Annotated in this window: 105 protein-coding genes, 4 tRNA genes and 1 riboswitch (2 of these 110 running past the window's edge); of the genes, 39 read left to right on the forward strand and 70 right to left on the reverse strand. The window is 61.8% G+C overall.

Annotated elements, in window-relative coordinates; translation table 11 throughout:
- Positions 1–289: the 5' portion of a response regulator gene (locus ACU5AY_RS09900; RefSeq protein ID WP_446824564.1), read on the reverse strand. The gene continues 83 nt to the left of window position 1, outside the view; only the first 289 of its 372 coding nucleotides appear in the window; the start codon lies at positions 287–289; its stop codon lies off the left edge, out of view.
- A gap of 115 nt (positions 290–404) precedes the next feature.
- Between ACU5AY_RS09900 and ACU5AY_RS09905 the strand changes: the two genes are divergently transcribed.
- On the forward strand, positions 405–719 hold the full coding sequence (locus tag ACU5AY_RS09905) for a DUF3572 domain-containing protein (protein ID WP_446828906.1): 315 nt from the start codon (positions 405–407) through the stop codon (positions 717–719).
- On the forward strand, positions 698–1,387 hold the full coding sequence (locus ACU5AY_RS09910; protein ID WP_446828907.1) for a hypothetical protein: 690 nt from the start codon (positions 698–700) through the stop codon (positions 1,385–1,387). Before ACU5AY_RS09905 ends, ACU5AY_RS09910 begins: the two co-directional genes overlap by 22 nt.
- Here the strand turns inward: ACU5AY_RS09910 and ACU5AY_RS09915 are convergent.
- Entirely contained in the window at positions 1,332–1,961 is a 630-nt protein-coding gene (locus tag ACU5AY_RS09915; RefSeq protein WP_446828908.1) for an N-acetyltransferase family protein, read from the reverse strand. The two genes, ACU5AY_RS09910 and ACU5AY_RS09915, sit on opposite strands and share 56 nt — an antisense overlap.
- Positions 1,962–2,049: 88 nt before the next feature.
- On the opposite strand from ACU5AY_RS09915, the gene ACU5AY_RS09920 reads away from it, so the two are divergent.
- From ACU5AY_RS09920 to ACU5AY_RS09930, 3 genes are all read left to right on the forward strand, one after another.
- Positions 2,050–3,354 (forward strand): DNA polymerase IV, encoded by a 1,305-nt coding sequence (locus tag ACU5AY_RS09920; protein ID WP_446828909.1) that lies wholly within the window; start codon positions 2,050–2,052, stop codon positions 3,352–3,354.
- A gap of 143 nt (positions 3,355–3,497) precedes the next feature.
- On the forward strand, positions 3,498–4,757 hold the full coding sequence (locus ACU5AY_RS09925; protein ID WP_446828910.1) for a L,D-transpeptidase: 1,260 nt from the start codon (positions 3,498–3,500) through the stop codon (positions 4,755–4,757).
- A 246-nt stretch (positions 4,758–5,003) separates the two neighbouring features.
- Positions 5,004–6,185 (forward strand): MFS transporter, encoded by a 1,182-nt coding sequence (locus tag ACU5AY_RS09930; RefSeq protein WP_446824570.1) that lies wholly within the window; start codon positions 5,004–5,006, stop codon positions 6,183–6,185.
- 103 nt (positions 6,186–6,288) lie between these two features.
- Here ACU5AY_RS09930 and dnaE read toward each other — a convergent pair whose 3' ends face one another.
- Positions 6,289–9,789 carry a DNA polymerase III subunit alpha gene (dnaE, locus tag ACU5AY_RS09935; protein WP_446824571.1) on the reverse strand — a complete coding sequence of 1,167 codons (3,501 nt, stop codon included), beginning with the start codon at positions 9,787–9,789 and terminating at the stop codon, positions 6,289–6,291.
- A 319-nt stretch (positions 9,790–10,108) separates the two neighbouring features.
- On the opposite strand from dnaE, the gene ACU5AY_RS09940 reads away from it, so the two are divergent.
- Positions 10,109–10,714 carry a hypothetical protein gene (locus ACU5AY_RS09940; RefSeq protein WP_446828911.1) on the forward strand — a complete coding sequence of 202 codons (606 nt, stop codon included), beginning with the start codon at positions 10,109–10,111 and terminating at the stop codon, positions 10,712–10,714.
- A 96-nt stretch (positions 10,715–10,810) separates the two neighbouring features.
- On the opposite strand, the gene ACU5AY_RS09945 is transcribed toward ACU5AY_RS09940, so the two are convergent.
- The 27 genes from ACU5AY_RS09945 to ACU5AY_RS10075 all read right to left on the reverse strand — a co-directional run bounded on the left by ACU5AY_RS09945 (position 10,811) and on the right by ACU5AY_RS10075 (position 35,884).
- Positions 10,811–11,494, reverse strand: a complete 684-nt coding sequence (locus tag ACU5AY_RS09945; RefSeq protein WP_446828912.1) for an ABC transporter ATP-binding protein — start codon at positions 11,492–11,494, stop codon at positions 10,811–10,813.
- A 16-nt stretch (positions 11,495–11,510) separates the two neighbouring features.
- Positions 11,511–12,812: a lipoprotein-releasing ABC transporter permease subunit gene (locus tag ACU5AY_RS09950; protein WP_446826096.1), complete on the reverse strand. Its 1,302-nt coding sequence runs from the start codon at positions 12,810–12,812 to the stop codon at positions 11,511–11,513.
- 41 nt (positions 12,813–12,853) lie between these two features.
- On the reverse strand, positions 12,854–14,176 hold the full coding sequence (gene proS, locus ACU5AY_RS09955; protein ID WP_446828913.1) for a proline--tRNA ligase: 1,323 nt from the start codon (positions 14,174–14,176) through the stop codon (positions 12,854–12,856).
- 669 nt (positions 14,177–14,845) lie between these two features.
- Entirely contained in the window at positions 14,846–15,130 is a 285-nt protein-coding gene (locus tag ACU5AY_RS09960) for a DUF1467 family protein (RefSeq protein ID WP_446824575.1), read from the reverse strand.
- A 74-nt stretch (positions 15,131–15,204) separates the two neighbouring features.
- Positions 15,205–15,609, reverse strand: coding sequence for a methylmalonyl-CoA epimerase (gene mce / locus ACU5AY_RS09965; RefSeq protein WP_446828914.1), 405 nt, complete (start codon positions 15,607–15,609; stop codon positions 15,205–15,207).
- A gap of 20 nt (positions 15,610–15,629) precedes the next feature.
- On the reverse strand, positions 15,630–17,297 hold the full coding sequence (locus ACU5AY_RS09970) for a ribonuclease J (protein WP_446828915.1): 1,668 nt from the start codon (positions 17,295–17,297) through the stop codon (positions 15,630–15,632).
- Between the two features lie 17 nt (positions 17,298–17,314).
- On the reverse strand, positions 17,315–18,079 hold the full coding sequence (locus tag ACU5AY_RS09975) for a biotin--[acetyl-CoA-carboxylase] ligase (protein ID WP_446828916.1): 765 nt from the start codon (positions 18,077–18,079) through the stop codon (positions 17,315–17,317).
- A gap of 1 nt (position 18,080) precedes the next feature.
- Positions 18,081–19,523 carry an NADH-quinone oxidoreductase subunit NuoN gene (gene nuoN, locus ACU5AY_RS09980; RefSeq protein ID WP_446828917.1) on the reverse strand — a complete coding sequence of 481 codons (1,443 nt, stop codon included), beginning with the start codon at positions 19,521–19,523 and terminating at the stop codon, positions 18,081–18,083.
- 17 nt (positions 19,524–19,540) lie between these two features.
- Positions 19,541–21,052, reverse strand: coding sequence for an NADH-quinone oxidoreductase subunit M (locus ACU5AY_RS09985; protein WP_446824580.1), 1,512 nt, complete (start codon positions 21,050–21,052; stop codon positions 19,541–19,543).
- The gene (gene nuoL, locus ACU5AY_RS09990) at positions 21,052–23,043 is read right to left on the reverse strand and encodes an NADH-quinone oxidoreductase subunit L (protein WP_446824581.1); all 1,992 of its coding nucleotides are present in this window, start codon (positions 23,041–23,043) and stop codon (positions 21,052–21,054) included. The genes ACU5AY_RS09985 and nuoL overlap by 1 nt, the downstream gene beginning before the upstream one ends.
- Positions 23,044–23,050: 7 nt before the next feature.
- Positions 23,051–23,359, reverse strand: coding sequence for an NADH-quinone oxidoreductase subunit NuoK (gene nuoK, locus ACU5AY_RS09995; protein WP_261930461.1), 309 nt, complete (start codon positions 23,357–23,359; stop codon positions 23,051–23,053).
- Positions 23,360–23,391: 32 nt separating this feature from the next.
- A complete protein-coding gene (locus tag ACU5AY_RS10000; RefSeq protein WP_446826097.1) occupies positions 23,392–24,006 on the reverse strand; it encodes an NADH-quinone oxidoreductase subunit J in 615 nt (204 codons plus the stop codon).
- A gap of 136 nt (positions 24,007–24,142) precedes the next feature.
- On the reverse strand, positions 24,143–24,634 hold the full coding sequence (nuoI, locus tag ACU5AY_RS10005) for an NADH-quinone oxidoreductase subunit NuoI (protein ID WP_261930463.1): 492 nt from the start codon (positions 24,632–24,634) through the stop codon (positions 24,143–24,145).
- A gap of 40 nt (positions 24,635–24,674) precedes the next feature.
- Positions 24,675–25,718, reverse strand: a complete 1,044-nt coding sequence (gene nuoH, locus ACU5AY_RS10010; protein WP_261930464.1) for an NADH-quinone oxidoreductase subunit NuoH — start codon at positions 25,716–25,718, stop codon at positions 24,675–24,677.
- Positions 25,719–25,730: 12 nt separating this feature from the next.
- Entirely contained in the window at positions 25,731–27,812 is a 2,082-nt protein-coding gene (gene nuoG / locus ACU5AY_RS10015) for an NADH-quinone oxidoreductase subunit NuoG (RefSeq protein WP_446826098.1), read from the reverse strand.
- 34 nt (positions 27,813–27,846) lie between these two features.
- Positions 27,847–28,308, reverse strand: coding sequence for a DUF3291 domain-containing protein (locus ACU5AY_RS10020; RefSeq protein ID WP_446826099.1), 462 nt, complete (start codon positions 28,306–28,308; stop codon positions 27,847–27,849).
- Entirely contained in the window at positions 28,308–28,796 is a 489-nt protein-coding gene (locus ACU5AY_RS10025) for a DUF3291 domain-containing protein (RefSeq protein WP_446826100.1), read from the reverse strand. The genes ACU5AY_RS10020 and ACU5AY_RS10025 overlap by 1 nt, the downstream gene beginning before the upstream one ends.
- Positions 28,796–29,530, reverse strand: coding sequence for a helix-hairpin-helix domain-containing protein (locus ACU5AY_RS10030; RefSeq protein WP_446826101.1), 735 nt, complete (start codon positions 29,528–29,530; stop codon positions 28,796–28,798). The genes ACU5AY_RS10025 and ACU5AY_RS10030 overlap by 1 nt, the downstream gene beginning before the upstream one ends.
- A 10-nt stretch (positions 29,531–29,540) precedes the next feature.
- On the reverse strand, positions 29,541–30,845 hold the full coding sequence (gene nuoF, locus ACU5AY_RS10035; RefSeq protein WP_446826102.1) for an NADH-quinone oxidoreductase subunit NuoF: 1,305 nt from the start codon (positions 30,843–30,845) through the stop codon (positions 29,541–29,543).
- Between the two features lie 10 nt (positions 30,846–30,855).
- Complete coding sequence (nuoE, locus tag ACU5AY_RS10040) at positions 30,856–31,893, reverse strand: NADH-quinone oxidoreductase subunit NuoE (protein WP_446826103.1); 1,038 nt, start codon at positions 31,891–31,893, stop codon at positions 30,856–30,858.
- Between the two features lie 54 nt (positions 31,894–31,947).
- On the reverse strand, positions 31,948–33,138 hold the full coding sequence (locus ACU5AY_RS10045; RefSeq protein ID WP_446824589.1) for an NADH-quinone oxidoreductase subunit D: 1,191 nt from the start codon (positions 33,136–33,138) through the stop codon (positions 31,948–31,950).
- Between the two features lie 18 nt (positions 33,139–33,156).
- On the reverse strand, positions 33,157–33,759 hold the full coding sequence (locus tag ACU5AY_RS10050; protein WP_446826104.1) for an NADH-quinone oxidoreductase subunit C: 603 nt from the start codon (positions 33,757–33,759) through the stop codon (positions 33,157–33,159).
- Positions 33,760–33,777: 18 nt separating this feature from the next.
- Complete coding sequence (locus ACU5AY_RS10055) at positions 33,778–34,362, reverse strand: NuoB/complex I 20 kDa subunit family protein (RefSeq protein WP_446824591.1); 585 nt, start codon at positions 34,360–34,362, stop codon at positions 33,778–33,780.
- Positions 34,353–34,718, reverse strand: coding sequence for an NADH-quinone oxidoreductase subunit A (locus ACU5AY_RS10060; RefSeq protein WP_261930474.1), 366 nt, complete (start codon positions 34,716–34,718; stop codon positions 34,353–34,355). The genes ACU5AY_RS10055 and ACU5AY_RS10060 overlap by 10 nt, the downstream gene beginning before the upstream one ends.
- A gap of 281 nt (positions 34,719–34,999) precedes the next feature.
- Positions 35,000–35,593: an AAA family ATPase gene (locus tag ACU5AY_RS10065; protein WP_446826105.1), complete on the reverse strand. Its 594-nt coding sequence runs from the start codon at positions 35,591–35,593 to the stop codon at positions 35,000–35,002.
- Positions 35,594–35,706: 113 nt separating this feature from the next.
- Positions 35,707–35,783, reverse strand: a tRNA-Asp gene (locus tag ACU5AY_RS10070).
- 24 nt (positions 35,784–35,807) lie between these two features.
- Positions 35,808–35,884, reverse strand: a tRNA-Asp gene (locus ACU5AY_RS10075).
- 291 nt (positions 35,885–36,175) lie between these two features.
- Between ACU5AY_RS10075 and ACU5AY_RS10080 the strand changes: the two genes are divergently transcribed.
- The 3 genes from ACU5AY_RS10080 to ACU5AY_RS10090 all read left to right on the forward strand — a co-directional run bounded on the left by ACU5AY_RS10080 (position 36,176) and on the right by ACU5AY_RS10090 (position 42,116).
- A tRNA-Val gene (locus ACU5AY_RS10080) sits at positions 36,176–36,251 on the forward strand.
- A gap of 66 nt (positions 36,252–36,317) precedes the next feature.
- Positions 36,318–37,943 carry a tyrosine-type recombinase/integrase gene (locus ACU5AY_RS10085; RefSeq protein ID WP_446826106.1) on the forward strand — a complete coding sequence of 542 codons (1,626 nt, stop codon included), beginning with the start codon at positions 36,318–36,320 and terminating at the stop codon, positions 37,941–37,943.
- A gap of 411 nt (positions 37,944–38,354) precedes the next feature.
- Positions 38,355–42,116, forward strand: coding sequence for a hypothetical protein (locus tag ACU5AY_RS10090; protein WP_446826107.1), 3,762 nt, complete (start codon positions 38,355–38,357; stop codon positions 42,114–42,116).
- 344 nt (positions 42,117–42,460) lie between these two features.
- On the opposite strand, the gene ACU5AY_RS10095 is transcribed toward ACU5AY_RS10090, so the two are convergent.
- The 5 genes from ACU5AY_RS10095 to ACU5AY_RS10115 form a co-directional block, all read right to left on the reverse strand.
- The gene (locus tag ACU5AY_RS10095) at positions 42,461–42,808 is read right to left on the reverse strand and encodes a VanZ family protein (RefSeq protein ID WP_446826108.1); all 348 of its coding nucleotides are present in this window, start codon (positions 42,806–42,808) and stop codon (positions 42,461–42,463) included.
- 209 nt (positions 42,809–43,017) lie between these two features.
- On the reverse strand, positions 43,018–44,700 hold the full coding sequence (locus tag ACU5AY_RS10100; RefSeq protein ID WP_446826109.1) for a methyl-accepting chemotaxis protein: 1,683 nt from the start codon (positions 44,698–44,700) through the stop codon (positions 43,018–43,020).
- Between the two features lie 296 nt (positions 44,701–44,996).
- Positions 44,997–49,604 carry a M10 family metallopeptidase C-terminal domain-containing protein gene (locus ACU5AY_RS10105; RefSeq protein WP_446826110.1) on the reverse strand — a complete coding sequence of 1,536 codons (4,608 nt, stop codon included), beginning with the start codon at positions 49,602–49,604 and terminating at the stop codon, positions 44,997–44,999.
- 279 nt (positions 49,605–49,883) lie between these two features.
- Positions 49,884–53,339: an AAA family ATPase gene (locus tag ACU5AY_RS10110; protein ID WP_446826111.1), complete on the reverse strand. Its 3,456-nt coding sequence runs from the start codon at positions 53,337–53,339 to the stop codon at positions 49,884–49,886.
- A 4-nt stretch (positions 53,340–53,343) separates the two neighbouring features.
- The gene (locus tag ACU5AY_RS10115; RefSeq protein ID WP_446826112.1) at positions 53,344–54,582 is read right to left on the reverse strand and encodes a metallophosphoesterase family protein; all 1,239 of its coding nucleotides are present in this window, start codon (positions 54,580–54,582) and stop codon (positions 53,344–53,346) included.
- A gap of 164 nt (positions 54,583–54,746) precedes the next feature.
- Between ACU5AY_RS10115 and ACU5AY_RS10120 the strand changes: the two genes are divergently transcribed.
- Positions 54,747–55,733 carry an aldo/keto reductase gene (locus ACU5AY_RS10120; protein WP_446826113.1) on the forward strand — a complete coding sequence of 329 codons (987 nt, stop codon included), beginning with the start codon at positions 54,747–54,749 and terminating at the stop codon, positions 55,731–55,733.
- A gap of 61 nt (positions 55,734–55,794) precedes the next feature.
- Here ACU5AY_RS10120 and ACU5AY_RS10125 read toward each other — a convergent pair whose 3' ends face one another.
- From ACU5AY_RS10125 to ACU5AY_RS10135, 3 genes are all read right to left on the reverse strand, one after another.
- Positions 55,795–57,996: an esterase-like activity of phytase family protein gene (locus tag ACU5AY_RS10125; RefSeq protein ID WP_446826114.1), complete on the reverse strand. Its 2,202-nt coding sequence runs from the start codon at positions 57,994–57,996 to the stop codon at positions 55,795–55,797.
- Positions 57,997–58,134: 138 nt separating this feature from the next.
- Positions 58,135–59,028, reverse strand: coding sequence for a DMT family transporter (locus ACU5AY_RS10130; RefSeq protein WP_446826115.1), 894 nt, complete (start codon positions 59,026–59,028; stop codon positions 58,135–58,137).
- Between the two features lie 99 nt (positions 59,029–59,127).
- Positions 59,128–59,277: riboswitch (FMN riboswitch) on the reverse strand.
- Positions 59,278–59,387: 110 nt separating this feature from the next.
- Positions 59,388–59,816, reverse strand: coding sequence for a GNAT family N-acetyltransferase (locus ACU5AY_RS10135; RefSeq protein WP_446826116.1), 429 nt, complete (start codon positions 59,814–59,816; stop codon positions 59,388–59,390).
- A 124-nt stretch (positions 59,817–59,940) separates the two neighbouring features.
- Between ACU5AY_RS10135 and ACU5AY_RS10140 the strand changes: the two genes are divergently transcribed.
- On the forward strand, positions 59,941–60,444 hold the full coding sequence (locus tag ACU5AY_RS10140) for a hypothetical protein (protein ID WP_446826117.1): 504 nt from the start codon (positions 59,941–59,943) through the stop codon (positions 60,442–60,444).
- 87 nt (positions 60,445–60,531) lie between these two features.
- On the opposite strand, the gene hupB is transcribed toward ACU5AY_RS10140, so the two are convergent.
- From hupB to clpP, 4 genes are all read right to left on the reverse strand, one after another.
- Positions 60,532–60,804: a DNA-binding protein HupB gene (hupB, locus tag ACU5AY_RS10145; protein ID WP_261930484.1), complete on the reverse strand. Its 273-nt coding sequence runs from the start codon at positions 60,802–60,804 to the stop codon at positions 60,532–60,534.
- 215 nt (positions 60,805–61,019) lie between these two features.
- A complete protein-coding gene (lon, locus tag ACU5AY_RS10150) occupies positions 61,020–63,443 on the reverse strand; it encodes an endopeptidase La (protein WP_446826118.1) in 2,424 nt (807 codons plus the stop codon).
- A 392-nt stretch (positions 63,444–63,835) separates the two neighbouring features.
- Positions 63,836–65,113, reverse strand: coding sequence for an ATP-dependent Clp protease ATP-binding subunit ClpX (gene clpX, locus ACU5AY_RS10155; RefSeq protein WP_446824602.1), 1,278 nt, complete (start codon positions 65,111–65,113; stop codon positions 63,836–63,838).
- 296 nt (positions 65,114–65,409) lie between these two features.
- Positions 65,410–66,039, reverse strand: a complete 630-nt coding sequence (gene clpP / locus ACU5AY_RS10160; RefSeq protein WP_446824603.1) for an ATP-dependent Clp endopeptidase proteolytic subunit ClpP — start codon at positions 66,037–66,039, stop codon at positions 65,410–65,412.
- Positions 66,040–66,516: 477 nt separating this feature from the next.
- Here clpP and ACU5AY_RS10165 point away from each other — a divergent pair, with 477 nt between their 5' ends.
- Positions 66,517–67,722 (forward strand): GGDEF domain-containing protein, encoded by a 1,206-nt coding sequence (locus ACU5AY_RS10165; protein ID WP_446828991.1) that lies wholly within the window; start codon positions 66,517–66,519, stop codon positions 67,720–67,722.
- 53 nt (positions 67,723–67,775) lie between these two features.
- Positions 67,776–69,020 (forward strand): cytochrome P450, encoded by a 1,245-nt coding sequence (locus ACU5AY_RS10170; RefSeq protein ID WP_446826119.1) that lies wholly within the window; start codon positions 67,776–67,778, stop codon positions 69,018–69,020.
- A gap of 17 nt (positions 69,021–69,037) precedes the next feature.
- On the opposite strand, the gene ACU5AY_RS10175 is transcribed toward ACU5AY_RS10170, so the two are convergent.
- Positions 69,038–70,024, reverse strand: a complete 987-nt coding sequence (locus ACU5AY_RS10175; protein ID WP_446826120.1) for a helix-turn-helix transcriptional regulator — start codon at positions 70,022–70,024, stop codon at positions 69,038–69,040.
- Positions 70,025–70,135: 111 nt separating this feature from the next.
- Here ACU5AY_RS10175 and ACU5AY_RS10180 point away from each other — a divergent pair, with 111 nt between their 5' ends.
- Positions 70,136–70,789, forward strand: a complete 654-nt coding sequence (locus tag ACU5AY_RS10180; protein ID WP_446826121.1) for a glutathione S-transferase family protein — start codon at positions 70,136–70,138, stop codon at positions 70,787–70,789.
- A gap of 24 nt (positions 70,790–70,813) precedes the next feature.
- Here the strand turns inward: ACU5AY_RS10180 and ACU5AY_RS10185 are convergent, their stop codons facing one another.
- Entirely contained in the window at positions 70,814–71,158 is a 345-nt protein-coding gene (locus ACU5AY_RS10185; protein WP_446826122.1) for a cupin domain-containing protein, read from the reverse strand.
- Between the two features lie 29 nt (positions 71,159–71,187).
- Entirely contained in the window at positions 71,188–72,471 is a 1,284-nt protein-coding gene (locus ACU5AY_RS10190; protein ID WP_446826123.1) for an O-acetylhomoserine aminocarboxypropyltransferase, read from the reverse strand.
- A 160-nt stretch (positions 72,472–72,631) separates the two neighbouring features.
- On the opposite strand from ACU5AY_RS10190, the gene ACU5AY_RS10195 reads away from it, so the two are divergent.
- Positions 72,632–73,042, forward strand: coding sequence for a DUF6455 family protein (locus tag ACU5AY_RS10195; protein WP_446824609.1), 411 nt, complete (start codon positions 72,632–72,634; stop codon positions 73,040–73,042).
- A 10-nt stretch (positions 73,043–73,052) separates the two neighbouring features.
- Here ACU5AY_RS10195 and ACU5AY_RS10200 read toward each other — a convergent pair whose 3' ends face one another.
- Entirely contained in the window at positions 73,053–73,481 is a 429-nt protein-coding gene (locus ACU5AY_RS10200) for a CoA-binding protein (protein ID WP_446826124.1), read from the reverse strand.
- A gap of 93 nt (positions 73,482–73,574) precedes the next feature.
- Between ACU5AY_RS10200 and ACU5AY_RS10205 the strand changes: the two genes are divergently transcribed.
- A complete protein-coding gene (locus ACU5AY_RS10205) occupies positions 73,575–73,904 on the forward strand; it encodes a hypothetical protein (protein ID WP_446824611.1) in 330 nt (109 codons plus the stop codon).
- A 20-nt stretch (positions 73,905–73,924) separates the two neighbouring features.
- Here the strand turns inward: ACU5AY_RS10205 and ACU5AY_RS10210 are convergent, their stop codons facing one another.
- Both ACU5AY_RS10210 and ACU5AY_RS10215 read right to left on the reverse strand, forming a co-directional pair.
- The gene (locus tag ACU5AY_RS10210; protein WP_446824612.1) at positions 73,925–74,365 is read right to left on the reverse strand and encodes a CoA-binding protein; all 441 of its coding nucleotides are present in this window, start codon (positions 74,363–74,365) and stop codon (positions 73,925–73,927) included.
- 121 nt (positions 74,366–74,486) lie between these two features.
- On the reverse strand, positions 74,487–74,918 hold the full coding sequence (locus tag ACU5AY_RS10215) for a VOC family protein (protein ID WP_446826125.1): 432 nt from the start codon (positions 74,916–74,918) through the stop codon (positions 74,487–74,489).
- Between the two features lie 407 nt (positions 74,919–75,325).
- Between ACU5AY_RS10215 and rplM the strand changes: the two genes are divergently transcribed.
- From rplM to ACU5AY_RS10255, 8 genes are all read left to right on the forward strand, one after another.
- A complete protein-coding gene (gene rplM, locus ACU5AY_RS10220; protein WP_261930501.1) occupies positions 75,326–75,790 on the forward strand; it encodes a 50S ribosomal protein L13 in 465 nt (154 codons plus the stop codon).
- A gap of 2 nt (positions 75,791–75,792) precedes the next feature.
- On the forward strand, positions 75,793–76,266 hold the full coding sequence (gene rpsI, locus ACU5AY_RS10225; RefSeq protein WP_261930502.1) for a 30S ribosomal protein S9: 474 nt from the start codon (positions 75,793–75,795) through the stop codon (positions 76,264–76,266).
- A gap of 127 nt (positions 76,267–76,393) precedes the next feature.
- Positions 76,394–76,879 carry a hypothetical protein gene (locus tag ACU5AY_RS10230; RefSeq protein ID WP_446826126.1) on the forward strand — a complete coding sequence of 162 codons (486 nt, stop codon included), beginning with the start codon at positions 76,394–76,396 and terminating at the stop codon, positions 76,877–76,879.
- Positions 76,880–76,901: 22 nt separating this feature from the next.
- A complete protein-coding gene (locus tag ACU5AY_RS10235; RefSeq protein ID WP_446826127.1) occupies positions 76,902–77,234 on the forward strand; it encodes an antibiotic biosynthesis monooxygenase family protein in 333 nt (110 codons plus the stop codon).
- 3 nt (positions 77,235–77,237) lie between these two features.
- Positions 77,238–78,185: an agmatinase gene (gene speB / locus ACU5AY_RS10240; protein WP_446826128.1), complete on the forward strand. Its 948-nt coding sequence runs from the start codon at positions 77,238–77,240 to the stop codon at positions 78,183–78,185.
- 151 nt (positions 78,186–78,336) lie between these two features.
- Positions 78,337–79,269, forward strand: coding sequence for an N-acetyl-gamma-glutamyl-phosphate reductase (gene argC, locus ACU5AY_RS10245; RefSeq protein ID WP_446826129.1), 933 nt, complete (start codon positions 78,337–78,339; stop codon positions 79,267–79,269).
- Between the two features lie 161 nt (positions 79,270–79,430).
- Entirely contained in the window at positions 79,431–79,820 is a 390-nt protein-coding gene (locus ACU5AY_RS10250; protein WP_446826130.1) for a VOC family protein, read from the forward strand.
- Positions 79,821–79,823: 3 nt separating this feature from the next.
- Positions 79,824–80,672, forward strand: coding sequence for an aminoglycoside phosphotransferase family protein (locus tag ACU5AY_RS10255; protein ID WP_446826131.1), 849 nt, complete (start codon positions 79,824–79,826; stop codon positions 80,670–80,672).
- Position 80,673: 1 nt separating this feature from the next.
- On the opposite strand, the gene ACU5AY_RS10260 is transcribed toward ACU5AY_RS10255, so the two are convergent.
- Complete coding sequence (locus ACU5AY_RS10260; RefSeq protein WP_446826132.1) at positions 80,674–80,955, reverse strand: YrhK family protein; 282 nt, start codon at positions 80,953–80,955, stop codon at positions 80,674–80,676.
- A 170-nt stretch (positions 80,956–81,125) separates the two neighbouring features.
- Between ACU5AY_RS10260 and ACU5AY_RS10265 the strand changes: the two genes are divergently transcribed.
- On the forward strand, positions 81,126–81,941 hold the full coding sequence (locus ACU5AY_RS10265) for a DODA-type extradiol aromatic ring-opening family dioxygenase (RefSeq protein ID WP_446826133.1): 816 nt from the start codon (positions 81,126–81,128) through the stop codon (positions 81,939–81,941).
- A gap of 6 nt (positions 81,942–81,947) precedes the next feature.
- Here ACU5AY_RS10265 and ACU5AY_RS10270 read toward each other — a convergent pair whose 3' ends face one another.
- Positions 81,948–83,048 (reverse strand): COX15/CtaA family protein, encoded by a 1,101-nt coding sequence (locus ACU5AY_RS10270; protein ID WP_446826134.1) that lies wholly within the window; start codon positions 83,046–83,048, stop codon positions 81,948–81,950.
- Positions 83,049–83,158: 110 nt separating this feature from the next.
- Between ACU5AY_RS10270 and ACU5AY_RS10275 the strand changes: the two genes are divergently transcribed.
- Positions 83,159–83,377, forward strand: a complete 219-nt coding sequence (locus ACU5AY_RS10275) for a DUF2842 domain-containing protein (RefSeq protein WP_446826135.1) — start codon at positions 83,159–83,161, stop codon at positions 83,375–83,377.
- A 116-nt stretch (positions 83,378–83,493) separates the two neighbouring features.
- Positions 83,494–84,756, forward strand: a complete 1,263-nt coding sequence (locus ACU5AY_RS10280; RefSeq protein WP_446826136.1) for a GNAT family N-acetyltransferase — start codon at positions 83,494–83,496, stop codon at positions 84,754–84,756.
- Positions 84,757–84,765: 9 nt separating this feature from the next.
- On the opposite strand, the gene ACU5AY_RS10285 is transcribed toward ACU5AY_RS10280, so the two are convergent.
- The gene (locus ACU5AY_RS10285) at positions 84,766–87,117 is read right to left on the reverse strand and encodes an exopolysaccharide transport family protein (protein ID WP_446826137.1); all 2,352 of its coding nucleotides are present in this window, start codon (positions 87,115–87,117) and stop codon (positions 84,766–84,768) included.
- Positions 87,118–87,382: 265 nt separating this feature from the next.
- Here ACU5AY_RS10285 and ACU5AY_RS10290 point away from each other — a divergent pair, with 265 nt between their 5' ends.
- The 5 genes from ACU5AY_RS10290 (at position 87,383) to ACU5AY_RS10310 (ending at position 92,436) form a co-directional block, all read left to right on the forward strand.
- Positions 87,383–87,955, forward strand: a complete 573-nt coding sequence (locus ACU5AY_RS10290; RefSeq protein WP_446824626.1) for a polysaccharide biosynthesis/export family protein — start codon at positions 87,383–87,385, stop codon at positions 87,953–87,955.
- Positions 87,956–87,961: 6 nt separating this feature from the next.
- Complete coding sequence (locus tag ACU5AY_RS10295; RefSeq protein WP_446826138.1) at positions 87,962–89,098, forward strand: glycosyltransferase family 4 protein; 1,137 nt, start codon at positions 87,962–87,964, stop codon at positions 89,096–89,098.
- Between the two features lie 141 nt (positions 89,099–89,239).
- Positions 89,240–90,793, forward strand: a complete 1,554-nt coding sequence (locus ACU5AY_RS10300; protein WP_446826139.1) for an undecaprenyl-phosphate glucose phosphotransferase — start codon at positions 89,240–89,242, stop codon at positions 90,791–90,793.
- Positions 90,790–92,064: an O-antigen ligase family protein gene (locus tag ACU5AY_RS10305; protein ID WP_446826140.1), complete on the forward strand. Its 1,275-nt coding sequence runs from the start codon at positions 90,790–90,792 to the stop codon at positions 92,062–92,064. Before ACU5AY_RS10300 ends, ACU5AY_RS10305 begins: the two co-directional genes overlap by 4 nt.
- 87 nt (positions 92,065–92,151) lie before the next feature.
- Positions 92,152–92,436, forward strand: coding sequence for a helix-turn-helix domain-containing protein (locus tag ACU5AY_RS10310; protein WP_446824630.1), 285 nt, complete (start codon positions 92,152–92,154; stop codon positions 92,434–92,436).
- Positions 92,437–92,583: 147 nt separating this feature from the next.
- Here the strand turns inward: ACU5AY_RS10310 and ACU5AY_RS10315 are convergent.
- From ACU5AY_RS10315 to ACU5AY_RS10350, 8 genes are all read right to left on the reverse strand, one after another.
- A tRNA-Pro gene (locus ACU5AY_RS10315) sits at positions 92,584–92,660 on the reverse strand.
- A gap of 81 nt (positions 92,661–92,741) precedes the next feature.
- On the reverse strand, positions 92,742–93,266 hold the full coding sequence (locus ACU5AY_RS10320; RefSeq protein WP_446824631.1) for a MerR family transcriptional regulator: 525 nt from the start codon (positions 93,264–93,266) through the stop codon (positions 92,742–92,744).
- Positions 93,267–93,389: 123 nt separating this feature from the next.
- Positions 93,390–93,728 (reverse strand): integration host factor subunit alpha, encoded by a 339-nt coding sequence (locus ACU5AY_RS10325; protein ID WP_446824632.1) that lies wholly within the window; start codon positions 93,726–93,728, stop codon positions 93,390–93,392.
- Positions 93,729–93,847: 119 nt separating this feature from the next.
- On the reverse strand, positions 93,848–94,819 hold the full coding sequence (locus ACU5AY_RS10330; RefSeq protein WP_446826141.1) for a beta-ketoacyl-ACP synthase III: 972 nt from the start codon (positions 94,817–94,819) through the stop codon (positions 93,848–93,850).
- 19 nt (positions 94,820–94,838) lie between these two features.
- Positions 94,839–95,888 (reverse strand): phosphate acyltransferase PlsX, encoded by a 1,050-nt coding sequence (plsX, locus tag ACU5AY_RS10335; RefSeq protein ID WP_446824634.1) that lies wholly within the window; start codon positions 95,886–95,888, stop codon positions 94,839–94,841.
- 96 nt (positions 95,889–95,984) lie between these two features.
- Positions 95,985–96,542 (reverse strand): YceD family protein, encoded by a 558-nt coding sequence (locus ACU5AY_RS10340; protein ID WP_446824635.1) that lies wholly within the window; start codon positions 96,540–96,542, stop codon positions 95,985–95,987.
- Between the two features lie 9 nt (positions 96,543–96,551).
- Positions 96,552–97,088, reverse strand: coding sequence for a ubiquinol-cytochrome C chaperone family protein (locus ACU5AY_RS10345; protein WP_446824636.1), 537 nt, complete (start codon positions 97,086–97,088; stop codon positions 96,552–96,554).
- A complete protein-coding gene (locus tag ACU5AY_RS10350; RefSeq protein WP_446826142.1) occupies positions 97,085–97,219 on the reverse strand; it encodes a hypothetical protein in 135 nt (44 codons plus the stop codon). The genes ACU5AY_RS10345 and ACU5AY_RS10350 overlap by 4 nt, the downstream gene beginning before the upstream one ends.
- 169 nt (positions 97,220–97,388) lie before the next feature.
- Between ACU5AY_RS10350 and ACU5AY_RS10355 the strand changes: the two genes are divergently transcribed.
- Positions 97,389–97,874: an outer membrane protein assembly factor BamE gene (locus ACU5AY_RS10355; RefSeq protein ID WP_446824637.1), complete on the forward strand. Its 486-nt coding sequence runs from the start codon at positions 97,389–97,391 to the stop codon at positions 97,872–97,874.
- A gap of 79 nt (positions 97,875–97,953) precedes the next feature.
- Here ACU5AY_RS10355 and ACU5AY_RS10360 read toward each other — a convergent pair whose 3' ends face one another.
- The 4 genes from ACU5AY_RS10360 to ACU5AY_RS10375 all read right to left on the reverse strand — a co-directional run bounded on the left by ACU5AY_RS10360 (position 97,954) and on the right by ACU5AY_RS10375 (position 102,462).
- Entirely contained in the window at positions 97,954–100,089 is a 2,136-nt protein-coding gene (locus ACU5AY_RS10360) for a sodium-translocating pyrophosphatase (protein WP_446826143.1), read from the reverse strand.
- Between the two features lie 179 nt (positions 100,090–100,268).
- A complete protein-coding gene (locus ACU5AY_RS10365; RefSeq protein WP_446826144.1) occupies positions 100,269–101,492 on the reverse strand; it encodes an MFS transporter in 1,224 nt (407 codons plus the stop codon).
- 35 nt (positions 101,493–101,527) lie between these two features.
- Entirely contained in the window at positions 101,528–102,007 is a 480-nt protein-coding gene (nusB, locus tag ACU5AY_RS10370) for a transcription antitermination factor NusB (protein WP_446824640.1), read from the reverse strand.
- A 2-nt stretch (positions 102,008–102,009) separates the two neighbouring features.
- Positions 102,010–102,462 (reverse strand): 6,7-dimethyl-8-ribityllumazine synthase, encoded by a 453-nt coding sequence (locus tag ACU5AY_RS10375; RefSeq protein ID WP_446824641.1) that lies wholly within the window; start codon positions 102,460–102,462, stop codon positions 102,010–102,012.
- A gap of 195 nt (positions 102,463–102,657) precedes the next feature.
- On the opposite strand from ACU5AY_RS10375, the gene ACU5AY_RS10380 reads away from it, so the two are divergent.
- Both ACU5AY_RS10380 and ACU5AY_RS10385 read left to right on the forward strand, forming a co-directional pair.
- Positions 102,658–103,206: a GNAT family N-acetyltransferase gene (locus ACU5AY_RS10380; protein ID WP_446826145.1), complete on the forward strand. Its 549-nt coding sequence runs from the start codon at positions 102,658–102,660 to the stop codon at positions 103,204–103,206.
- Between the two features lie 190 nt (positions 103,207–103,396).
- Complete coding sequence (locus tag ACU5AY_RS10385; RefSeq protein ID WP_446824643.1) at positions 103,397–103,756, forward strand: hypothetical protein; 360 nt, start codon at positions 103,397–103,399, stop codon at positions 103,754–103,756.
- 99 nt (positions 103,757–103,855) lie between these two features.
- Here ACU5AY_RS10385 and ACU5AY_RS10390 read toward each other — a convergent pair whose 3' ends face one another.
- From ACU5AY_RS10390 to glyA, 4 genes are read right to left on the reverse strand one after another with little or no spacing between them, the layout of a single operon-like run.
- A complete protein-coding gene (locus ACU5AY_RS10390) occupies positions 103,856–104,461 on the reverse strand; it encodes a riboflavin synthase (RefSeq protein WP_446826146.1) in 606 nt (201 codons plus the stop codon).
- Positions 104,462–105,553 carry a bifunctional diaminohydroxyphosphoribosylaminopyrimidine deaminase/5-amino-6-(5-phosphoribosylamino)uracil reductase RibD gene (gene ribD, locus ACU5AY_RS10395; RefSeq protein WP_446826147.1) on the reverse strand — a complete coding sequence of 364 codons (1,092 nt, stop codon included), beginning with the start codon at positions 105,551–105,553 and terminating at the stop codon, positions 104,462–104,464.
- A 3-nt stretch (positions 105,554–105,556) separates the two neighbouring features.
- Positions 105,557–106,033, reverse strand: a complete 477-nt coding sequence (gene nrdR / locus ACU5AY_RS10400) for a transcriptional regulator NrdR (protein WP_446824646.1) — start codon at positions 106,031–106,033, stop codon at positions 105,557–105,559.
- 9 nt (positions 106,034–106,042) lie between these two features.
- Complete coding sequence (gene glyA / locus ACU5AY_RS10405; RefSeq protein ID WP_446826148.1) at positions 106,043–107,332, reverse strand: serine hydroxymethyltransferase; 1,290 nt, start codon at positions 107,330–107,332, stop codon at positions 106,043–106,045.
- Between the two features lie 207 nt (positions 107,333–107,539).
- Here glyA and ACU5AY_RS10410 point away from each other — a divergent pair, with 207 nt between their 5' ends.
- The gene (locus ACU5AY_RS10410; protein WP_446826149.1) at positions 107,540–108,823 is read left to right on the forward strand and encodes a glycosyltransferase; all 1,284 of its coding nucleotides are present in this window, start codon (positions 107,540–107,542) and stop codon (positions 108,821–108,823) included.
- Positions 108,824–108,908: 85 nt separating this feature from the next.
- Here the strand turns inward: ACU5AY_RS10410 and ACU5AY_RS10415 are convergent, their stop codons facing one another.
- From ACU5AY_RS10415 to ACU5AY_RS10425, 3 genes are all read right to left on the reverse strand, one after another.
- Positions 108,909–110,234 carry a L,D-transpeptidase family protein gene (locus ACU5AY_RS10415; protein WP_446824649.1) on the reverse strand — a complete coding sequence of 442 codons (1,326 nt, stop codon included), beginning with the start codon at positions 110,232–110,234 and terminating at the stop codon, positions 108,909–108,911.
- Between the two features lie 300 nt (positions 110,235–110,534).
- Positions 110,535–111,050: a transcriptional regulator LdtR gene (gene ldtR / locus ACU5AY_RS10420; RefSeq protein ID WP_446824650.1), complete on the reverse strand. Its 516-nt coding sequence runs from the start codon at positions 111,048–111,050 to the stop codon at positions 110,535–110,537.
- A gap of 128 nt (positions 111,051–111,178) precedes the next feature.
- Positions 111,179–111,616, reverse strand: coding sequence for a DUF6163 family protein (locus tag ACU5AY_RS10425; RefSeq protein WP_446826150.1), 438 nt, complete (start codon positions 111,614–111,616; stop codon positions 111,179–111,181).
- A 120-nt stretch (positions 111,617–111,736) separates the two neighbouring features.
- Here ACU5AY_RS10425 and hemB point away from each other — a divergent pair, with 120 nt between their 5' ends.
- The 3 genes from hemB to ACU5AY_RS10440 form a co-directional block, all read left to right on the forward strand.
- Complete coding sequence (gene hemB, locus ACU5AY_RS10430; RefSeq protein WP_446826151.1) at positions 111,737–112,750, forward strand: porphobilinogen synthase; 1,014 nt, start codon at positions 111,737–111,739, stop codon at positions 112,748–112,750.
- A gap of 77 nt (positions 112,751–112,827) precedes the next feature.
- Entirely contained in the window at positions 112,828–113,286 is a 459-nt protein-coding gene (locus ACU5AY_RS10435) for an RDD family protein (RefSeq protein WP_446824653.1), read from the forward strand.
- Between the two features lie 214 nt (positions 113,287–113,500).
- Positions 113,501–114,375, forward strand: the beginning of a protein-coding gene (locus ACU5AY_RS10440; protein ID WP_446826152.1) for an SLC13 family permease. Its footprint extends 952 nt past the window's final position; only the first 875 of its 1,827 coding nucleotides appear in the window; it begins with the start codon at positions 113,501–113,503; the stop codon falls past the right edge of the window.

Raw genomic sequence — 114,375 nt, forward strand, 5'->3', positions numbered from 1 at the left:
CCTGACGGATGCGCTCCTCATCGCCCTTCATGGCGAAGGCGGTGACCGCAATCACCGGAATCACATGCAGCTCGTCATCCTCCTTCAGCCACTTCGTGACTTCAAGCCCCGAAACTTCCGGAAGCTGGATGTCCATGAGAATGAGGTCCGGCCGGTGTTCACGAGCAAGATCAAGGGCTTCCATGCCATTGCGTGTCTGAATCGTCTGGTAGCCGGAAGCTTCAATCAGATCCTTGAAGAGCTTCATATTGAGCTCGTTGTCTTCTACGATCATTACCTTCTTCGGCATTCCAAGCTTCCTTTGCCCCTGTCGGGAGGTACCGCGAACAATTTGCAGCTCACCGCGCTGTTTTCCGGCTCCTGAATTTGCAATGGTAGTTTGATTTGGTTGAGAAATAGGTAACTTGGAAATAGAAATGAAGAATGATCCCAATGTCTCCGCCGACCCGCAGGAAACCGCCATCGCCGTACTATCCTGGCTGGCGGCGCAACCCGATATGCTTGGGCGCTTCCTTGCACTGTCCGGGATGAGAGCAGACCAGCTGCGCGAGGCAGCCGCCAAGCCCGGTTTCTTCGCCGCCCTGATCGAATTTCTGATGAACCATGAGCCGAGCCTGATGGCCTTCTGCAGCGAGACCGGCACGCGGCCGGAGACAGTCGTTGCGGCTGCCCGGGCCTTCGGCAACGACACCGGCGCATGGGGCGACTTCCAGCCGTGACGCTGACCGCAGACCCGAGCGACATCCGGCTCACCGATCGGCCGCTGATCGTCAGCGACATCGACGATGTCGTGCTGCAGTTCATCGATCCGTTCAATCTCTATCTCGAAAGCCTCGGCCATCGACACCTCCCCCGTTCCTTCCGCCTGCATGGCAATATCGTCTCCATCGATGACGGCAGCGTTGTCGACGACAGCCGCGTCACGGCGCTCATTCGCGATTTCTACAGGCTGCAAAGTGACTGGCAGCGTCCGTTCGACACGGCCTGCGAGACGCTGCATTCGCTCTCGAAGACGGCCGACATCGTCTTCCTGACAGCCATGCCGCCGGTCTATGCCGAGACGCGACGCGCGCTGCTCGACCGGTTCGGCCTCCGCTTTCCAATGATCGCCACCGAAACCGCGAAGGGACCGGTCGTCGAGCGGCTGCATGGCGGGCGCGACCAGCCCGTCGTCTTTCTCGACGACATGGCGCGCAATCTCGCCTCCGTCGCCGAGCATGTGCCCGAATGCCTGCTCATTCATCTGAAACCTCCGTCGGCGGTGTTCGCTTTCGCGCCGCCCGCAGGCGACGGCGTGGTCCCGGCGCCAGACTGGAGCGCGGCCGAGACGATCATCCGTTCCCATTTCCAGTCGATGCAGGGCCGTGCGGCGCCGCAGACAGGCTGAGCCGCATCAGCGGCCTGCCCTCCTTGCGGCGCGCGACTTCCGCAAAACCGGCAGCATCGAATATCCTTTTGGAGCCGACATAGAGACCGACGGATTTCGATTGCTTGGTGCGTTCGATCGGGCAGGCTTCCAGATGTCGCGCACCGTTCTCTCTCGCGAAGGCGATCGCCTCCTCAAGCATCCAGTGGCTGAGCCCCTGGCCGCGCTGGCGCGAGGCCATGAAGAAACAGCTGACAGCCCATATGCCGGGGTCGACGGCATCGCTCTCCTCCAACGGCCTCGAAACGGTGCGTGGGCTGTTCCATTGCGGCAGCTCCAGGCGCGGCCCGACCTGCACCCAGGCGACCGGTTCGCCATCGAGATAACCGAGGACACCTGGCGGCGGACCGGCCTCGACCCGCCTCCGCATGAAGTCCTTCTTGGCGTCAGCATCGTATGACTTGCGCTGCGAAGACGGGATGCGGAAATAGGTGCACCAGCATCCGTAGCAGGCGCCCTGCGGACCGAAGAGGCGCTCGAAGTCCGGCCACCGCTCCGCCGTCAGCGGATGCGCTACCCTCGTCTTGCCGGTCATTCGCATCCCTCTTCCACCTTGAAAGCAGCCCTTGAGACTCGCGAGCTTACGGCGTAACTTAAGGATGTTCAACATTTGTTCTTTTCGGATGATGCAGGCGCAAGAGTATCCAGGTTTCTGCCGCGACTGTCTGACCGGCCTTCCCGCCGGGCGGAAGCGCTGTCATGCCTGCGGCAGCCCGCGGCTCGTCTATCATCCGGAGATCAACCGGCTGTCGCTCGCGCATATCGATTGCGACGCCTTCTACGCGTCGGTGGAAAAGCGGGACAATCCGGAGCTCGCCGACAAACCGGTGATCATCGGCGGAGGCAAGCGCGGCGTGGTCTCGACCGCCTGCTACATCGCCCGTATCCATGGCGTGCGTTCCGCAATGCCGATGTTCAAGGCGCTGGAAGCCTGCCCCAATGCCGTCGTCATCCGGCCGGACATGGAAAAATACAGCCGGGTCGGCAAGGAGATCCGCCAGATGATGCTGGACCTGACGCCGCTGGTGCAGCCGATCTCCATCGACGAGGCCTTTCTCGATCTGGCCGGCACCGAACGGCTGCACCATGATCCGGCGGCGCGCACGCTGGCGAAGTTCGCCAAGCGGGTGGAGAGCGAGATCGGCATCACGGTGTCCGTCGGCCTCTCCTACTGCAAGTTCCTCGCCAAGGTCGCCTCCGACCTGCAGAAGCCGCGCGGCTTCTCCGTCGTCGGACAGGCGGAGGCGGTGGAGTTCCTCGCCCCGCGTCCGGTGACGACCATCTGGGGCGTCGGCAAGGCCTTTGCGGCGACGCTGGAGAGAGACGGCATCCGCACGGTGGGCCAGTTGCAGCAGATGGAGGAAAACGACCTGATGCGCCGCTACGGTGTCATAGGGCAGCGACTCTATCGCCTGTCGCGCGGCATCGACGACCGCAAGGTGCACCTCAACGAAGGCGCCAAAAGCGTCTCGTCCGAAACGACCTTCTTCGAGGACGTCTCCTCCTTCGACGAACTGGTGCCGATCCTGCGGCGGCTGTCGGAAAGCGTTGCCTGGCGGCTGAAGACCGGCGAGATCGCCGGGCGGACGGTGGTGCTCAAGCTGAAGACGGCCGATTTCAAGCTGCGCACCCGCAACCGACAACTGGAAGACCCGACCCAGCTTGCCGACCGGATATTCCGCACCGGGCTCAGCCTGCTCGAAAAGGAGACCGACGGCACGCGCTTTCGCCTGATCGGCATCGGCGTCAGCGACCTTTCCGATGCCGAGCGGGCCGATCCGCCGGACCTTATCGACGCGCAATCGACCCGCCGCGCGGCGGCGGAAGCGGCAATGGACAAGATCCGCGCGAAATTCGGCAAGGCGACCGTGGAAACCGGCTACACGTTCGGTACCGGGAAGAGCCCCGGCGGCGGGCGCACCAAGTAGCGCAATCCTTTACTTAAAATTTACCTCAATTGCGGGATTTGCCGCTTCACCCGGCTTAAATGCCTCTGCTCGGCCGCTTCGGTTGAACTTTCTTAAACCACCACTCCTACGCTTGAACCGATCCCGAATAGAGGTTCCTGTTCATGCGTCTGTCTCTTGCGGTCGTCGCCGGCTTCCTTGCCGCCGCCACATGCCTTTCCTCCCCGGCTCTGGCAGCCGAAAATGCCGTGCTGCAGATCATCGTCTCGAAGCAGACGCAGAGCCTGACCGTCTACGAGAACGGCAAGGCGATCGCCACCTCGAATGTCTCCACCGGCAAGGCCGGCCACACGACGCCGGCAGGCATCTTCTCGATCCTCGAGAAACGGAAGTTCCACCGGTCCAATCTCTATGACGACGCGCCGATGCCCTTCATGCAGCGCATCACCTGGTCGGGCGTCGCCCTGCACGAATCGAACCATGTGCCGCGCTACCCGGCCTCGCATGGCTGCGTGCGCATGCCGCGCGCCTTCGCCAAGGAACTCTACGGCATGACCGCGCGCGGAACGCATGTCATCATCTCGGATGCGCCGGTCGCGCCCGCGCCGATCAGCCATCCCGTCCTCTTCAACCTCGACCGCCCCGTACAGATGCTGTCCGACGCGACCTTGCGGCCGACCGTCCCGCTGGACGGCAAGGCACCGGTCGAGGTCGCGATGAACGGGCCGGTCACCGGCGCGTTGCCGAAGCCGGAATTCGAGGCTTCTCCCCTGCCCGACGTGGCGCCGCTGAGGATCCTCATCACCTGGCGCAGCAAGGCCGACGACACGCGCGATGCGCAGGCGCTTCTCGCAGGACTCGGCTATGACATCGGTCCGGCCGACGGCCTGATCGGACGCAAGACCGTGGACGCCGTCAACCAGTTCAAGACCGCCCACCAGATGGGGCCGCAACCCGAACTGCTGTCCGACGCCGTGCTGCAGGCGCTTTATGACGCCGCCGGCCGCAAGGCCCCTCCGCGCGGGCAGCTCATCGCCCGGCAGAACTTTGCCGAGGTCTTTTCCGCTCCCATCGAGATCCGCGACCCACAGACGGCACTCGGTACGCATTTCCTGGAAGTGATCGGTGTCGATGCCGCCAATGGCGCCGCAGAGTGGAACGCGCTGACGCTGCCCAATCATCTGCCCGCAAAGACGATGGAACGGCTTGGCCTCACCAAGGAAGCCGACGCATCGGCGCCGGACGCCGCCAAGCGCGTGCTCGACCGCCTGACCATTCCCGACGACATCCGCCAGAAGATCGCGGCGATGGTTGTACCCGGCCTGTCGCTGACCATCGCCGACACCGGCTATGAAATGAACACCGGTCCGGGCACGGATTTCGTGACCACGGTGCGCCAGCCGCCCGCATCGAAGGGCGGCTGATCGGCACCGGCCGAATGTGACGCGGGACCGGCGACAACCCACAGCTGTTGCAAAAAGGTCCCCCGACGCCAATTCCGTAAGCTTGCCTTAAAATGCGGCTTTGAAAGCGGCATGGTCGTATTATGATCATCCACGGACTCGCCCGGCCATCCAGACGACCGGGCCGGAGTGGCCTGGATCGCATTCCCTCCTCATTCCGCCGTCTTCTCGCTTCCTTGACTTCGCATTTTAAGAAGAACTGCCGTCATGCCCTCCGTATTTGGCCGTCAGCCGGTACTGATCCTGCTAGCCATGCTGATCAGCTCGCTGTGCAACTCCGCGATCATTCCCTTCATGGGATATTTCATCGTGGAGGACCTGCACATGGCGCCGTGGGCGATCAGCGTCTACGCGATCACCGCGAGCCTGCTCACCATGGCCTGCACGCGCTATTTCGGCGAGCGGATCGACCGCAGCGTCCGGATCTTTCCGATGATGGTGATTTCGGCGGGCGGGATCGTTCTCTCCAGCGCCGTGCTCTCGCTCCACCAGTCCTATGCGATCCTCCTGCTGATCTCGGCGCCGGGCATTGCGTTTTCCAGCGCCGGCGTCTCGTCGATGTTCATCTTCGGCCGGCTCTATGCCGAGCGCGAGGGCCTGCCGCTCGCCCGATACAACGCGCTGATGCGGACCATGACCTCGACCGGCTGGATGTTCGGGCCGGCCTGCTCCTACCTGATCGCCGACCGCTTCGGCAGCGTCGCCGTCTTCCATTTCGTCTTCATCCTGGCGCTTGCCGGCTGGATCACCAGTTTCCTCGCGCTGCCGCGCGATTTCATCACCTCCGCGGTCGGTCGGCCGCTGATCGGCGGTTGGCGGGCATGGTTCGACAACAAGGCACTATGGGCGGCGGCGATCTTCTGTTTCCTGTTCTCGCTGTCATCGACGCTCTGCAGTGCCACACTGCCGCTCTATCTCACCCAGGAACTCGGCCTGCCGGCCTATACGCCCGGCCTGTCCTTCACGCTGAAATGTGCAGCCGAAATCATCGCCATCATGGGATCGCCGGCGCTGACCAACGCGATCGGCCGGCGCAATGCGCTGTTTCTCTCCAGCGCTGGCGGCTTTGCGGCGTTCTTTCTCTACGACATCACTGCTTCCGTCGAAATGATGATGGTGGCGGCCTTCGTCGAGGGGCTCTATTTCGGCATCTTCGCCGGCGTGGCAATCATGTTCGCGCAGGGGTTTGCGCGCGGACGGCTGGGCCGGGCGACCTCGCTCTACATGAACAGCCTGTTCTTGGGGTCAATGACGGCGACGACCGGCATGGGCCTGATCGCCAGCCTGTTCGACTTCCGCAGCGTGCTTGCCGCAGCCGCCGTGGTGATGATGGGGGCGATCGCCGTTCTCTATCTGACGAGACGCCGGGATACGGAGGCGGAGACCTGATCGCCTCCGCCTTCACAATGTGATTCAAGGGCTTGAGAGCCTGATTCAGGAACGGCGAGCAAACCGCTGATTTCAGATTCAATTCCGGCGACCGCCGACCGGATCAGACCAGTTCCACATCGATGACGCCGGGCGCTGCCCGCAATGCCGCCGCGATATCCGGCGAGATGCGGTACCGCTGGTTCAGCTCCACCTCCACCTCCCGCTTGCCGTCGTCCTTGATGACGACGAAGGAGACGAGGCCGTCGCCCTTGGCGTTCAGATGCGCCGCCACGGTCTTCAACGGGCCGCTGTCGCGCACGAAGACGCGCAGCGCCTTCTGCATCTGCACCGACTTCTCCTCCAGCGATTGGGCTGTCTGGATGCGCAAGCCGATGCCTTCCGGGCGCTCTTCTGCCGCAACCGTGATCACCAGCGACTTTCCCGATTCGAGCAGGTCGCGATACTGGTTCAGGCCTTCGGAAAAGAGCACCGCCTCGTACTGGCCGGAGGCATCGGAGAAAGTGACGATGCCCATCTTGTTGCCGGTGCGGGTCTTGCGCTCCTGCCGCGAGATGACAGTGCCGGCGAGCCGGCCGAAGGTGGCGCCCTGCTTAACCGAGGCGGAGAAATCGGCAAAATTCTGCACCCGCATCTTGTCGAGCACCGGCTGGTAGGCATCGAGCGGATGGGCGGTCAGGTAGAAGCCCAGAACCTGGAATTCCTTCATCAGCCGTTCTGAGGCGAGCCAGGGATTGAAGGCCGGAAGGACGATCTTTTCCGGTCCGCCGCCGCCGCCAAGACCGAACAGGCCGCCCTGCCCCGAGACCTTGTCCTCCTGCGCGCTCTGCGCATAGCCGATGATCCGGTCGAGACCGGCGACGAGCGCCGCCCGGTCGTGGCCGAAGCAATCGAAGGCGCCGGCATAGATCAGGCTTTCGAGAACGCGGCGGTTGATCTGCTTCGGGTCGATCCGCAGGCAGAAATCTTCCAGGCTCTCGAACGGCTTGTCGCCACGCACCGCGACGATGTGGTCGACCGCCGCTTCGCCGACGCCCTTGATGGCGGCGAGCGAATAATAGATGCGGTTCTCGCCCGTCTCGAAATGCCGGAACGAGGTCTGCACCGACGGCGCGATCACCTCGATACCGAGACGCTTGGCGTCCTGGCGGAAGTCGTTGACCTTGTCGGTGTTCGACATATCGAGCGTCATCGACGCCGCCAGGAACTCGACCGGGTAATGGGCCTTCAGATAGGCGGTGTGGTAGGAGACAATGGCGTAGGCGGCGGCGTGCGACTTGTTGAAGCCGTAGTTGGCGAACTTCGCCAGCAGGTCGAAGATCATGTCGGACTGGGGCTTGGAGACACCGTTGGCGACCGCGCCGTCGACGAAGCGGGCGCGCTGCTTGTCCATCTCCTCCTTGATCTTCTTGCCCATGGCGCGGCGCAGAAGGTCGGCTTCGCCGAGCGAATAGCCCGAGAGCACCTGGGCGATCTGCATCACCTGCTCCTGATAGACGATAACGCCCTGGGTTTCCTTCAGCAGGTAGTCGATCTTCGGGTGGATGGAGGCGATCTCCTCCTCGCCGTGCTTGCGGGCGTTGTAGACCGGGATGTTCTCCATCGGGCCCGGACGATAGAGCGCCACGAGCGCGATGATGTCCTCGATGCAGTCCGGCCGCATGCCGATCAGCGCCTTGCGCATACCTGCACTTTCCACCTGGAACACGCCGACCGTGTCGCCCTTGGACAACATCTCGTAGGTCGGCGGATCGTCGAGCGGAACGGATGGCAGGTCGACGGAAATCTTGCGCTTGGCGATGAAATCGACCGCCGTCTTCAAAACCGTCAGCGTCTTCAGGCCGAGGAAGTCGAACTTCACCAGGCCCGCCTGTTCGACCCACTTCATGTTGAATTGGGTGACCGGCATGTCGGAGCGCGGGTCTCGGTACATCGGCACGAGCTTCGACAGCGGCCGGTCGCCGATCACGATGCCGGCGGCGTGTGTCGAGGCGTGGCGGTAGAGGCCCTCGATCTTCTGGGCGATTTCGAGAAGGCGGGCGACGACCGGCTCTTCGGCGGCGGCCTCCTGCAGCTTCGGTTCTTCCTCGATCGCCTTGTGCAGCGGTGTCGGATTGGCCGGATTGTTCGGCACGAGCTTGCAGATCTTGTCGACCTGGCCGTAGGACATTTCCAAAACGCGGCCGACGTCGCGCAGCGCCGCGCGGGCCTGCAGCGAACCGAAGGTGATGATCTGCCCCACCTGCTCGCGGCCATATTTGCGCTGCACGTAGCGGATCACCTCTTCGCGGCGCTCCTGGCAGAAGTCGATGTCGAAGTCGGGCATCGACACGCGCTCAGGATTGAGGAAGCGTTCGAAGAGCAGCGAGAAGCGCAGCGGATCGACGTCGGTGATCGTCAGCGCATAGGCGACAAGCGAGCCCGCGCCCGAACCACGGCCGGGGCCGACCGGGATGTCCTGCTGCTTGGCCCATTTGATGAAGTCGGAAACGATGAGGAAGTAGCCCGGGAACTTCATCCGCTCGATGATGCCGAGCTCGTATTCCAGTCGCTCGCGATAATCCTGCTCGGTGTAGCCCGGCGCAATGCCGAGCGCCGCGATCCGGCTATCGAGACCTTCGCGCGACTGGCGCTTCAGTTCCTCGGTTTCCGCCCGTTCCGCCTCTTCCGGATCGTCGGAGGCGCCGGTGAAGCGCGGCAGGATCGGCTTGCGGGTTTTCAGGATGAACGAGCAGCGCCTGGCGATCTCGACCGTATTGGCGAGCGCCTCCGGAATATCGGCAAAGAGCTGCATCATCTCCTTGCGGCTTTTCAGATAATGATCCGGGGTCAGGCGGAAGCGGCGGTCGTCGGACACGATGGCATTGTGTGCGACCGCCATCAGCGCATCATGCGCGTCGTAATCGTCCGGAGACGGAAAGAACGCCTCGTTGGTGGCGACCAGCGGAATGTCGTGGCGATAGGCGAGATCGATCATCCGCTTCTCGTGCCGCTTGTCGTAGCCGCGCTGGCGCTGCAGCTCGATATAGAGCCTGTCGCCGAACAGAGCCTTCAGCTTCAGGAGCCGGGCTTCGGCAACCGCCGCATGGCTGTCCTTCAACGGCATGTCGATCGGCCCGCCGCTGGCACCCGTCAGCGCAATCAGCCCGCCGGTGCCGAGTTCCTCAAGCCATGAGGCCATCATATGGACGGCGTGGTTGCTCTCGCCGTCGAGATAGGCGCGGCTGACGATGTCCACCAGCCGTTCATAGCCTTCGGCGTCGGCGGCGAGCAGCACGATCGACGGCAGCTTGGCGAGCGCCTGGTTGCCGCGCCGTTCGGTCTCCTGCCCGTCCTCCATGTCGATGGAGAGCTGGCAGCCGATGATCGGCTGCAAACCGTCGCCCGATGCCTTCTGGGCGAATTCGAGCGCCACGAAGAGATTGTTGGTATCGGTGATGGCGATCGCCGGCTGTTCGTCGGCAATGGCCTTGCCGAGGATCTTCTTCAGCGGCAGGGCGCCCTCGAGAAGCGAATAGGCGGAATGCACCCGCAAGTGCACAAATCCGGGTCCGACAGACTGCGTCAGACCATCCGATTTCGTTCCGCTTCCCGCTTCCGACATGTCACCTTCCAGACGATTCTTTCAATCGCCGGATTGTCTGCCGGTGAGCGCCCGATGTCCACAACCGCGCGCCCGGATGGTGTCAATTTCCAGAAGAGAATGCGGTCCCGATCAGACCGACATGACGATGGCGGCGAAGCCCGCCAGAAACACGGAAATCGATGCAAATGCTGCTACGTCTTTGATGAAGTACGACATTTCCCTCTCCTTTTCCTATCTGTTCTTTTTATGTTCTATTTTAGTTCTCACGTCAACACCCTTTTGCCACTTTTTTGGATGTGCTTTTCTGAGGTCAACATTCCCCTGCCCGGAGCCCACCATGCGCCTGCCCACCACCGCCCTCTGTTTGCTCCTCGTTGCAGGGATCGCGGCCACGCCTGCGGCGGCTGCCGACCGGATCGTCGATGCGGTCGTCGGCGACTGGAACAAGGACGGGGCAAGCGACCTCGCCGTCCTGTTCGTGTCATCTGCCGATGGGGCGGAGGAGAGTGGTACCGGCGAGATCGGCATCAGCATCTATCTGCGCAACGCCGAGCGCGACCTGCTGATGCCGGCGGCTATCGTGCCGGACAAGGTCTGGGGAAATGCGCCGGCGGGCGATGACGGCATTTACGGACAGGAGCCGTCGATCAAGGCGACGGCAGCCGGCTCCATCACGGTGACCACGCACAACGACGCCGTCGGCCGTGATCGATGGCATCAGGTCCTGACGCTCGCCTATCGCGACGGCTCCTTCGTCGTCGCCGGCTACAGCTATGAATACTATGACACGCTGGATACCGAGCGGAACGGCTCCTGCGACCTCAATCTTCTGTCCGGCAAGGGTGTGGCGGACGGCAAGCCAATGACGATGGAGGCGAAGCGCATTACGCTTCAGGACTGGCAGGACGAAACGGGTCTGAAGGTCTGCGGGCTCAATCCGTAAACGTCAGGCTTCCCACAGGAAGAAATCCCGTGACGGGCCTCACGAACTGATTCCGGAAATGCGCCCAACGGTATGACCGTCAAGCGCAAAACCGCCTCAGAGTTCCTTGATCTGGCCTGCGTCGAGCGTCACGCAGCGGTCCATGCGGGCGGCAATGTCGTGGTTGTGCGTGGCGATCATGGCGGCAAGGCCGGACTGGCGCACCAGGGCTTCCAGAGCGTCGAAGACGTAGTGGGCGGTTTCCGGGTCGAGGTTGCCAGTGGGCTCGTCGGCCAGAAGCACGATCGGCGCATTGGCAACCGCGCGGGCGATCGCGACGCGCTGCTGCTCGCCGCCGGAAAGCTCCGCCGGGCGGTGCGAGCCGCGATGGCCGATACGCATGTAGTCGAGAAGCTGGCTGGCGCGCTCGGCCGCCTCCTTCTTGTCGAGGCCGGCGATCAGCTGCGGCATCATGATGTTTTCAAGCGCCGAGAACTCGGGCAGCAGGTGGTGGAACTGGTAGACGAAGCCGATATCGCTGCGGCGCACGGCCGTCCGCCGGTCGTCCGACATGTGCGTGCAGGAGACGCCATTGATGGAAATGTCACCTTCGTCCGGGTGCTCGAGCAGGCCGGCGATCTGCAGGAGCGTCGATTTGCCGGTGCCGGACGGCGCCACCAGCGCGACGGTTTCGCCGCGCTTCAGCGAGAAGTCGACGCCCTTCAGGATCGACAGGACGGCGTCGCCCTGCCCGTAGCTGCGGGAAATGCCCTCAAGGCGCAATGCGATGTCGTTGTTCATGGAGGAAAACGTATCCTTATTCGTAGCGCAGCGCCTGGACCGGATCGAGCCGGGATGCGCGCCAGGCCGGGAAGATCGTCGCCAGGAAGGAGAGCCCCAGCGCCATGACGACAACGGCGATCGTCTCGCCGGCATTCATGTCGGCAGGCAGCTTGCTCAGGAAATAGAGCTCCGGATCGAAGAGAACCGTGCCGGACACCCAGGAGAAGAACTGGCGGATCGACTCTATGTTGAGACAGACGACGACGCCGAGCACGACGCCGGCGAAAGTGCCGACCGTGCCGATCGCAGCACCCGTCATGAAGAAGATGCGCATCACCGCGCCGGATGTCGCGCCCATGGTGCGCAGGATGGCGATGTCGTGGCCCTTGTCCTTCACCAGCATGATGAGGCCGGAGATGATGTTGAGCGCGGCGACGATGACGATCAGCGTCAGGATCATGAACATCACGTTGCGCTCCACCTGCAGGGCGGAGAAGAAGGTCTGGTTGCGCTGGCGCCAGTCGGTGATGAACACCTGGCGGCCGGCGGCCTCTTCGATCTTCGGACGCAGATCGCCGACATTGTCCGGATTGTCGACGAAGATCTCGATCGACTGCACCAGGCCCTCGGCGTTGAAATAGAGCTGCGCTTCCTTCAGCGGCATGAAGATGATCGAGGAGTCATACTCCGACATGCCGATCTCGAAGATGCCGGTCACCTTGTAGGTCTTCACCCGCGGCGTGACCCCCATCGGCGTCACGTCGCCTTCCGGCGAGATCAGCGTGATGCTGTCGCCGACGAAGAGGCCCAGCTGCTGGGCAAGCCGCGAGCCGATCAGCACGCCGTCGCCGGCGGCAAAGGAGACCATGTCGCCCGACTTGATGTTGTCGGAAACGGATTTGAGCTTGGAGAGATCGTCGGCACTGATGCCGCGCACCAGCGCGCCGGTGCCCGCACCCTGCTTGCCGGACGCCAGCGTCTCGCCTTCGACGAGCGGCAGCGCCATCGTCACGCCGTCGACCGCCTCGAACTTCTTGGCGAGGTCGACATAGTCGGAGAGCGGTTGGTCGATCGGCTGGACGATCATATGGCCATTGAGCCCGAGGATCTTGGAGATAAGCTCGGTGCGGAAGCCGTTCATCACCGCCATGACGATGATGAGGGTGGCGACGCCAAGCATGATTCCGATGAAGGAAAAGCCGGCGATCACCGAGATATAGGCTTCCTTGCGGCGGGCCCGCAGATAACGCCATGCCACCATCCGCTCGAAGGCGGAGAACGGACGGTTGGCATTTCCCTTGCCGGCGGCTTCGGTCGAGGTTTCTTCGGCCGTCATGCTCGTCATTCAGACAACTCCCAAAAGGCCGGAGGCGGCCTTCAGCCCAGTATCTTGTTCAGCGCCGCTTCCACGGTCATGGTTTCGCGGGCGCCGGTCTTGCGATCCTTCAGCTCGACCTCGCCATTGGCAAGGGCGCGCGGTCCGGCAATCACCTGCACCGGAACACCGATCAGATCCGCCGTGGCAAACTTGGTGCCGGCGCGCTCGTCGGTGTCGTCGTAGAGCACGTCCTTACCCGCATTCGACAATGCCTGATAAAGCTTATCGCAGGCTGTATCGCAAAGCTGGTCGCCGGGCTTCATGTTGATCAGCACGGCATCGAACGGCGCGACGGAGGCCGGCCAGATGATTCCACTGTCGTCATGCGAGGCTTCAATGATGGCGGGAACAAGGCGTGACGGACCGATACCGTAGGAGCCCATGTGGACAAGGTGTTCCTTGCCGTCCGGTCCCTGCACTTTCGCGCCCATCGGCTCGGAATATTTCGTGCCGAAATAGAAGATGTGGCCGACCTCGATGCCGCGTGCCGACAGGCGGTCGCCTTCGGGGATCGCGTCGAATGCGGCCTCGTCGTGCATTTCCGACGTCGCGGCGTAGACCGAGGTCCACTTGTCGAAGATCGCCTGCAGGCCTTCCGCATCGTTGAAATCGGTGTCGACGGACGGAATGTCGAAATTGACGAAGTCCTTGTGGCAGAACACTTCGGATTCACCGGTATCGGCCAGGATGATGAACTCGTGGCTGTGGTTGCCGCCGATCGGGCCGGTATCGGCGCGCATCGGAATGGCGCGCAGGCCCAGGCGGTCGAAGGTGCGCAGATACGCGGCGAACATCTTGTTGTAGGACTCGATCGCGCTTTCCTTCGTCAGATCGAAGGAATAGGCGTCCTTCATCAGGAATTCGCGCGAGCGCATGGTGCCGAAGCGCGGACGGATCTCGTCGCGGACCTTCCACTGGATGTGGTAGAGGTTGAGCGGCAGGCTCTTGTAGGACTTGACCGACGAGCGGAAGATGTCGGTGATCATTTCCTCGTTGGTGGGGCCATAGAGCATCGGCCGGTCCTGCCGGTCCTTGATGCGCAGCATTTCCTTGCCGTAGTCGTCATAGCGGCCGCTTTCCTGCCAGAGCTCGGCCGACTGCAGCGTCGGCATCAGGAGCTCGATGGCGCCGGAACGGTTCTGTTCCTCGCGGATGATCGCGTTCACCTTGTCGAGGACCCGCTTGCCCATCGGCAGCCAGGAATAGATGCCCTGCGACTGCTGGCGGATCATGCCGGTGCGCAGCATCAGGCGGTGGGAGACGATCTCGGCCTCCTTGGGATTTTCCTTCAGGATAGGCAGAAAATAGCGGGACAGACGCATGGGCTTCAGGTTCCAAAACAATGCTTTCCCCGAACTGCTCGGGAATCGCGCATTTGAGCTACAAATTTGGCGCTTTCATAGCCGCTTCGGGGCGAGAATGAAACCCGGCAAGGCTGCCGGCCAGACGCGATTTGACGAGACTTCGGCGCATAACCTGCCACGATCGCCTGCGACAGAAACGCCGCCCTGCCCCGGGCCTGTCGCATCACCGTCATGTTTCGCCTCAAAGTCCACTTTCAGGCCCGCAAATGACGCCCGTCAAGAATGGGGTACCTGCCGCGCCAGCAAATGAAACGATACAATTGACGTGAAATCGCATTCAATGTAATCAACAACTTACTGGAGGCGACCGGCCATTTCTTGGCGGCCAGAAGTTTAAGGCGCGAGATCGTCCATCACGATTTTGTCAATACCAAAAAAAGTCCAGAACTGTAACAAAAATGCAAAAAACCGGATGACAAAGCCTAAAGTTTTGGCTAGTGTCAGCCCACAAAACAGGCAGAGAGGTTAAATTCTTTGCCATCTCGCGGTTAAAGTCTTGGGAGGATTTTGATCTCGGCGCGCTCGTTCGCAGCCCCGGAAACGGAAACAGGTCACGCGACACTTAAAAACAAGGCTTCGTGCCTTGTTTTTTTTTGCCTTCGTTTCAGGCACTGCCCGACGCCTGCGTCAGCGGCCAATGCTCTCGTCAAAAACCGGTACGAAACGCGGGATTGAATCGATGCTGATCCCGAAATAGCCCGAGGCGATCCACCACACACCGTTGATCAGCGCCGCGACCACGGTCGTCATCAGCATCACGCGCCAGAAGCGGAAATGCGCGGGCGCACTCTCGACCGTGCCCAGCGTCACGTCATTTTCGTCCGCCTGACTGCGCATGCCGATCGGCAGCATGATGAACAGCGTCAGCCACCAGATGATGAAGTAGACGGCAAAGATCGAAAACCAGGGCACGGGAAGTCTCCTCCATTTGCCGCCTTATAGCCCGACGGCATTCGGGTTTCAAAGGCGCGCGCAGCGCCCTCTTGTCACACCTGTTCGAGTTCGATCAGCGTGCCGAAGAAATCCTTCGGGTGCAGGAAGAGCACCGGCTTGCCATGGGCGCCAGTCTTCGGATTGCCGTCTCCCAACACCCTTGCTCCGGCCGCCTTCAACTGGTCGCGGGCGGCCAGGATATCGGTAACCTCGTAGCAGATGTGATGCATGCCGCCGGATGGGTTCTTCTCCAGAAAGGCGGCAATCGGCGATGCCTCGCCGAGCGGCTCCAGGAGTTCGACCTTGGTGTTGGGCAGTTCGACGAACACGACGGTGACGCCGTGTTCGGGAAGCGACTGTGGCGCGGAAACGACCGCTCCGAGCGTGTCGCGATAGGAGGCGGTTGCCGCCGCGAGGTCCGGCACGGCGATTGCGATGTGATTGACCTTGCCCAGCATGCCAGCCTCCCTGCCGTTGCCTAGACTTTGTTCAAGAACACGGTCACGACCGGCTTCTTGCCCCAACTCTGGTTCATGGTCGAGCGCACGGCACGGCGCACGGCTTCACGCACCATTTCCATATCCTTGCGCTTGGCGCGCGGAATGCTCTCGACGGCGCCGACCACCGCATCGAACAGCGTGTCGTCCATGTCCTCGCCTTCGTCATCATATTCCGGCAGGCCATGCGGCACGATATCCGGATCGCCGATGATCTCGTAGCGGCTGTCGATCAGGATGCTGACTGCGACATGGCCGACATAGGAGAGCTTCTTGCGCTCGGAAATGCCCATTTCGTCGATGTCGCCGAGCAGCTTGCCGTCCTTGAACAGGCGTCCATGGGCAACCTGGTCGACGACTTCGGCGGGACCGGGGGCGAGGCGCAGCATGTCGCCGTTCCTCACCTTCGGCACTTGGGCGATGCCGGACTGTGCTGCCAGCTCGGCCTGCGCCGTCAGATGTGCGGCTTCGCCATGGACAGGAACGAGGATCTGCGGACGGACCCACTCGTACATCTGCTTGAGTTCGTTGCGGCGCGGATGGCCGGAAACATGCACCAATGCCTCGGCGTCGGTCACGATGTGCAGGCCCTGCTCGATCAGACCGTTCTTGATATTGTTGATTTCCTTCTCGTTGCCAGGAATGGCGCGAGAAGAAAAGACCACGGTGTCGCCGGCGGCAAACGCCACATGACGCATCTCGTCGCGGGAGATCTTGGCGAGTGCGGCGCGCGGCTCGCCCTGGCTGCCAGTCAGGATGACCACGACCTTGTCGCGCGGGATGTAGCCGAATTCGTCTTCGGCGATGAACGGCTTGATGCCCTCCATCAGGCCGATATCGGTCGCGACATTGACGACGCGCTTCAGCGAACTGCCGAGCAGCAGTACTTCGCGGCCGGCGGCCTCGGCGGCCTGCGCGATCGAGCGGATGCGGCCCACATTCGAGGAGAAGGTGGTAATCGCCACACGACCCTCGGCGCTTTCGATGACCTTGCGCAGCCCTTCGGAGACCTCCTCCTCGGACGGAGAAATGCCGTCGCGCATGGCGTTGGTGCTGTCGCACATCATCGCCAGCACGCCTTCGTCGCCGATGGCGCGGAAGCGTGCCTCGTCGGTCAGCGGACCGAGCGACGGCTTGTGATCGATCTTCCAGTCGCCGGTATGGACCAGATTGCCGAGCGGCGTACGGATTACGAGCGACATCGGCTCCGGGATGGAGTGGTTGACCGACACGCCCTCGACGCTGAAGGAACCGACATTGACGCGGTCGCCGGCCTTGAAGTGGGTGATCGGGATTTCCCGACGGTCGCCTTCGTAGTCGCGCTTGGCTTCCAGCATGCCGGCGGTGAAGCCGGACGCATAGACCGGCACGTTGAGGCCCGGCCACAGCTCGTTAAGGCCGCCGTAATGGTCCTCATGCGCGTGGGTGATGAAGATCGCCTTCAGGTTCTTGCGCTGTTCCGCGATGAAGCGGATGTCGGGCAGCACGAGATCGACGCCGGGCAGATCCGGCCCGGGAAAGGTGACGCCGCAATCCACCATGATCCATTCGCGATGGTCCGGAGGGCCAAAGCCGTAGAGGGCGAGGTTCATGCCGATCTCGCCAACACCGCCCAGCGGCAGAAACACCAGTTCGTCTTTCTTTGCCATTCTCTAAATTTTTCCAATCATTCAAAAAAAACATCGCCGGCGGCAATCGGTATTCCCGCGCCGTCGTCCGTCTGCAGCAGAAGCAGACCGTTGTCGTCAATGTCGAGGAACCGGCCAGTCAACGAGCGATCCGGCAGATTGACCCGGATCTTCTCCCCGATCCCGCAGGCATTCTCGCGCCAGCGTTCAACGACGGCACGGACACCACGGCCCTTATCCCACAGATTGAGCGCATCCACCATGGTTGCGAACAGATGGGCGAACAATTCGTCCGGCGAAACGGCGGCGCCATGCTCGGCGAGGCACGTTGCGTCATAAGGAACGTTGTCCGGCTTCGCGACGATGTTGATGCCAATGCCAATGACCACGGCGTGGTGACCCTCGGGCAAGGCGCCGCCCTCAAGCAGGATACCGCAGGTCTTCTTGCGCCCGATCAGGATGTCGTTCGGCCACTTGATCTCGACCGGATCGCTCCCCGGCGGCATGACCTTGCGCACGGCGTCATGGACGGCAAGCGAAACGGCGAGCGGCAGGGAGGCCAACCTGGCGACCGGGGCCGGATCGACGAGAAGCAGGGAAGCATAGAGATTGCCGCGTTCGGACACCCAGGAGCGGCCGCGGCGGGCCTTGCCGCCAAGCTGCCGGCCGGCAGTGATCCAGAGATTGCCCGGATCGCCGGCCCTGCCCCGCTCCATGCAGGCCGTGTTGGTGGATTCCAGTTCCGAAAACGATTCGTGGCGGAAGTCGTCGATCGACATCCGCCACGCATTTCTATCCGTCATATCAGAAGAACGACGCTGCAGCAGCTTCGGCAGCGGCACCAAGCGGTCCGCCGATCAGCACGTAGGCGGCGACGAAGAGACCGGCCAGGCCGAAGACCAGGCGCAGTTCGCCGGCGACGCGGGTGAACTCACCCTTCGGCTGGTCGAACCACATCAGCTTGACGATGCGCAGGTAGTAATAGGCACCGACGACCGACGCGAGCACGCCGATGACGGCCAGCGCATAGAGCTTGGCTTCGATGGCAGCGACGAAGACGAAGTACTTACCGAAGAAGCCGGCGAGCGGCGGAATGCCGGCAAGCGAGAACATCAGCGCGGTCAGCACGACGGCCATGAAGGGGTTGGTCGAAGACAGGCCGGCGAGATCGTCGATGTTTTCGACATTGCCCTCTTCCTTGCGACGCATCGCCATGATGCAGGCAAAGGTGCCGAGCGTCATGACCATGTAGATGGTCATGTAGAGGATGACACCGGTGACGCCGGTCTTGGAGCCGGCGGCGAGACCGACCAGCGCATAGCCCATGTGGCCGATCGACGAATAGGCCATCAGTCGCTTGATGTTCTTCTGGCCGATTGCGGCAAAGGCGCCGAGCACCATGGAGGCGATCGAGATGAACACCACGACCTGCTGCCAGTCCTTGACGATCGGATCGAAGGCGGTGACGGCGATGCGGATGAAGATGGCCATGGCGGCGATCTTCGGAGCAGCGGCGAAGAAGGCGGTGACCGGGGTCGGCGCGCCTTCATAGACGTCCGGCGTCCACATGTGGAACGGCACGGCCGAGATCTTGAAGGACATGCCGGCGAGGATGAAGACCAGACCGAAGACGAGGCCAATCGAACGGGTTTCGGCCGTCAGCGCCTGGGCAATGCCGTCGAAGCCGGTGTGGCCGGTGAAGCCGTAGACCAGCGACATGCCGTAGAGCAGCATGCCCGAAGACAGGGCACCGAGGACGAAGTACTTGAGGCCGGCTTCCGTCGAGCGCAGGCTGTCGCGGTTGATGGCGGCGACGACGTAGAGCGCCAGCGACTGCAGTTCCAGCGACAGGTAGAAGGAAATCAGGTTGTTGGCAGAGATCAGGAGCAGCATGCCGAGCGTCGCCAGCACCAGGAGCACCGGAAACTCGAAGCGGTCGAGATGTTCCGAGCGGGCATGGCCGACGGACATGATCATGGCGATGACCGCGCCGATGAGCGCCAGCACCTTCATGAAGCGGGAGAACGGATCGGCGATGTAGGCGCCGCCGAAGGCCTGGCCGTCAGCGGGCACGAGGACGATCCACAGGCCGGCGGCGATGAGCAGCGCCACCGCCAGTCCCGTAACGGTCGGACCCGAGCGCTCGCCCGAGAAAACGCCGATCATCAGGAGAACCAGAGCCCCCACCGCCAGGATCAGTTCCGGCGTGGTGATTTGCAGGCTCGCGATTAGTGTTTCAGCGGTCATTTCCAAGGGTCCTGTCGTCAGTTCACCGCAAGCGCAAGATTATGCGCCGCCTGCAGGGCTGCGGAATAGTGATTTACCAGCAGATCGACCGAAGCCGCCGTCGCATCGAAGATCGGAGCCGGATAGACGCCGAAGAAGATGGTGACTGCGATCAGCGGATAGAGGATCATCTGTTCGCGCGGCGAGAGATCGAGAAGCGCCTTCAGGCTCTCCTTCTCCAGTGCACCGAAGATGACCCGGCGATAGAGCCAGAGTGCGTAGGCTGCCGAGAGGATCACGCCGGTGGCGGCAAACAGCGCCACCATGGAGTTTGCCTGGAATACGCCGATCAGCGTCAGGAACTCGCCGATGAAGCCGGAGGTGCCGGGCAGACCGACGTTGGCCATCGTGAAGATCATGAAGGCAACGGCATATTTCGGCATGTTGTTGACGAGACCGCCATAGGCCGAGATCTCGCGGGTGTGCATGCGGTCATAGATGACGCCGACGCAGAGGAAAAGCGCGCCGGAGACGAAGCCGTGCGAGATCATCTGGAAGATCGACCCCTGCACGCCCTGCACGTTCGCCGCGAAGATACCCATCGTCACGTAGCCCATATGCGCAACCGACGAATAGGCGATCAGCTTCTTCATGTCATCCTGCATCATCGCCACCAGGGAGGTGTAGATGATGGCGATGACGGACAGCGCGAAGACGAAGGGCGCGAAGGCGTCGGAGGCCAGCGGGAACATCGGCAGCATGAAGCGCAGCATGCCGTAGCCGCCGAGTTTCAGGAGGATGCCGGCCAGGATGACCGAACCGGCCGTCGGCGCCTGAACGTGCGCATCGGGAAGCCAGGTGTGGACCGGCCACATCGGCATCTTGACTGCAAACGAGGCGAAGAACGCCAGCCACAGCCATTTCTGCATGCCGGCAGGGAAGTTGTAGGCAAGCAGTTCGGGGATGTCAGTCGTGCCGGCCTGCCAGTACATCGCCATGATGGCGAGCAGCATCAGCACGGAGCCGAGCAGCGTGTAGAGGAAGAACTTGTAGCTCGCATAGACGCGATCCTTGCCACCCCAGACGCCGATGATGATGAACATCGGAATGAGGCCGCCTTCGAAGAAGACGTAGAACAGGACGATATCAAGCGAGGTGAAGACCCCGATCATCAGCGTTTCGAGGATCAGGAACGCGATCATGTAGGACTTGATGCGCTTCTCGACCGCAACCCAGCTTGCCAGCACGCAGAACGGCATGAGGAAGGTGGTGAGGATGACGAACAGCATCGAGATGCCGTCCACGCCGACGTGATAGGCAATGCCGGTGTTCAGCCAGTCGTGTTTCTCGACCATCTGGAAGCCGGGATTGGCATTGTCGAACCCGCCCCAGATGAAGAGCGAGAGCGCGAAGGTGAAGACGGTGGTCAGCAGCGCAACATTGAGGATGTTGCGGCGGCCATAGGTGCTGTTCTCGTTGGTCAGCAGCAGCAGCGCCACGCCGACGAGCGGCAGGAAGGTGACCGTTGAGAGAATGGGCCAATCGGTCATCAGAAGGAACTCCCGAGCATCATCCAGGTAACGAGGGCGGCGACACCGATCAGCATCGCGAACGCATAGTGATAGAGGTAACCGGTCTGCAGGCGCACGACGCGGTTGGTAACGTCGACCACGCGGGCGGCGACACCGTTCGGACCATAGTGATCGATCACGGCGACATCACCCTTCTTCCAGAGGAACCGGCCAAGGGCCTTGGCGGAGCGTACGAACAGGATGTCGTAGAGCTCGTCGAAGTACCACTTGTTCAGGAGGAACCGGTAGAGGACGTGGTGCTGGGCTGCGAGCTTGCCCGGCAGCTCAGGCGACTTGATGTACATCCACCAGGCGACCAGGAAGCCCACGGCCATGGCGGTGAACGGTGCGAGGTGCACCCAGACCGGCACATGCTCGTGCAGTTCGAGGATCTCGTTTTCCGGCAGCGTGAAGAGCGCGCCCTTCCAGAATTCGGCGTAGCCTTCGCCGTAGAAGGCACCGTGGAAGATAAGGCCGGCAAAGAGAGCGCCAAGCGACAGGATAGCCAGCGGCAGCAGCATCACCATCGGCGATTCATGAACATGGTGCATGACGTCCGCGGAAGCGCGCGGCTTGCCGAAGAAGGTCATGAACACCAGACGCCAGGAATAGAAGCTGGTGAAGAGGGCTGCGATGACCAGCATGCCGAAGGCAAAGCCGGCGGCCGGATTGCTCGAGACGTAGGTCGTCTCGATGATGGCGTCCTTGGAGAAGAAGCCGGCGGTGCCGATGATGGTGCCGGGGATGCCGAGACCGGTCAGCGCGACAGTACCGATCGTCATCGCCGTGAATGTCCAAGGAATGTGCTTCCTCAGGCCACCCATGTTGCGCATATCCTGCTCGTCGGAAACGGCGTGGATGACCGAGCCGGCACCAAGGAACAGGAGCGCCTTGAAGAAGGCGTGCGTGAACAGGTGGAAGATGGCCGCGCCGTATGCACCGACGCCGAGGGCCGCGAACATATAGCCGAGCTGCGAACAGGTCGAGTAGGCGATGACGCGCTTGATGTCGTTCTGCACGAGGCCGACGGTCGCCGCGAAGAAGGCGGTGATCGAGCCGATGATGGTGACGACGGTCAGCGCATCGGGCGACAGTTCGAAGAGCGGCGACATGCGGGCGACGAGGAAGACGCCGGCGGTGACCATGGTGGCGGCGTGAATGAGGGCCGAAACCGGGGTCGGGCCTTCCATGGCGTCAGGCAGCCAGGTGTGGAGCAGGAACTGCGCCGACTTGCCCATCGCACCCATGAAGAGCAGCAGGCAGACACCGGTCAGTGCGTGCGCCTTGTCGAGATGCATGCCGAACAGGTTGAGGACGACGTCGGTCGACTTGGCGGCCTCTTCCGGCGTGAAGCCGGCGGCGCCTGCGAAGATCGTGTCGAAGTTGATCGAGCCGAAGAGCACGAAGACACCCGAGATGCCGAGGATGAAGCCGAAGTCGCCGACGCGGTTGACGATGAAGGCCTTCATGGCGGCAGCACTTGCCGAGGGCTTCTTGAACCAGAAGCCGATCAGCAGATACGAGGCCAGACCCACGCCTTCCCAGCCGAAGAACATCTGCAGCAGGTTGTCGGAGGTGATCAGCATCAGCATCGCGAAGGTGAACAGCGACAGATACGCGAAGAAGCGCGGACGATGCGGATCGTGGTGCATGTAGCCGATCGAGTAGAGGTGCACCAGGCAGGAAACGGTGTTGACGACGACGAACATGACAGCCGTCAGCGTATCGACCCGGAATGCCCAGGTGACATCGATCGCGCCGGACTGGATCCAGCGGAAGACCTCGACCTTGATCGGCTCGTCGACGTGGCCGAGCGCCACGGTGAAGAAGGCAATCCAGGAGAGGATGGCGACGAGGACCATCAGGCCGGTGGTCACATATTCGGACGCCTTTGCGCCGATCGAGCGGCCGCCGAGGCCAGCGATCAGGAAGCCGATCAGCGGAAGAAAGACGATAGCCTTATACATCATAGCCTTATCAGCCCTTCATCATGTTGACGTCTTCCACGGCGATCGAGCCGCGGTTTCGGTAGAAGACAACCAGAATTGCAAGTCCGATCGCCGCTTCCGCCGCCGCCACCGTCAGGATGAACAGGGCGAAGACCTGGCCGACCATGTCGTTCAGGAAGTGCGAGAAGGCGACCATGTTGATGTTGACGGCGAGCAGGATGAGCTCGACCGACATCAGGATGACGATGACGTTCTTCCGGTTGAGGAAGATGCCGAAGACGCCAAGCGTGAAGAGGATGGCGCTGACCGTCAGATAGTGGGAAAGTCCGATTTCCATATGAATATTCCTTGTGCCTCGCGCTTCTCAGCTCAGATACCCTGCCCCGGCTTGACCTTGACCACCTGGACGGCGGTCTCGGGCGTGCGGGCGACCTGGGCCGAGATGTTCTGGCGCTTGATATGCTGGCGGTGACGCAGCGTCAGGACGATGGCGCCGATCATCGCAACGAGAAGCACAAGGCCAGCGATTTCAAAGAAGAAAACGTAATTGGTGTAGAGGATGTCGCCGAGGGCGGCGGTGTTGGTCCGCTCGCTCAGCGCCGGGATCGGAACCGCGGGCGACTGGGCGATCGTCGGCGAGATCAGCGAACCGCCGACCACGATGATCAGCTCGGCTGCCAGGATCAGGCCGACCAGGGCGCCGACCGGCGCGTATTCCATGATGCCGGAGCGCAGCTCGGCAAAATCGATATCGAGCATCATCACGACGAAAAGGAAAAGAACCGCCACAGCGCCGACATAAACGACCAGCAGGATCATCGCCAGGAATTCGGCGCCGGTGAGCAGGAACAGCCCCGCCGCATTAACGAAGGTCAGGATCAGGAACAGAACCGAGTGAACCGGGTTCCGCGCCGAGATGACCATGAACGCCGACGCGACTGCGACGAAGGCGAAGAGATAGAAAAAAAGAGCCTGCAGACCCATGATGGTGCCTTTTTGTCTTCCCCCGGGCCGGGGAGGTCCCTGCCCGATCTGGAGCCCTCCCCTCTAAGGGGGCCGGTACTCCGTTTATGTTGACTGCGGCAGAAGGAGCCGCAGCGTTTCATTCACTTGTCGAACCTCAGCGGTACGGAGCGTCGAGCGCCAGGTTGCGCGCGATTTCCCGTTCCCAGCGGTCGCCGTTATCGAGAAGCCGCGCCTTGTCGAAGTAGAGCTCTTCGCGGGTTTCCGTGGCGAATTCGAAATTCGGACCTTCGACGATCGCATCGACCGGGCAGGCCTCCTGGCAGAAGCCGCAATAGATGCACTTCACCATGTCAATGTCATAACGGACCGTGCGGCGCGTGCCGTCATTGCGGCGCGGCCCGGCTTCGATCGTGATGGCCTGGGCAGGACAGATCGCCTCGCACAGCTTGCAGGCGATGCAGCGCTCTTCGCCGTTCGGGTAACGGCGCAGCGCGTGCTCGCCACGGAAACGCGGCGAGACCGGGCCCTTCTCGAACGGGTAGTTGACCGTCGCCTTCGGCTTGAAGAAGTAGCGCAGCGCCAGACCGAAGGCGGCGACAAACTCCTTGAGGAACACGGAACTGACGGCCTGGGAAATGCTTGCCATCCTTATTCTCCAGTTTTCTTGAAACCAACAGCCGGCATGATCATGCCCAGCCGCCGAGTTTCAGGACGAATGCGACAATGACGACCATGGCGAGCGAGATCGGCAGGAAGACCTTCCAACCGAGACGCATCAACTGGTCGTAGCGGTAGCGCGGAACGAATGCCTTCACCATGGCGAACATGAAGAACACCATCGTGGCCTTGATCACGAACCAGATGATGCCCGGGACCCAGTTCAGGAACCAGACGTCGACCGGAGGCAGCCAGCCGCCGAGGAACAGGATCGTGGTCAGCGCGCACATCAGGACGATGGCGGCATATTCGCCGAGCATGAACATCATGTACGGAGCGGAGCCGTATTCGACCATGAAGCCGGCGACCAATTCCGATTCCGCTTCCGGAAGGTCGAAAGGCGGACGGTTGGTCTCGGCCAGCGCCGAAATGAAGAAGATGATGAACATCGGGAACAGGGCGAGCCAGTTCCAGTCGAGCAGCGTGTTCGGCAGGCCGATCATCGTGCCGATGCCGTGCTGCTGTGAATTGACGATGTCGGTCAGGTTCAGCGAACCTGCCGTCAGGAGCACGGTGACGATGACGAAGCCGATCGACACTTCATAGGAGACCATCTGCGCCGCCGAGCGGAGCGCACCGAGGAACGGGTACTTCGAGTTCGAAGCCCAGCCGCCCATGATGATGCCGTAGACTTCCAGCGACGAGATCGCGAAGACGTAGAGGATGCCGACATTGATGTTGGCGACGACCCAGCCATCGGCGAGCGGCACGACCGCCCAGGTGGCGAGCGCAAGCGTCACGGAGACGAGCGGTGCCAGCAGGAAGACGCCCTTGTTGGCGCCGGCCGGAATGATCGGCTCCTTGAAGACGAACTTCAGAAGGTCGGCGAAGGACTGGAACAGACCCCAGGGACCGACGACGTTCGGACCGCGACGCAGCTGAACGGCCGCCCAGATCTTGCGGTCGGCCAGCAGGATGTAGGCGATGAAGACCAGCAGGCAGACGAGCAGCAGCAGAGACTGGCCAATCATGATGGCCGCAGGCCACACATAGGTTGAAACGAAAGAATCCATAGTCCCCTGCCCTTACTCTGCCGCGACTTTGAAATTGTTGCGGGCCAATGCCGAGCATTCGGCCATGACGGCGGATGCCCGGGCGATCGGGTTCGTCAAATAGAAGTCTTTGACGGTGCTTGCAAACCCGGATTTGTTCATCTTGCCCGATTTTTTCGCAAGTGCGGCAATTTCTCCGCTGCCACCGACGGCGATCTCGTCGATCGCCGCAAAATGCGGGTGGGCCGCGTAGAGATTTGCCCGAAGCGCTGCCAGTGAGTCGAACGGCAGCTTCTTGCCGAGAACGTCGGAAAGGGCACGGATGATCGCCCAGTCTTCGCGGGCATCGCCCGGTGCGAAGCCGGCGCGGTTACCCATCTGGACGCGGCCTTCGGTGTTGACCCAGGTGCCCGACTTCTCGGTGTAGGCGGCGCCCGGCAGGATGACGTCGGCGCTCATCGCGCCGTTGTCCCCGTGCGAACCGATGTAGACCGTGAACTTCGCAGCCTTCTTGCTGAAGTCGAGTTCGTCGGCGCCGAGCAGGAAGAGGACATCCATGCCTTCCAGCATCGCGGCCGCATCCTGGCCGTTGGCGCCCGGCACGAAGCCGAGGTCGAGACCACCGACGCGGGAGGCGGCGGTGTGCAGGACCGAGAAGCCGTTCCAGCCATCGACGACGGCGTTGCAGGCAGCGGCGATCTTGGCGGCGGTGGCGAGAACGCCCGCACCGTCGGTGCGCGACAGCGCGCCCTGGCCGACGATGATCAGCGGACGCTCGGCCTTGTTCAGGACTTCCGCAAACGGATGCGCGCCATCGGCGATTTCCTTCAGCGTGTCCGGGCCGGCGCCGAGATAGTCGTAGCCGTAGCGCAGCTCGCCGGCTTCACCGATCACGCCGATCGGGAAGTTGCCGCGACGCCAGCGCTTGCGGATGCGGGCGTTCAGGACAGCCGCCTCATAGCGCGGGTTGGCGCCGACGATCAGCAAGGCGTCAGCCTGTTCAATGCCTTCGATGGTGGCATTGAAGAGATAGCTCGAACGGCCGAATGCCGGATGGAGCTGCGTGCCGTCCTGACGGCAATCGAGGTTTTCCGAGCCGAGCGACTTTACCAGCTCCTGCAGGGCGTACATTTCCTCGACAGATGCGAGATCGCCGGCGATTGCGCCGATCTTGTCGCCGCTGGTGGCCGAAACCGCGCCCTTGATGGCGGCAAATGCTTCCGCCCAGCTGGCGGGCTGCAGGCGGCCGTCCTTGCGGACATAAGGCTTGTCGAGACGCTGGGTCTTCAGGCCGTCCCAGATGAAGCGGGTCTTGTCGGAGATCCACTCCTCGTTCACCTGCTCGTTTACGCGCGGCATGACGCGCATCACTTCGCGGCCGCGGGTGTCGACACGGATGGCCGAGCCGAGCGCGTCCATGACGTCGATCGTTTCGGTCTTGCCGAGTTCCCACGGACGGGCGGTGAAGGCGAAGGGCTTGGAGGTCAGCGCGCCGACCGGGCAGAGGTCAACGACATTGCCCTGCAGTTCCGAGGTCATTGCCTGCTCGAGATAGGTGGTGATTTCCGCATCCTCGCCGCGGCCGATGAGGCCGAGCTCGGAAATGCCGCCGACTTCGGTGGTGAAGCGAACGCAACGCGTGCAATGGATGCAGCGGTTCATGACCGTCTTGACCAGCGGGCCGATATACTTGTCTTCGACCGCGCGCTTGTTCTCGGTGTAGCGCGAACTGTCGATACCGAAGGCCATGGCCTGGTCCTGCAGGTCGCATTCGCCGCCCTGGTCGCAGATCGGACAATCGAGCGGGTGGTTGATGAGCAGGAATTCCATCACGCCTTCGCGGGCCTTCTTGACCATCGGCGTGTTGGTGTAGACCTCGGGAAGCTCGCCGTTCGGGCCGCCGCGGATGTCGCGCACGCCCATGGCGCAGGAGGCTGCCGGCTTCGGCGGGCCACCCTTCACCTCGATCAAGCACATGCGGCAGTTGCCGGCGACCGACAACCGCTCGTGGAAACAAAAGCGCGGTACCTCGGCGCCGGCTTCCTCACACGCCTGCAGCAGCGTGAAATGATCCGGAACCTCGATTTCCTTACCGTCGACCTTCAGCTTTGCCATATCTGCCTTCCTGCTTCACGCACGCCTTTGTGTCTCAAGCACAACGGGCGCTTTGCCAGAGTTTCACCTCCGGCAAATGCGACCATGAAAACGCATGGTCGCTGTTGCCGTGTTCGTTCAAATAATCCAGCCGCTCCTTCGCTTCGGTCAGCGTCGGGGCATGTCCGTCCTCGACCCACCACATGGCGAAGTGCTGCTTATCCATGATGGAAAACCATTCGTCCCGGCGCGCATAGAACTGCTTGTGGACGGTCTTCCATACGAAATTCTCGAAGCTGGCGACATCGCGCCAGACACTCATGTTGACGATGATGCGTTCGTCGTCGAACGCCTTCACGTCGGTGGCGTTGCCGCTCTCGTCCTTCAGCCGCCAGACGAAGCCTTCGGACCGTTCGGCGATCCCGTTGACGAGATCGAGCGCGTTCATGAAGGGGGCGACACGCAGATCGTCGGCCGGGTATTTCAGACGGGCGATGTTGAGCTCGGCTAGATGCATCAGGCGTTGCCCTCCGCCGGCATGCGCTCAAGCTGGCTTTCCAGCCGGTAGGACTTCCACAGCTCCGACGACTTGAGATAGGGCCAGTCGAAGGCGTAGTCGGTCGAACCATGTTGGTCGAGGTGATCGAGGCGGGCCTTGCCTTCCTCAAGCGTCGGCCGCTCGCCCTCCTCCACGAACCACATCGCCAGGTAATGGCTCTTCAGATGCGAGAACCATTCGGCCCGGCGGCCGTAGAATTTCTTGTGCACCGTCTTCCAGACAAAGCGTTCCAGATGCTCGGGGCTCTGCCAGATGCTGAGCGTCGCCGTCATCATCGGATTGTCGAAGATCGTCTCGACCTCGCCCTTCTCCTGCAGCCGCCAGACGAAACCGTCAGCGCGCTCGGCAAGAGCGTTGATGAGCGCGACGTTGTCGACAAAGGCGGCAACCCTGGGATCCCCCGGGGGATGGAGAAGTTCGGCGATATTGACCTGTGCCAATTGCATTACCCCTCCTTTCCCAACAATGCTTTCGCCTGTCCGACCCAGTCGTCCCGGCCGATGCGACCTGTGAGGCCCGTATCGGCTTCGAGCTTGGCGATGGCTTTTGCGTCCAGCTTGGCGATATCGGCAAAGCTGCGATAGCCCATAGAGTTCAGGACTTCCTCAAGCTTCGGGCCAATGCCGGAAATCTGCTTCAGGTCGTCCGCCTTGCCGGATGCGGCGCGCGGCCTGGCCTTCGGCGCCGGCGCAGGCTTCGACGGCGCTTTCGTGGTCTTCGCAGCCGGTGCCTTGGCGCTTGCCGCCTTCTTTGCCGGTGCCTTCGTGGCAACAGGCTTTGCGGCCTTAGTCGCAGGCTTGGCCTTCTTGGCAGCTGGCTTCGCCGCCTTGGCGACGACGGTAGGCTCTGCCTTCGGCGGTTCGGCGGCCGGAGCCGGTTCGGCAGGCGCTGCCGTGGTCTCGGGCGCCACCTTCGCGGCGTCGGCTTCAGCGGCCTTCGACAGGCGGTCGGCGGTATCAAACGCGCCCTGCATCGCGCCGAGGAAGGCGCTCGCCATCTGCGTCGTCAGGCCGAACCCGATCGCGGTGGCAGCCGCCATGGCCGCCGTCGGATGGGCGAGCAGAGGAAAGAGCGGCGGGGCTGGCGCATCGCGCAGAAGCTTGGCGGCAGCGCGGCCGAGATCGTCCGCGGAAACTTCCGCGGGCGTCTTCTTGCCTTTGCCTGGCGCCTTGCCTGTCATGTCCCTGCCCTTACTCCGCGGCTTCCAAGGGAACGCCGTTTGCCATGGCGTTGTAGGTGTACTGGTCGATGCGCTTCTCGATTTCCGGACGGAAATGCTTGATCAGGCCCTGGATCGGCCATGCGGCCGCATCGCCGAGGGCACAGATGGTGTGGCCTTCGACCTGCTTGGTCACCTGGAACAGCATGTCGATTTCGCGCTTCTGGGCATTGCCCTTCACCATGCGCTCCATGACGCGCATCATCCAGCCCGTGCCTTCGCGGCACGGCGTGCACTGGCCGCAGCTCTCGTGCTTGTAGAAAGCCGAGAGGCGCCAGATGGCCTTGATGATGTCGGTCGACTTGTCCATGACGATGACGGCTGCCGTTCCGAGACCCGAACCGAGTTCCTTCAGCCCGTCATAGTCCATGATGGCGTCCTTCATCTGGGCGCCGGGAACGCAGGGAACCGAAGAACCGCCGGGAATGACGGCGAGCAGGTTGTCCCAGCCGCCGCGGATGCCACCGCAGTGCTTCTCGATCAGTTCTTCGAAGGTGATCGACATGGCGTCTTCGACCGTGCACGGGCGATTAACGTGGCCCGAGATCGAAAACAGCTTGGTGCCGGCATTGTTCGGGCGGCCGAAGCTCGAATACCAGCCGGCGCCACGGCGCAGGATGGTCGGGGTGACGGCGATCGATTCGACGTTGTTGACGGTCGTCGGGCAGCCGTAGAGGCCCATGTTGGCCGGGAACGGCGGCTTCAGGCGCGGCTGGCCCTTCTTGCCTTCCAGGCTTTCGAGCAGCGCGGTTTCCTCGCCGCAGATATAAGCGCCGGCGCCGTGGTGGACAAAGATGTCGATGTCGTAGCCGAGCTTGTTGTTCTTGCCGAGGAGACCCGCGTCATAGCACTCGTCGATGGCCGACTGCAGGGCTTCACGCTCGCGCATGAATTCGCCGCGGACATAGATGTAGGCCGTATGCGCACCCATGGCGAAGGAGGCGACGACGCAGCCCTCGATCAGCGTGTGCGGATCGTGGCGCATGATGTCGCGGTCCTTGCAGGTACCGGGTTCGGATTCGTCGGCGTTGACGACGAGGTAATGCGGACGACCGTCCGATTCCTTCGGCATGAAGGACCACTTGAGACCGGTCGGGAAGCCGGCGCCGCCGCGGCCGCGAAGACCGGAGGCCTTCACCTCGTTGATGATCCAGTCCCTGCCCTTTTCGAGCAGCTGCTTGGTGCCGTCCCAATGGCCGCGGGCCATGGCGCCCTTCAGCGACTTGTCCTTGAGGCCGTAGATATTGGTGAAGATGCGATCTTGATCTTTAAGCATGTCTCACCCCTTACCGCGGCTTCTTGCCGAACACGCGGACATATTCTTCCTCGCCGCCGCGCGCCAGCGCATCGGCCTGCTTGATCCACTCGTCGCGCTCGATCCGGCCCTTGAAGCTCAGATAGCCGTCGACCCAGTCGATCTCGTTCTTCTTCCATGCGGCAACCTGCGCATAGGTATAGATGCCGAGGCCATTCAGCTTGCCTTCGAGCACCGGCCCGACGCCGGAGATCAGCTTCAGGTCGTCGGGCTTTTCCGGCTTGTCGATGGCGGACGGACGGTTGGCGTCGTCGAGCGCCGGCTGCGAAGCGGCGACCTCGCCTTCAACCGGCTTCGGCGTGGCACCGTCGGGCTTGCCCTTCTGTTCCGGCTTTTCGGCTTCCGTTTCCTTCGAGGCGGTCTCGGCCTTGGCGGCGTCGGCCTTCTTCGACGGCGTGGTGTCGCCGGTCAGCGACGTCAGGCCGCCGACGGGCGCCGAATAGACACGGTCGATCTGCGGGCCGGGACGGATCTCGTCGGCGCGGCCGGCTTCGAAACGGTCGATGATGTGCTCGAGCTGCGTGGCCGTCAGGTCCTCGTAGCTGTCCTTGAAGATCATGACCATCGGCGCGTTGACGCAGGCGCCCTGACATTCGACCTCTTCCCAGGACAGCGTGCCGTCGGCATTGGTGTGGAAGGGTTCGGCGTGGATCTTCTTCTTGCAAACCTTGATCAGGTCTTCGGCGCCGCGCAGCATGCAGGGCGTCGTGCCGCAAACCTGGATATGCGCCCTGGTGCCGACCGGCTTCAGCTGGAACTGGGTGTAGAAGGTCGCCACTTCGAGGACGCGGATATAGGCCATGCCGAGCATGTCGGCGACGCCTTCGATCGCTGCCTTGGTGACCCAGCCATCCTGTTCCTGCGCCCGCATCAAAAGCGGAATGACGGCAGACTGCTGACGGCCTTCCGGATACTTCTTGATGGTCGCCTCGGCCCAGGCGGCATTCTCCGCCGTAAAGGCGAATGCGGCTGGCTGGACGTTATCTTCGGCTAATCGACGAACGGACATTCTTCTTCGCGCCTTATCTCAAATTCCAAAATACGGGTTCAGGACCGCTACAAATCAGCGATCCACTTCTCCGAATACGATATCAAGCGAACCGAGGATCGCGGTCACGTCGGCGAGCTGGTGGCCGCGGCTCATCGTGTCCATGGCCGAAAGGTGCACGAAGCCCGGAGCGCGGATCTTGCAGCGGTACGGCTTGTTGCTGCCGTCCGACACCAGATAGACGCCGAACTCGCCCTTCGGTGCTTCGACGGCGGCGTAAACCTCGCCTTCCGGCACGTGGTAGCCTTCGGTGTAGAGCTTGAAGTGATGGATCAGTGCTTCCATCGACCGCTTCATTTCGCCCCGCTTCGGCGGAACGACCTTGCCGTCGAGCGACGAGACCGGGCCGACGGCGTGCTTGCCAAGCAGCAGGTCGACGCACTGCTTCATGATGCGGATCGACTGGCGCATCTCGTGCATACGCACCAGATAGCGGTCGTAGCAGTCGCCGTTCTTGCCGATCGGAATGTCGAAGTCGAGATCGGAATAGCACTCGTAGGGCTGCGCCTTGCGCAGGTCCCAGGCAGCGCCCGAACCGCGCACCATGACGCCGGAGAAGCCCATGGCCCAGGCATCCTCGAGCTTGACCACGCCGATGTCGACGTTGCGCTGCTTGTAGATGCGGTTGTCGGTCAGAAGGCCTTCGATGTCGTCGAGCACCTTGATGAAGGGATCGCACCACTTGCCGATATCTTCCACCAGCTTCTGCGGGATGTCCTGGTGGACGCCGCCGGGGCGGAAATAGGCGGCGTGCATGCGCGCGCCGCAGGCACGCTCATAGAACACCATGAGCTTTTCACGCTCTTCGAAGCCCCAGACCGGCGGCGTCATCGCGCCGACGTCCATGGCCTGCGTCGTGACGTTCATGATGTGCGACAGGATACGGCCGATCTCGGAGAAGAGAACGCGGATCAGCTGGCCACGCATCGGGATCTCGAGCTTCAAAAGCTTTTCGACGGCGAGCGCGAAGGCGTGTTCCTGGTTCATCGGCGCCACGTAATCGAGGCGGTCGAAATAGGGCACGGCCTGCAGATAGGTCTTCGTCTCGATCAGCTTCTCGGTACCGCGATGCAGGAGACCGATATGCGGGTCGACGCGCTCGACGATTTCGCCGTCGAGTTCGAGCACGAGGCGCAGAACGCCGTGCGCAGACGGGTGTTCCGGACCGAAGTTGATGGTGAAGTTGCGGACGTTGTGTTCTGTCATGGAGCTAGCCTTCCGTCCTTACTTCGCGGCCTTTTCGTCGCCGGGCAGAACGTAATCCGTTCCTTCCCAGGGCGACAGAAAATCGAAACTGCGGAATTCCTGCTTGAGTTCGACGGGCTCGTAGAGAACCCGCTTCAACTCGTCGTCGTAGCGCACTTCGACGAAACCGGTGACCGGGAAGTCCTTGCGCAGCGGATGGCCTTCGAAGCCGTAATCCGTGAGGATGCGGCGCATGTCGGAATGGCCCGAGAAGGGAATGCCGTACATGTCCCAGGCCTCGCGCTCGAACCAGTCGGCGCCCGGATAGACCGAGGTTGCCGACGGCACGGCCACGTCTTCGGCGACCGCGAGCTTGACGCGGATGCGCACGTTCTGGCGCGGCGACAGGAGGTGGTAGACCACATCGAAACGCTCGGCGCGCTGCGGATAGTCGACACCGCAGATATCGACGATGTTGACGAAACCGCACTGCACGTCATCGCGCAGGAACGTCAGAAGCGGGATGATGCCGGCGGTGGTTGTCGTCACCGTCAGTTCGCCATGCTTGACTTCGACGCCGACGAGGTGAGAGCTCTGCGCGTCCTTGATATGAGACGCAAGCTCGTTGAAGACTTCAGTCATTCGCTCTGCCCTTCACCCTTAGCGTTCGATCGTGCCGGTGCGGCGAATCTTCTTCTGCAGCAGAAGAACCCCGTACAGCAGGGCTTCTGCCGTGGGGGGACAGCCCGGTACGTAGACGTCGACGGGGACGACACGGTCGCAGCCGCGCACCACCGAATAGGAATAATGATAGTAGCCGCCGCCATTGGCGCAGGAGCCCATGGAGATGACGTAGCGCGGCTCGGGCATCTGGTCGTAGACCTTGCGCAGGGCGGGCGCCATCTTGTTGGTCAGCGTGCCGGCGACGATCATGACGTCCGACTGGCGCGGCGAGGCGCGCGGTGCGACGCCGAAGCGTTCCATGTCGTAGCGCGGGCCGGACACCTGCATCAGGCCTTCGACGGCGCAGCAGGCCAGACCGAACTGCATCCACATCAGCGAACCCGTGCGCGCCCAGGTGATCAGGTCGCGGGTCGAGGTGACCAGAAAGCCCTTGTCGGCCAGCTCGTCGTTGATCTCGCCGAAATATGCGTCATCGGCGCCGACCGGCTTGCCGGTTGCCGGATCGATGATGCCCTTGGGCTGCGGCGCGACGAGCGTCGTCTTTTCCGCGGTCACTCCCATTCCAGAGCTCCCTTTTTCCATTCGTAGATGAAGCCGATGGTCAACACGCCAAGGAAGACCATCATGGACCAGAAGCCGAACCAGCCGATATCGCCGAAGGAAACGGCCCACGGGAACAGGAAGGCGACTTCAAGGTCGAAAATGATGAAGAGAATCGACACCAGGTAGAAGCGGATGTCGAATTTCATGCGCGCGTCGTCGAAGGCATTGAAGCCGCATTCGAAGGGCGACAGCTTTTCCGGATCGGGCGCCTTGAAGGCGACGGCAAACGGCGCGATCAGCAGAGCAAGGCCGATCACCAGAGAAATGCCGATAAAGATTGCGATCGGAATATAGGAACCGAGAAGGTCAGTCATTCAGTCCGTCCCTGCCTGTCCGTGGATCTGCGCCGGGCGGCGCGAACGTCCAAATTCGACAGGCCGTAATTGTCTGTGTTGCAACGAGCCGTGGTTAGCGCAGCCTGCGCTGCCGCGCAAGCCGTTAGCGGCCTTTGAACCACTACGCGGACGACTTTATCAAGGCTTGATCTCGGAGTCGCGACAAAACTTCGCAACGCAGCATCACGATTGCAACAGATTTGGTCACAAGCGCTTAAAACGATCTGATTGATATCCGTCATGAACTGGGCCGACTCACATCAGCCGTACGGGAACAACGCGTTGACCGCGGCCGCCACCCTTTCCGCCCGACTTTCGACCGACGTCCGCTCAAGCACCTCAAGCCGATAGCCGAAGTGGCGATAGGCGGGCAGCAACGCCTCGTATTCCGCCATCGCCGCCGAGACATCGTGACGGCGTTCGACATCCTTCCGGAATATCTCCGGCCACGGCGGCACCACGAAGGCCAGGGCATTGTGCTTGAGCAACCGGACCGCGTTTTCGAGCCAGGGCGGCACCACAATCCCCTTCATCTCGAGATAGGCCAGCGCATCGACCGGACCGCGATCGAAGAATGCGATCCGCCCTTCCCTCGCCGCCGCCACCCGCTGGGCGATCGCCCGCGACACCACCAGTTCGACGAAACGCAACGGATTTTCGCCGGGCAGCGCATCGCCGCCGATCGCCTGCTGCTCGCGGACGATCTGCCGTCCGGGCTCGGGATAGGTGGCGAACCCTCTTGCCGCCAGCGCAGAAAGAAGCGTCGATTTGCCGCCGCCCGAACAGCCGGTCAGCACGAAGAAGCGATCGGCGCATTGCCGAATCAATTCAGGATCATAATCAGATTCGTTCACGGTCTTTCTCCACCACGGACAAGGAACGGGAAGGAAAACGGCGCTTCGGCGTAAGATGAAGCGCAGCGACTCGGATGATGAGGGAGAAAGGGGCAATGGCCCGAAAGAAAAAGTGGCGCGAGTGACGGGGCTCGAACCCGCGACCTCCGGCGTGACAGGCCGGCACTCTAACCGACTGAGCTACACCCGCGCATTGTTTGAAGACTGTCGAAAGTGGCGCGAGTGACGGGGCTCGAACCCGCGACCTCCGGCGTGACAGGCCGGCACTCTAACCAACTGAGCTACACCCGCACTTTTCGAAATCTTCGGGAACGTTGCCGCCCCCGCCAAGCGGCGTTGCCGTTTGGTGTGCGGCTAACTAAGCGGTTCGAATGGGGGTGTCAAGCAGGTTTGGAAGACAAAAACAGAGAACGCATTCTTTTTATAATGGCATTGCCCGCGCCCTGCCGCCTTCCCTGCCCTGCGGACGCCGGAAGCGTTGAAAAAAGCAAAAAAATCGATTGGACCCTCTTGCGGAATTTTTCCGATGCGCATAGATCACGGCCACCGACGCGGCGGACGACTGATCCGCACAACGCGCACGGGCGATTAGCTCAGTTGGTAGAGCGCCTCGTTTACACCGAGGATGTCGGGAGTTCGAGTCTCTCATCGCCCACCATTCTCTTTAAAATCAAAGCCTTACTTCTTGAATTTGGTCAGTGAGCCATTCAAGTGAGACATTGGCTTGTATAATCCCACCTATATCCTGAAGTCACGCAACGGCATTTTCTATCTGCGCTGGCCCCTTCCCCGTGAAATCCATCCACAGAAACTAGCCTCTGACATCAAGGTGTCGCTACAGACTCGCGATCCCCAAAAAGCATTGCGTTTGTCCCGCCTGATGATCCACATAGGCGAACACTATAATAATGTCGGAATTGCCTGCCGCATGGACTACCAAGAACTGCGTACTATCCTTCAGCGCCATTTTCAGGAACTCAGGGACCTGACCAAAAAGGACATCGACGCAACGGGCGGTCTGCCCCCTGCGGACATCGATCTTTACCGCTCCAGCCTTGCCGTGGCCGAACAGGCAAACGAAACAGATGCCCCGCTCTCTCTCACGAAGCCGGACGACGAAATGCTCGCTCGCTTCATCGAGAAATACCGCCTCGACATTGCTAGGGGGTCCGACCTCTATAGCAAGCTGGAACGCGACATGAAGCGGGGCTATCGCCGCTTTCTTACCGACGTATTGGACTACGACGCATCGGCAGCCGATTTCGATCTTGATCCACTGGCAGCACCCACGTCCGCCTTGCAGCCTTCCCCCAAGGCACAAGGCATGTCTCTTGCCGAAACGATACGAGGCTATACGGCTGACAAGAAGGACGGCAAGAACTGGGCAGCGAAGACAGAGAGCGAGAAAATCAGCCACATGGAGCTACTGGTCGAGATGTTCGGCGCGGATACCGACATCAAGACCATAGGCGCGCTGGAAGCGAAGAAGGTCAAGGATACGCTCAGGGTTTATCCGAAGAACCGCGAGAAGAACGAGGCCACGCGCGGGAACCGGCCCCTATCCGAAATTCTGGACATGCCCAGCATTGAGAAGCTGGGTACCACCTCAGTGAACAAATATCTCCAGACCTATGGCGACCTGTTCAATTGGGCGAAGCGGAACGGACATATCGAACAGAACTATTTTGCTGGGCTTGGCATCAGGCAGAACAAGGTGCGCAGCCAGGAAAGCCGCATCCCCTTCACGTCTGAGCAAATTAACCGCATTCTTCGAGCCGTTCTGACCAATGAGCGTGACCTTGCAAGGAAAGACTACCAGAAGTGGGGACCGCTCATCGGTATCTATACCGGCGCTAGGCTCAATGAGATTGCCCAGCTTCACATCAAGGACGTCCGGCAGGTCGAAGGCATATGGTGCTTCGACTTCAACGACGAGGGCGACCGCAAAAGCCTGAAGACGGACGCGTCCCGCCGCCTCGTGCCGATGCATCCGCGCCTCATCGAGCTTGGATTACCGGAATATGTCGCCACCATGGGGCAAAGAGGGCAACAGAAGCTTTTCCCCAGCTTCAGCTATGACCCGAAAAATGGCTGGGGAAGGCATTTGGGCAGACACTTCAACAATACACTGCTGCCAAAGCTCGGCCTCAAGGACAGCGGGCTTGTCTTCCACAGTCTGCGGCATACGGTTGTCACCATACTCATGCGGGCCAACGTTGATGAACCAGTCGTGCAGGCCATCGTCGGGCATACGCGGAAAGGCGTAACGCAGCAGAATTATTTCAAGCGCGGCTACACGATTTCCCAGCTTAACGAGGCTATGCAGAAGCTGGATTTCGGCACCAAATAACCTGACAAACTCCTTCAGGATTGACAGCGATTCGTGAATACTAGAAACAGGCCTTGGAGCCGTACGTGCGGCTTCGGGGCGTCGAAACCCCTCATAGCTAGGTGTGCTGCCAAATCAGCACTACTCTTCGACCTATGGTCGGGGAGCCTGCGGCGTATGCAACAGGTTCTCCGAACTAAAGGCCGTGGGGCCGTGCTATGCGGTTTCGAACTCCCCGATCACCAGAGATCGAAGGGCCATTCGCGGGGACGCACCGCGACGACCGCCCTTCCATACGGGGGCTGTTTCCTTGGAAATCATCATCATAACTTTGCTGGCCTTCGCTGGCTTCATGCTTTTTCGCCATACCAATCTCACAGGCAGGGAAGCTGTACGCGCACGCTAATGTTGAGGCCGGGGGGTAGCGCGGCGATGAAGTGGATTACGGCAACTGACCTACAGCACTGGGCGGCGACATTAACCGCGCGTGCCACTTTCCCGGAATTGATAGCAGATCTGATTAGAGCTACAGCCAAAGAAATCCAGAGTTTTAGATTTCCAAGTGGTAACAAGGGGCAAGTACGAGGCTTCGACGGGTGGCTTCAGGCAGCTGGCGTTCCGCCCTATGTACCCGATGGGTTGTCCGTATGGGAATTTGGAGCAAGCGGGGCAAATGCTGCTAAAGCGCTGAGCGACTTCGACAAGCGCTCCGAACAGGTCCCGGCCGACAAGCAAAAAGATATAACGCTCGTACTTGCCTCGCCCTATACCTGGGATGATCCCAAGAAAAAACTCCCAGACTGGATTGATGACCGAAAGAAGTCGACGAACTGGAAGGACATCATCTTTCTTGACGGTGTACAGCTAGAGAATTGGCTAGAGTTATGCCCCGGCGTATCAGCTAGATATGCAGTAGAGATGCAGTTGCGCCCCTTAGAAGGGGTGCAGAGCGCTGGCGAATTTTGGGACGAATTCACATACAGGTTCAAGATACCACTCACCGAGGAGGTTCTACTTTGCGGGCGAGAGGCGCAAGCTGACGAACTCCTGCAGGGTCTTCTGCAAGGTCATGGCCCCATTCAGATTGCGGCTGACGCCCCTGATGAGGTTATTGCCTTCGCTATTGCGGCTGTTCGCAAAGCAGAGTGGGATACGCGACTATTCCTGGAGAGCCGCATACTGGTTCTCGATACCCAGCACGCGGCACGTTCCTTTGCCCGAGACCGAGGGCGGAATCATATTTTCTTTCCAAGGCTTCAGGCGAACGTCTTATCGGGGCAATTGTCTAACATTGGACCTACGCTGATTGCCCTTGGCCGAGATCAACCAAGCCGACAAGGCTTCCTCAACCGGCCGTCAACGCATGAGTTTGCAAAGGCACTCCAGTCACTAGGACTGCCTGATGGCGAAGCTGATAGCCTCGCCCGTCACTCAGGGCGCAGCATAGTCGTTTTAGCAAGGCAGTTTGGTGCTGGGCACATCTCTCCACCTGCATGGGTTGAGCAAGGACACACCCTCATTCCAGCGGTACTGGCAGGGGGATGGGATGGAGGAAACGATGCAGATTGCGATGTGGTCAAGTCATTGATCACAAATGATGACTACCCCACCTTCGAGAGCGGTTTACGGAAGCTAGCGAAATCACAGGACCCTCCCATAGATAGCGAAGGACCCATCTGGAAAATTCGCGCACCCGTTGATACTTTCGTCCATCTGGCGCATCTGATCGGCAAGAGTGATCTAGACAGATTGGGCGTAGCTGCGAACAAGGTTTTTTCTGAGATCGACGCTCCCGTTGATCCAGACGCACCGTTTGTGCTGCCCGGCACCGCCCCGAGGAAGCACAGTAGTTGGCTACGAGACGGCATTGCAAACACGTTATTGCAGGTCGCAGTGTTGAGCAAACAGGCTGACCTCAACATTCCAGGCATAAACCCTCAGCAATGGGTTGAGGGTGTCGTTGCAAGTATACCGGGGCTTGCGTCAGACCATCGGCTCATTGCCAGCATGAAGAACGAGCTTTGGATGCTGATGGAGGCAGCACCCCGCCCTTTGCTAGCCGCCCTCGGGGAACTACTCGAGGGTGATGGAACGAAGGCCCTTGGCTTCTTTAGCACAGACGACGATCTATTCGCTCCAACGAGTTCACATACATACGTCCTGTGGGCACTCGAAACTCTGGCATGGGATCCTCGTTACCTAGAACAGGTATCGCAGTTACTGGCGAAGTTGGCGAAGATTGACCCAGGTGGAAGGACAACAAACAGGCCCATCAATAGCCTAAGAACCATTTTGTTATCATGGGCGCCGGAAACCCATGCCTCGTTGGAGCACAGGCTGCGTGTCATCGACAAAACTATGGACGCCGTCCCCGAGGTGGGCTGGGAGTTGCTTATGTCGCTGCTGCCTCGCTCTCATGACACGAGTAGCCCCACCAGAAAGCCTAAATTCAGGGAAGCAGGCGCTTCGCAGCAAGAGGTACTTACGAACGGCAAAGTGTGGGCGGCTCAAGATTACGTTATAGAACGTGTGCTGGAACAGGTCACAGGCAACAGCTCCCGGTGGATCGATGTCATCGGTCGGCTAGATGACTGGCCATCTAAACAAAGAGCGAGCGCGTTCGCTGCCCTCGATAGTTGGCTATCATCGACAGACCAGCCGATAAAGGCCGTTTGGTCAGCATTGAACGACCTGCTTAACAAGCATTTAGCTTTCGCGGACGCTCAATGGGCGATGTCCAGGGACGAGCTTGCAACACTACAGGACATAGTGCGGCGTCATCAGGCCGACGACGTAGTGGAGCGAGTGAGTTGGTTGTTCAGAGAGTGGTCAGTACAAGTAGGCACGAGCTTTGACGAGAATGACACAGAGCTTAAACAGCTTAGGACGCAGGCACTAGTCGAAATACTCGAAGCTGGCGACCATGCAGAGGTATTCCGCCTCATTGATTTGGCAGGCCGCCCCGAGACAGTGGCTGTATCACTCTTAGATATTACGACTGATCCAGATCAGATTAGTATGTGGATCAAAGCATCTCTTAGCCACGATACGCCACCAGCTATTGACTTTGCGCGGGTCCTATCTGCGGGCGGACGCAACAATTCGGGTGACGAGTGGAAGCAGCGTTTGATAGCAGATGCTGCCAATGAGGGTTGGAGCCCCGAGTTGGTTACAGCCCTTCTACTCAATTGGCCTGATAACGAAGATACATGGGAATATGTTAAGGGACTACAATCCGAGGTCCAGCAACTCTATTGGTCTAGAAAGTATCCGTTCGGCCTTGAAAGTCCCACCCCGGCATCGATGGATGCGATACAGAATTATCTACTCGCTTCCAGGCCAGCGGCAGCTCTGCAGGCATCCCACAGGATCATTGCGGCAGTGCCTAGTAGTATGCTTCTGACGATGCTTAGATTGCTAATTGAGGCAGGCAATCCGCAGGAGCTTGGCCAGATGACGGGCTACTACGTCGAGCATGTCTTTGAGGAACTGGACAAAAGGCAAGACGTAGAGGTTAGCGACCTTGCGCAAATGGAGTATGCATACTTTCCGTTCATGGAACGTCGTCCACGAAAGCTTGTAATACATAAGCTGATGGCTCAAGATCCAGCGTTCTACATGTCTTTGATAAAGTCCGTCTTTGGCCCCGCTACAAAGCGAGAGGAAGCAACAGAGGGCGATACCATTGAAAACTCAGAGCAGCAGAGAGCAAAGTGGCGCAACGATTACCGAGTGCTATCAGATTTCCATACGATCCCAGGCCAAGAAGGCGACGCAATTGATTACGAAAAGCTAATGGCCTGGGTACAAGAGGTACGAAAACTCGGCGCCGAGGAGGATAGGGTCGCAATTACCGACCTGTACATAGGGCACATGCTGGCACATGCACCCGAAGATAAGGACAAAGCCTGGCCGCACATCGCTGTTCGTAAGTTGCTAGATAGCCTTACCATTGAGGACATCGAGCGTGGGATCATGACTGAGCGATACAATATGCGGGGTGTTTACAGTAAGTCACTGTACGAAGGTGGAAAGCAGGAACGAGAAATCGCGCGGCAATATAAAGAGTGGTCTAAAGCTACCTCTACATTCCCCACAACCTCAATGATGCTCAACCGCATTGCCGAAAGCTACGAGCACGATGCTGTTCGGGAAGATGAAAGAGCTGAATTAGACAAGTTGCGGGACACGTGATGGTTGATAGGTCGTGTTCAATTCCCAACGGCTCATCAAAAGCATTGTCCTCTATATGCGCTCTTTACGAGGTCGTTGACCGTTCACCTTTTTATTGTCCGCGCAGCATGCCTGATGTCGGCAAGAGTGGCTTGGGGCGAATACCCTATTGCCTCCTCTATGGGCCTGTGCAATGCAGAGACACAAAAGGGAGACATCGTGTCTCCCTCGCCGCTGGCCGGGTTCAAGTAATTCAAGGCTTTAAGCGGATGGTGGACGCTCTCTCATCGCCCACCATTTCTTTTCCTAGAACACATCTCCCGAGCGCTCCGCAGTGCCTGACCATGCTTGCGGTTTTTCGGCGCTCACCCAAGCCGACGCGCGCGGATCTGGGCGAGAACCCAGTAGGCGGCGCTGCCGCAGAGGGTGCCGGCGACCTTGATGACGGCGTCGTGCAGGCGGGCGTGGCGGGTGGGCGAGAGTTCCTGGGCGAGCTCGAGGCCAAGCGCCGCGACGGCGCAGAACAACAGTACCCATTTCCACTGCCTGGGATAGGCGAAGGTGAAGACGAAGGTCATCACCGCATAGGCCGCCGCCCGGTCCAGGTTGACCGTCGTGATGGTGTGGGGTCTGAGGCCGATCGGGGAGACGGTGACCAAAACAATGGCCGCCAGCAATGCCCAGGCGGCCACTCTGAAAAAAACTCTATCCATGGTGGAGATGAACCTAGAGCGCATTGCAAAACATGCAAGGGGCTTCTGCGGGCTGCAAACAGGGATCTGCCCGCGCTTGGCCCGCCGCCAGGCACGGACGGCGGGCGACGGGCGATCCCTGTCCGGAAGATCGGCAATCAGAACTCTCCGCGAATCGTCACGAACCTCCGCATGCCGGCACCGCGGGCGATTCCTGCGTTTTGCCGACCCTAGCGGGAGGCGGCGAGCGCAAGCGCCGGGCGGGCGGCGCGGGAGGACGGCGCGGCCGTCGTGCGGAAGCGGGCAAGCTGCTGCATCAGCGTATCGAGCTCGCCGGCCAGCGAATGGTTGGCCGCCGTCGATTCCTCGGCTATGGCGGCATTCTGCTGCGTCCCGTGATCGATCACGTTGATCGCCGTGTTGATCTCGCGAATGCCGCTCGACTGTTCGCGCGACGCTTCGACAATCGCCGCGACATTCATGTCGATGCTGGCGAGCTGCCCGATGATTCCCGACAGCGACGTGTCGGTCGCCTTGACGAGGGAGACCCCCTGGGAGACATGCGCGGCCGATTCGCCGATCAGCGCGTTGATTTCCTTGGCGGCGGTCGCGGAGCGCTGCGCCAGTTCGCGCACCTCCTGGGCGACGACGGCAAATCCCTTGCCCGCCTCACCTGCCCGCGCCGCCTCGACGCCGGCATTCAGCGCCAGGAGATTGGTCTGGAAGGCAATGCCGTCGATCACGCTCAGGATCTTGGAAATCTCTCCGGACGACCGCTCGATCTCGGCCATGGCGCCCATGGCGTCGCGCATGACGCGGCCGGATTCCTCGGCAGTCTTGCGCGTCAACGTCAGCGAACTGCCGGCCTGGGTCGCCCGCTCGCTGGTGCTCGCAACCGTTTCGGTGATCTGGGTCAGGGCCGCCGCCGTTTCCTCGACGGCAGCCGCCTGCTGTTCGGTCCGGCGGGCAAGATCGTCGGAGGCCTCCTGCAATTGCCCGGCGCTTGCCGAGATGCCGCGGGCGTTCTGCAGAACCTGCTCCATGAAGGAGCGCAGCACGCCGACCGCATGATTGAAGTCCGCGCGCGTCTTTTCCATGCTCGGCGTGAAGCGCTCGTCGAGCGAGACGGCGAGGTTGCCGTCGGCCACCGCCTCGATGGCGCGGCCGAGCTTGTCGAGGCAGGTCATCCGCTCGCTGACGTCGACGGCGAACTTGATGACCTTGACCACCCTGCCCCGATCGTCGAAGACCGGATTGTAGACGGCCTGGATCCAGACGGCGCGGCCATCCTTGGCGAAGCGGACGAACTCACCGTTGAAGTGCTCGCCGCGCGCAAGGTGCGGCCAGAACTCCGCATAGGCGGCGGAATTGACATAGGACGGCTCGCAAAAGATGCGATGATGGCGACCGATGATCTCGTCCGCCTTGTAGCCGAGCGTCGAGCAGAAATTGGCATTGGCGGCGATGATCGTGCCGTCGGGCGAAAATTCGATGATGGCCTGCGATTTCGACGCGGCTTCGAGCTTGGCGGCGTCGTCCAGGGCCTTCAGCTTGAAGGCGGTGATGTCGGTGGCGATCTTGAGCACGCGCAGCACCTTGCCGTTCCTGACGACCGGATTATAGGACGCCTCGATCCAGACTTCCCGCCCGCCCTTGGCGATGCGCTTGTATTGCCGGCGGTCGAACTCGCCCTTCCTCAGGCCATCCCAGAACGCACGGTAGTCCGGGCTCGCAGCATAGTCTTCGCCGACAAAAATCGAATGATGCCTGCCGACGATCTCCTCCGGCCGATACCCCATGACGTGGCAGAAATTTTCGTTCGCCTCCAGGATCGTGCCGTCCGGCTTGAAGACGATGACGGCGTGCGATTTTCCAACCGCTTCCATATCCTGCGCTGCTGCATTCACAAACATGGGCACCCCTGCATTCCCACCCGAGATTGCAGCCATGGTTCGCTTTCAATTGTTAAAATTCGGTATTAAAGAACATCCTAATTTGCATGATTTACAAAAATAGCGACAGTAAATTTCGGCTGGTATATCAATAAACACCCAATTCAAACTGACATTTGTCAATAGCGGTAGTGAATATTGGTACACAAACATGCACTATCGGTATTACTCCGCCTGCAATTGTTAGGCAGAAAACATAGCTGGGGCCGCGGCGGCCCCAGGTTCCATTTTACTTTACCTAACGTAAGTAAAGTCGATCAGCTCCACTTGAAGTCGGCGCTGGCGAGGTCCGAAGCAGAGGTGCCGCTCAGGGTCAGCTGCATGTCAGCCGCGCCGTCGCCGTTGACGTCGACGTAGAGCGTGTCGGTCGAGTCGACGAAGTAGGCCTCGGAATTGCCACTGCCGCTGAATGTCGCGTTGCTGCCGAGCCAGTTGAACGTCCCCGACTGCAGGCCGGAGAAGACCAGCTTGTCGGTACCGGCGACGAAATCGGTGATCTTGTCCGCCGTGTCGCCGCTCGACTGAGAGGTCGAGGTGAAGGTGAAGAGGTCGGAGCCTGCCCCGCCCGTCACCGTGTCGATGCCCGCGCCGAAGACGATGCTATCGCTGCCGGCGCCGAGATCGACGATGGTGTTTGTCGATCCGGTCAGGACGATGACATCAGCCCCAGACGAACCGGTGATGTTTTCGGTGTTGGAAACGGTCAGCGTCGAGGCGGAGCCGAGCGTCAGGTAGTCTTCACCGCTGCCGAGGTCGATCGGCGCTCCTGTGAACGCGCCGGAAATGGTGATGTTGTCGGCATAGCTCGAACCGTTGATCGTCTCGACGCTGGTCAGCGTCGCGGTCGCGCCCTCGGCAAAGCTGATGCTGTCGACACCCGTTCCAAGGTTGAACTGGCCGCCGGTGACGGCTTCCTTCACGAAGATCGTATCGGCGTTCGAGCCACCGGAAATCGATTCGACCGAATAGACCGAGACCGTGTTGGTGTAGTTTCCGAGGACCAGCGTGTCCGAACCGTCGCCGAGGTCGATCTCGATGCCCGTGGCGGCGTCCAGAATGGTCACCTTGTCGGCGCCACCGCCGCCCAGTATCGTCTCGACACCGGTCAGGGACACCGTGCTGGCGCTTGCCGCGAGGTTGAGTTCGTCATAGCCGTCGCCGAGATCGAGGCGGCCGGAATAAGTGTCGCTGTTGATGACCACGAGGTCGTCCGTCGAACCACCGACGACGGTTTCGACATTGCTGATCGTCACCGTGTTTTCGGCGTCGGCCAGCGTCAGCTTGTCGTTGCCGTCGCCAAGGTCGATGTAGCCGCCGGTCATCTGTGTCGCGAGCGTGATGCGGTCGGAATAACTGCCGCCTGAAATCGACTCGAGATTGGAAACCGTTGCGGTCAGGCCACCGGTCCAGCTCAGCTTGTCCGATCCAGCACCGAAATCCATCACCGCGCCGACATTGGAGCTGTTGATGGTGATCACGTCGTCGCTGTCGGAGCCGACCAGTGTCTCGACGCCGGCAACCGTCACCGTGGCGCCGCTGACGCCAAGATTGAGGGTATCGAGGCCGCTGCCGAGATCGATGTAGCCCTGCTCGTAGCTGCCCTCGAGGGTGACCGTGTCGGAGAGCGTACCGCCGAGAACCGTCTCGATGTTCTGGACCGTCGCCGTATTGTTGTAATTGCCGAACTTGATCTCGTCCGAACCGCTCATCAGGTTGATGACGCCGCCGGTATACTGTTCGATGACAGAGATCACGTCGGAGCCGGCATTGCCCATGATGGATTCGATGCCGGAAACAGACAGGGTCGCCCCGTATTCGGAAATATGCAGCGTATCCTGGCCGTCGCCGAGCTTGATGACGCCGCCGGACACTTCGTCCGTCAGCGTCACATCGTCATCGCCGGCGCCGCCGAGAACGGTTTCGACGCCCGAGACCGTCACCGTGTTGCCGGCGCTCGACAGGTTCAGCGTATCATCGCCGTCACCGAGCGAAATGTATCCGAGATCGCCATCCGACAGCGTGACATTGTCCTTGCCCGCGCCGCCCTGGACGCTTTCGACATTGGCAGTGGTGATCGTGCCGCCGTCGTCGGAGAAGACGACCTGGTCCTCGCCGTCGCCAAGATCGATGAATGTACCGGTCGTGTAGGTGGCGAGATTGACGACGTCCTCGTACTGGCTGCCGATGACGGTCTCGACATTGTCGATGGTGACCGTCGCGCCGTCGGCGGAAAAGGTCAGCGTGTCGAAGCCACGGCCGAGATCGACATAGGCGCCGGTTACTTCCGAGCCGAAGGTGATGCTGTCGGAGGACCTGCCACCGACGATCGTCTCGGCATAGCTCACCGTCGCGGTGTTGTTGCGGTCGGCGAAAATGACGGTGTCATTGCCGTCCGCCAGGTCGATGCTGACGCCATTCGCGGCATCGCTGAAGACGATCGTGTCGTCGCTGCGGCCGCCGGTGATGGTTTCCACGTTGGCAACCGAGAGCGAAGCGCCGTTGTCGCTGATCTTGAGCGTGTCGACGCCGTCGCCGAGATCGACAGTCGTCGCGCCGTCGATCGAGTTGATCGTGATGTTGTCGGAGCCGGCACCGCCGGTCACCGTTTCCACCCCCGACATGGTGATCGTGTTGCCGCCATCGGCCATGATCACCGTATCGCTGCCCGAGCCCAGTCCGATCTCGCCCGTGAAGGGTGCCGAAATATAGATCTTCTCGACGCCGCTGGAGCCGTTGATCGTCTCGACATTCGCGACCGTGATGGTGACGTTGCCCGTGGTCTGAAGCGTGTCCTGGCCATCGCCGAGATCGATGAAGCCACCGTCGATCGTGCCGCCAAGACGGACGTCATCGTCGGCCGAGCCGCCGATGACGGTCTCCACGTCGCTGACGGTGACCGTTGCGCCGCTGTCGGAGATAACCAGCTTGTCGTCTCCGCGGCCAAGGCTGATGACACCGCCCGTATAGCCTTCGCCGAGCGTGATCACGTCGGATGACTTGCCGCCGGTGATGGTCTCGACATTGGAGATGGTCGCCGTGTTGTTGAAATCGGAGAATTTCACGCGGTCTGAATTCTTGCCGAGGTCAATCGTCGCGCCCGTGACGCCCTCATCGAAGACCACATAGTCGGCGCTGGCATCTCCGAGGACGGTTTCGACGTTGCGCGCCGTTACCGTGCCGCCGGAATAGAGCACGATCGTGTCATTGCCGTCGGCAAGATCGAGGATCGTCCCGGTCGTCTGGTTGGAGATCAGGACGTGATCGGAGCTGGAGCCGCCGTTGATGGATTCGACCAGCGAAACAGTCAGGGTGTTGTTGAAGTTGTCCAGCGTGAGGACGTCGTTGCTGGAGCCGAGATTGAACAGCCCCCCGGTCACCTGGCCGGAGACCGTGACGGTATCGGTACTGCTGGAGCCGATGACCGTCTCGATATTGGCGACCGTCAGCTTGTTGTTGGCGGCGGTCAGAGAGAGGTAGTCATCGCCGGCACCAAGATCGATGTAGGAGCCGGAGGACGACACCGCCATGGCGATGCGGTCGTCGCCGCTGCCGCCGATCAGCGTCTCGGCATCGGAAATGTTGAGCGTATTGGTGCCATCGCCGAGGTAGAGCGTATCGTTGCCCTTGCCGAGGTTGATCGTACCGCGGGTGATCTCCGTCTCGACCACAACATAGTCGTCGGAGCGACCGCCGACGATCGTCTCGACATTCCGGAAGGTCGCCGTGTTGTGGTAGTTGCCGAGATAGACGCGGTCGCCGCCCTCGCCGAGATCGAGCGTCGAACCCGTGAGCTGCGTACCGAACGTCAGATACTCGGACGCGTCGCCGCCGATGACCGACTCGACATTGTAGAGCGTCGCGGTGCCGCCGCGGCTCTCGGAGAAAATGAGCGTATCCTGGCCGTCGCCAAGATCGATCTTGCCGCCCGATTGCGCCTCGTTGAAGAGGATACGGTCATCGCCGGCGCCGCCGACAATGGTCTCGACACCGGTCATGGTCACCGTGTTGCCGCCGTCGGCGAGCGTGACCTGGTCGCGGCCGCGATCGAGATCGATGTCGGCGCCCGTCGTCGACTGGCTCAGATAGATGATGTCTGTCGAACGGCCGCCCTTGATGGTCTCGACGTTGGAGACGCTCAGCTTGTTGGTGTAGTTGCCGAGGATCAGGGTGTCCTGACCGGCCCCGAGATCAACACTGTTCTTGGTCGTGGCGTAGGTTGCCAGCGTGATGCGATCGTCGCCGGCGCCGGATACGATGGTCTCGGTGTTGAGCACGGCAGCCGTCACGCCACCGTCTCCGAAGGTCAGCGAATCGCTGCCGCTGCCGAGATCATAACGCCCGCCGGTGATTTCGCCGTTAATGGTGATCACGTCGGAGCTGGAACTGCCGGACACATACTCGACGCTGGACAGCGTCAGGGTGTTGTCGAAGCGGGAGAGCGTGACGCTATCCGAGCCGTCGCCGAGATCATAGGTGCCGCCGGTCACCTGCGTCGAGAACACGATCTTGTCCGTGCTCGATCCGCCGGTGATCTGCTCGACATTCGCCGCCGTCAGCGTCGCACCGTCGTCCGAAAGATAGATGTGATCCTCGCCGTCACCGAGATCGACGGTCGCAGAAGTCACCTTCGCGTCGAAATAGACGCTGTCGGCGCTGGCCCCGCCGGTCACGGTCTCGATGTTTGCAAGCGTCAGCGTGTTCGGCCCGGAATCGGAGAGCGTAAGGGAGTCGCGACCATTGCCGAGGTCGATGTAGGCGCCCGTAATCTGGACGGCAGCCGTGATCACGTCGGTATAGGACGTCGCCGTGATCTGCGAAATATCGGTGATGACTGCTGTTTGACCTATACCCGACGACTTCGCCATGCCTGTCCCTCGTTTATGGGCCGCTGACTGGCTAGACACCCTGACGAGACGGCCACGGCCGGCGACCAATCTCGAGCGTCACGCGTCTACCAGAGACCATTCGGACCAAGCTCATCTCGGTCCGCGAAATCAAATTCCTAATGAAATTCCCCAAGAAGCAGGAAAGGATCATCCGCAAGCAATGAAAGCGGAACAGACAGCCCAAACCCATTCTCGTTTTCACGTTAGGGACAGGGACTTGCGCGAAGCTGGAAAGAAGCACCCGATCTGCAGGCAATGCTAGAGGCGAATGATGTCGACAGCTTTTCCGAGCACGCCGGTGGCGATGTCGACGACGCTCTGCTGGTGGGTGAACAGAACGGTCTGGAACGTGCCGGCGCCGAGTGCGAGCGTCTTCAACCCGGCGGCGGTGCGCTCGTCGTCGAAGGTCTGGAAGATGTCGTCGGCGATCAGCGGCACCGGCTCGTTACGGCTGCAATAGTCCTCCAGGAAGGCAAGCCGCAAGGCGAGATAAAGCTGGTCGCCGGTGCCTTCGCTCAAGCCCGACAGCGGCACCTTCTCGCCGTTTGCCCGCTCGGCCAGAAGCTGCAGCTCGTCCTTGTCGTCATAATCCTGCAGCAGACGGATGAATGCGCCGTCGGTCAGGCTCGAAAAGCGCTCGCCGGCGCGCAGGATCATCGGATCGGCCTGCGACTGGCGATAGCTGTCGAGCGAGGACTGCAGGATGTCGGAGGCGAGTTTGGTGACTGCCCAGCGGCGGGCAAGCTCCCTCGCCTCCTCTTCGGCGGCGCGCTTTTCGAAGGCCGCCATCTCGGCGCTCTCGCCCGTTTCGGCTGCCTCCCGCGCCGCACGATTGTCGGCAAGCGCGGCGTTGAGCTCGCCGAAGGTGCGGTACTGCGCCTCGCTTTCGGCGTTCAGCCGCTCCAGGGACAGGCCGGCGTCGACCGGATCGAAGCCATCAAGCGCCGCGCGAGCCTCGGCCTCGTCGACACCCTCGGACTGCTGGCGAAAGCGCTCACGGGCTTCGTCCAGACGCCGGCGACGAGACTGACGCTCTTCGAGACGGCGCAGCAGCGCGCGGCCGTCGCCTTCCCGACCCGCCGTCATCGCCTCCAGATCCGTCGCGGTCTCTTCGTCCGCCCGCCGCAACTCCTTCAGCTTCTGCCGCGCTTCTTCCAGTGATTTCGTCAGGGCGAGCCGCGCCTCATTCCGGCTGCGAGCGGTCGCGGCGCGCTCCGTCAGTGTCTCCACCGCTGCCCCCGCGTTCATGTCCCTCAGGTCCGGCGCAATGTCCGAGATGAGCGCTGCAACTGACTTCTCGAACGCGCCGATATCCCGGTTGATGCCGGCAACCCGGCGCATGTAGCTCTGCCGCTGCACGAGGGCATCGGGAACCCGCGTCCAGAGGTCCAGCCCTGCGAGGATCGCATCGGCGGACATACCGTTGGGATAGCCAAGCCTTGCCACGGCCGCCGCGAACGGCTCGCGCCACTCAGTCTCTTCGCGATCGAGCGTAGCCTTCTGCGCCTCCAGCGATTTCAGACGACGGCGGGCGGCGGTCTTCTCACCCTCCAGCGTACCGCTTTCCTGCCAGCGGTCGGCAAGTTCGCCGAGATGGCGCTGAATGGCGCGGCTCAAGGCAACGGCCGGCAAGGCCTCTACCGCGGCGAGCCCGGCTCCGGCAGCGATCGATCGCATGGCCGGCAGCAGGCGTTCTTCAAGGCGGTCGACAATGGCGCAGCGGTCCTTGAGCGCGTCGATTTCCTGCTGCCGTTCGAAGGCAGCTTCCAGCGATCGCCGCCAGACGAGCATCGCATCCGGCTCCAGCGGCGTGACATCGCATGCCTCGAAAAGAGCCTCATAAGCAGAGCGTTCAGCCGATAGCGCCTCCTCGCGCTCAGCGACCCCGGCATTCGCTTTCCGCTGATCGACTGTCAAACGCTCGCGGCGCTGGGCCAGTGCCGCATGACGCGACAGGCGATCGGCATCGGCGAGTGCTGCATCCGATAGACGATCGGCCTGCGTAATCCGATCGGCAAGCCGGTTCACCGTCGCCGGCTCGACCGGCTCCTGGTTGGCTGCGGCGTCGACAACAAGACGCAGGTCCTCGTCGCGCGCCTGTCGGGCGTCACGGATATCGCTCTGCGTCACCATCGTCCCGCCGGCGCCGAGGCGCTGGATTTCATCGTCCAGTTCGCCAAGTGCGGCGGTAATCCGGTCCCGTTCGCGGATAGCCTCCTTCAACCGGTCGCGGGCGGCGCCCAACCGCTCGCCGAATGCGGAGATCGCCGCCGGATCCGGCAGCGGCACGGCGGCAAGCCGGTCGAGTGCGTCGACAGCCGGGCGCATACGCCCCACCATCGCCCGCAGGTCTTCCGAGAGGCGGCTCACCTGCACCGCCAACTGATCCCTTTTTGCGATCTCGTCGATATCCGGCCCCATCGTCGCAAGCTGGTCGCGCCAGGGCTTGGGGTCGATCAGGTGACCCGCCCTGTCGGCAGAGAGGCGATCCAGCGTCTCGCGCTCGGCGGCCAGCGCTTCATCCGTATCCTTCCGGCGGCGCTGCAGGTCCCGCCCCTGCTCGGCGAGCCGCCGCAGTTCCGTCAGCGCGATCTCATCCGGGATCTTCGCCTCGAGTTCCTCCAATCCGGCGAGGCCCAGCCGGCGGGCAAGCTGCGTCAGGCCGGCCTCGTGCTGCGCCAGTTCGCGATCCACGGCCGGCAGGTCCTTGCGCAGGCCGTTATAGTTGCCGAGTTCGCGATAGAGCTCCTGGATGCGGCCGGAGGCGGCGAGCATGGCGTCATCGACCGCTATGCCCTCAAGCTTGCCGGCGAGATCCCGCCCATCCGTCTCCAGCCGGGCGATCTCCTGCTTCAGCCGCTCCTGACGCTCCAGAAGCACGCGAAGCCGTTCGGCAGAACCATCCTCGATGCCGTCGAGATCGGCGAAGACCTCCAGCGCCCGGGTCTCTGCGTCGATGTCGTCTATCAGCGGCTTCCAGCGTTTCAGGCGGGAGAGCCGCTCGATGGCATGGCCGGTCTCCTTGCGCTCTACCGCGAGCGCCGCCATTTTTGCATCCAGCTCGGCGCGCGCTTCCGAAAGCTTCTTCCAGACATCGGACCGCAGCGTATGATCGCGCTCCGCCTTGCGGGCGGCCTCATAGCGATCAAGCACCTGGTAGAACAGCCGGTTCTGCGACTTGCGCTCGGCGAAGATGCCGTCGGCCTGCTGGTCGAGCTTCTGGCGCAGGTCGCGCATGCCCATCATGCCGGAGGCGGCGGAGAACAGCAGGCTGCCGATCTCGCCCGAGGAATGCAGCATGATGTCGGCGCCCTTGCGCAGCGCATCGGTATCGAGACCGAAGGCGCGCTCGAAGACGTCGCGGCCAAGCGTTCCGAGATAGGGGCTCAGCGCGTCGTCGGAGAGTGGCTCCTCCGCGTCGGTGGCCGCGACCAGCGCGTTCTTGCGCGCCTTGCGGCGGCGGAAACTGATTTCCGCACCGTTGCGGGCAACGAGTTCCGCACCGACGCGCAGGTCACGGTTATCCATTCCAAAAGCATACTTCGGCTTTTGGTCCGGGAAGCCAAAGAGGAGATCGGAAATGGCCGACAGTGCGGAGGATTTTCCCGCCTCATTCGGACCGTAGACGACATGCAGGCCGGCATCGGCGCGAAAGTCCAGATGCCGTCCGGAGAACTTGCCGTAGCGCAGGAGATCAAGGGACTTGAAGCGCATCGCGTCAGTCTCCCCGCCGTGCCGAGGCGATCAGCAGCTCGCGGGCCTCTTCCAGAAGCGCGCGAGCATCGGCGCCGAGTGGCAGGTCTGCCGGCGCACTGCCGGGCGGCATCTTGACGGCAATCTCGGCGATGCGCGCTTCGGCGAGCGCCAGCATCTCCGGCGAGAAGACGTGACCGTCGATCAGGCCTTCGAGATCGAGGCCGTCGAAATGATCGCGCGCCGCCTCGTCCTGCGGAAGCTCAATCGCCAGTTCCAGCTTTTCCAGCCAGAGATCGGCGCCGGCCCGGTGGCAGGCCGCCTGCACCTCGTCGCGGAAATCCGGCCCGGCAGCGGCGATGTCGTGCTTGAGATGCGAGCGGCCGAAAAGCCGCAGCCGCAGCGCCGCCGGCCTGCCCTCCATGGAAGCGGCGACCGGCGCAAGGGCCTGTTCGACCCGCATCAGAAGGGCCGGCATGGTATCATCCGGCATGACCTCGACAGTCGCGGCTGCAAAACGGGCCTCATCGACGATCAGTCGCTCGTGGCGGAGTGCGCCATCCTCGACGGTGACAAGAACGGCGCCCCTCGCCCCCTGCTCGCGAATGCTGCGGCCCTGGATATTGCCCGGGAAGATGACCGGCGGATCCTCGGCGATCACCTCGTATTCGTGCACATGGCCGAGCGCCCAGTAGTCGTATCCCCTCGACTTGAGGTCATCGAGCGAGCACGGCGCGTAGGGCGCATGCGGTTCGCGGCCGGTGAGCGAGGTGTGCAGGACGCCAATGTTGAAGACGCCGGGCTCGGCCTGCGGATAGGTGATCGCCAGATTGTCGTTGGCCGAGCGGTTGGCGAAGCCCTGCCCGTGCAGCGCCACCTTCAGGCCGTCGATGCGGAAGGTCTCCGGCTTGCGGGTCGAAAATTCGTACACGTTTTCCGGCAGGGTGATCGTCTTCGTGATCACGCTTTCGGCGTCGTGATTGCCGCGCAGAAAGTACACGGGTATGCCCGCCCGCGTCAGCCGCGCCACCTGGCGGTTATAGAAGAGCCCGATCGAATTGTCCGGCCAGTCGCCGTCATAGACATCCCCGGCGATGATGACGAAATCGACCTGAAGCTCCACGGCCCGGTCGACGAGATTGGTGAAGGCCTTGCGGCTTGCCTCGACGAACAGTTTCGCCACCTCGGCGTCCTTCAGCGCCAGCCCCTGGAAGGGACTGCCGAGATGCAGGTCGGCGGCATGGATGAAGCGGAAAGAGGTCATTCGTCCTTCGGTCGGTTGGGCATGCGCATCCGTTTTAGGCAATTGCGGCGGTCATGCCTATGGTCATCGGCCCGTCCTCCACCATATTCACCCAGGAGCCGGCGAACTTGTGCGGCCTTCAGGCCGCTGCTATGCCGCATCCAACGCAGACAAGGAGGATAGTCATGCATTACCGCCCATTCGGTCGGACGACATTCACTGTTTCGGAAATCGGCTTCGGCGCCTGGCAGATCGGCGGCAGCTGGGGCGATGTCAGCGAGACCGACGGCCGCGACGCGCTGAACGCTGCGCTCGACAACGGCGTGACCTTCATCGATACGGCCGACGTCTACGGCGACGGCCGGTCGGAAAAGATCATTGCCGAGGTGCTGAAGGCGCGCGGCGGCGAGCGGCCCATGGTCGCCACCAAGGCCGGACGGCGGCTGAACCCGCATGTCGCCGACGGTTACAACAAGAAGAACCTTGAAGCCTTCGTCGACCGCAGCCTTGCCAATCTCGGCGTCGAACGCCTCGATCTCGTGCAGCTCCACTGCCCGCCGACCGAGGTTTTCTATCGCCCCGAGACGTTCGCCGCGCTCGACGAGCTGAAGGCGGCCGGCAAGGTCGGCGATTACGGCGTCAGCGTTGAAAAGGTCGAGGAAGCGCTGAAGGCCATCGAGTATCCGGGCGTCGTCAGCGTCCAGATCATCTTCAACATGTTCCGCCAGCGCCCGGCGGGCCTGTTCTTCGACGAAGCACGGAAGAAGAACGTCGCCGTGATCGCCCGCGTGCCGCTGGCAAGCGGCCTGCTCTCCGGCAAGATCACCGCCGAGACAAAATTCGACGCCGAGGATCACCGCAACTTCAACCGCAATGGCGAGGCCTTCGATGTCGGAGAGACCTTTGCCGGCGTGCCGTTCGAAACCGGCCTGCAGGCGGTCGAGGAGATCCGCAAGCTGGTGCCGGAAGGTGCAAGCATGGCCGCCTTCGCGCTGAAATGGATCCTGATGCATGATGCCGTCACCGTCGTCATTCCGGGCGCGCGCAACGCCGCGCAAGCGAAGTCGAACGCGGCAGCCGCCGAGCTCTCGGCACTTTCCGCCGACGTGATGAAGGCCGCCGAGGACGTCTATGCCCGACTGATCGCCTCGCACGTTCACCAGCGCTGGTAGGAAACGTCAAAGAGGCCCGGCATCGCTGCCGGGCCTCTCGTTACATGATCCTGATATGAGATCAGTTGGTCTTGTTCAGATTGACGGCCCAGAACAGGGTTTCGCCGGAGGAGTCGTCGACGCCGTCATTGTCGGTCACGGCATAGGCCTGTCCCGAGGCGTCGATGGTGAAGCCTTCGATCTTGTCGACGGCATAGCCGTGGGTCGCGGCCAGCATGTCCGGCAGCAGGTCGTGGGCCAGTTCCTTCTTGACCGTCGGCAGCTCGCCGCCGAGCGGCGCCGGCTTAAGCTCGGAAAGCGCGACCTTGTAGATCTTCTTCAGCTTGGCAGCTTCGCCGATCTGGTTATCGCGCTCGACGATATAGGCATAGTCGCCATTGGCGGTAATTTCGGACAGGCCAACCCATCCGGCTTCACCCTTGTCGAGCGGGTAGCGCACGGCGCCCCATTCCTTCGAGGACGGCTTGTAGGAGACGAGCTTGACGAAGCCCTTCTCGTCATCCTTCCATTCGCGCTGCATGGCCATCCACAGCGTCTCGCCGTCGCCTTCGCCGACCTTGGTGATGCCTTCGAAGCCGAAGCGCACCTGATTGGCGTTCAGAGATTCCGGAATGTCGATTACCTGATCAACGGCACCATCGGCGCCGGCGTGGAAGATCTGATGCGGCACGTCCTTTTCCGGATTGCCTTCGTTGGCGATCCAGAAGCCGCCCTTGCCGTCGAGCGTCAGGCCTTCCATGTCGCGGTGCTCCATCGGCGCGCCGTCCTTGGTGATGCGGATGGCGTCCGTGATGACCGCGGGCTTCTGCGTCGCGTCGATGACGAAGATCGACGGCTGCGCCGAATAGAAGCTGTCATTGGTGGCATAGAGCTTGCCGGGGGTCGTGGTATCCGCGGCCAGGCTCGACAGGGCCCCGAAACCGAGCGGATTGCCGTCCTTGTCGTTGGCCGAGACGATTTCCGGGAATGCCTTCTCGCCTTCGCCAAGCTCGTAGAGCATGACATGCGAGCGGGCGCCGCCATCCTCGACCAGGTCGGCCTCGTTGGCCGTGGCGACCAGATTGCGCTGCGGAACGGCGATGATGCCTTCCGGAGCCACGCCCGACGGCACGATCTGCATCAGTTCCGGCTCGGCGCCGGTATCCTTGTAGATGCCGACGACGGAAGCGCGCTCGGACATGACGAAGATGTACTGCTGGTCGCCGAATTTCGCGACCTCCAGGCCTTCCAGCTCGACGCCCTTCTTGCCGGCGCGCTTGTCAGGGAACATGCCGAGCTTGGCGATCTCGCGCTCAAGGCTCGGGCCGGACTCGTAGAGGACCTTGCCGGCCGTGTCGAAGATGGTGAAGCCGCGCGAACCGCCTTCGTAGTCGCCCTCATTGGCGACGACAACGCGATTGTCATCCAGCCACTGGATCGAGTCGGGCTCGCGCTTGACGCCCTTCAGCGAACCGGTGAAGTCGAGCTTGCCGTCCTTCTCGATGTCAACACCATCGATATCGACCGCACCGGCGGTGAAGTGCGAGGTAACTTCGCCGGTCTTGCCGTCGACGATGACGATGTGGTTGTTTTCCTGCAGCGTCAGGGCGATCTGGCCCTTGCCGTTGATGTCGACGAATTCCGGCTCCGGATCTTCCGGTGCGATCTCGGCAAGACCGGTGACGTCGATCTTCTTCAGGCCGGCGCAATCGGCAGCGCCATCCTTGAAGGGAATGGTAACGAGATAGCCGGCCGGCATTTGCGGCAGCTTGCCGTCGTTCAGTTCTTCATTGCGCTCGTTCTCGATGGCAATGGCGGCAAAGGAGCCATCCGGCGCGATCGCGATCGAGTCCGGCTGGCCGCCGAGATCGCAGGAGGCCTCGATGGCGCGGCTCTTGACGTCGATGGTCAAAAGCTTGCCGCTGGTCTTGACGTAGTCCTCGGAGGTGTTGACCGCGGCGAAGACCTTGCCGAAACGGGCGGCGACCGAGGTCGGCTCGCCATCGGCCATGACGGCGCCGAGCGGCTTCGGCGCCTTCGGATCGGTGATGTCGACGAAACCGACTGCACCGAGCGGGCTATCGGAATAGACAAGCGTGTTGCCGTCTTCCGTGGCGGTGATGATTTCCGACGAGGTCGGCGTCTTGGCGTCCTTGTCGGCCGGCAGGTTTGCCGCGACCGGGAAGGCTGCGATGCGGTTGAACACGGGTTCGGCGAATGCGGCTGCGGCGGTGGATGCCAGCAATGCTGCGGTCAGTGCCGCGCGGGAAAATGTCTTCGTCATGGGGACCCCCTGTCTCCTCGAATTGGAACCAGGCGGTTGTGCGCATGCTGCATGACAGGCGCATGACAGCGGGGGCTCATATGCGACGATTTTGCACAGAGACCAAAGAAAACCCAGCAAAAGCCGGGTTTTCGAAGGTCAGGCTGGCCGGCGCCGCCGCTCGTTGTGCATGATGAACAGCGAGGCCCCGAGGATCAGCACCGCGCCGATCCAGAAGGAGACGGTCGGCGCGTAGCCGAAGACGACCCAGCCGGCGAGCACGTTGAGCGGCAGCTTGAGATCGTCGAACGGCTGCACGTAGGCCGCGTCGGCAGCGCGGTAAGCCCTGGTCAGGAGATACTGTGCGGCGGCCGTCAGGACGCCCATCAGCACCAGAAGTCCAAGCGCCAGGCCGGTCGGCACGGCAAAACCGGCGCCGGCCGCCAGAACGCCGTTGACCGGCGTCAGCAGGACGAGAAGCCAGATGGTGATCGTCTCGGGCTTCTCATAGGCCGTCAGGTTCTTGGTGATCAGCGAAGCGCCGCCCCAAAGCAGCGCCGCGATGATCGGCAGGAGTGCCGCCGGCGTGAAGGCTTCCGACCAGGGCTGCAGGATGATCATCGCGCCGGTGAAGCCGGTCGCGGTCGCCAGCCAGCGCACCGCCCCCACCCGCTCGCCGAGGAAGAAGCGGGCGCCGAGGATGATGAAGAAGGGCGAGGTCATGACGAGCGCGATCGCCTGGCCGATCGGCACGGAGGCAAGGCCGACGACCCAGGCCTCGACGCCGAGCGCCGAGAGCACGACGCGCAGAAGGTGATGCCACGGCCGGGCCGTGCGCATGGCGCCGAGGCCGAGCCGCCAGATGACCGGCACGGACAGCACGGAGGCAAACGCATATTGCCAGAAGGCTGCGGCGGCCGGCGGAAAGCCGAGCCGCATCGTCACCCATTGGGTGGCGGTATTGATACCCGCAAAGGCGACACCGGCTGCGACCATCAGGATCGCGGCCGCCACCGGGCGGGACGGGTTGAGCGCTAGGGAGCTCTGATTCATGTCTTTGCTTCTCCAAAAGAGACCAACACAAATCAGGACGCATGAGGTTGAAACGGCTTCAAGCCCGCGCAGGAAACCCGCCCGGATTGCGACCGTCTCTCTCATTCTCTTCCATCCGGACTATGACCGTCGGCTCCGGAATCACACCGGATCTGCTGACCCGCCGGATACACATCCAACGGCGCTCGCGGGCTTGGGGACGAACCCGTTACCGCCGGTGGGGACTTTCACCCCGCCCTGAGAACAGCCCACAGATAGGATATCCCGACGCACCGGGCAAGAGCGCGGGCGTTTCCGGATTGTTGACGGTGCATCACCCGGATGCGCTCCGATTTCGAGAGTGGCCGGAGCCTGCCGGACTAAAGGCCAATCAAGCCCGCTTTCGTCGGCCTGAACCCGCAGCGATGATAAAACTCCTCAAGATGCGGTTCAAAATCCACATGCAGCCATCGAGCCCCACGACTTCCGGCAAGGGCGATAGCCTCTTTCACAAGCCGGCTCGCCACGCCCTGCCTGCGAAACGCGGGAAGAACGCAAGTGTCCAGTATGAACGCATGGATGCCACCATCCCAGGCAACATTGACAAAGCCGACGATGGTATCGCCTTCATATGCACCCACATGACCGAGGCCCCGTTTCAATACATCGGACATGGAGGCCGACGGCTCCTGCCCCCATGCCTCCCGCCACAAAACGGTCAGCGCTTCAACCGATGGGAACGGATCAATCCTGTATTCCAATGCGGCATCTCCGTTATCAGATCGACCCAGGGCAAGAATCTCTATCACGATCCGAGGCCTTCCCTCCATGAGCAGGTCACTGACATCGTCGCGTTGAAGTTGTATACCCCCACTCGGTCATCGAACGCATTGCCGCTGGCTATCAGAAATTGACATGAGGGACCGATTTCCAATGACTAAAACACCAATGCGTCTTGCCGCAGTCCTGCTGCTCATCTCCGCGATCAATCTCACCGTCATGATCCCCGGCGGGCCTATCGAAGTCAGGAGCTTCGCAAGCATCTCGCCGACGATCCTGGCGAGCTTCAATGCCTTCCTCACCATTCTGGGCATGGGCAGCTACGCCCTCGCCTTCTTCCTGTTTTCCGGACGGCGCTGGGCGCTCGTTCCCGCATTGCTCGCGGGCACCGGCTATTTTGCCGTGTATGTGCTGGACCTTGGAGGCATATTCCCGGTCTCCGACGATCCGATGCCCCGCCTGCTCCTCATCCTGGAGACTGCCGGAGCGATCCTGTCGCTGCCGCTCATCGCCCTTACCGCCTCGCTCACCCGCTTGCCCCATACAGATGCCGAAACGAAAACGGACGTCCATATCGACTGGCGACTTATGGGCGGCGCCGCAATCCTCGCCATCGCCATCGTCGTGTTTGCCACCTATGCGGCGATGGGCCTCTGAAACAGGAAAACCCGGTGCATTACTGCACCGGGTTTGAAACTCAATTCCTGTTTCCCAGCGAGGTGCCGGGAAAGACGTCAACATGAATTAGTTGACGGCGTCCTTCAGGCCCTTGCCGGCCGTGAACTTCGGAACGTTGCGAGCCGGGATATCGACTTCAGCGCCCGTGGACGGGTTGCGGCCCTTGGAGGCTGCACGATGCGAAACGGTGAAGCTGCCGAAGCCGGCGAGACGGATGTCGCCACCGTTCTTGAGTTCAGCCTGAACGGTTTCGAAGAGCGCGTCGACTGCGGAAGCTGCATCTGCCTTGGTCAGACCGGCCTTTTCTGCAACTGCGGACACGAGTTCATTCTTGTTCATGTTTCCACCCCTTTCATTGGTATGAAACGACTCATTATCAAGCTCGGCGAGAGCATAGGGGAGCTATCGCCTGCTGCAAGCCAAAAGCCTTGCTACGCAGGGAAAAGCAAGCGTTTTTCGTTCGTATTTCACAAAAAAGGCCGGCATAAATGCCGGCCTTTCGGTAAAATGTATCACTTCGGTCACAGAGCGGTCACGAGCTGACCGCGCCGCGCTCAGTGCGCGATCGTGCCGGCCGAATCGTCGGCAGCGTCCTTGCCTGCGATTGCAGGCACTTCCACCGGCGGCTCCCATTCGATCGGCTCGAGCTTGCGAACGAGCGCGTGCTCGAGCACTTCGCCCATACGCGAGACCGGAATGATCTCCATGTTGTTCTTCACATTGTCCGGAATGTCGGCCAGATCCTTGGCGTTTTCTTCTGGAATGAGAACCTTCTTGATGCCGCCGCGAAGAGCCGCGAGCAGCTTTTCCTTCAGGCCGCCGATCGGCAGAACCCGACCGCGGAGCGTGATTTCACCGGTCATCGCAACGTCCTTGGACACCGGCACGCCGGTCATGATCGACACGATGGCCGTTGCCATTGCGACGCCTGCCGACGGGCCGTCCTTCGGGGTAGCACCCTCCGGAACATGGACGTGGATATCCGCCTTGTCGAAGCGCGGCGGCTCGATGCCGAAATCGATCGCCCGCGAGCGGACATAGGATGCCGCCGCCGAAATCGATTCCTTCATCACTTCCTTCAGGTTGCCGGTCACCGTCATGCGGCCCTTGCCACCCGGCATCATCACGCCTTCGATCGTCAGCAATTCACCGCCGACTTCCGTCCACGCGAGACCGGTGACGACACCGACCTGATCCTCGCGCTCGGCTTCACCATGACGGAACCGCGGCACGCCGAGGTAGTCATGGATGTTGTCGGCCGTCACGTTGACGCTGGTGACCTTGCCCTTGATGATCTCGGTCACGGCCTTGCGGGCGAGCTTCATCAGCTCACGCTCGAAGGACCGCACACCGGCTTCGCGGGTGTACTGACGAATGACCGCCATCAGCGCGTCGTCGCTGACCGAGAATTCCTTCGGCTGCAGCGCATGCTCGCGGATGGCCTTCGGCAGCAGGTGCCGCTTGGCGATCTCGGCCTTTTCGTCTTCCGTGTAGCCGGCGATCCGGATGATCTCCATGCGGTCCATCAGCGGACCCGGAATGTTGAGCGTGTTGGCCGTGGTGATGAACATCACGTTCGACAGGTCGTACTCGACTTCCAGGTAGTGGTCCATGAAGGTCGAGTTCTGCTCCGGATCGAGCACCTCAAGCAGCGCCGACGACGGATCGCCACGGAAATCCATGCCCATCTTGTCGATTTCGTCGAGCAGGAAGAGCGGGTTGGCCTTCTTCGCCTTCTTCATCGACTGGATGACCTTGCCGGGCATCGAGCCGATATAGGTGCGGCGGTGGCCACGGATTTCGGCTTCATCGCGAACGCCGCCGAGCGCCATGCGGATGTACTCACGGCCGGTCGCCTTGGCGATCGACTTGGCGAGCGAGGTCTTGCCGACGCCCGGAGGACCGACGAGGCACAGGATCGGACCCTTGATCTTCGAGGCGCGGGCCTGCACGGCGAGATATTCGACGATGCGTTCCTTGACCTTGTCGAGACCGAAGTGATCCTCTTCCAGCACCTTTTCGGCGAGGTTGAGGTCCGTCTTGATCTTCGACTTCTTGCCCCAGGGCAGGCCCAGCAGCCAGTCGAGGTAATTGCGCACGACGGTGGCTTCGGCCGACATCGGGCTCATCTGGCGCAGCTTCTTCAGTTCGGCGTCCGCCTTTTCGCGGCCCTCCTTGGAAAGCTTCGTCTTCTTGATGCGCTCTTCCAGTTCGGCCATCTCGTCACGGCCGTCCTCGGCGTCGCCCAGTTCCTTCTGGATCGCCTTCATCTGCTCGTTGAGATAGTACTCGCGCTGGGTCTTCTCCATCTGACGCTTGACGCGCGAGCGGATCCGCTTTTCGACCTGCAGCACGGAAATCTCGCCTTCCATGAAGCCGAGCGCCTTTTCGAGGCGTTCCTTGACGCTGGTGGTTTCCAGCATCTCCTGCTTCTCGGTGATCTTGATCGACAGGTGCGAGGCAACCGTATCGGCGAGCTTGGAATAGTCGTCGATCTGGCTGGCGGCGCCCACCACTTCCGGCGAAATCTTCTTGTTGAGCTTCACATAGTTCTCAAACTCGGAGACGACGGAGCGAGCGAGTGCTTCCACCTCGACCGGATCGTCGCCCGGCTCTGGCAGGATTTCGGCAACGGCTTCATAATATTCCGGGCGACTGCCATAGCCGCTAATCGTTGCGCGCGCCTTGCCTTCCACCAGCACCTTGACGGTGCCGTCGGGCAGCTTGAGCAATTGCAGCACATTGGCGACGGTGCCGACATCGTACATGGCGGACGGATCCGGATCGTCGTCACCGGCATTGAGCTGGGTGACAAGCATGATCTGCTTGTCCGACCCCATGACTTCCTCAAGCGCACGGATCGATTTTTCACGGCCGACGAAGAGCGGCACGATCATGTGCGGGAACACCACGATGTCGCGCAAAGGCAGCACCGGATACAGCGTTGCCTGTTTTGCAGCTGACGTTTCTTGCGTCATTTCATGTCCTTTCAAGGGTTCCGTTTCCGGAACAATCGCCAAGGCTTGGGAGGCTTCCAGGCGATATCGGTTGTTTACTAACAGTTGGAGTATCGCCTGGTCGTTTTCAAGGGCACCGCCCGTCCCCACAACCCTTCGTCACCCTAAGCCCGAAGCCTGAAATCGAGGCTAGCCGAGCCACCTGTTCCGGAGCTTACCGACATCACACGCACAGCACCTGCACAGGCCGCAAATGGATTCGCACCATCTTCACCGTATTGAAGCCGGACCGCAACGGCAAAGCACGGCTTTTCAATGGCTAAGCGCAGAATCCAACCCGTTTTTGCGACATCTTCAACGCAAAAGGCCCGCACAGCGGCGGGCCTTTCGATATTCGTCGGAAGAAGCGAGCCCTACGCGGAAGCGTTGGCCTTTTCTTCCTGCCGGTCGGCATAGATGTAGAGCGGGCGGGCCGCACCGGTCACGACCTCGTCCGAGATCACGACTTCGCGAACGCCTTCAAGCGTCGGCAGTTCGAACATGGTGTCGAGCAGGATCTTCTCCATGATCGAGCGCAGACCGCGGGCACCCGTCTTGCGCACGATCGCCCGGCGGGCAATCTCGCGCAGCGCGTCCTCGTGGAAGGTCAATTCGATGTCTTCCATCTCGAACAGGCGCTGGTACTGCTTGACGAGCGCGTTCTTCGGCTCCGACAGGATCTGGATCAGCGCATCCTCGTCGAGATCCTCGAGCGTCGCCAGGACCGGCAGACGGCCGATGAATTCGGGGATGAGACCGAACTTCACCAGATCTTCCGGTTCCAGTTCACGCAGCACGGCACCGACGCGACGGTCGTCCGGCGCCTTGACGGTGGCGCCGAAGCCGATCGAGGTCTTCTCGCCACGGGCGGAGATGATCTTGTCGAGGCCGGCAAACGCGCCGCCGCAAATGAAGAGGATGTTGGTCGTGTCCACCTGCAGGAACTCCTGCTGCGGATGCTTGCGGCCGCCCTGCGGCGGTACGGAAGCGACCGTACCTTCCATGATCTTCAGAAGCGCCTGCTGCACGCCCTCGCCCGACACGTCGCGGGTGATCGAGGGGTTGTCCGACTTGCGGCTGATCTTGTCGACTTCGTCGATGTAGACAATGCCGCGCTGCGCCCGCTCGACGTTGTAGTCGGCGGCCTGCAGAAGCTTCAGAATGATGTTTTCGACATCCTCGCCGACATAGCCGGCTTCGGTCAGCGTCGTCGCATCGGCCATGGTGAACGGCACGTCGATGATGCGGGCGAGCGTCTGCGCAAGATAGGTCTTGCCGCAGCCGGTCGGACCGACAAGCAGGATGTTCGACTTTGCAAGCTCGACGTCGCTGCCCTTGGAGGCATGCGCGAGGCGCTTGTAGTGATTGTGTACCGCGACCGACAGGATGCGCTTGGCGCCCTTCTGACCGATCACGTATTCGTCGAGGACCTCCATGATGTCCTGCGGCGTGGGGACGCCGTCACGGGACTTGACCATAGAGGACTTGTTCTCTTCACGGATGATATCCATGCACAATTCGACGCATTCATCGCAGATGAATACCGTCGGTCCGGCAATCAGTTTCCGGACTTCGTGCTGGCTCTTGCCGCAGAACGAACAATAGAGGGTGTTCTTGGAGTCACCGCCGTTGCTGCCGCTGACCTTGCTCATATCCTATTCCCTTCCAGCACGACGCGACGCTTTCCGAACGAAAAGGTTTCGCGCACATTAATCGCCGCTGATGGGGCCCATTCGGTCTCTTCGCCACCACCAGCCTCGTTTTCAGGGGCACTGACCGGAACCAAACCTTTTCGTGTTTGAATTCCGGAGGCAACGCATTCCCCTGAAACCCAAAAGCTATGTCACAAAACTTCAACATAGCCTTAAGACGCACTATTAACCGGTTTTTGAGCCGAGGCCATCCCCCAAAATGTTTTGAGGGCGGCCAAGGGCCGTCAACGGTCATTTCACGCGGCGTCGCCTTCGGTCTCGGCGCGTGACGTCAGTACCTTGTCGATGAGGCCCCAGTCCTGGGCTTCATTGGCATCCATGAAGTTGTCGCGGTCGAGCGAAGTTTCAACTTCCTCGTAGGTACGGCCGCAATGCTTCACGTAAATTTCATTCAGGCGACGCTTCATCTTCAGGATGTCGCGGGCGTGGCGCTCGATGTCGGACGCCTGCCCCTGGAAACCACCGGACGGCTGGTGGACCATGATGCGCGCGTTCGGCGTCGCAAACCGCATGCCCTTCTCGCCGGCGGCGAGGAGAAGCGAGCCCATGGACGCGGCCTGGCCGATGCAGAGCGTCGTCACGGCCGGACGGATGAACTGCATCGTGTCATAGATCGCCATGCCGGAGGTGACAACACCGCCCGGCGAATTGATGTAGAGAGCGATTTCCTTCTTCGGGTTTTCCGCTTCCAGGAACAGGAGCTGCGCGCAAACCAGCGACGCGATATGATCCTCCACGGGGCCCGTCAGGAAGATAATCCGCTCTTTGAGAAGCCTGGAATAGATATCGTAGGAGCGTTCCCCGCGGTTGGTCTGCTCGACGACCATCGGCACCAGGGCCAAGGCGGTATCAACTGGGTTTCTCATTTGCTTCCTTTATCCAACGCATTCCCGGCTTGCGCCCGGAATCAGTAAATTCATCCAATCCCTACATAGAGCGTCGGGGTACGCAACTTCAAGAGATGCGCCCGATAAGCTTGAAAAGCGTTTTCCCGGCTTTTTGCAGGCAGATCGGCTCCAGTGGTCGCGGCCTTTTTCCCAACTGCCGCATTAATTACCAGTTACGCAGGCACGACCCCACCGGTTTTCACGCTGGACGTGGTTAAGCAATACTGAATTTCCACAAGCCGGCGGTGGCGTCGCGGGTTGCCGCAACCCAAGTACACACGCACAGGTTTTTGCTTATCTGTTGTCAAATTTTAATGAGCGACATCAGTGCTATTTAAGCATCTGTCAATGCGTCACAGTTTAGGTTGACGTTACGCAACGAACAGGCCCCTGAAGACATTGCCCGACCTACACACCGGAATGCTGTTTCTAACGGTAGAGACATTGACATTGTCAGTGCTCCTGCTGGTCGTATGGCTGAATTCGCCACGCAGCCAGTTTTACCTGTACTGGAGCCTCGGTTTCGCGTTTCGGAGCGCCGGCCTCATCGCGCTTACCCTCAACAGCCGCACGCCGGGAATGCTGCCGCCGGAATTTCCCAATGCCCTGACACTCTGGGGCATGAGCTTCTGGCTGGTGGGGATGCACAAGCTGTCGGGCCGCGCGGTACCGCCGAGCATACTCCTTCCCGTCGCGACATGGCTGATCGGCATGCAGTTGCCGGGTGCGCAGGACAACCTCGTCTATCGCTCGGCCTTGTACGGCGTGTCCATGGTGAGCGGCTGTCTGATGCTCGCCTCAGCCTCGCTTTCGATTCCCGTCGGCCGGGCGGTCCAGCGCCACATCATCTGCGGGCTCTGGATCATCTTTGCGCTCAACTCCACCGTCATCGCGGCCTGCGTTGCGATCGAACAGCCCGCCGACATCCTCGAGCTTTCCGTAGGACCTGTGTGTGGCGCGATCGGCGCCGCCGGTCTGATCGCCATGGTCATCACATGGGCAAGCATCGTCATGGAGATGTCCCAGAGCCGCCTGCGCCACCTGGCGAGCTGCGATCCGCTGACCGGGGCGCTCAACCGGCGCGGCCTCGAGGAAGCGTTCTGTCCCATGATCGAGCGCGGCAAGCCGGCATCGCTGGTTTCCATCCTGGTATTCGACCTCGACCACTTCAAGCAGATCAACGACCGCCACAGCCATGACGCGGGCGACCAGGTGCTGATCGCCTTCGCGAAGCTCGCCCGTGAGGTGATCGGCGAGCGGGGGATTGTCGCGCGCAGCGGCGGCGAGGAATTTGTCGCCGCCCTTCCCGTTGCGGGCCATCCCGAAGCGATCGCCCATGCGGAGACCATTCGCCTGCGTTTCGGCTCCACCGCCCACCCAACGAAATCGGGCTCCGTCGGCGCCACGGTCAGCATCGGTATCGCCTGCATGCCCCACGATCAGGCCGACATCGACGGCCTGATGCATGCCGCCGATACCGCGCTTTACGAGGCCAAGGCCCGCGGCCGCAACCGCAGCGCCTTCCTGCACGACGGCGCCGTGCATGTGGTCAGGTGCTGCAACGAGGGCGATGCGCCTGCCAACGACCCGGGCAGCGCGGACCGCTCTCCCGAAGCTGCCGTGCCTCAGCCCTTTCGTCCCCGTTTCGTCCAGGCCGGTTGAAAAAGCGACCGGACCGCTATCCGCCTTTTTCAAAATCCGCTAAATCGCTCGGCATGACATCTCCAGACTTCATGCACATCGATGGCGACAATCGCCGCGTATCGCTCGACGCCGCAAATCCGGCGTTCTACGGCAGCCCGAACGCGGTCTACGCACGGCTTCACGCCGCCTGCCCCACCTTCTTCTGGGAGGAACGGCGGCAATGGTTCTTTGCGGGTTACGACCATGTCAACGGCCTGCTCCGGGACCGCCGGTTCGGCCGGCAGATCACCCACATCGCCAGCCGCGAAGAGCTGGGGCTCGCCGACGATCCACCGCATATCGCCGATTTCGTGCAATCCGAGGCGCATTCGCTGCTGGCCATCGAGCCGCCGGAACACACACGGCTGAGAACGCTGGTCAACCGCGCCTTCGTCTCGCGCCATATCGAGAAGCTGGCGCCGGAGATCGCCGCGCTCGCCCATTCGCTGATCGACGGCTTCGAGAAGGACGGCGGGACCGAACTGCTGTCGCGCTTTGCCGAGATCATTCCGGTGACGATCATCGCCCGGATGATCGGCATCCCGGACGACATGTGCCGGCAGCTGCTGGACTGGTCGCACGCCTATGTGCGCATGTACATGTTCAACCGGACGAAGGAGGACGAGATTGCCGCCAACCGGGTGGCGAAGGAGTTTTCCGACTACGTGCGCACCATTATTGCCGAGCGCCGGGCGGAGCCGCGCGACGACCTGATGTCGCACATGATCCACACGGAGCACAAAGGCCAGTACCTGACCGAGGATGAGCTGATCTCGACGACGATCGTGCTGCTGAACGCCGGTCACGAGGCGACCGTGCATCAGATCGGCAATTCGATGCGGGTCATTCTCGAAAGCGACCTCGATCAAAAAGACCTGTTTCGCGATGCAGCCGCGACCGAACTGACGGTCGAGGAATGTCTGCGCATCTGCGCGCCGGTGCATGTCTTCGAGCGCTGGGCGCTGGAGGATGTCGAAATCGACGGGGTCTCACTGAAGCGTGGCGACGAGATCGCCCTGATACTTGCCGCCGCCAACCTGGATCCGCTGAAATACACCGATCCGCTCACATTCAAGCCGGACCGCAAGGAAGCGCCGAACCTCTCCTTCGGCGCCGGCATCCATTTCTGCATCGGTGCGCCGCTCGCCCGGCTGGAACTCAACATCGCCCTGCCGATCCTGTTCGAGCGGCTGCCGGGCATGAGGATCGCCGAGACGCCCGTGGTCAAGGACGTCTACCATTTTCACGGGCTCGAAAGGCTCGATCTTCAGTGGTGAGCGGCGCGTCTCTCGCGCTATGACGTTTCCGAGGCGTAGCGGTTCTGCAGCGCGTTGACCTGCTCACGCATGGCCTGCCTCAGCTCCTGTGGTGCAAGGATCTCGGCCTCGGCGCCGAGGCGCAGGAACTCCGACGTAGCCTGTCGAATTCCGCCACAGGGCAGCGTGACCGTCCGCCAGCCATCCGCGCCTTCCGGCTCCGCCACGGCAATGCGGGTGCGGACATAGAAGGGCGATATGTGTTCGAGGAGCCGCAAGCCCCATCTCGAGATGCGCAGGGTTGCGATGTTGGGATGCAGTTCCGCCTCAAGGCGCTGGGTGTTCTCGTCCCAGTAAGCCGTGAGGTTGAAATCGGCCGGGCGCTCGAAACGCTCTTCCGTGACGACAAGGTCCAGGATGCGGGAAATGCGGTAGGTTCGAACACCCGCCCGCTCCCCCGTTTCCGCGTTCGCTGCCATATACCAGGCACCGCCCTTCAACACGACGCCCAGAGGGGCCACTATGCGGGTCTTCTCCTCCGCCCAGGTGCGGTAGCGCATCCGGACCCGCTTGCTGTTCCAGACCGCGTCTGCGATGGCCTGGAGATGCAGAGGCTGCTCGCTCTCCCCGAACCAGGTCGGAGCGTCGAGATAGAAGCGCTGCTGCATGCGGGCGGCGCTCTGGCGCAGCTCTTCGGGCAGCGCCGCGGTCAGTTTCTTCTGTGCGCCGGCCATCAGCGTGCCGAGGCCGAGATCGGCGGCCGCCCCCGGCAGGCCGGAGAGAAACATCGCCTCCGCCTCTCCGGGAGAAAGACCGTTCAGCCGGACGCGATAGCCGTCGAGCAGACGATAGCCGCCGTCCGATCCGCGCTCCGAGTAGACAGGAATGCCGGCGGCGGACAATGCGTCGACATCGCGGTAGATGGTGCGTACAGAAACCTCGTTTTCCTCGGCGAGGGTCTCGGCCGTCACCAGCCCGCGGGCCTGCAGCGTGGTCAGGATGTTGATGAGGCGGCTTGCCCGCATATCGAAAATCTCCGTGTGCGGAGATTATCCTAAACCAACCTGACAAAAACTGACAGGTATGGCGCCGTACCCTGCCCTCATCGACATCCACAAACGGGAAAGGACGAGACCATGCCCACCAAGGAACCGATCACCCTTTATTATTCACCACAGACCCGGGCGACCGGCGTGCGGGTGCTGCTGGAAGAGCTCGGCGCGCCCTACCGGCTGCATGTGCTGAACATGAAGGCCGACGAACAGCGCAAGCCGGACTATCTCGCCATCAACCCGCTCGGCAAGGTGCCGGCGATACATCACGGCGACGCCTTCGTGACCGAACAGCCGGCCGTCTATCTGTATCTCGCCGACCTCTTTCCGGAAGCCGGGCTGACACCGGCGATCGGCGAGATAGACCGTGCAGCGTTCCTGCGCTGGATCGTCTATTACGGCAGCTGCTTCGAACCAGCCTTGGTCGACAAGTCGATGAACCGCGAGCCTGGAATGCGGAACTTCACGGTCTACAGCGATTATGACAGCATGCTTGGTGCGATCGAAAATGCGCTGACGCCCGGGCCCTATCTGCTCGGAGAACGCTTCAGCGCCGCCGATGTGCTCTGGGGGATCGCGCTGCAGTGGACGACCATGTTCGGCCTCGTCGAAGAGCGGCCGGTATTCCGCGCCTATATCGACCGCGTGACGTCACGTCCGGCCTTCAGGAAGGTCACCGAAGAGGACGTCATCATGGCGTTGGAACACGAGAAGGCAGCCGCGCAAAACGCGGCGTGACCGCCCTTCGCGAAGGGCGAGTGATCAAAGCTTGATGACGTAGTCCTTGCGAGTCGTTTCAACGACTTCCCAGGTTCCCTTGAAGCCGGGTCTCAGCACCATGCTGTCGCCCGCCTTCAGGTGGACCGGCTCGCCGCCCTCCTCGGTCAGGACGGAGTGGCCGGCAAGAATGTGGAAATATTCCCACTCGTCATAGACGATCCGCCATTTGCCGGGCGTGGCTTCCCAGACGCCTGCATAGAGGCCGCCATCAGCCTCCTCCAGGTTCCAGGTGCGGAATTGCGGATCGCCGGAGATCAGCCGGTCTGGCGCCGGAGCGCTCTCTTCCGGCTCGACGGTATCGAGGTCGAAACGCAGCATCTTTTCCATCGATTGTCTCCGGCGTTCCCTGTCTTTGCTCAGACGCCTGCCAGCGCCTGGTCGAGGTCGGCGATGATGTCCTTCACGTCCTCGATGCCGACCGACAGGCGGATGACGTCCGGCCCGGCGCCAGCGGCAATCTGCTGTTCTTCCGACAGCTGCCGGTGCGTGGTCGATGCCGGATGGATGACCAGCGAGCGGGTGTCACCGATATTGGCAAGATGCGAGAAGAGCTTCAGCGTCTCAACGAGCTTTTTGCCGGCCTCGTAGCCGCCCTTGACGCCGAAGGTGAAGACGGCGCCGGCGCCCTTGGGCGAATAGCGCTGCTGCAAGCCGTTGTTCGGATCGTCGGAAAGACCGGCGTAGCTGACCCACGCGACCTTCTCATGCTTCTTCAGCCACTCGGCGACGGCGAGAGCGTTGTCGCAATGGCGCTGCATGCGCAGCGGCAGCGTCTCGATGCCGGTCTGGATCATGAAGGCGTTGAACGGCGAGATCGACGGACCGAAGTCGCGCAGGCCGAGGACGCGGCAGGCGATCGCGAAGGCGAAATTGCCGAAGGTCTGATGCAGGACGATGCCGGCATATTCGGGACGCGGCTCGGAAAGCATCGGATAATTGCCGGACTTCGACCAGTCGAAGGCGCCACCGTCGACGATGATGCCGCCCATGGAATTGCCGTGGCCGCCCATGAACTTCGTCAACGAGTGGACGACGATGTCAGCGCCATGCTCGAGCGGACGCACGAGGTACGGCGTCGCCATGGTGTTGTCGACGATCAGCGGAATGCCGTGCTTCTGGGCGACCGCGGCGATCGCCGCGATGTCCGTGAAGGTGCCGGCCGGATTGGCGAGGCTTTCGATGAAGATCGCCCGCGTGCGGTCGTCGATCAGCGACTCGAACGACGACGGGTTGAAGGCATCGGCCCAGCGGACCTGCCAGTCGAAGCTCTTGAAGGCATGGCCGAACTGGTTGATCGAGCCGCCATAAAGCCGGTTGGCGGCGATGAAGTTGTCGCCCGGGCGCATCAGCGTGTGGAAGATCAGGAGCTGGGCGGCGTGGCCGGACGCCGTCGCCAGCGCGGCGGTTCCGCCTTCGAGCGCTGCGACACGCTCTTCGAGCACGGCCTGCGTCGGGTTCATGATGCGGGTGTATATATTGCCGAATTCCTGCAGGCCGAAGAGAGCGGCCGCATGGTCGGCGTCGCGGAAGGCGAACGACGTGGTCTGATAGATCGGCGTCGCGCGGGCTCCCGTCGTCGGATCGGGGGCCGCGCCGGCGTGGACTGCCATCGTGCTGAAACCAGGATTTTCCGAACTCATGCGATACTCCCTTTTGACTTTTTTGTGTTGCTGGATTGTGTAGCCATTTATCCCGCAGACAGCAATTGCAATCCGCCTGTGCCGATGCTGCCGATTTGACACGGATCAATGCCTGCCGCCGCCATCCGCCCCATTCTTCAAGCATGTGAAGGAGAAGGGCATGACAAACGCACAGCACAAGATTCTCGACCGGATCAGCGAATGGTGGGAGACTCGCCCGGCGCGGCAGTCCAGCGAACTCGCGGGCCTTTGCGAGTTCGACCTCGAAAGGCTGGCGCGGGACTGCGGCCTGCCGACGTCGGACTTCCTGGAGCTCGCCCGCAAGCCGCCGAATGCGGCGGCGGAAATGCCGGAGATGATGCGCGCGCTGAACATCGACCCCGTCGAGGTCGAGCTTGAACATCCCGCCGAGTTCCGCAACATGCAGGCGACCTGTGCGCTCTGCCCGTCGAAGGCCAAATGCCGGCGCGATCTCGGGCACGGCAGGGCCGATCAGAACTTCGATTCCTATTGCGGGAATGCAGACGCCCTGAACGGCATGCGCGCAGAACCGGACCTCCTGTACGAGTAGGAGACCGGCGTCAGCCGACCAGCCTCGGATGTTCGATCGCCGGGCATCGGTTCATGACGACCTTCAGGCCACCGGCCTCCGCCTTGGCGGCGGCCTTGTCGTCGCGGATCTCCAGCTGCCCCCATATGACGGCGGGTTTCGGCTCCATGGCAAGCGCTTCGTCGACGACGCCGTCCAGGAACTCCTTCGCCCGGAAAACGTCGACCATGTCCACGGGCTCCGGAACATCCGCAAGCCGGCCATAGGCGGTCTCGCCGTTGATCTCCTTGCCCGCCTGCCCCGGATTGACCGGAATGACGCGGTATCCCTTCGACTGAAGGAAGCGCATGACCCGATACGAGGGCCGCGCGGTGTTCGGCGAGGCTCCGACCAGCGCAATGGTTTTGACGCTGCTCAGGATGTCGGAAATATAGGCGTCGTCATAGTGATCATGGTTCATGTGTCGGGCCTCTTATCAATCTGTGGAACCGCCACAATTGAATGACAGTTATAGCTTTATCTAGGCACGACCATGCTCCGGGAGAAGACCATCATGAACCGCCTCGTTCTTTCCGCTCTGACGCTCGCCATCGCCGCCACGCCGGCACTGGCGATTTCCCGCTACAACACGACCAAGATGCAATGCGCCGCCATCCAGTCCGCGCTGGCGCGCGAGGGTGCTGCGATTCTGCGCTACCCGTCGAAGAACGTGGCGGGGCTGACGCTCTACGACCGTTATGTGCGTGACAGCGGCTACTGCGACTATCCGCGCGAGTACGCCAAGCGGGTGACGGTGCCGGCCCGCGACACCTCTGCCTGCCCCGTCCGGCAGTGCAAGGAACGCCAGCGGTTGTTCCGCTTTCCCCTCCACAGGAACAACTGAACTGCCGAGCGTTTCGACGCTCAGCTGTGCAGGGCGTGGTAGAGCAGCGGAAACTCGGTGACCGGGCATCGGTCCATGACGACCTTGATGCCGGCCCGTTCCGCCTTGGCCGCGGCGACATCGTCGCGCACGGTCAGCTGGCCCCAGATGACTTTCGGTCTCGGGATCATCGCCACCGCCTCGTCGACGACATCCTTGAAGTGGCTCGACTCGCGGAACACGTCGATCATGTCGACCGGCTCCGGGAGCACAGCGAGGCTTTCGTAGCAGAACTGGCCGAGGATCTCCCCGCCCGCATGAGCAGGATTGACCGGGAGGACGTGGTAGCCCTTGCCGAGCAGGAAGCCCATCACATTGTAGCTCGGGCGATGCTCGTCGGCAGACGCGCCGACGAGGGCGATGGTCTTGCAGGACGTCAGTATGTCCCGGATATAGTCGGAAGCGTATGCATCATGGTTCATGGCAGCTCCTTCCGTTCCGGCCTTCACCGGAACCGCGATGGCTCCCCGCCCAATTTCCCTGGCTGGAAGCATAAGCCAATTTCCTAACGAATTGCTTACGCGCCTCCGGGACCGCCTGTCCTCAGTCCGGCAGGACGACGTGACCGCTCTCGTCGAGCGGGAAAAAGGGATTGTGGGCCACTTCCCACAAATGCCCGTCCGGATCGGCGACATAGCCGGAATAACCGCCCCAGAACACCTTGCGTGGCGACTTGACCAGCGTCGCACCATTGGCGACGGCAAACTTGACGACCGCGTCGACGCCGGCGGGGCTGGCGACATTGTGGGCCAGCGTCACGCCGGAAAAGCCGGGCGGCGTATCCTCGACACCGGCATCCTCGGCAAGCGAGGCGCGGGAAAACAGGCCGAGCACCGTTCCCTTGAGCTGGATGAAGGTAACCGCGTCCTGGGAGGCGGAGGATTTCTTCCAGCCGAGCTTCTCGTAGAAGGCGGTGGACCGGGCGACGTCCGCCACTCCGAGCGTGACGAGCGATATGCGGCGATCGAGCGACATTGCGCATCTCCCTGGACAGTTTTGTTCTTGATATGTGTGTATTATGTTTTTTCTACGTTCGCAAACTGCCACCATTTTTGACTCACACATTGCGAGCGGGAAGTCTGCCATCGGTGCCGAAAAGCCCCGAAACCACGGGCCTCGGCCTTTATCTCAGGCGAACATCAATGCATAAAAAATGTGGTTTTATAATACCACATTATCAAGTCATTGTTTTTACTCGTCTTATTTTAATGTCGCAAGATTTGCGCATATTGACCACTTTCCGGACTTCGCCTATAAGCGCGCCAGATTGCGGGCCTCCTTCGGCTCGCATTCTTTTTGGCGCGCCCCGCGCTGCCAAATCAAGCAACAAGAAACGCCCTGGCGGCTTCGGCTGCAAGGGACCAGACAAAGAGAGAATTATTATGGCAACTTTCTCCCAGAAGCCCGCAGAGGTGGAGAAGAAGTGGGTCATCATCGACGCCGAAGGTCTCGTCGTCGGTCGCCTCGCTTCCATCATCGCGATGCGCCTGCGCGGCAAGCACAAGGCTACCTACACCCCTCACGTTGACGACGGCGACAACGTTATCGTCATCAACGCCGAGAAGGCCGTCCTGACCGGCAAGAAGTACACCGACAAGAAGTACTACTGGCACACCGGCTATCCGGGCGGCATCAAGGAACGTACGGCTCGCCAGATCATCGAAGGCCGCTTCCCGGAGCGCGTCATCGAGAAGGCCGTCGAGCGCATGATCCCGCGCGGCCCGCTCGGCCGTCGCCAGATGAAGAACCTGCGCGTCTACGCCGGCACGAACCATCCGCATGAAGCCCAGCAGCCGGTCTCCCTCGACGTGGCCAAGCTGAACAAGAAGAACGTAAGGAGCGCCTGATAATGGCTGATCTTTCTTCCCTGAAGGACCTCGCAGGCGAAACCGCCGCTGAAAACGCAGCACCGGTTCACGTCCGCAAGGTCGACAATCTCGGCCGCTCCTACGCGACCGGCAAGCGCAAGAACGCCGTCGCCCGCGTCTGGGTCAAGGCCGGCACCGGCAAGATCACCGTCAACGGCAAGGACTTCACCGGCTACTTCGCACGCCCGGTTCTGCAGATGATCCTGCAGCAGCCGATCGCAGCGGCAGCCCGCAACGGCCAGTTCGACGTCGTCGCCACCGTTACCGGCGGCGGTCTCTCCGGCCAGGCCGGTGCCGTTCGTCACGGCATCTCCAAGGCGCTCACCTACTTCGAACCGGGCCTGCGCTCCGTTCTGAAGAAGGGCGGCTTCCTGACCCGCGACAGCCGCGTCGTCGAGCGTAAGAAGTACGGTAAGGCCAAGGCCCGCCGTTCGTTCCAGTTCTCGAAGCGTTAATCGCTTCACTGGACTACCAGGTTTGCGGAAAGGCGGGGCTTCGGCTCCGCCTTTTCTTTTTGATGGACTGGCCGGCGAATCTGGCCAATGCTGAGCCGGACAAACGTTTTAAACCCGGTCGATACAGATGAAGCGCCTCGTTCTCCTGCCGCTGCTCGCCCTGCCCTTCTCTGCTGCCGCCGAGGAGTGCGGGAATGTCTGGTCGGCAGACATGATGGAAGCGGAAGGCGGATCGGAGATGACCGGCGAGGTCTGTTCGGGCAGCGGCGAAGAGCAGCAGATGCTCAACCTCACCTGCGGCAACGGCCAGTTCGCGCTGCGCTGGTATCCGCCGCAAAATGCGAAGAACTACCCGCCGGACGGCAATCCCGATTTTTCCACGGCGCTGAAGCTTGCCATCGGCGACGTCGAGGTCAGGCACGACGCTGTGTTCGAGGCGATGGACGGCGCGATGGCCATCTACTGGCAAGCCGATGCGCCCCTGACGAATATGCTGAAAAGCGGCCGCAGCGTTTCGATATCCGAGATTGACGGCCGCATTCCGCCGGTGACCTTCTCGCTGTCCGGCTCGTCACGGGCGATCGACACTATCGCCGGACAATGCGCCAACTGACGGACCGGATACCCACCCTGCCATGACCAAGCTCGCAAAGACCCCTCGCCCGCCCTATTACGTCGTCATCTTCTCCACGCTCCGCACGGACGGGGATCACGGCTACGCCGCCATGGCCGAGAAGATGGATGCGCTTGCGGCCCGGCAACCCGGCTATCTCGGCATCGACAGCGTGCGCGACGCCTCCGGCTTTGGCATCACCAATTCCTACTGGCAGGACGAAGAATCGGTTCTCGCCTGGAAGCGCAATGCCGAGCACACGCTGGCGCGCGATCTCGGCCGGGAGAAATGGTACCAGTGCTACGAGCTGCGCGTCGCCCGGGTGGAGCGGGCATATTCGTTCGAGAGGAAATAGATCTTGGCCAAGAAGACCATCGACCACGCGATCACCGCGAGAAGCCTGACGTCGGCCGCGACCGATCCAACCTATGCGGGCGTGCTGTCCTTCATGCGGCGGAAATATTCGAAGACGACGAAGGGCGCCGACGCCATCGTCTGGGGCATTCCGTTCGACGCCGCCGTCTCCAACCGGCCGGGCGCGCGCTTCGGGCCGCAGGCGATCCGCAGGGCGTCGGCGATCTTTGACAACGATCCGCAATATCCCTTCGATGCCGACCTCTTCGAACGGATGGCTGTCATCGACTATGGCGACTGCCTGCTCGACTACGGCAATCACCAGAAGACGCCGGCGACGATCGAGCGCGAGGCAGCGAAACTGATCAAGGACGGCGCCTATCTGCTGACGCTCGGCGGCGACCATTTCGTCACCTGGCCGGTCCTGAAGGCCCATGCGGCCAAACACGGGCCGCTCGCCCTCGTCCAGTTCGACGCGCACCAGGATACGTGGCCGGATGACGGCAACCGGATCGATCACGGCTCCTTCGTCGGCCGGGCCGTGCGCGACGGGGTCATCGATCCCGCCCGTTCGATCCAAATCGGCATCCGCACCCATGCGCCGGAAAGCTGCGGCATCCGCATCGTCTACGGACACGAGGTCGAGGACATGAGCGCGAGCGACCTCGCCGCCCTCATCCTCGCCCATGTCGGCCAAGCGCCCTGCTACATGACATTCGACATCGACTGCCTGGACCCGGCCTACGCCCCCGGCACCGGAACACCGGTCGCCGGCGGTCCGTCGTCAGCGAAGATCCTCTCGGTGCTGCAGAAGCTCGGACCGCTCGACGTCCGCGGCTCGGATGTCGTCGAGGTGGCGCCGGCCTACGACCACGCCGACATCACCGCCATCGCCGGATCAACGATCGCCATGTACATGCTGGGGCTCAGGGCGGCGAAGCTGAAGGGCTGATTGCAGCCTTTCATTGCATGTCACAAAGCGTCGATATATATGAAGGCGGCGTGGAGCGACCCAGTGCGGCTCCCGACGCGCAAAATTTGATTCAACCGCTTGCCGGACTGATTCCGGAAACAGGCGCAACCGTCTGAAAAGGCTTAAGGATATGAAAGCGAAGATCTTTATCGATGGCGAACACGGCACAACGGGGCTGCAGATCCGCACGCGCCTGGCCGACCGCCGCGATATCGAGCTTCTGTCGATCCCGGAAGCCGAGCGGCGCAACGAGAAGATGCGCGAAGACCTGTTGAACAGCGCCGATGTTGCCATTCTCTGCCTGCCGGACGACGCATCCAAGCAGGCCTACGAGATGACGGCCGCCAACAACAATGTGCGCCTCCTCGACGCCTCCACCGCCTTCCGGGTGCATCCGGACTGGGCATACGGCTTTGCGGAAATGGACAAGGACCAGGCGGAAAAGATTCGTTCGGCCCGGCACGTTTCCAATCCGGGCTGCTATCCGACCGGCGCCATCGGCCTGATCCGGCCGCTGCGGGCCGCCGGCATCCTGCCGGACGGTTATCCGGTCAGCGTCAATGCGGTCTCCGGCTATACCGGCGGCGGCAAGGGCATGATCGCGCAGATGGAAGACGAAGGGCATCCGGAGCACATCTCCTCGCCGAACTTCCTGTATGGCCTGACGCTCAAGCACAAGCACGTGCCGGAGATGACGAAGCACGGCCTGCTCGACCGCGCGCCGCTGTTCTCGCCCTCCGTTGGTCGCTTCGCTCAGGGCATGATCGTGCAGGTGCCGCTGTTCCTCGAAGATCTCAAGGGCAGCCAGAGCCTGGAAACGGTGCATGCCGCGCTCGTCGAGCACTATGCCGGCCAGGACATCGTCGAGGTCGTGCCGCTGGAGGTCTCCTCGAAGACGGCCCGCGTCGATGCGGTCGAGCTTGTCGGCAAGGATACGATGAAGCTGTTCGTCTTCGGCACGCCCGGCCAGCCGCATGTCAACCTCGTCGCGCTCCTCGACAATCTCGGCAAGGGCGCGTCCGGCGCCGCCGTCCAGAACATGGACCTCATGCTCTCGGCCTGAGGCGAACCCCTCCCCAACCCCTCCCCACAAGGGGGAGGGACTGGTTCCCGTGCCCGTTGTTATAATGCCGGGGCCTTTCTGCGTGTCTTCTCCCCGCTTGTGGGGGAGATGCCCGGCAGGGCAGAGGGGGTCTTTTAGACGCTATGCAAGTGAGGACAGCCATGATCGACCATATGGGAATTTCCGTTTCCGACTATCCCGCCGCAAAGGCCTTCTATGACGCGGTGATGCCGGCGATCGGCGGCGCGCGGCTGATGGAGGTCACGGCGGAAGAGACTGGCGGCACCTATGAGGGCGCCGGATACGGCAAGGACAGCAAGCCCTATTTCTGGATCGGCACCGGAGGGCCGCTGCAGGGCCGCCTGCATGTCGCCTTTGTGGCCGAAAACCGCGCCGCGGTCGATGCCTTCTACGAGGCCGCCATGGCCGCCGGCGCCAGGGACAATGGCCCGCCCGGCCTGCGCCCGCACTATCATCCCAACTACTATGGCGCCTTTGTACTCGATCCGGATGGCCACAATATCGAGGCTGTCTGCCACATGCCGGAATAGACTGTGGCAGACATCACTCTTTCGGCCGATCTCGCCGCACGGTGGCATGTCCGCAGCGCCGAGCTGATTGCCGACACCCATACGAGCCATGTCTGGCGGGTCACCCGCCCCGACGGCACGGCCATCGTCAAGGCGCTGAAGCCGGCCGGCCTCGAAGAATTGACAGGCATGGCCTACCTCGACTGGCTGGACGGCCACGGCGCCGTTCGCGTGCTCGACGCTGCCGATACGACGTTCCTGATCGAGGATGCCGGGCGACGGACGCTCGGCGACGTCGTGCGCGCGGGCGACGATGATCTTGCAACGGAGGTGATCGCCGGGATCGTCGGCGGGCTCAATAATGCTCCCAAGCCGCCACCGGCATCGCTCGTGCCTCTAGAGACGAACTATCGCGAACTCTTCACCTATCCGGAAACCAGTGGCGATCCGGCGCTCGCCGCATTCGTCGGGTGGGCAAAGACGACGGCGCGCGAGCTGCTGGCCACTCAGCAGGACGTGCGTCCGCTACATGGCGACCTGCACCACGACAACATCATCAGCGACGATGCCGGCAGATGGCGGATCATCGACCCGAAAGGGCTGATCGGCGATCCCGCCTATGACGTCGCCAACGTTTTTGGAAATCCGCTCGGCGCAACGGACCTGATCCTCGATCCGGCCCGGGCAAGGCATCTCGCCTCCCGGTTCTCCCTCGCTCTGGGCATGCCGGAGCGGAAGATACTCACCTACGCGGCAACGCACGCGGCACTGTCGATCTGCTGGTCCTCGGCCCGCCCAGGCAGCGCCTCGGCGGCACTGAACATTTCCGAACGCCTTGCCTTCGGGCAGCTGGCCCGCGGTTTACTCGCTTGAATCAGCCCCGGGCGCGTCTGGCCAGGTCCTCCAGATCGCCCATGCGATAGAAGTGGATTTCCCGCACCACCCTGAGCGTCGGCTTGAAGGCGAAGAATATCGAGCCGACGAGGAAGCACCATGTGCCGGCGGTCTGCCAGGCATCGGAGAAAAACATCACCGAGCCGATGATGAACAGAAGTGCCGCCGAGAGGTCGATGGCCGTGTAGACGAGCTCGTAGATCGCGTAAAGCCGTCTGCGGCGTGGGCTTGCCGTGGCGTTTTCCGGTTGAAACAGGGGCATGGGTCCTCCTTTGGCATCAGCGCTCATGGCCTGCATGGCACACCGTCGTACATGCCGTCAAAACCGCGGCCGTCAACTTTTGCCTGACGATGTGTCAGTCGTTTGCCTTCTCGTTTGCAGGGCGCAAATGGCCTATCTCTTCGTCAACACAATCATTGCGAGGTGACGCCATGACCGGCACGCACAGACAACCCGTCTATTTCATCCCCCATGGCGGCGGCCCGTGGCCGTTCATGGACGCGGGCCGTTTCGGCGGCGGTGCATGGGAAGACCTGCACGCCTTCCTTTCCGGACTGCGGAGCCAGATTGCGGATAAGTCGAAGGCGATCCTGATGGTGACGGCCCATTGGGATGACGAGGACACCGTCACGGTTTCCACAGCCGAGAAGCCGGGCATGCTGTTCGATTATTCCGGCTTTCCCGCCCACACCTACGAACTGAAATATCCCGCCCCCGGCTCGCCCGAGGTCGCGGCGAAGGTGGTCGACACCCTCAAGGCCGCCGGGATCGCCGTTCAGACCGATGACCGCCGCGGCTACGACCACGGCACCTTCATCCCGCTGATGGTGGCGTTTCCCGACGCCGACATCCCGGTCGTGCAGATGTCGATCCGGCGTGACCTCGATCCGGCCTTCCACATCGCGCTCGGAAGCGCGCTGGCGCCCCTTCGCGACGAAGGCATCCTGATCATCGGCAGCGGCATGAGCTACCACAACATGCGGATGTTCGGCAGCCGGGACGAGAACCACATGGAGGTCGCCAAGCGCTTCGACGACTGGCTGACGGAGACGCTCAACAGCGATGCGCGTGACGAGAAGCTCGTCCGCTGGCTCGACAATCCGGATGCCCGCGCCTGCCACTGGCCGACGCCGGAGCACTTTCTGCCGGTCATGGTCGCTGCGGGCGCCGGCGGCAGCGATCCGGTCAGCCATGTGTTCGACGGGCGTATCCTCGGAAAGGCCTATTCCGGCTATCGTTTCGGCTGACCGCGCTCAGTCGCGCACGGCGACTTCGACCGGACGCGGATACTCGCCGTATATGCCGCGCCAATGGGCGACGGCGAAGCCGAGGACGATCAGCGCGCCGCCCTGATGGGTGAGCGCGGTGTGGAGATCGACCTGGGTCAGCAGGGTCGCAACGCCGATCGCCGCCTGGATCGTCACCAGCACAAAGAAGACTGTCGCCCGGCGCGCATGAGTAGTGCCGCGCGCCTTCCTAGCGAACCAGACCATCTGCCAGAGCGCGACGGCAAACAGCAGGTATGCGCCGCAGCGGTGAACGAACTGCACCGTCTTCGGATTTTCAAACAGGTTGATCCAGGCCGGATGCTGGACGAAAAGGCCGCCCGGCACGAGCGCGCCGTCCATCAGCGGCCAGGTGTTGTAGGAAAAGCCCGCATCGAGCCCGGCGACGAGTGCGCCGAGATAGATCTGGAAGAGCGACAGGCAGGCGACAATCGCGGCAAACCGCCCTGCTCCGTCCGGCGCCCGGTCGGCCGAATGCGGGCTCAGCGCCCGCATGATCCAGACACAGGCGGAAAAGATCAGGCAGGCGATGACGAGATGCGTGGCGAGCCTGTACTGGCTGACGTCAGTCCGCACAGCCAGGCCCGAGGACACCATCCACCAGCCGATGAAGCCCTGAAAGCCGCCCAGCAGGAACAGACCCGCCAGAGGCGCCCGCAGCCGACGCTCGATGCGGCCAGTGAACAGGAAGAAGAGGAACGGCACAAGGAAGATGACGCCGATGGAACGCGCCAACAGACGGTGCGCCCACTCCCACCAGAAGATCGACTTGAAGCCGTCGAGCGTCATGTCCTGGTTCAGAAGCTGGTATTCGGGGATACGCTGGTAGAGCTTGAACTCCTCCTCCCACTCGGCGGCATTGAGCGGCGGGATCACGCCGTGGATCGGCTTCCATTCCGTAATCGACAGGCCGGAATTGGTCAGCCGCGTCGCGCCGCCGACCAGCACCAGACAGAACAGCGCGAAGACGACGATGCCGAGCCAGATGCGGATGGCCTTGCGGTCGCGCTCAGTCTTTTCGATTGCAGCAGTGAGATTGGCTTCGGTGGCGATATTTGCGGTGCTCATCACAATTCCCTGACACTTCCGGCTTGATTTGCCCGACCTCGGCAGGCAAAACAAGCCCCAATGCTTTGCGGCATGCCGTCGCGCCGCGCCAATTCTCGGACGTTCACGCAATGCCCATCCGTCTACGCAGGTTCATCGGAACGGTTCTGATCATCATTCTGGTGATCGTCTATGCGCTGGCCGCGATTACCTTCGCCGAACTGCTGCTCGCCTCGGCGCCGGTCTGGGTGCATCTCCTCTACTTCTTCATCACGGGACTGTTGTGGGTTCTGCCGGCGATGCTGATCATCAAATGGATGGCCGGTCCGAAGGCGGATCACACCCCTTAAGCGGCGGTTAACCGCGTTCAAGGCGATTTTCCGCTTCGCCCGACAATTTAATCGAATCTTATCCGACCAGGACCATCTTCTCCCGATCCTACAAAGCGAAGGCGGGAGACTGGAACATGGCGCACGTTCGGCATCTGTGTTTCGACACGGCAGCGGACCTAGCCTTGTCACCGGAGGGCTGTGCGGCAGCATCGACAGCTCCAGCAAAACTTGCCCATGCCCGGATGACGGTGACGCTGCACACCGATTTCGAAGAGGTGCGCGAGGCCTGGAACATTCTCGAGGCCGAAACCTATGGCTCGGTGCATCAGGGCTTCGACTGGTGCTCCGCCTGGGCTGAAACGCACGACCTTCCCCGCGCAATCCTCTATGGTCGCTGTGGCGCGGCACCAGCGTTCCTGCTGCCGCTGGAGATCGTCGGCGAGCATGGCATCCGCGTCGCCCGCTTCATGGCCAACCCCTTCACCAATATCAATACGGGTCTCTTTTCGGCATCCCTGCTCGCCGAGTACGATGCCGCCATCGGCGAATTCATCGCCGGCGAGATGCGCCGTCTGCTTGCCGGCAAGGCGGACCTCATCCGGCTGACCAACATGCCGCTTCAATGGCGCGACAAGGTGAACCCGCTCGCGAGCCTGGCGACGGTCGAGAATCAGAACCGCACCTACCAGCTGCCGATCGCCGCAACCTTCGAAGCGACCATCTCCCAGCTGAACGGCAAGCGCCGGCGCAAGAAGTACCGCAACCAGGTCCGCGCACTGGAAGCGCTCGGCGGGTTCGAGCACTATCAGCCGAAGACACCGGAAGCCAAAGCCGCGCTTCTGGAAACGTTCTTCGCCCAGAAGGCCAGCCGGTTCAAATCGCTCGGATTGCCGAACGTCTTCCAGCCATCAGGCACGCAGGGCTTCTTCCATGCCCTGATGCGACAGACCCGAAACGGCAAGGACTATGCCCTCGAACTGCATGCGATCCGCCTGGCCGCCGGCGACAACCGGGACATCGCCGCAATCGCCGGACTGTCGCGCAAGGGCGACCATGTCATCTGCCAGTTCGGGTCGATCACCGAAGGCCCGGCAATGGCCGCGAGCCCGGGAGAACTTTTGTTCTGGCTGATGATCGAGCAATGCGTCGCAGACGGCGTCTCACTGTTCGACTTCGGCCTCGGAGACCAGGGCTACAAGCGGTCCTGGTGCACCATGGAGACCGTGCAGCACGACATTCTGCTGCCGGTCACCCTGAAGGGCCGGTTCGCGGCCGGCTTCTTCCATGCCCTGACCAGGGCGAAGGCCGCCATCAAGGCCAATCACACGCTCTATGCAGCCATCCAGCGCCTGCGTGCCAAACGGCCGGCTCACGGCGAAGACCAGGGCTCCGAGTAGAAAAGTCCGTCAGGCTGCCCGGCTGTGGCCGTTGCCATTGCCCGGATCCGGGACGTTGGACATCAGCACGACATCGTCGATGCCGACCTTTTCCAGATCGGCCAGCACATCCGTCAGCAGGCTTTCCTGCGGATGCGGCAGCGACAGGACTATGGCGGCATCGCGCGCGCCCACCAGTTTCGCCGCAGATGCGGCTTCGGCCGGGCCGCATTCGACGATGACGATGTCGTAGGCTTCCGTCAGCGCATCCATGATCATCGTCAGCCGCCGCGCGCCGGCCTGCGCCTTGCTGACATCGGAGACACCTTGCGGAATGATGTGAACGGAGGACAGGCGATCGGAATGAATCGTCTGGCCGAAGGAGACCTCGCCACAGAGAAGATCGGTGACGCCGGGCAGGTCGCGGCCTTCGCACATGAGACGCGTCGGGCAGGCCGAACCGGTCATGTCGACCAGAACCACGCGCTTGCCCTTCTCCGCGATTTCGCGGGCGAGCATCACGGTTGCCGTCGAGCCATCGTCTCCGGAGGGTGAAATGCAGATCGCCGATTCGACCCGCGACGCGATGAGGTAACGGGCAACCGCACCGATGGAGAACTCTTCCTCCGGAGCACGCTCCCTGGGCGCGGCAGCGGCGGCCGGCAATTCCTCGTCGGCCTCGAATTCCCTTGCGGCGATCTCGTCGAGCTCGGCATCATCGGCATCGGGCAACGCGGCCACGGCCATCGTCTCAGTCGGCAGCGGCGCCTTGTCGGCACGGACGATCTGCGCGCGTTCTTCCTCTATCTCGTCGGCGCGCACCGGGCTTGCCGGATCGACAATATCCCACTCGTTTTCGACGGCATCGTCCCGAACGTCTTCATCAACCTCATCGGCTGCGGCGGTCGGCGAGCCTGCGAGGCGCACATCGTCTTCCGCTTCGTCCTGCTCAGTCTCGTCATCCGCATCGCTTTCGTCGACCGGCTTTAAGGCACGGCCGCTGAAAAGGGCTGCAAGCATGATGACGACGGAAGAGAGAATGAAGGCTGCGATTGCGGCGACGATGACGATCGGCACGACCTTCGGGAAATAGGGCTCGGCCGGGGTCACGGCACCGGAAATGACACGCGCATCGGCGGGCGTCGCGGCGCCGCCCGAACGGGACGTCGCCTCGCGATAACGGGCAAGATAGGTTTCCAGAAGCTGGCGCTGGGCGGCGGCTTCGCGTTCAAGCGCCTTCAGACCGACCTCGTCTTCGCCGGCCTTGGCCGATTGCCCCTTCAAGATGTCGAGCTGCTGCAACAGCTGCTTTTCCCTCAGGTCGGCCACCTTGGCATCGTTTTCGAGGCTTGCCAGGATCTTGCCGGTCTCTGACTTGATCTGCTGGCGAATGCCGGCGAGCTGGGCGCGCAACGCCTTCAGCCGCGGGTGTCCTTCGAGCATGGTGGTGGAGAGATCTGAAATCTGCGACTGGATACCGGCTTCCTGCTCCTTGAGCCGCTGGATCATCTGCGAACCGACGACGTCCGAAAGCGTATCCGGCGAGCCGCCGGCAGCGAGCGCCGAGCGGACGTTTTCGGCCCGTGCGCTGGCGGTCGCCCTTTCGGTGCGCACCCGCGCCAGTTCCAGCGAGATGTCGTTCAGCTGGGCTTCTGCGAAGCTCGATGTCTGGCCGGCCGGCAGCAGGTCGCGTTGGGCGCGGTACTGGGCGACCTTCTCTTCCGCCGTCCTCACCTTGTCGCGCAGGTTGGCGATCTCCGGCTCCAGCCAGCGCGCCGCCTCGACATTGGAATCGAGCTTGGCGCCGCTCTGGATGGCCATGTAGACTTCGGCCATGTGGTTCGGGATCGCCGAAGCGAGCTGCGGATCGTGCGATTCGAACTGGATGCCGATAACCCGCGAGCTGGTGGCCTGGTAGACCGTCAGCTTCTTGCGGAACTGTTCCAGCACGCGGTCCTCCGGCGCCTGCTCGAGCGGGCTCTTCTTCAGCCCGATCATGACCAGGATATCGGAGAACGCGGACGGGTTGAGCGTCGGGTCGAACTCTTCCTTGTCGTAAAGCTTCAGATCCTTCGCCACCTGCTTGATGAGATCGGCCGATTGCAGAACCTGAACCTGGCTGGCGATGCTGAGCTCGTCGAACACCGGCTGGGTCTGGGCGGAGTTCGCCTGGTTCAGCCCGTTGAAGTCCGGCTGCCGGGATTCAATCAGGAGACGTGTCTCGGCGCGGTAGCTCGGCGTGACGATGCTGGAAACGGCGAATGCCAACCCGGCGGCGGCCGCTGTGATGACAAGCACCCGACCCCGCCTCGCCCACACCGCAGAAAAAAGCTCGCGCAGATCGATATCGACATCTTCGGAAGCATTGCGAAAACCGGACATCCAGGGGCTCCAACACGCGCCGGCAGCGGAAGTAGATCCCGCCGACCGCTCAAAGAGTAAAACATTTGCCGTTTCTCGCGATAACACGCGGGACGGGCAACTTGATCACGCGACAAGGTAAACATTTATAGTAACGCAACCGTTAATTCGCCCCGGACGGCCTGGCGACAAAGACCAGTTCAATCTTTTTCAGTCGCAGTTTACCCGCCATTAACCCTAATGGATTGATAACAGGTCCACTCACGCATCATGGATTGGGCATGAAATGACGTTCGCCAAATCGAAACACGTTGTGGCACTGACACTGGCTTGCTTGTCGGTCGTAGCGGGCTGCGCCTCCTACCGCCCTGCCCCGCGTGCATTCCATGAAGCGACGATCCAGCCCTATATTCTCGACAGCGGCGACAGGCTGCGGATCACTGTGTTCGACCAGCAGGGCCTGACGAATACCTACAATGTCGACCAGGCCGGCTACATCTCCTTCCCGCTGATCGGCCAGGTGCCGGCGCGCGGCCATACCCTCACCCAGCTTGAAGGCCTCGTCGCGCAGAAGTTGAAGCAGGGCTATCTGAGAGACCCAGATGTAACGATCGAGGTCGATCGCTACCGGCCGGTTTTCGTCATGGGCGAAGTGGGCCAGCCGGGCCAGTACACCTACGTGCCGGGCATGACCGTACAGACTGCCATCGCCATCGCCGGAGGCTTCACCAGCCGCGCCCAGCAGCAGAACACCGATGTCACGCGCAAGATCAATGGCGACATCATCACGGGCCGCGTCCCGATCACCGATCCGATCATGGCCGGGGACACCATTTATGTACGCGAGCGGCTGTTCTGATCAGCCATGCCGCAGGACAAACCCCTCCGCATCATCCACTGTTTCCGTTCGCCGCTGGGTGGAATTTTCCGCCATGTGCGCGATCTGGCACGTGAGCACAGCGCCGCCGGACACCAGGTCGGCATCGTCTGTGACAGCCTGACCGGAAGCAAGTTCGAGGACGATCTGTTCGATACGATCAGGCCGTATCTCGCGCTCGGACTGACGCGCATTCCAATCAAGCGGGCCATCAGCCCGTCCGACATGGCGGCGCTTTTCTCCGCTTACAAGACAATCAAGAGCTTGCAGCCGGATATCCTGCATGGGCACGGCGCCAAAGGCGGCGTGCTGGCGAGGACGATCGGCTCACTCCTGCGGGTACAAAGGTATCGCGTGTCCCGCCTCTATTCACCCCACGGGGGCAGTCTGCATTTCTGCGAGGGTACGCTCGCGGGCAACCTCGTCTTCGGCATCGAGCGGCTGCAGAGCCATATGACGGACGCGATCACCTTCGTCTGCGACTATGAGCAGCAGACCTACGAGCGCAAGATCGGCAAGCCGAACACGCTGACGCGGCGTATCTACAACGGGATCGACGGCAGGGAGTTCGCGCCCGTACCGCTCGTCGATGCGCCCGCCGATTTCCTCTATATCGGCATGCTTCGGGACCTCAAGGGTCCCGATTTGTTTATTGACGCCTTCTGCAAGGCGGAAGACATCACCGGTCGACGGCTGAGCGCCTATATCATCGGTGACGGACCGGACCGCGACAAATACGCCGCGACGCTCGAACAGCGGCAGCTGACGGACCGGGTGACCATGTCGCCTGCAAAGCCGGCGCGCGAGGCCTTCTCGCTGGCGCGAACCGTGGTCATTCCGTCGCGGGCGGAATCCATGCCCTACATCGTCATCGAGGCACTGGCAGCCGGAAAGCCGATCATCGCCTCACGCGTCGGCGGTATTCCCGAAGTGCTGGGAAGCCAGTCCCCCGCGCTGGTTGCGCCGGGAGACACGGACGCGTTTGCACGACTGATGGCGGACGCCGCCAACGACCCCGACTGGGGCAGCGCATTCCTGCCGCGGCCCGACGCGCTGAAGCAGGTTTTTTCGTCGCAGGCCATGGCGGCGGACCTTCTGCAGCTCTATCATGAGCTTTCCAGCTGAGAGATTGATCCGTTTCGAAGCAATTTTCGAACACGACGGTGCCATGTTTGCAGAAGTGAAACTTTTCGTCGACCCGACGTAAGTGTTTCTTAGTCCATCCGCTGTATATTGCGCTGCGTCCCGGAGTATTGAGTTGCAACAATGACCCAGCCGCCCGAACAAGACTATTTCGATGTCGAGAACCTGCGCCGCAGAGTGTCCGACGTGGCGAACAAGGGCTCGGGCGACCGTAGCAACCGTACCAAGCTCAACCCCCTGGCCCTGCAGATCGCACGGCAGTTTCAGGAGGAAAGCCATTCGCCGCAGATGGTGATCGGTCAGATCAGGCTGGCAGAGCTTGCCTTCCTGTTGCTCCTGCACCTGTTGTTCTTCTCCATCTTTTCGGCCGCCGACACGCTGCATTTTGCAAGCAAGCTCGGCTGTTCGGCTGCGGCGGCACTCATCACCTGCCTTCTGCTGCAGGTCTCCGACTGCTATCTCGCGTCGACATTGCGCAAGCCATCCTCCATGGTGCTTCGCATCGTCAGTGCCTTCGCCATCGGCTTTCTGGCCATCCGCCTGGCCTTTGTCGTCTTCGATGGCAACTGGCCGGCGAACTTTCCCGAAAGCGTGACTTGGCTGAGCCTCGGCAGCCTGCTGCTGGTCGCTGAACGCTTCCTCATCGGCTATGGCATCAGGAACTGGACACGCAACGGCCTTGTCGAACGGCGCGCGGTGATCGTCGGTGGCGGCGAATCCGCGAAAAACCTGATCCGCGACCTGGAGCGCCAGGCCGACAGCGATATCCGCATCTGCGGCATCTTCGACGACCGCAGCGAGAAGCGCTCACCCGAGGTGCTGGCCGGATACCCGAAGCTTGGCACCTTCGACGAACTCGTGGAATTCGCGCGGCTGGCGCATATCGACATGCTGATCATCTCCCTGCCGCTCAGCGCCGAGGACCGCATCTTCTCGCTGATGAAGAAGCTCTGGATCCTGCCGGTCGACATCCGCCTGGCGGCGCATGCCGCGAAGCTGAGGTTCCGTCCGCGCTCCTATTCCCGCGTCGGCAACGTCGCGATGCTCGACGTCTTCGACCGTCCGATCCGCGATTGGGACTGGGTCGCCAAGCGCGTCTTCGACATCGTCTTCAGCCTGATCGCCATTGCCCTGTTGTGGCCGATCATGCTCGGAGCGGCGATCGCCGTGAAGGCAACCTCCAAGGGACCGATCCTCTTCCGGCAGAAGCGGCACGGCTTCAACAACGAGGAAATCGACGTCCTGAAATTCCGCTCGATGTACACGGACATGTGCGACCCGACCGCCAAGATCCCGGTTACCAAGGGCGACCCACGCGTCACCCCGGTCGGCCGCTTCATCCGCAAGACGTCGATCGACGAGCTTCCGCAATTCTTCAACGTGCTCAGCGGCTCCCTGTCGCTCGTCGGCCCGCGCCCGCATTCGGTCAACGCCCAGAGCCATAGCCGCATCTATGACGAAGTGGTCGACGGCTACTTCGCCCGCCACCGCGTCAAACCGGGCGTCACCGGCTGGGCGCAGATCAACGGCTGGCGGGGCGAGATCGACAGCGACGACAAGATCCGCAACCGCACGGCCTATGACCTCTATTACATCGAAAACTGGTCGCTGTGCTTCGACCTCAAAATTCTCTTCCTCACGCCCTTCCGGCTGTTGAACACGGACAGCGCCTATTGACCGCGACCACCGCCGACATCCGCCCGGTCTTCCGGCCGCAGACTGCCGGCCTCCGTCTCCTCGGGTCGGGGCTGGTGGCGTTCGGCGTCTTCCTTTCCGGCTTCGTCATTTCCGAGCCGGCGCCCTATGAGCTCTACCTCGCCGGGCTCGTTGGCATTTCCTTCATTCTCGGCCTCAGAATCTCGCGCTACACCGCGCCGCTGCTCGCCCTGCTCCTGGTCTTCAATGTCGGCGGCATGCTGTCGCTGACGGTGATGGACGATCTCGACGTCGGGCCGATGTACATCGCCGTATCGACCTTCCTTGCGCTGACGGCCATCTTCTATGCGGCGATCATCGAAGCGCGGCCGGCACGGCTGGTATTGATCTTCAACGCCTGGACGCTTGCCGCCGTCATCACCTCGATGCTCGGCATTCTTGGCTACTTCCATGCGTTCCCGGGCGCCGAGGTTTTCACGCGCTACGATCGCGCCATGGGCGCCTTCCAGGATCCGAACGTGTTCGGCCCCTTTCTCGTCGCGCCCGGCCTCTATCTCGTTCACGGACTGCTGACCGGAAAGGCCGTGCATGCGCCGCTGCGCATCGCCGCGCTGCTCATCATCGTGCTCGGCGTGTTCCTGTCGTTTTCGCGTGCCGCCTGGGCGCTGTTCCTGTTCTGTGGCGTCATGCTCGTCTTCGTCATGCTGCTCAAGGAGCGCACCGCCGTCTTCCGGATGAAGATCCTGATCCTCGCCATGGCGGCGGCAGTGCTGATGAGCGGGGCGCTCTTTGCCGTGCTGCAGTCGAAGAAGGTGTCGGATCTCTTCAGCTCACGCGCCAAGCTGGAGCAGGAATATGACAGCGACCATCTCGGCCGCTTCGAGCGCCACAAGATCGGCTTCCTGCTGTCGATGGAAAAGCCGCTCGGGCTCGGGCCCATGGTGTTCGGCCAGATCTATACGGAAGACGAACACAATATCTGGCTGAAGTCGCTGACCACCTACGGGTGGCTGGGCTTCGTCTCCTATGTCACGCTGGTCATCTCGACACTGACAATCGGCTTTCGCTACATGCTGAGAAACCGGCCCTGGCAGCCGTATCTGATGATCGCCTGGGTCGTCATGCTCGGCCACATCCTGATTGCCAATGTCATCGACATCGACCACTGGCGCCATGTCTACCTGCTCTACGGGATCATCTGGGGTTGCGGCGCACTGGAATACCGCTGGCAGCGGGATCAGCGTCTGGCACGCAGGCCTGCGGCTGCGAAGACAAAGCCGGCTGCGGCCTGAGCCCGCGTTGCCTCGCCGAATCTCCCCACAAAAGGGCGACCGAGATTTCGATTTGATTCCCTCGGGCCCAAAGCTATAGTCATTTTCATGATCATGCCCTCTCAACTCCGTGCCGCCCGCGCCATGCTAGCGCTATCCGAAGACGATCTCGCCGCCCTCTCGGGTGTCGAGGTGGCCACGATACGGGCCATAGAGAGCGAGACTGCGAATTATGACGACGGCCTTTTCCAGTGTCTTGGTCGCGCCCTGGAATCGAGGGGGATCGTCTTCCTGTCGGGCGATGACGGCGGACCCGGTGTCCGCCTCAAGTCGCTGAACGCGCAGGACGACGGCATCCGTCCGGAAAATCTCAACTCGGCCAACGACGGCTGACACTTCACCCCTCATACAGGATGACATGAGGACCGCCCGCGCATGACGGCGGTTTGTCGCCGCGTACCGGACATTCCGAGCTCGCCGCCATCCAAGATAAATAGAAGGAAATTCAATCACCTCTGAGGGGGGCAGGTGATTTTAAAATGGTCGGGGCGGCGGGATTCGAACCCACGACCCCTTGACCCCCAGTCAAGTGCGCTACCGGGCTGCGCTACGCCCCGACCAGCCATAAAGGCATGCACTCCTTAGTCTTTCGCCGTTTTCGACGCAAGGGCAAATTGCCGGCGCCCAAGAGAAAATTCTCAGCGCACCTGATCGAGCAGGCGCTTGCACTCCAGGAGATCGTAGAGGGTTTCCTGCAGCAGAACGCGGTCCTCCTTGCCGACCCCGCCGGCGCGCAGGTCGTCCGTGGACGCATTGTCGCCACCGCCAAAGCCGAACAGCCGGCGCGTCGGCTTCGGCCGACCCACCAGCTGGTCGTCGTCAAGGCTGACATGCGCCGGCTTCGGTGCCGGCTCCTCGGCTGCGGCGGCAATGACCTCGGTCAGCGCCGCTTCGCCGTTGGCGACCGCGATCACGAACTTGTTGCCGTTGGTCTTCAGGAGCTTCTGCACGCCCTTGATCGTGTAGCCGTGCTCGTAGAGCAGATGGCGGATCCCCTTCAGGAGATCGACGTCGTCCGGCCGATAGTAGCGCCGGCCGCCGCCACGTTTCATCGGCTTGATCTGCGGAAACCGCGTCTCCCAGAAACGCAGCACGTGCTGCGGAAGATCGAGATCGTCGGCCACTTCGCTGATGGTGCGAAATGCATCGGGGCTCTTGTCCACAATTCCTCTCCCGCGGTCCTGTCAAACCAAATCACTGCGAATCGCACAAGGATTCAACGCACTTGAGCACATCAGTTCAAGTGCAATGACAGCACAAGCCATCAAATTGTGACATGAAGGGGATCAGATGTCCGGGCTGACCGGCTTTTTCTTCGCCTTGCGCGCCAAATGCGACTTCAGCACCCGCTGCTTCAGCACGTTCGACGCCTTGAAGGTCATGACCCGGCGGGGGGAAATCGGAACCTCCTCCCCCGTCTTCGGGTTGCGGCCGATGCGCTCCTTCTTGTTGCGCACCTGGAAGGTCGCAAAGGAAGAGAGCTTCACCGTCTCGCCGCGGACAATAGCATGGCAAATCTCGTCAATGACGGTCTCCACCAGCTCCGCGGACTCGGTTCGCGACAGGCCGACTTTTCTGAAAACCGATTCAGCTAGATCAGCGCGCGTCACAGTCTTGCCGGTCATGATTTTCCGCCCTGTATTTATCTCTTGATCAAAAAATAACGGAGAGACTATTGTCGTTAACGCGGGTGGTCAAGCACCTGTGTCATATGAATTTTCAGCGTTTAAGCGCCGCAGCCGCGCTACCAGCGCAACAGGATCGCCCCCCAGGTGAATCCGCCCCCCATGGCTTCCAGCATGACGAGGTCGCCCTGCTTGATCCGTCCATCCGCCGCCGCATGCGCCAGAGCCAGCGGAATCGAGGCCGCCGACGTGTTGCCGTGCAGGTCGACGGTGATCACCACCTTCTCCATCGGGATATCGAGCTTCTTGGCCGAGCCTTCGATGATGCGGCGATTTGCCTGATGCGGCACCAGCCAATCGAGATCGGCGGCCGTGAGGCCGGCCCGGTCGAAGGCGTCGATGATGACATCCGTGATCATGCCGACGGCATGCTTGAAGACTTCCCGGCCCTGCATGCGCAGGTGGCCGATCGTTCCGGTCGTCGACGGCCCGCCGTCGACGTAGAGCTTGTCCTGGTGCGCGCCGTCGGAGCGCAGGCTTGCCGAGAGGATGCCACGGTCGTCTGACGTGCCGTTGCCCTCCAGCGCCTCCAGCACGACTGCGCCGGCGCCATCGCCGAACAGCACGCAGGTCGTGCGGTCGCTCCAGTCGAGAATGCGCGAGAAGGTCTCCGCTCCGATGACCAGCACGCGCCGGACCATGCCCGTACGAATGTAATTGTCGGCGGTGGTCATCGCGAAGACGAAGCCGGAACAGACGGCCTGAACGTCGAAGGCGAAGCCGTGATGCATGCCGAGGCGGTTCTGGATGTTGACGGCCACGGCTGGAAAGGTGTTGTCCGGGGTCGAGGTGGCGACGATGATCATGTCGATGTCGTCGACCGAAAGACCGGCGCTCGCAAGCGCCTCGCGCGCAGCCCCCTCGCCCAGCGACGCCGTCGTCTCGTCATCGCCGGCAATGTAGCGCTGGCGGATACCGGTCCGCTGCACGATCCATTCGTCGGAGGTCGCAACCTGCTCTTCGAGATCCTTGTTGGTCACAACTCGTTTCGGCAGACAGGCGCCGAAGCCACGCACTACGGAACGGATCATAGTCAGTTTACCTCGAATTTCATGCCACATCCGTTCCGGCAGGTACGACAGGATGCTTGGTATGATAGATCTTCAGATCTTTTTCTATTTTTTCGGTGAGATTGTTGCGGACCATGTTGTAGCCGACGTCGACCGCCGCGGCGAAGCCTTCGGCATCGGTGCCGCCATGGCTCTTGATGACGATGCCGTTGAGGCCGAGGAACACGCCGCCATTGACCTTGCGGGGATCCATCTTTTCGCGCAGCACGTTGAAGGCGCTCTTGGCCAGCAGGTAACCAAGCCGCGACATCCAGGTGCGCGAGAGCGCGCCGCGCAGCAGTTCGGAGATTTGACGGGCGGTGCCTTCGGCGGCCTTCAGCGCGATGTTGCCGGTAAAGCCCTCGGTGACCACCACGTCGACCGTACCCTTGCCGATATCGTCGCCTTCGACGAAGCCGGCATAGCGGATGGTATCGAGATCAGCGTCGCGCAGCAGCCTTGCTGCTTCCTTGACCTCTTCGAGCCCCTTGACCTCCTCGACGCCGACATTGAGCAGGCCGACGGTCGGCCGCTTCAGTTCGAAGAGTGCACGCGCCATGGCGCCGCCCATCAGGGCGAAATCAAGCAATTGCTGCGCGTCGGCGCCGATCGTCGCGCCGATGTCGAGAACAATGCTTTCCCCCCGGCTCGTCGGCCAGATGCCGGCGATTGCCGGACGCTCGACATTGGCCATTGTCCGCAGGCAGAACTTGGCCATCGCCATCAGCGCGCCGGTGTTGCCGGCGGAGACGGCCACATCGGCCTCATCCGCCTTTACAGCCTCGATCGCCCGCCACATGCTGGAGACGTAGCGGCCACGGCGCAGCGCCTGGCTCGGCTTCTCGTCCATGCCAACGGCGACTTCGCAATCGTGGAAAACGGAGCGCTCTTTCAGTTTCGGATACTTGTCCAGAATCGGCCGGCACTGACTTTCGATTCCGTAAAGAATGAATGTCACTTCGGGATGACGTTCCTGCGCGATGGCCGCTCCGGGGATAACGACCTCAGGGCCGAAGTCACCACCCATGACATCAAGAGATATTCTGATCACGCGTCCCTGATCCTTGTTGTTCCGCGTCGAAGCGAAAGTTCGGCCAAAATAACGGTTTTACCAACGCATACAACCTGATTGTGAAGTGCGTCCGGACTAGCTGTCCTTTTTCCAGTCTTTCAGCACAGCAAAGGGCGACTGTTTCTTGGCGTCCTGGCCGTCATCCTCGATATGGGCGTCAAAGGCAACACCATCCTTGCGGGGATAGGGATCGATCGCGAGCGCAACACACTCGCAAACGACCTGGCCGGCGTCGATTTCATCGCCCGAAAACGCCTCCGGCAGATCGGGACCTTCCGGATCGAGAACCATCTCGCCACTGTCGTCGGTCATGATGCGGGCGAGCTTCGAGCCTTCCGGCACGAAAATCTGTTCGAAGTGGTCATCGATAATGCTGGCAACGGGCTCCAGCGTGACGACGCAGGACTGCGTCAGTTCCGCATGCACCGCGCCCTTCACCCGGACGCCATCCTTCTTCCACCGCGATACGGTCAACTGTGCGCTCAGGGCTTCCACCGAGCGGACGTTCCAGAAATCGGCAAGCGCCTTGCGTTCCTCGGCATCGGCTGCCAGCTTCACCTCGACCGGGTTGGCGGAAATGTGGCCCACCTTGAGCCGGTAGGAGAAGGGAATCTCGTCATCACTGTGCTGCATGGTCTTTTCCTATTGCCCGGGCGCCGGCAGGACAACCGACCCCGTGGCAATCATGTCTTCCGAAACGGCAGCAAGGTCCTTCTCGGCCTCGATCATCCATTCGGCAAGTCCGGTCATCGCGGGCGCGTCCTCCCTGCCCGGATGAATGTTGCGCTTCAGCGCCGACGACAACGTCTCGACATCCTTTGCCTCGAGCGCTGCCGCATAGCTTTCCAGCCGGCCGTAAAACATGCCGGCAAACTTCTTCATCCGCTTCGGCACGCCGGTATCGCCAACACCGAGTTCCCGAATCGAATGATCGACGTCCTCGAAGAAGGCATCCACGACGGCCTGGGCCAGTTCCTGCCCGCTCGTCAGCGCAGTGGCGGTGCGCCGGAAGAACAGAATCAGGACAATACTCAGCATTTCGAAACGGCCCATCACCGTGTCCGGGACACCGAGATCGGAGTAGAAATATGGTATGCGCGCCGTCGCGGTCAACGCTGCATACTGCCGCTCCAAAATCGCCTTGTTGGTCTTCCTGTTGCGAAACAGACTGAAAATCATTCAATTTTCCCGGCAAGCACCAGGCAAACGACCGCAAAGGCCGGATGCCCATGTTGCATGATTGAGCAAGCTGGTTTACCGAAGCAGTCGCGAATTGCAATGCCATTGTGCCTGAATTCGGCGAATGCCACCGGAGACCTTCCCCGCGAAGGGTCCGCGGCTGGTAGAACCCAGCTTGAGGCATCGCTGTTCGGTCCGGTCTCCCCGGAAAGGCCACAATCATGTGCGCAGCAAGTAACCTCGAGCTTATGAGCCTTGAGGGAAAACCGAGGGGGAACATCGTTGAGGCAATGGTCTTTCATGTCTGACAAGAAACGCATCTACCTGGCCGCCACGCTGGCACTTGCCGTGACGAGCACGGGACTTGCCGGCTGCGAGTCGACGAGCGAAGTCTTCTACCAGGGCTATGTCGTCGATGAACAATCGCTGGCGCTGGTTCCCGTGGGGTCCAGCCGCGAGCAGGTTCTGCTGGCGCTCGGAACGCCCTCGACCACCGCGACCTTCGATACGGAAGTGTTCTATTACATTTCCCAGAAGCGCGAACGCAGCGTGGCCTTCATGAAGCAGAAGCTTATCAGCCAGACCATTCTCGCGATCTATTTCGGCAAGGACGGCACCGTCGAGCGCAAGGCGAACTACACCCTGCAGGACGGCAAGGTATTCGACATGATTTCCCGCACGACGCCGACCGGCGGCAAGGACCTTACCTTCCTGCAGCAACTGCTGTCCGGCGGTGCAAAGGGCACCGGCGCCGCGGCTGCGCGCAACATCTTCGGCGGCAAGTAAGACCGCCAGGTATCATGAATGCAGAAAGGCCGCGGATCGGATCCGCGGCCTTTCTCTTTTTTGGTCGGGTCAGCCGGCCTTATGCCAGGATCGCCAGGAGCAGCAGAGCCACGATGTTGGTGATCTTGATCGCCGGATTGACGGCGGGACCGGCGGTATCCTTGTAGGGATCTCCCACCGTATCGCCGGTGACCGAGGCCTTGTGGGCGTCGGATCCCTTGACGTGTCGCACACCGTCCTTGTCGACGAACCCGTCCTCGAAGGACTTCTTCGCGTTGTCCCATGCGCCGCCACCGGAGGTCATCGAGATCGCCACGAACAGGCCGTTGACGATGACGCCGAGCAGCGATGCGCCGAGCGCCGCGAAGGCGGACGCCTTTGAACCGGAAATCAGCAGCACACCGAAGTAGACGACGATCGGTGCCAGCACCGGCAGCAGCGACGGCACGATCATTTCGCGGATCGCGGCCTTGGTCAGCATGTCGACGGCGCGGCCGTAGTCCGGCTTCTCCGTGCCCTGCATGATACCGGGCTTTTCGCGGAACTGCCGGCGAACTTCCTCGACCACGGATCCCGCCGCACGCCCGACCGCCGTCATGGCAATACCGCCAAACAGGTAGGGAATGAGACCGCCGAATATCAGGCCGGCAACGACATAGGGGTTCGACAGGTCGAAGGAGACCGGTCCCATGTCGGCGAAGTACGGGTACTGATCGCCATGCGCCGCGAAGTATCTGAGATCGTTCGAGTAGGCCGCGAAGAGCACCAGAGCGCCAAGACCGGCGGAACCGATCGCGTAGCCCTTGGTGACGGCCTTGGTGGTGTTGCCGACGGCGTCGAGCGCGTCGGTCACCTTGCGGACATCCGGCGGCAGGTCCGACATTTCGGCGATACCGCCGGCATTGTCGGTAACCGGACCGAAGGCATCGAGCGCGACGATCATGCCGGCGAGACCAAGCATGGCAGTAACCGCAATGCCGGTACCGAAAAGGCCGCCCAGCTGGTAGGTCGCGATGATGCCGCCGACGATGACGATCGCCGGCAGGGCCGTCGATTCAAGCGAAACGGCAAGGCCCTGGATGACGTTGGTGCCATGACCGCTGACGGATGCCTGGGCGATGGAGTTGACCGGCCGCTTGTTGGTTCCGGTGTAGTACTCGGTGATCACCACGATCAGGGCGGTGACGACGAGACCGACAAGTCCGCACAGGAAGAGGTTCAACCCGGAAATGACGACGCCGTCGCCGGTGGAGAAGTCACCCCAGCCAACCGTCAGGGACGTCGCGGCGCCGAGACCGATGATCGACAGCGCGCCGGTCACGATCAGGCCTTTGTAGAGCGCGCCCATGATCGAGCCGTTGGTGCCGAGCTTGACGAAGAAGGTGCCGGCGATCGAAGTGAGAATGCAGGTGCCGCAAATGGCCAGCGGATAGATCATCGCCGAGCTCAGCACGTCGGTGCCAGCAAAAAAGATCGCGGCGAGAACCATGGTCGCGACCACCGTCACGGCATAGGTCTCGAACAGGTCGGCAGCCATGCCGGCGCAATCGCCGACATTGTCGCCGACATTGTCGGCGATCGTCGCCGGGTTGCGCGGATCGTCTTCCGGGATGCCGGCCTCGACCTTGCCGACGAGGTCGCCGCCGACGTCCGCACCCTTGGTGAAGATGCCGCCGCCGAGACGGGCGAAGATGGAAATGAGGGAGGCGCCGAAACCAAGCGCCACCAGCGCGTCGATGACGTCGCGCGAGCCGGGCTCATGGCCAAGAACCGAGGTGAGGATCAGGAAATAGATCGAAACACCGAGCAGAGCGAGACCGGCGACCAGCATGCCGGTGATCGCGCCGGACTTGAAGGCGATGTCGAGACCGGCGGCAAGGCTGTTGGAAGCCGCCTGCGCCGTGCGGACGTTAGCGCGGACCGAGACGTGCATGCCGATAAAGCCGGCGGCGCCGGACAGGATGGCGCCGATCAGGAAACCGATCGCCGCTTCACCGGACAGAAGAAACCAGGCTGCAATGCAGACGATGATGCCGACGATGGCAATCGTCTTGTACTGACGGGTGAGATAGGCCTGCGCCCCTTCCCGGATGTAACTCGCAATTTCCTGCATGCGGGCATTGCCCTGATCGGCAGCAAGCACCGATTGCGTTGCCCAGATGGCATAGACCACCGAAAGCAACCCGCACACGATTACGCCAATAAGAATTGTCATATCGCATTTTCCTCCCAAAGCCGGCGCCACAGTGATCGTGCCCCGGATCAAAGCACGACGACCCTGCCACTCCCCAGGGAAAAACCGCCGCGCAAGGGGAGATTGCGTTGCACCGCAAACGCCGTCAAGTCCCGCCACGGGAACGCGACGATTCGGCACTCAGATATTGTGGAAAGGGGTCAGGCAGTGCGTCTGGCGGCCTTGCGCACCTGCAAAGCGAGCAGAATCAGGCACAGACCGGTCACCGGCCAGATGACGAATGTCATGACCGACCAGCCGAAGGCGAAATAGACCTTGCCCGACAGGAAGGACGACATGGCGACGAAGCCGAAAAGGACGATGTCGTGGAAGCCCTGCACCTTGTCGGCCTCTTCCGGCCGGTAGCTGGACGCGACGATCGAGGTCGCGCCGATGAAGCCGAAGTTCCAGCCGACCCCGAGCAGGATCAGCGCGCCCCAGAAGTTCCAGAGCGCGATACCCGCATGGGCAACGAGCGCGCAGGCCATCAGGATCACGAGGCCCATCGCCACCACCCGCTCGGCGCCGTAGCGGGAAATGAGCATGCCGGTGAAGAAGCTTGGGCCGAACATCGCCAGCACATGCCACTGGATGCCAAGTGTCGACAGTTCGGTAGAGATGCCGCAGCCATAGACCATGGCGAGCGGCGCGCCGGTCATCATGAAGGTCATCAGCGCATAGGTCGAGATGCCGCAGACCATGCCGGTGACGAAACGTTGCGTCCTGACGATCTCTCCCAGCGGGCGCGGCGCTGCGGTGCCGGCCTCGTGCTTGCGCATGTCGGGAAGCTTAAGGAAGGCGAACAGCACGAAGACGACGGCGCAGAGCGGGATCAGGGCCATGTAGGCGCCGGCAAACGGCACCGTCGGCATCGCATCCTTCAGCCAGATGGCAATCTGCGGGCCTAGCACGGCGGAGACGATGCCCCCAACGAGGATCCAGGAGATCGCCTTCGGTTTGTAGAAGGAGGGCGAGACATCGGCGGCGGCAAAACGGATCTTCTGGTTGAAGCCGCTGGCAATGCCGATCAGCATGAGAGCCAGGGCAAACAGCCAGAAGCTGCCGCGCATCAGGGCGATCGCCGCCAGCGTACCGCCGCAGGCACCGAGCACGGCGCCGGTCATGAAGCTGTATTTGCGGCCGATCACGCGCGACAGAATGGCGATCAGCGCCGCGCCGCAGGCTGTACCGAGATTGAAGCCGGTCACCGGCAGGGTCGCGAAGGACTTGTCGTCGGCGAGAAGCTGGTAGCCGGCAAGGCCGCCGAGCGAGATGGAGACGGGAGCCACTGAGCCCTGGATCGCCTGGGCCACCGCGAGAGCCGCGACCTTTCGCTTGGCCACCCGCAGTTGCTCTTCAATCCCCTGCGTGGCCGCCATGTTCATCCGCGTTTGCTCTCCCGGAGCGCTCGGCATGCGGCTTATCGGCCGCCGTCCCTGACCTTCTTGGCAAAGCGGTCGAGAACCGCATTGACCAGCTTGGGTTCATCATCCTCGAAGAACGCCTGGGCGATCTCCATATATTCCGTGACGATCACCGCGACGGGAACGTCCTTGCGCTCCAGCAGTTCGAAGGCCCCGGCCCTCAGGATGGCGCGCACCGTCGTGTCCAGTCGGGACAACGGCCAGTCCTCCTGAAGGCAGGCGCGGATCATTGGATCGAGCTTGCGCTGGTCGCGCACGACACCGGAGACGATCGAGCGGAACCAGGCGGCATCCGCCTTCAGATAGGTCTCGCCGTCGAGCTCCTGGCCGAGCCGATAGGTCTCGTATTCGCTGACCACGTCAAGAACGCCGGTCCCGCCGATATCCATCTGGTAGAGCGCCTGCACGGCCGCGAGCCTTGCCGCGCCGCGCTGGTTTGCCGGTTTGACCGGTCTTTCGTTTTCAGCTTCCGGCATTCCTATGCACCAAGTTTTTCCTTCAGCGCGATCATCGCCAGCGCCGCGCGGGCAGCAAACCCGCCTTTGTCCTTATCGCTGCGACGCGCACGCGCCCAGGCCTGTTCTTCATTCTCGACCGTCAGGATGCCGTTGCCGATGGCAAGCGATTCCGAAACGGCGAGGTCCATCAGCGCGCGCGACGATTCACTTGCGACGATGTCGAAATGATAGGTCTCGCCGCGGATGACCATGCCGAGCGCCACGTAACCATCATACACGACAGCGCCGCTGTCGGCTGCATCGAGCGCGAAGGCGATTGCCGCCGGAATTTCCAGGGCTCCGGGAACGGTCACCACGTCGTAGGTGGCGCCGGCTTCTTCGAGCGCCGTCTTGGCACCGTCGAGCAGGGCGTTTGCCATGTCGTCGTAAAAGCGCGCTTCGACAATAAGGAGATGCGGCGTGGGTTCGGACATGATGGACCTTCGCAATTGGAGCAAAACAGGCGGCTGTCTGTGAGGCGCCGGTCAAACCACGCCGACGGCCACTTGGCAAGTGTTTTCTCGTCTGCCCCGCCGGACAGCGCTGTCACGCTTTGAAAACGGCTTGGATTGCCGCCGGGAATCAACCTCTAATGCCTCCAACCCCGCACCCTTGGAGCCATAATCGCCATGCCTGTCCCTTCCCTTGAGTCATCGCGTCTTATCCTGCGTCCGCACCGCGGCGAGGACTTCGAGATCTATCACGCCCTTTGGACCGATCCCGCCGTCGTTCGCTTCATCACCGGCAAGCCCTCCAGTGAGGAGGAGAGCTGGGCGCGGCTCCTGCGCGTGTCGGGCCACTGGCATCATCTGGGGTTCGGATTCTGGGCGATCGAGGAGAAGGAAACGGGTCGCCTCATCGGCGAGGCCGGCTTTCTCGACATGCGCCGCGACATGAAGCCGTCTCTTTCGGGAACAGTGGAGGCCGGCTGGCTGCTATCGTCGGCAGCCCAGGGAAAAGGCTATGGCGAAGAGGCCATGCGCACGGCATTCCACTGGGCAAAGGGTGCCGTGGCGACGCATGACTTTTCCGCCATAATCACCCCCGAGAACCTCGCCTCCATCCGTCTTGCCGAAAAGCTCGGCTTTCGCAGGGAGTGTGACACGCAATACCGGGACAGCGTCGTCACTCTCTTCCGAAAGCATGGAGCCCAGCACCTCGAAGCGGGCACGCCTTAGCGAGCTACATAGAAGCGCGGCCTCCCAAAAAATGGCATTTCCATGACGTGATTCATGAAGAATATTTAATACATTTCAGTGCGTTAGAGGCATTGAAGTCGACTTTTTCCGCTCCATTTCATGATCTGTAACACGACGGAACTTCCACCAACCCAACCCGGTTCCGCCTGGATTTGACAGGAGACTTGCAATGAACCGTTTCGCCAAAATGCCCGTCATCATTCTTCTTTCCGCAATGCCGCTGGCCGGCGTTGCAAGCGCCGCCAGCATGGCGACGGAAAGCCCGTCCAGCATCACCGCAACCGTCAAGACGCTCGGCCCCAACCAGTTCGACGTGATTGCTCTCAGCTCGCTCGACAACGGCGACCCGGCGCTGATGGCATTCGACGACAACGCCTCGGCCCACGCGGCTGACGTCGCCATGCTGCGGCAGTCCATCGAAGAGAACCGGACGCTGAGCGATGCGCTCAAGGCCCAGAACGTCAACATCGATGATATCGCCGGCGCCCTGAAAGCGGCCGACGGCACCGTAACCTTCTATCTCAGATAGTTGGCCCCCGCACCCGAGGGTGCATATGAACGCATAAGCGTTCCTTTCGGTGACCCCTGCATTCCCTGGAATGCGGGGGTCTTCGCTTTTAAGATGCGTCTACTTGAATTCCGCAAGCCGGGCCGCGTAGCGGGCCATGGTGTCGACTTCGAAATTCACCTCGTCGCCCGCCTGGCGCTCGCCCCAGGTGGTGACCTCCAGCGTGTGGCGGATCAGAAGCACGTCGAAATCCGTTCCGTCGACCTTGTTGACCGTCAGCGAGGTGCCGTCCAGTGCGATCGAACCCTTGGGTGCGACGAAGCGGGCGAGTTCCTGCGGCGCGCGCAAACGGAAGCGGACGGCGTCGCCTTCCGGCTCGATCGACAGGATTTCGGCCCGTCCGTCGACGTGACCGGAGACAATGTGGCCGCCCAGTTCATCGCCGATCTTGAGCGAGCGTTCGAGATTGATCTTCGTGCCCTCGCCCCAGCCAGCGATGGTGGTCAGCCGCAGCGCTTCCTCCCAGGCCTCGACCTCGAACCAGCGATCGTTCGCCCCCTCTTCCGGCAGGCGGGTCACGGTCAGGCATATGCCGGAATGGGCAATCGATGCGCCCATCTCGATAGTCTTCGGATCGTAATTGGTGGCGATGCGCAGCTTCACGCCTTCGTTCATAGGGGTCGTGGAGACGACGGTTCCGACATCGGTGACAATTCCGGTGAACATTCAGGCGACCCTTTCAAAAATGCGGCGCAGATCGGCACCGATATTTCCCGTCCGCACGAGGCGGAATTCGTCGGGCATATGGGATGGATCGAGCGGCGCGGCAATACCGCCCTCCCCGATCTCCCCCGGCCCGGAATAGAGAATGGCGCAGTCGATGAGACCGGCGGACAGAAACCGTTCAACCGTCCTCGCGCCGCCCTCGAGCATGATCGAAGAGATGCCGCGCGAGGCCAACGCCTCCAGAAGCGCAAGCGGATCGTCCGGGGCGCAGGAAACGACCTCGACCCCGGCGTCGACCAGCGCCGCCTTGCGGGTCTCGAACTCGGGAAAATCCTCGCTGCCGGCAACCGCGATGACCGGAACGTCTTTTGCTGACCGCACAAGCTTCGAGCCAAGCGGCAGGTCGAGCCGGCGATCCAGCACGATGCGCTGCGGCGAGCGGTCTTCCCAGCCCTGCAGGCGGCAGGTCAGCTCCGGATCGTCGGCAAGCGCAGTGCCAATGCCAATCATGATGGCGTCGCATTTCGCCCGCAGTCGGTGGACCTCGGCACGCGCCTCTACACCGGTGATCGCCACCTGCCCGGCGCCGAGCCGGCCGATCTTGCCATCGGCGGAAATCGCCATCTTCAGAATCACTTGCGGCCGCTTCTTCGTCTGCCGCAGAAGATAGCCGGACAGATCCCGCGCCCCTTCACGCTCCATCAGGCCCGTTTCGACCCTGATGCCGGCCTCTTCCAGCCGCTTCAAGCCGCGACCCGATACCCGCGCATCGGGATCTGGAACCGCGACGACGACGCGGACGATGCCGGCGGCAACGAGGGCATCGGCACAGGGCGGCGTCCGACCGTGGTGGGAACAGGGTTCAAGCGTGACATAGGCGGTGGCGCCCCTTGCGGCCTCTCCGGCCAGTTCCAGGGCCTGCGTCTCGGCATGCGGGCGGCCGCCGCGTGCGGTCACCGCGCGGGCCACGACCCTGCCATCCTTGACGATGATGCAGCCGACGGAGGGGTTCGAGCCGGTCAGGCCCTGATGGCGGCGCCCGGTGCTGAGGGCTGCGGCCATGAACCGCCTGTCTTCCGGCGTAAAGCCCATGGCTCAATCCAGCGCGTGATCGCGGCCGATCTTGGCGTTGATCTCTTCGATCACCTTCTCGAAATCCTCCGCATGCGAGAAGTCGCGGTAGACGGACGCGTAGCGCACGAAGGCAACGTCATCCAGCGCCTTCAGCGCTTCCAGCACCTGCAGGCCGATCTGCTCGGAGGGGATCTCGACCTCGCCCGAGCTTTCCAGCCGCCGGACGATGCCGGATACGGCGCGCTCGATCCTTTCCTCGTCGACAGGGCGCTTGCGCAGCGCGATCTCGAAGGAGCGGACCAGCTTGGAACGGTCGAACGGCACCTTGCGGCCGGTCTTCTTCAGAACCGTCAGTTCACGCAGCTGGACGCGCTCGAAGGTGGTGAAGCGTCCGGCGCAATCCGGGCATATGCGCCGGCGGCGGATGGCAGTGCCATCCTCCGCCGGACGGGAGTCCTTGACTTGCGTGTCGAGCGATCCGCAGAAGGGACAGCGCATCCTCGCTCCTTACATGTAGGGGTACATCGGGAAACGGCCGGTCAGGCTGACGACCTTGCCGCGCACCGCTTCCTCGACGGCAGCATTGCCTTCGTCGGAGTTGGCGACCTTCAGGCCATCCAGCACTTCGATGATCAGGTTGCCGATTTCGCGGAACTCGGCTTCCTTGAAGCCGCGGGTCGTGCCAGCCGGTGTGCCGAGGCGGACACCGGAGGTGACGAAGGGCTTTTCCGGATCGAAGGGGATGCCGTTCTTGTTGCAGGTGATGTAGGCGCGACCAAGGGCTGCTTCGGCACGCTTGCCGGTCGCGTTCTTCTTGCGCAGGTCAACCAGCATCAGGTGGTTGTCCGTGCCGCCGGAGACGACGTCGACGCCGCCTGCGATCAGGGTGTCGGAAAGCGTCTTGGCGTTCTTGACGACCTGAGCAGCGTAGTCCTTGAATTCCGGCTGCAGCGCCTCACCGAAGGCGACGGCCTTGGCGGCGATCACATGCATCAGCGGGCCGCCCTGCAGGCCGGGGAACACGGCCGAGTTGATCTTCTTGGCGATCGACTCGTCGTTGGTCAGGATCATGCCGCCGCGCGGGCCACGCAGCGACTTGTGGGTCGTGGTGGTCGCGACATGGCAATGCGGGAACGGCGACGGATGCACGCCACCGGCAACGAGGCCGGCGATGTGGGCCATGTCGACCATCAGGTAGGCGCCGACCGAATCCGCGATCTCGCGGAAGCGCTTCCAATCCCAGATGCGGGAATAAGCGGTGCCGCCAGCGATGATCAGCTTCGGCTTGCTTTCCTTGGCCTTGGCTTCCACTTCATCCATGTCGAGCAGGTTGTCGCCTTCGCGCACGCCGTAGGAAACGACGTTGAACCACTTGCCGGACATGTTGACCGGGGAACCGTGCGTCAGGTGGCCACCCGAATTGAGGTCGAGGCCCATGAACGTGTCGCCCGGCTGCAGCAGCGCCAGGAACACGGCCTGGTTCATCTGCGAACCGGAGTTCGGCTGAACGTTGGCATATTCGACGCCAAAGAGCTTCTTGGCGCGCTCGATCGCCAGTTCCTCGGCGATGTCGACAAACTGGCAGCCGCCGTAATAGCGCTTGCCCGGATAGCCTTCGGCATATTTGTTGGTCATGATCGAGCCCTGCGCTTCCAGGACGGCGCGCGAGACGATGTTCTCGGAGGCGATCAGTTCGATCTCGTGACGCTGGCGGCCCAGCTCCTTCTCAATCGCGCCAAAGATATCCGGATCGGTTTCGGCAAGCGTACGGGTGAAGAAGGCTTCTGATGCGGTCATCGTGGGTGGCTCCTGCTGTGGCCTGAAACTGAAGTAGGCGAATGGCGTATTACCGCCCGGACCGGGCAAGAGCAATACAGGCCGTGATATTTGCGCATCAATCCGCCCCGCATGCGCCCGTTTGCGTCACCCGTCCGCCCCGCATGCGTCGAAACGCACCCGGAGCAACCAAGCCACGCCCTTGACTGGCAAAGGAAAACCTCAATTATGCGCACCAGTCATGATGAGGGCGCGAATTTGATCGAGACTGCCACAGCATCGCCCAAGGTCGTCGAAATCTTCTATTTCGATGCCGGCGGCGGCCATCGCAACGCGATGACTGCGCTCAGCCGCCTGATCGCGGACACCCATCCGGAGTGGACCGTCATACCGGTCGACCTGCAGAAGCTGCTCGAACCGATCGATCCGGTGCACCGGCTGACGCGGGCGGTAACCGGTTCGCTGTCTAAGCTTCTCACACCCGTCGCGCCGCGCATCACCATGGAGCCCTGGCAGGCGCAGGACATCTACAACAATGCGCTGAAACGCGGCGCGACCCGTGGCATGGGCACCATCCTGCCGGTCCTGCAGGCGTTCATCCGCCGGCAGTCGAACGACATCGAGCGACTGCTTGCCGCCCGCTGGAGCAATGCCGGCACGCCCCGCCCCGATCTCGTCGTCTCCGTCATTCCGAATTTCAACCGGGTGATGTTTGCGGCGCTGCGCAAGGTGCACAGCCATGTGCCCTATCTCACCGTGATGACCGACATGGTCGACTGCCCGCCGCATTTCTGGATGGAAGACCAGGACCAGATCATGGTCTGCGGCACGAAAAAGGCCTTCGAGCAGGCCATGTCGACCGGCTACTACGCCAGACAACGCATACACCTCGTCTCCGGCATGATCCTGAAGGGCTCCTTCTACGAGGAACCTCAGGACAGCGGACTGTCGCGCCAGTCGCTCGGCCTCGATCCCGATCTTCCTACCGCGCTCATCATGTTCGGCGGCAACGGCTCGTCGAAGGCAACGGAGGCGATTCTCGACCAGTTCTCGCAATCGAGGCGGAAGATCCAGGCGATCGTGCTTTGCGGCAAGAACGGCAAGCTGCTCGAAGCGCTCTCCGACCGGCCGCGCTGCCATGCCGTCGGCTTCGTCTCCAACGTCGCCGACTATATGCGCCTCGCCGACTTCTTCATCGGCAAGCCCGGCCCCGGCAGCATCAGCGAGGCGGTGCACATGGGGCTGCCCGTGATCGTCGAGAAGAACACCCACACGATGCCGCAGGAAAAGCCCAATCCGAATTGGGTGGACGACAACGGCATAGGCATCGTCGTGACCAGCTTCCGGCGCGGCATCACCGAGGCGACCGAACGGCTGCTCGACAATCTCGACAGCTACAAGGCCAATATCCGGGATAACATTCCGGAAAACCGCGCCGTCTTCGAGATCGTCGACATCCTGGCGGCAACGCTTGCCGATGCAGAGAAGGCGGCCGACCCCCTCCCCTCCTGACATTAGCGGTTGCGGACAGCGAAAAGGCAGGCCCCTTGCTGAAGCCTGCCCTCTTTCAAATCGGCGTTGAACCGGAACCGCAGCCTTACTGCTGCGGCACCTGATCGTCCTCGACCGAGCCGGAGATCTGCTCGATGCCGGCGGTCGTGTTGAGCGCCAGTTCGTTGGCGCCGTCCATTTTGTAGATGTCGTCGCGGAACTGCACGACGCGGTCCTTGGCGGACCATGCGGTGATGTAGACGAAGTGGACCGGTACTTCCTGCGAAAGCTCGATCGGATTGTTCTGGCGGCTCTGGATGACCGCCTCGATCTGCTGTCGGGACCAGCCCGGCGTGTCGCGCAAAAGCCAGGTGATGAGGTCGCGAACGTTCTGGACGCGCACGCAACCCGAGGATTCGAAGCGCATCAGCTTGTTGAACAGGCCCTGCTGCGGCGTGTCGTGCATGTAGACCGCATAGGGATTGTGGAAGTTGATCTTCGTCGAGGCCATGGCGTTGTTGGCCCCCGGGTCCTGGCGGAACATCAGGTTCGGAGCCTTCTCGGCATTCCAGTCGACCGTCGACGGATCGACTTCGGCGCCCTTGGCGTCGAACAGACGGATGTTGTTCTTCGCCAGGTATTCCGGATCCTTGCGCATCAGCGGCATGATGTCCTTCTGGATGATCGAGCGCGGCGACGTCCAGTAGGGATTGAGGATCACTTCGTAGATCTTGGAATCGAGAATCGGTGTCGGGCGGCTGATGCGCCCGACGATCGCCGTGTTGCGCAGGGCGACGCGATCGTCCTCGACGGCCTCGATATAGGCGGCCGGAATGTTGACCATGACATAGCGCCGGCCGAGATCCGGCGACATGTCCTGCAGACGCTTGAGGTTGGTGTTGAGCTGCGCCAGGCGGACATCGGCGGTGATGTTCATCGCCTTAAGCGTGTATTCGCCGAGAACGCCGTCTTCCGGCAGACCGTGACGGCCCTGGAAGCGCTTGACCGCGCCATCGACGTAGCTGTCATAGGAATCCGAAACGCCGGCCGATTGCGCCAGGTCGCCGGCAACGATCAGCCGCTGGCGCAGGTTGCGCACGGACGGATCGACCGCGCCGAGGCGCAGCTTCTGGCTGCCATCCACCATCGGCCAGCCGCCATTGGCAACGATCATCTGGTAGTCGGAAATCGCCTGCGTGATGTTGGCGACGGAGGACGGGCCGAGCACCGGATTGTTGGAGACGACCGCCACGGCCTGGCGGGAAGAGTTGCCGTCGAACTGATCGTCCCAGTTGCCGCGCTCCGGTGCGTTGATCAGGCTGTCGAGCACCGACTGGGCGTTGGCCCTGCCGGAGGCTGCCAGCGCGCCGATACTTGCGGCAGTGCCCAGGAACGCGCGGCGGGAGAAGGGATTGGAAATTTTTCTCGACATCAGATGTTGCTCTTCAAATCATTCGCGTGTGGCTGTTCGGTCGGACCGCCGCGGCATGCTCCCGAAGCGGATTTTCATGCGCATTTTCTACCCCGATGGGCGGCGATTGGCCACCCTTATCCGGAAATAAGCGACGAATGCATCTCGTCAATTTCGCGTGGGGAAACTTTCGTCCGCTGTTTCACACGGCAATATGGCCGTTTCGTGTCTGTCAGCGGGCATGCGCGGTCAGGTAGCAGCACCAAAATACGAAAAGCCGGGGTGTCCCCCGGCTTTCATTACAGGCCTGCGAGCCACAGATTACATGCGGTAGGCGATCGAGTCGTTCCAGAAGCGGTCAAGGCGCTGCAGGAGACGGTTCATCTGGCCGAATTCGTCTTCGCCGATGCCGCCGACCTTCTGGATCGAGCCGATATGGCGCTCGTAGAGCTTGCCGACCACTTCGGCGATCTCCTGGCCCTTGTCCGTCAGGCTAATGCGGACCGAACGGCGGTCGACACGCGAGCGCTGGTGGTTGATGAAGCCGAGGTCGACCAGCTTCTTGACGTTGTAGGAGACGTTCGAGCCGAGGTAGTAGCCCCGCGAGCGCAGCTCGCCGGCGGTCAGTTCGGAGTTGCCGATATTGAAGAGCAGCAGCGCCTGAACGGCGTTGACATCGCTGCGGCCCTGACGGTCGAACTCGTCCTTGATGACGTCGAGGAGACGGCGGTGCAGCCGCTCGACCAGGTGCAGGGATTCCATGTAGAGGTCACGGATTGCGTCTTCGGCATTCGCATCGGCGTGGCCGACAGATTTGGTCTGAAGATTGGTGTTCATGATACTGCCTCACTGTTTTGTTTGGCGGTGTATGGTTCTTCCCGCCTTGAGTGAGACCCTATCGAATACACATAAAATTCTACTTAAAACGCAGGCTTAACAGGCTCTTACCAAAAGCCGAGTGCGTTTCAGGGTGAATCAACCGTTACATCCCTGCCCTCTTTGCCCTGCTCGCGCCAGATCAGGAACCGGAAGAGGCAGTAAAGCACGACGACTGTCGCGTGCATGGGAAAGATGATCCAATTCGAGCCAAATGACGAGGCCCAGAGACTGTACATCAGCATCTGGCAGCCGGCGGCCAGAACCCAGACCACCGCCCCCCAGGAGACATTCACCCACAGGCCCAGCGACGCGATCGGAAACAGGACGGCTAGCGCGCTTGCCGCCGTGCGCCACGGCACGGACAGGAGATCGAAGCGGCCGCGTCCGTCGAGGGAAAAGCCGACGAGCATCGCCCAGTACTGCAGGCCGAACCAGAAGCAGGCAATGGCGATCATTCTCAGAAAGAGAAGGAAGAGCCGCTGCGTGAGCGTGGACTGCGCCTTGGGATGAGAATCAGAATACATGGCCGAACGATAATGGATAATGCGGCATCATGCCTATCGCCTCCCCTTCCCCACGCGGTTCTTTTCTGGTTTTGCCCGTGATAATGAACCGGAATACTAAAGCACAACGGACGAGATAAGATGACGGACAAGACCCACATCGTCGATGACATCACCGGCCACCGCCGCATGCGTCGCAATCGCAAGGCGGACTGGACGCGCCGCCTGGTGCAGGAAAACCGGCTGACGGTGGACGACCTCATCTGGCCGATCTTCCTCGTTCCCGGCAGCAACATCCTGGATCCGATCCCGGCGATGCCCGGCGTCAACCGCATGAGCGTCGATGTCGCCGTCGAAGCGGTCAAGGAAGCCGCCGACCTCGGGATCCCGGCGGTCGCCACCTTCCCGAACATCGAGATGGAGCTGCGCGACCAGACCGGCTCGAACATTCTCGAGGCCAACAACCTCTTGAACCAGGCGACCGCCGCATTCAAGAAGCATGTGCCCAACATCGGCGTAATCACCGACGTGGCGCTCGATCCGTTCACCAGCCATGGCCATGACGGCATCCTGCGCGGCAACGAGATCGTCAACGACGAGACGGTGGACCTCGTCGCCCGCGCCGCCGTGATGCAGGCCGATGCGGGCTCGGACATCATCGCGCCCTCTGAAATGATGGACGGGCGCATCGGCGCCATCCGCCGCGCGCTTGACGCCGCCGGCCACCAGAATGTCGGCATCATGTCCTATGCGACGAAGTTCGCCTCCGGCTGCTACGGTCCCTACCGCGAGGCGATTTCGACGGGCGGCCTGCTGAAGGGCGACAAGAAGAGCTACTACATCGACCCGGCCAACGGGACGGAAGCGATCCGCGACGCCGCGCTCGACGTCGAGGAAGGCGCCGACATGCTGATGGTCAAGCCCGGTCTTCCCTATCTCGACATCTGTTGGCGCATGAAGGAGGCTTTCGGCCTGCCGGTCTTCGCCTACCAGGTCTCGGGCGAATATTCGATGATCAAGGCGGCCGCCGCCAATGGCTGGATCGACGGCGAGCGCATGATGCTGGAGACGCTGCTGTGCTTCAAGCGCGCCGGCTGCGACGGAATATTGTCCTACTTCGCGGTCGACGTGGCCAAAATCCTGTCGAAGGGATAACGGACGGGCGCGGCGGAACTTGCAGTCGCGAGGGATCGTTCCCAAATAAATGCAAGAACGATTGTCTGGAGACGAAAATGGCACTGCCCGAAGTTCAACCCTATGGCCCGCGCGACGAGTGGCAAGCCTATAGCGGCATCCTGAGCCGCCGTGTGCTGGCATTCCTGCTCGATTACCTGATCGTGCTCTTGCTCTGCATTCCGGCAGCCGTCATCGTCGCCTTCATCGGCGTCGTGACCCTGGGGCTCGGCTTCTTCCTGTATCCGGTGCTGTTCTTCGTCGTCGCCGGCCTTTATTTCGGCATGACGCTGTCGGGACCGTCGCAGGCCTCGCTCGGCATGCGGGCGATGAACACCCGCATGGTGCGCGTCGACGGCCGCCGCATCGATTTCCTGACCGCGCTGGTGCATCTGGTGCTGTTCTGGATCTTCAACTCGGTACTGACGCCACTCATTCTGCTCGCCGGTCTCTTCACAGAGCGCGGCCGCCTGCTGCACGACCTGCTTCTTGGCACCGTCGTCATGCGCACCGACTGACGCGGGCCTTCCTCCATCGCATCCAGAACCGTCAGCCGTCCGATCTTAATCGGGCGGCTTTCGTCATTTTTGAAAAAGAATTTTCCATTTGCCGCGCCGGCGGAAACGGATAGTCTGTCGCGGCGCGTGGCTCGACATTAAACATCTTCGCAGATACCGGGGCATTCACATTCGGCATCAGGACACCGTACGGGGACTTTGGCGGAAAGCTTGAATGGCTGATTTTCATATTATCATTACGTTTCTTATCATTGCCGCCACCATCATCGCATTCGCCTCGGACCGCTTCTCCATCGAAGCCGTCTCGCTCGGCACTCTGGCTGCGCTGCTGATCACCTTCGGCCTCTTTCCCATGCCGATGGAGGGCGGCGGCATCTTCAGCGTCAACGCGCTTCTCGAGGGTTTCGGCAATCCGGCATTGGCGACGGTCATTGCGCTGCTGATCATCGGCCAGGGCCTCTTTGCCACCGACGCGCTGGAAGCCCCTGCCCGCTTCCTCGGACAGCTCGGCGGCAACAAGCCCTGGCGCACCGTCATCATCATTCTCTGCGTCACCGGCTTCACCAGCGCCTTCCTCAACAACACGCCGGTGGTGGTGATCTTCATTCCGATCCTCGCCTTCATCGCGGCGAAACAGAAGGTGCCGTCGGCCAAGGTCTTCATGCCGCTCTCCTTCATCACGATCCTCGGCGGCATGACGACGCTGATCGGCTCGTCGACGAACATGATCGCCGCCGGAATCGCCTCGAAGTACCAACTCGACATCCGCATGTTCGACATGAGCCCGATCGGCCTGATCCTGGCGCTGGTCGGCTCGATCTATGTGCTCTTTCTCCTGCCGAAGCTTCTGAAGGAACGGCCCTCGCAATCGACGCAGCAGACGATGAGCGGCGCGCAATTCCTCGGCGAGATCGTGATTACCAGCGGCCACCGCTTTGCCGGCATGCAGTCGAAAGCCGGCTTCTTTCCCGAAATCAAGAACCTGACGCCGCGCCTCCTGCTTCGCCGCGACGTGCCGATCCTGCCGCCCTATGACGGCGTCATCCTCGAACCCGGCGACAAGCTGATCGTCACCGGCACCCGCAAGGC

The sequence above is a fragment of the Rhizobium sp. PAMB 3174 genome (assembly GCF_052908375.1).

Coding starts and splice junctions, on each gene's coding strand:
- ACU5AY_RS09920 (WP_446828909.1), top strand. CDS start 2,050: ATGATGCAGGCGCAAGAGTATCCAGGTTTCTGCCGCGACTGTCTGACC.
- ACU5AY_RS10235 (WP_446826127.1), top strand. CDS start 76,902: ATGACCAAGCTCGCAAAGACCCCTCGCCCGCCCTATTACGTCGTCATC.
- ACU5AY_RS09975 (WP_446828916.1), bottom strand. CDS start 18,079: ATGACGGATAGAAATGCGTGGCGGATGTCGATCGACGACTTCCGCCAC.
- nrdR (WP_446824646.1), bottom strand. CDS start 106,033: ATGCGCTGTCCCTTCTGCGGATCGCTCGACACGCAAGTCAAGGACTCC.
- ACU5AY_RS10190 (WP_446826123.1), bottom strand. CDS start 72,471: ATGAGTTCGGAAAATCCTGGTTTCAGCACGATGGCAGTCCACGCCGGC.
- ACU5AY_RS10025 (WP_446826100.1), bottom strand. CDS start 28,796: ATGCAATTGGCACAGGTCAATATCGCCGAACTTCTCCATCCCCCGGGG.
- glyA (WP_446826148.1), bottom strand. CDS start 107,332: ATGACCGCATCAGAAGCCTTCTTCACCCGTACGCTTGCCGAAACCGAT.
- proS (WP_446828913.1), bottom strand. CDS start 14,176: ATGCGTCTGTCCCGCTATTTTCTGCCTATCCTGAAGGAAAATCCCAAG.
- ACU5AY_RS10300 (WP_446826139.1), top strand. CDS start 89,240: ATGACCCAGCCGCCCGAACAAGACTATTTCGATGTCGAGAACCTGCGC.
- ACU5AY_RS09915 (WP_446828908.1), bottom strand. CDS start 1,961: ATGACCGGCAAGACGAGGGTAGCGCATCCGCTGACGGCGGAGCGGTGG.
- nuoE (WP_446826103.1), bottom strand. CDS start 31,893: ATGTCCGTTCGTCGATTAGCCGAAGATAACGTCCAGCCAGCCGCATTC.
- ACU5AY_RS10295 (WP_446826138.1), top strand. CDS start 87,962: ATGCCGCAGGACAAACCCCTCCGCATCATCCACTGTTTCCGTTCGCCG.
- nuoF (WP_446826102.1), bottom strand. CDS start 30,845: ATGCTTAAAGATCAAGATCGCATCTTCACCAATATCTACGGCCTCAAG.
- argC (WP_446826129.1), top strand. CDS start 78,337: ATGAAAGCGAAGATCTTTATCGATGGCGAACACGGCACAACGGGGCTG.
- ACU5AY_RS10260 (WP_446826132.1), bottom strand. CDS start 80,955: ATGCCCCTGTTTCAACCGGAAAACGCCACGGCAAGCCCACGCCGCAGA.
- ACU5AY_RS10195 (WP_446824609.1), top strand. CDS start 72,632: ATGACAAACGCACAGCACAAGATTCTCGACCGGATCAGCGAATGGTGG.
- nuoI (WP_261930463.1), bottom strand. CDS start 24,634: ATGGCAAGCATTTCCCAGGCCGTCAGTTCCGTGTTCCTCAAGGAGTTT.
- rpsI (WP_261930502.1), top strand. CDS start 75,793: ATGGCTGATCTTTCTTCCCTGAAGGACCTCGCAGGCGAAACCGCCGCT.
- ACU5AY_RS10055 (WP_446824591.1), bottom strand. CDS start 34,362: ATGGGAGTGACCGCGGAAAAGACGACGCTCGTCGCGCCGCAGCCCAAG.
- ACU5AY_RS10030 (WP_446826101.1), bottom strand. CDS start 29,530: ATGACAGGCAAGGCGCCAGGCAAAGGCAAGAAGACGCCCGCGGAAGTT.
- dnaE (WP_446824571.1), bottom strand. CDS start 9,789: ATGTCGGAAGCGGGAAGCGGAACGAAATCGGATGGTCTGACGCAGTCT.
- ribD (WP_446826147.1), bottom strand. CDS start 105,553: ATGGGCTTTACGCCGGAAGACAGGCGGTTCATGGCCGCAGCCCTCAGC.
- ACU5AY_RS10270 (WP_446826134.1), bottom strand. CDS start 83,048: ATGAGCACCGCAAATATCGCCACCGAAGCCAATCTCACTGCTGCAATC.
- ACU5AY_RS10330 (WP_446826141.1), bottom strand. CDS start 94,819: ATGATCCGTTCCGTAGTGCGTGGCTTCGGCGCCTGTCTGCCGAAACGA.
- ACU5AY_RS10210 (WP_446824612.1), bottom strand. CDS start 74,365: ATGAACCATGATGCATACGCTTCCGACTATATCCGGGACATACTGACG.
- ACU5AY_RS09930 (WP_446824570.1), top strand. CDS start 5,004: ATGCCCTCCGTATTTGGCCGTCAGCCGGTACTGATCCTGCTAGCCATG.
- ACU5AY_RS10175 (WP_446826120.1), bottom strand. CDS start 70,024: ATGCGGGCAAGCCGCCTCATCAACATCCTGACCACGCTGCAGGCCCGC.
- ACU5AY_RS10275 (WP_446826135.1), top strand. CDS start 83,159: ATGCCCATCCGTCTACGCAGGTTCATCGGAACGGTTCTGATCATCATT.
- ACU5AY_RS09925 (WP_446828910.1), top strand. CDS start 3,498: ATGCGTCTGTCTCTTGCGGTCGTCGCCGGCTTCCTTGCCGCCGCCACA.
- ACU5AY_RS10360 (WP_446826143.1), bottom strand. CDS start 100,089: ATGACAATTCTTATTGGCGTAATCGTGTGCGGGTTGCTTTCGGTGGTC.
- ACU5AY_RS10435 (WP_446824653.1), top strand. CDS start 112,828: ATGGCACTGCCCGAAGTTCAACCCTATGGCCCGCGCGACGAGTGGCAA.
- ACU5AY_RS09950 (WP_446826096.1), bottom strand. CDS start 12,812: ATGACGGCCGAAGAAACCTCGACCGAAGCCGCCGGCAAGGGAAATGCC.
- nuoG (WP_446826098.1), bottom strand. CDS start 27,812: ATGGCAAAGCTGAAGGTCGACGGTAAGGAAATCGAGGTTCCGGATCAT.
- lon (WP_446826118.1), bottom strand. CDS start 63,443: ATGACGCAAGAAACGTCAGCTGCAAAACAGGCAACGCTGTATCCGGTG.
- ACU5AY_RS10095 (WP_446826108.1), bottom strand. CDS start 42,808: ATGGATAGAGTTTTTTTCAGAGTGGCCGCCTGGGCATTGCTGGCGGCC.
- ACU5AY_RS10265 (WP_446826133.1), top strand. CDS start 81,126: ATGACCGGCACGCACAGACAACCCGTCTATTTCATCCCCCATGGCGGC.
- ACU5AY_RS10355 (WP_446824637.1), top strand. CDS start 97,389: ATGTCTGACAAGAAACGCATCTACCTGGCCGCCACGCTGGCACTTGCC.
- ACU5AY_RS10250 (WP_446826130.1), top strand. CDS start 79,431: ATGATCGACCATATGGGAATTTCCGTTTCCGACTATCCCGCCGCAAAG.
- ACU5AY_RS10140 (WP_446826117.1), top strand. CDS start 59,941: ATGACTAAAACACCAATGCGTCTTGCCGCAGTCCTGCTGCTCATCTCC.
- ACU5AY_RS10125 (WP_446826114.1), bottom strand. CDS start 57,996: ATGACGAAGACATTTTCCCGCGCGGCACTGACCGCAGCATTGCTGGCA.
- ACU5AY_RS10425 (WP_446826150.1), bottom strand. CDS start 111,616: ATGTATTCTGATTCTCATCCCAAGGCGCAGTCCACGCTCACGCAGCGG.
- ACU5AY_RS10050 (WP_446826104.1), bottom strand. CDS start 33,759: ATGACTGAAGTCTTCAACGAGCTTGCGTCTCATATCAAGGACGCGCAG.
- ACU5AY_RS09940 (WP_446828911.1), top strand. CDS start 10,109: ATGCGCCTGCCCACCACCGCCCTCTGTTTGCTCCTCGTTGCAGGGATC.
- ACU5AY_RS10310 (WP_446824630.1), top strand. CDS start 92,152: ATGATCATGCCCTCTCAACTCCGTGCCGCCCGCGCCATGCTAGCGCTA.
- nuoN (WP_446828917.1), bottom strand. CDS start 19,523: ATGACCGCTGAAACACTAATCGCGAGCCTGCAAATCACCACGCCGGAA.
- mce (WP_446828914.1), bottom strand. CDS start 15,609: ATGCTGGGCAAGGTCAATCACATCGCAATCGCCGTGCCGGACCTCGCG.
- ACU5AY_RS10200 (WP_446826124.1), bottom strand. CDS start 73,481: ATGAACCATGATCACTATGACGACGCCTATATTTCCGACATCCTGAGC.
- ACU5AY_RS10105 (WP_446826110.1), bottom strand. CDS start 49,604: ATGGCGAAGTCGTCGGGTATAGGTCAAACAGCAGTCATCACCGATATT.
- ACU5AY_RS10170 (WP_446826119.1), top strand. CDS start 67,776: ATGACATCTCCAGACTTCATGCACATCGATGGCGACAATCGCCGCGTA.
- ACU5AY_RS10115 (WP_446826112.1), bottom strand. CDS start 54,582: ATGACCTCTTTCCGCTTCATCCATGCCGCCGACCTGCATCTCGGCAGT.
- ACU5AY_RS10110 (WP_446826111.1), bottom strand. CDS start 53,339: ATGCGCTTCAAGTCCCTTGATCTCCTGCGCTACGGCAAGTTCTCCGGA.
- ACU5AY_RS10060 (WP_261930474.1), bottom strand. CDS start 34,718: ATGACTGACCTTCTCGGTTCCTATATTCCGATCGCAATCTTTATCGGC.
- ACU5AY_RS10345 (WP_446824636.1), bottom strand. CDS start 97,088: ATGATTTTCAGTCTGTTTCGCAACAGGAAGACCAACAAGGCGATTTTG.
- ACU5AY_RS10380 (WP_446826145.1), top strand. CDS start 102,658: ATGCCTGTCCCTTCCCTTGAGTCATCGCGTCTTATCCTGCGTCCGCAC.
- ACU5AY_RS10385 (WP_446824643.1), top strand. CDS start 103,397: ATGAACCGTTTCGCCAAAATGCCCGTCATCATTCTTCTTTCCGCAATG.
- ACU5AY_RS10415 (WP_446824649.1), bottom strand. CDS start 110,234: ATGTCGAGAAAAATTTCCAATCCCTTCTCCCGCCGCGCGTTCCTGGGC.
- ACU5AY_RS10285 (WP_446826137.1), bottom strand. CDS start 87,117: ATGTCCGGTTTTCGCAATGCTTCCGAAGATGTCGATATCGATCTGCGC.
- hupB (WP_261930484.1), bottom strand. CDS start 60,804: ATGAACAAGAATGAACTCGTGTCCGCAGTTGCAGAAAAGGCCGGTCTG.
- ACU5AY_RS10390 (WP_446826146.1), bottom strand. CDS start 104,461: ATGTTCACCGGAATTGTCACCGATGTCGGAACCGTCGTCTCCACGACC.
- ACU5AY_RS10100 (WP_446826109.1), bottom strand. CDS start 44,700: ATGTTTGTGAATGCAGCAGCGCAGGATATGGAAGCGGTTGGAAAATCG.
- hemB (WP_446826151.1), top strand. CDS start 111,737: ATGACGGACAAGACCCACATCGTCGATGACATCACCGGCCACCGCCGC.
- ACU5AY_RS10230 (WP_446826126.1), top strand. CDS start 76,394: ATGAAGCGCCTCGTTCTCCTGCCGCTGCTCGCCCTGCCCTTCTCTGCT.
- ACU5AY_RS09945 (WP_446828912.1), bottom strand. CDS start 11,494: ATGAACAACGACATCGCATTGCGCCTTGAGGGCATTTCCCGCAGCTAC.
- ACU5AY_RS10130 (WP_446826115.1), bottom strand. CDS start 59,028: ATGAATCAGAGCTCCCTAGCGCTCAACCCGTCCCGCCCGGTGGCGGCC.
- ACU5AY_RS10020 (WP_446826099.1), bottom strand. CDS start 28,308: ATGCATCTAGCCGAGCTCAACATCGCCCGTCTGAAATACCCGGCCGAC.
- clpP (WP_446824603.1), bottom strand. CDS start 66,039: ATGAGAAACCCAGTTGATACCGCCTTGGCCCTGGTGCCGATGGTCGTC.
- nuoH (WP_261930464.1), bottom strand. CDS start 25,718: ATGGATTCTTTCGTTTCAACCTATGTGTGGCCTGCGGCCATCATGATT.
- ACU5AY_RS10280 (WP_446826136.1), top strand. CDS start 83,494: ATGGCGCACGTTCGGCATCTGTGTTTCGACACGGCAGCGGACCTAGCC.
- ACU5AY_RS10410 (WP_446826149.1), top strand. CDS start 107,540: ATGCGCACCAGTCATGATGAGGGCGCGAATTTGATCGAGACTGCCACA.
- ACU5AY_RS10090 (WP_446826107.1), top strand. CDS start 38,355: ATGAAGTGGATTACGGCAACTGACCTACAGCACTGGGCGGCGACATTA.
- ldtR (WP_446824650.1), bottom strand. CDS start 111,050: ATGAACACCAATCTTCAGACCAAATCTGTCGGCCACGCCGATGCGAAT.
- ACU5AY_RS09970 (WP_446828915.1), bottom strand. CDS start 17,297: ATGGCAAAGAAAGACGAACTGGTGTTTCTGCCGCTGGGCGGTGTTGGC.
- ACU5AY_RS10375 (WP_446824641.1), bottom strand. CDS start 102,462: ATGTCCGAACCCACGCCGCATCTCCTTATTGTCGAAGCGCGCTTTTAC.
- ACU5AY_RS10120 (WP_446826113.1), top strand. CDS start 54,747: ATGCATTACCGCCCATTCGGTCGGACGACATTCACTGTTTCGGAAATC.
- rplM (WP_261930501.1), top strand. CDS start 75,326: ATGGCAACTTTCTCCCAGAAGCCCGCAGAGGTGGAGAAGAAGTGGGTC.
- ACU5AY_RS10045 (WP_446824589.1), bottom strand. CDS start 33,138: ATGACAGAACACAACGTCCGCAACTTCACCATCAACTTCGGTCCGGAA.
- ACU5AY_RS10180 (WP_446826121.1), top strand. CDS start 70,136: ATGCCCACCAAGGAACCGATCACCCTTTATTATTCACCACAGACCCGG.
- ACU5AY_RS09985 (WP_446824580.1), bottom strand. CDS start 21,052: ATGACCGATTGGCCCATTCTCTCAACGGTCACCTTCCTGCCGCTCGTC.
- ACU5AY_RS10365 (WP_446826144.1), bottom strand. CDS start 101,492: ATGAACATGGCGGCCACGCAGGGGATTGAAGAGCAACTGCGGGTGGCC.
- clpX (WP_446824602.1), bottom strand. CDS start 65,113: ATGAGCAAGGTCAGCGGCAGCAACGGCGGTGACTCCAAGAACACCCTC.
- ACU5AY_RS10215 (WP_446826125.1), bottom strand. CDS start 74,918: ATGTCGCTCGATCGCCGCATATCGCTCGTCACGCTCGGAGTGGCGGAC.
- nuoL (WP_446824581.1), bottom strand. CDS start 23,043: ATGATGTATAAGGCTATCGTCTTTCTTCCGCTGATCGGCTTCCTGATC.
- ACU5AY_RS10290 (WP_446824626.1), top strand. CDS start 87,383: ATGACGTTCGCCAAATCGAAACACGTTGTGGCACTGACACTGGCTTGC.
- nusB (WP_446824640.1), bottom strand. CDS start 102,007: ATGCCGGAAGCTGAAAACGAAAGACCGGTCAAACCGGCAAACCAGCGC.
- ACU5AY_RS10205 (WP_446824611.1), top strand. CDS start 73,575: ATGAACCGCCTCGTTCTTTCCGCTCTGACGCTCGCCATCGCCGCCACG.
- ACU5AY_RS10325 (WP_446824632.1), bottom strand. CDS start 93,728: ATGACCGGCAAGACTGTGACGCGCGCTGATCTAGCTGAATCGGTTTTC.
- nuoK (WP_261930461.1), bottom strand. CDS start 23,359: ATGGAAATCGGACTTTCCCACTATCTGACGGTCAGCGCCATCCTCTTC.
- ACU5AY_RS10000 (WP_446826097.1), bottom strand. CDS start 24,006: ATGGGTCTGCAGGCTCTTTTTTTCTATCTCTTCGCCTTCGTCGCAGTC.
- ACU5AY_RS10340 (WP_446824635.1), bottom strand. CDS start 96,542: ATGCAGCACAGTGATGACGAGATTCCCTTCTCCTACCGGCTCAAGGTG.
- ACU5AY_RS10185 (WP_446826122.1), bottom strand. CDS start 71,158: ATGGAAAAGATGCTGCGTTTCGACCTCGATACCGTCGAGCCGGAAGAG.
- ACU5AY_RS09910 (WP_446828907.1), top strand. CDS start 698: ATGGGGCGACTTCCAGCCGTGACGCTGACCGCAGACCCGAGCGACATC.